95 protein-coding genes, 1 tRNA gene and 2 pseudogenes (1 of these 98 running past the window's edge) are annotated in these 115,343 nt (G+C 65.1%); 37 read left to right on the forward strand and 61 right to left on the reverse strand.

The genetic code is table 11. The features are described from left to right. The 6 genes and pseudogenes from ACRYLO_RS00005 to ACRYLO_RS00030 form a co-directional block, all read right to left on the reverse strand. Positions 1 to 214: pseudogene (locus tag ACRYLO_RS00005) on the reverse strand (3-hydroxyacyl-CoA dehydrogenase NAD-binding domain-containing protein); the annotation flags it as partial. Beyond that, the gene (gene wecB, locus ACRYLO_RS00010; RefSeq protein WP_482658302.1) at positions 204 to 1,337 is read right to left on the reverse strand and encodes a non-hydrolyzing UDP-N-acetylglucosamine 2-epimerase; all 1,134 of its coding nucleotides are present in this window, start codon (positions 1,335 to 1,337) and stop codon (positions 204 to 206) included. The pseudogene ACRYLO_RS00005 and the gene wecB, both read right to left, overlap by 11 nt. 77 nt (positions 1,338 to 1,414) lie before the next feature. Next, positions 1,415 to 2,671, reverse strand: coding sequence for a tetratricopeptide repeat protein (locus ACRYLO_RS00015; protein ID WP_482658303.1), 1,257 nt, complete (start codon positions 2,669 to 2,671; stop codon positions 1,415 to 1,417). A gap of 11 nt (positions 2,672 to 2,682) precedes the next feature. Beyond that, positions 2,683 to 4,821 carry a GumC family protein gene (locus tag ACRYLO_RS00020; RefSeq protein WP_482658304.1) on the reverse strand — a complete coding sequence of 713 codons (2,139 nt, stop codon included), beginning with the start codon at positions 4,819 to 4,821 and terminating at the stop codon, positions 2,683 to 2,685. A 128-nt stretch (positions 4,822 to 4,949) separates the two neighbouring features. Further along, positions 4,950 to 5,663 (reverse strand): polysaccharide biosynthesis/export family protein, encoded by a 714-nt coding sequence (locus ACRYLO_RS00025; protein ID WP_482658305.1) that lies wholly within the window; start codon positions 5,661 to 5,663, stop codon positions 4,950 to 4,952. 58 nt (positions 5,664 to 5,721) lie between these two features. Next, entirely contained in the window at positions 5,722 to 7,014 is a 1,293-nt protein-coding gene (locus tag ACRYLO_RS00030; RefSeq protein ID WP_482658306.1) for an O-antigen ligase family protein, read from the reverse strand. 237 nt (positions 7,015 to 7,251) lie between these two features. Here ACRYLO_RS00030 and ACRYLO_RS00035 point away from each other — a divergent pair, with 237 nt between their 5' ends. Further along, positions 7,252 to 8,388, forward strand: a complete 1,137-nt coding sequence (locus ACRYLO_RS00035; protein WP_482658307.1) for a glycosyltransferase family 4 protein — start codon at positions 7,252 to 7,254, stop codon at positions 8,386 to 8,388. A gap of 33 nt (positions 8,389 to 8,421) precedes the next feature. On the opposite strand, the gene ACRYLO_RS00040 is transcribed toward ACRYLO_RS00035, so the two are convergent. From ACRYLO_RS00040 to ACRYLO_RS00060, 5 genes are all read right to left on the reverse strand, one after another. Continuing rightward, on the reverse strand, positions 8,422 to 9,774 hold the full coding sequence (locus tag ACRYLO_RS00040; RefSeq protein WP_482658308.1) for an oligosaccharide flippase family protein: 1,353 nt from the start codon (positions 9,772 to 9,774) through the stop codon (positions 8,422 to 8,424). 153 nt (positions 9,775 to 9,927) lie between these two features. Further along, complete coding sequence (locus tag ACRYLO_RS00045; RefSeq protein ID WP_482658309.1) at positions 9,928 to 10,752, reverse strand: FkbM family methyltransferase; 825 nt, start codon at positions 10,750 to 10,752, stop codon at positions 9,928 to 9,930. A 214-nt stretch (positions 10,753 to 10,966) separates the two neighbouring features. After that, positions 10,967 to 12,040: a CgeB family protein gene (locus ACRYLO_RS00050; RefSeq protein ID WP_482658310.1), complete on the reverse strand. Its 1,074-nt coding sequence runs from the start codon at positions 12,038 to 12,040 to the stop codon at positions 10,967 to 10,969. Then, positions 12,024 to 13,205, reverse strand: a complete 1,182-nt coding sequence (locus ACRYLO_RS00055) for a glycosyltransferase family 4 protein (protein ID WP_482658311.1) — start codon at positions 13,203 to 13,205, stop codon at positions 12,024 to 12,026. Before ACRYLO_RS00055 ends, ACRYLO_RS00050 begins: the two co-directional genes overlap by 17 nt. Then, the gene (locus tag ACRYLO_RS00060) at positions 13,198 to 13,971 is read right to left on the reverse strand and encodes an FkbM family methyltransferase (RefSeq protein ID WP_482658312.1); all 774 of its coding nucleotides are present in this window, start codon (positions 13,969 to 13,971) and stop codon (positions 13,198 to 13,200) included. The genes ACRYLO_RS00055 and ACRYLO_RS00060 overlap by 8 nt, the downstream gene beginning before the upstream one ends. Before the next feature lie 29 nt (positions 13,972 to 14,000). On the opposite strand from ACRYLO_RS00060, the gene ACRYLO_RS00065 reads away from it, so the two are divergent. Further along, the gene (locus ACRYLO_RS00065) at positions 14,001 to 14,123 is read left to right on the forward strand and encodes a hypothetical protein (protein ID WP_482658313.1); all 123 of its coding nucleotides are present in this window, start codon (positions 14,001 to 14,003) and stop codon (positions 14,121 to 14,123) included. A 57-nt stretch (positions 14,124 to 14,180) separates the two neighbouring features. On the opposite strand, the gene ACRYLO_RS00070 is transcribed toward ACRYLO_RS00065, so the two are convergent. The 12 genes from ACRYLO_RS00070 to ACRYLO_RS00125 form a co-directional block, all read right to left on the reverse strand. Further along, positions 14,181 to 15,338 (reverse strand): glycosyltransferase, encoded by a 1,158-nt coding sequence (locus ACRYLO_RS00070; RefSeq protein WP_482658314.1) that lies wholly within the window; start codon positions 15,336 to 15,338, stop codon positions 14,181 to 14,183. After that, a complete protein-coding gene (locus ACRYLO_RS00075) occupies positions 15,335 to 16,282 on the reverse strand; it encodes a glycosyltransferase family 2 protein (RefSeq protein WP_482658315.1) in 948 nt (315 codons plus the stop codon). The genes ACRYLO_RS00070 and ACRYLO_RS00075 overlap by 4 nt, the downstream gene beginning before the upstream one ends. Then, positions 16,275 to 16,460 carry a hypothetical protein gene (locus tag ACRYLO_RS00080; protein ID WP_482658316.1) on the reverse strand — a complete coding sequence of 62 codons (186 nt, stop codon included), beginning with the start codon at positions 16,458 to 16,460 and terminating at the stop codon, positions 16,275 to 16,277. Before ACRYLO_RS00080 ends, ACRYLO_RS00075 begins: the two co-directional genes overlap by 8 nt. Next, entirely contained in the window at positions 16,457 to 18,553 is a 2,097-nt protein-coding gene (locus tag ACRYLO_RS00085; RefSeq protein ID WP_482658317.1) for a bi-domain-containing oxidoreductase, read from the reverse strand. The genes ACRYLO_RS00080 and ACRYLO_RS00085 overlap by 4 nt, the downstream gene beginning before the upstream one ends. Further along, positions 18,550 to 20,238, reverse strand: a complete 1,689-nt coding sequence (locus ACRYLO_RS00090; protein WP_482658318.1) for a heparinase II/III family protein — start codon at positions 20,236 to 20,238, stop codon at positions 18,550 to 18,552. Before ACRYLO_RS00090 ends, ACRYLO_RS00085 begins: the two co-directional genes overlap by 4 nt. A 17-nt stretch (positions 20,239 to 20,255) precedes the next feature. Further along, positions 20,256 to 21,209 (reverse strand): FkbM family methyltransferase, encoded by a 954-nt coding sequence (locus tag ACRYLO_RS00095; protein ID WP_482658319.1) that lies wholly within the window; start codon positions 21,207 to 21,209, stop codon positions 20,256 to 20,258. Positions 21,210 to 21,272: 63 nt separating this feature from the next. Then, positions 21,273 to 22,517, reverse strand: a complete 1,245-nt coding sequence (locus ACRYLO_RS00100; RefSeq protein WP_482658320.1) for a glycosyltransferase family 4 protein — start codon at positions 22,515 to 22,517, stop codon at positions 21,273 to 21,275. 19 nt (positions 22,518 to 22,536) lie between these two features. Then, positions 22,537 to 24,360 carry an asparagine synthase (glutamine-hydrolyzing) gene (gene asnB / locus ACRYLO_RS00105; RefSeq protein ID WP_482658321.1) on the reverse strand — a complete coding sequence of 608 codons (1,824 nt, stop codon included), beginning with the start codon at positions 24,358 to 24,360 and terminating at the stop codon, positions 22,537 to 22,539. A gap of 4 nt (positions 24,361 to 24,364) precedes the next feature. Next, positions 24,365 to 25,885 carry a hypothetical protein gene (locus tag ACRYLO_RS00110; protein WP_482658322.1) on the reverse strand — a complete coding sequence of 507 codons (1,521 nt, stop codon included), beginning with the start codon at positions 25,883 to 25,885 and terminating at the stop codon, positions 24,365 to 24,367. After that, complete coding sequence (locus tag ACRYLO_RS00115; RefSeq protein ID WP_482658323.1) at positions 25,867 to 27,000, reverse strand: acyltransferase family protein; 1,134 nt, start codon at positions 26,998 to 27,000, stop codon at positions 25,867 to 25,869. The genes ACRYLO_RS00110 and ACRYLO_RS00115 overlap by 19 nt, the downstream gene beginning before the upstream one ends. Then, a complete protein-coding gene (locus ACRYLO_RS00120; protein ID WP_482658324.1) occupies positions 27,000 to 27,221 on the reverse strand; it encodes a hypothetical protein in 222 nt (73 codons plus the stop codon). Before ACRYLO_RS00120 ends, ACRYLO_RS00115 begins: the two co-directional genes overlap by 1 nt. Before the next feature lie 127 nt (positions 27,222 to 27,348). Next, positions 27,349 to 28,497: an acyltransferase family protein gene (locus ACRYLO_RS00125; RefSeq protein WP_482658325.1), complete on the reverse strand. Its 1,149-nt coding sequence runs from the start codon at positions 28,495 to 28,497 to the stop codon at positions 27,349 to 27,351. Between the two features lie 108 nt (positions 28,498 to 28,605). Between ACRYLO_RS00125 and ACRYLO_RS00130 the strand changes: the two genes are divergently transcribed. Continuing rightward, on the forward strand, positions 28,606 to 29,391 hold the full coding sequence (locus ACRYLO_RS00130) for a metallophosphoesterase (RefSeq protein WP_482658326.1): 786 nt from the start codon (positions 28,606 to 28,608) through the stop codon (positions 29,389 to 29,391). A gap of 41 nt (positions 29,392 to 29,432) precedes the next feature. Here ACRYLO_RS00130 and ACRYLO_RS00135 read toward each other — a convergent pair whose 3' ends face one another. Continuing rightward, entirely contained in the window at positions 29,433 to 30,746 is a 1,314-nt protein-coding gene (locus ACRYLO_RS00135) for a UDP-glucose dehydrogenase family protein (protein WP_482658327.1), read from the reverse strand. A 173-nt stretch (positions 30,747 to 30,919) separates the two neighbouring features. Between ACRYLO_RS00135 and cysD the strand changes: the two genes are divergently transcribed. The 3 genes from cysD to ACRYLO_RS00150 are packed head-to-tail and all read left to right on the forward strand — an operon-like array spanning position 30,920 to position 34,460. Next, positions 30,920 to 31,816 carry a sulfate adenylyltransferase subunit CysD gene (gene cysD, locus ACRYLO_RS00140; protein WP_482658328.1) on the forward strand — a complete coding sequence of 299 codons (897 nt, stop codon included), beginning with the start codon at positions 30,920 to 30,922 and terminating at the stop codon, positions 31,814 to 31,816. Next, positions 31,816 to 33,729, forward strand: a complete 1,914-nt coding sequence (gene cysN, locus ACRYLO_RS00145; RefSeq protein ID WP_482658329.1) for a sulfate adenylyltransferase subunit CysN — start codon at positions 31,816 to 31,818, stop codon at positions 33,727 to 33,729. Before cysD ends, cysN begins: the two co-directional genes overlap by 1 nt. Next, complete coding sequence (locus ACRYLO_RS00150; RefSeq protein WP_482658330.1) at positions 33,726 to 34,460, forward strand: 3'(2'),5'-bisphosphate nucleotidase CysQ; 735 nt, start codon at positions 33,726 to 33,728, stop codon at positions 34,458 to 34,460. Before cysN ends, ACRYLO_RS00150 begins: the two co-directional genes overlap by 4 nt. Before the next feature lie 38 nt (positions 34,461 to 34,498). Here the strand turns inward: ACRYLO_RS00150 and ACRYLO_RS00155 are convergent, their stop codons facing one another. Then, positions 34,499 to 35,524, reverse strand: a complete 1,026-nt coding sequence (locus ACRYLO_RS00155; protein ID WP_482658331.1) for an NAD-dependent epimerase/dehydratase family protein — start codon at positions 35,522 to 35,524, stop codon at positions 34,499 to 34,501. Positions 35,525 to 35,622: 98 nt separating this feature from the next. On the opposite strand from ACRYLO_RS00155, the gene galU reads away from it, so the two are divergent. Then, the gene (galU, locus tag ACRYLO_RS00160; protein WP_482658332.1) at positions 35,623 to 36,492 is read left to right on the forward strand and encodes a UTP--glucose-1-phosphate uridylyltransferase GalU; all 870 of its coding nucleotides are present in this window, start codon (positions 35,623 to 35,625) and stop codon (positions 36,490 to 36,492) included. Between the two features lie 284 nt (positions 36,493 to 36,776). Here the strand turns inward: galU and ACRYLO_RS00165 are convergent, their stop codons facing one another. Further along, positions 36,777 to 37,013, reverse strand: a complete 237-nt coding sequence (locus ACRYLO_RS00165; protein ID WP_482658333.1) for a hypothetical protein — start codon at positions 37,011 to 37,013, stop codon at positions 36,777 to 36,779. Between the two features lie 425 nt (positions 37,014 to 37,438). On the opposite strand from ACRYLO_RS00165, the gene ACRYLO_RS00170 reads away from it, so the two are divergent. Beyond that, the gene (locus ACRYLO_RS00170; protein WP_482658334.1) at positions 37,439 to 38,461 is read left to right on the forward strand and encodes a M48 family metallopeptidase; all 1,023 of its coding nucleotides are present in this window, start codon (positions 37,439 to 37,441) and stop codon (positions 38,459 to 38,461) included. Here the strand turns inward: ACRYLO_RS00170 and ACRYLO_RS00175 are convergent. From ACRYLO_RS00175 to ACRYLO_RS00185, 3 genes are all read right to left on the reverse strand, one after another. Further along, positions 38,451 to 39,338 (reverse strand): alpha/beta fold hydrolase, encoded by an 888-nt coding sequence (locus ACRYLO_RS00175; protein ID WP_482658335.1) that lies wholly within the window; start codon positions 39,336 to 39,338, stop codon positions 38,451 to 38,453. The two genes, ACRYLO_RS00170 and ACRYLO_RS00175, sit on opposite strands and share 11 nt — an antisense overlap. 62 nt (positions 39,339 to 39,400) lie before the next feature. Next, entirely contained in the window at positions 39,401 to 40,300 is a 900-nt protein-coding gene (locus ACRYLO_RS00180; RefSeq protein ID WP_482658336.1) for a pirin family protein, read from the reverse strand. Further along, positions 40,297 to 40,587, reverse strand: coding sequence for a BolA family protein (locus tag ACRYLO_RS00185; protein ID WP_482658337.1), 291 nt, complete (start codon positions 40,585 to 40,587; stop codon positions 40,297 to 40,299). Before ACRYLO_RS00185 ends, ACRYLO_RS00180 begins: the two co-directional genes overlap by 4 nt. 36 nt (positions 40,588 to 40,623) lie before the next feature. On the opposite strand from ACRYLO_RS00185, the gene ACRYLO_RS00190 reads away from it, so the two are divergent. Continuing rightward, positions 40,624 to 41,229, forward strand: a complete 606-nt coding sequence (locus tag ACRYLO_RS00190; RefSeq protein WP_482658338.1) for a J domain-containing protein — start codon at positions 40,624 to 40,626, stop codon at positions 41,227 to 41,229. Positions 41,230 to 41,233: 4 nt separating this feature from the next. On the opposite strand, the gene ACRYLO_RS00195 is transcribed toward ACRYLO_RS00190, so the two are convergent. The 9 genes from ACRYLO_RS00195 to ACRYLO_RS00235 all read right to left on the reverse strand — a co-directional run bounded on the left by ACRYLO_RS00195 (position 41,234) and on the right by ACRYLO_RS00235 (position 47,512). After that, complete coding sequence (locus tag ACRYLO_RS00195) at positions 41,234 to 42,055, reverse strand: TIGR04222 domain-containing membrane protein (RefSeq protein WP_482658339.1); 822 nt, start codon at positions 42,053 to 42,055, stop codon at positions 41,234 to 41,236. Positions 42,056 to 42,184: 129 nt separating this feature from the next. Further along, the gene (locus tag ACRYLO_RS00200; RefSeq protein WP_482658340.1) at positions 42,185 to 42,766 is read right to left on the reverse strand and encodes a glycine-rich domain-containing protein; all 582 of its coding nucleotides are present in this window, start codon (positions 42,764 to 42,766) and stop codon (positions 42,185 to 42,187) included. Positions 42,767 to 42,806: 40 nt separating this feature from the next. Continuing rightward, positions 42,807 to 43,475, reverse strand: a complete 669-nt coding sequence (locus ACRYLO_RS00205; protein ID WP_482658341.1) for a dihydrofolate reductase family protein — start codon at positions 43,473 to 43,475, stop codon at positions 42,807 to 42,809. A 12-nt stretch (positions 43,476 to 43,487) separates the two neighbouring features. Then, complete coding sequence (locus tag ACRYLO_RS00210; RefSeq protein ID WP_482658342.1) at positions 43,488 to 44,147, reverse strand: glutathione S-transferase family protein; 660 nt, start codon at positions 44,145 to 44,147, stop codon at positions 43,488 to 43,490. Further along, positions 44,144 to 44,935: a VOC family protein gene (locus ACRYLO_RS00215; RefSeq protein ID WP_482658343.1), complete on the reverse strand. Its 792-nt coding sequence runs from the start codon at positions 44,933 to 44,935 to the stop codon at positions 44,144 to 44,146. Before ACRYLO_RS00215 ends, ACRYLO_RS00210 begins: the two co-directional genes overlap by 4 nt. Positions 44,936 to 45,100: 165 nt before the next feature. Further along, on the reverse strand, positions 45,101 to 45,826 hold the full coding sequence (locus ACRYLO_RS00220; RefSeq protein WP_482658344.1) for a DUF1428 domain-containing protein: 726 nt from the start codon (positions 45,824 to 45,826) through the stop codon (positions 45,101 to 45,103). Beyond that, a complete protein-coding gene (locus ACRYLO_RS00225; RefSeq protein WP_482658345.1) occupies positions 45,823 to 46,545 on the reverse strand; it encodes a glutathione S-transferase family protein in 723 nt (240 codons plus the stop codon). Before ACRYLO_RS00225 ends, ACRYLO_RS00220 begins: the two co-directional genes overlap by 4 nt. A 12-nt stretch (positions 46,546 to 46,557) precedes the next feature. Next, a complete protein-coding gene (locus ACRYLO_RS00230) occupies positions 46,558 to 47,046 on the reverse strand; it encodes a VOC family protein (RefSeq protein ID WP_482658346.1) in 489 nt (162 codons plus the stop codon). 22 nt (positions 47,047 to 47,068) lie between these two features. Continuing rightward, on the reverse strand, positions 47,069 to 47,512 hold the full coding sequence (locus ACRYLO_RS00235) for a VOC family protein (RefSeq protein WP_482658347.1): 444 nt from the start codon (positions 47,510 to 47,512) through the stop codon (positions 47,069 to 47,071). 124 nt (positions 47,513 to 47,636) lie between these two features. On the opposite strand from ACRYLO_RS00235, the gene ACRYLO_RS00240 reads away from it, so the two are divergent. The 6 genes from ACRYLO_RS00240 (at position 47,637) to ACRYLO_RS00265 (ending at position 54,820) form a co-directional block, all read left to right on the forward strand. Then, on the forward strand, positions 47,637 to 48,314 hold the full coding sequence (locus ACRYLO_RS00240) for a winged helix-turn-helix transcriptional regulator (protein ID WP_482658348.1): 678 nt from the start codon (positions 47,637 to 47,639) through the stop codon (positions 48,312 to 48,314). Between the two features lie 68 nt (positions 48,315 to 48,382). Beyond that, complete coding sequence (gene cobS / locus ACRYLO_RS00245) at positions 48,383 to 49,387, forward strand: cobaltochelatase subunit CobS (protein WP_482658349.1); 1,005 nt, start codon at positions 48,383 to 48,385, stop codon at positions 49,385 to 49,387. A gap of 21 nt (positions 49,388 to 49,408) precedes the next feature. Further along, complete coding sequence (gene cobT / locus ACRYLO_RS00250; protein ID WP_482658350.1) at positions 49,409 to 51,241, forward strand: cobaltochelatase subunit CobT; 1,833 nt, start codon at positions 49,409 to 49,411, stop codon at positions 51,239 to 51,241. Then, a complete protein-coding gene (locus tag ACRYLO_RS00255; protein ID WP_482658351.1) occupies positions 51,234 to 51,521 on the forward strand; it encodes a ribbon-helix-helix domain-containing protein in 288 nt (95 codons plus the stop codon). The genes cobT and ACRYLO_RS00255 overlap by 8 nt, the downstream gene beginning before the upstream one ends. Before the next feature lie 77 nt (positions 51,522 to 51,598). Next, positions 51,599 to 53,923: a TonB-dependent receptor gene (locus ACRYLO_RS00260; protein WP_482658352.1), complete on the forward strand. Its 2,325-nt coding sequence runs from the start codon at positions 51,599 to 51,601 to the stop codon at positions 53,921 to 53,923. A 213-nt stretch (positions 53,924 to 54,136) separates the two neighbouring features. Next, positions 54,137 to 54,820, forward strand: coding sequence for a Fe2+-dependent dioxygenase (locus tag ACRYLO_RS00265; RefSeq protein WP_482658353.1), 684 nt, complete (start codon positions 54,137 to 54,139; stop codon positions 54,818 to 54,820). 95 nt (positions 54,821 to 54,915) lie between these two features. Here ACRYLO_RS00265 and ACRYLO_RS00270 read toward each other — a convergent pair whose 3' ends face one another. The 6 genes from ACRYLO_RS00270 to ACRYLO_RS00295 all read right to left on the reverse strand — a co-directional run bounded on the left by ACRYLO_RS00270 (position 54,916) and on the right by ACRYLO_RS00295 (position 64,731). Continuing rightward, positions 54,916 to 55,791: an FAD:protein FMN transferase gene (locus tag ACRYLO_RS00270; protein WP_482661644.1), complete on the reverse strand. Its 876-nt coding sequence runs from the start codon at positions 55,789 to 55,791 to the stop codon at positions 54,916 to 54,918. A 98-nt stretch (positions 55,792 to 55,889) separates the two neighbouring features. Further along, positions 55,890 to 56,723 carry a DUF4198 domain-containing protein gene (locus ACRYLO_RS00275; RefSeq protein WP_482658354.1) on the reverse strand — a complete coding sequence of 278 codons (834 nt, stop codon included), beginning with the start codon at positions 56,721 to 56,723 and terminating at the stop codon, positions 55,890 to 55,892. 157 nt (positions 56,724 to 56,880) lie between these two features. Then, entirely contained in the window at positions 56,881 to 57,384 is a 504-nt protein-coding gene (locus ACRYLO_RS00280) for a DUF2271 domain-containing protein (RefSeq protein WP_482658355.1), read from the reverse strand. 15 nt (positions 57,385 to 57,399) lie between these two features. Next, positions 57,400 to 58,047, reverse strand: a complete 648-nt coding sequence (locus ACRYLO_RS00285) for a PepSY-associated TM helix domain-containing protein (RefSeq protein WP_482658356.1) — start codon at positions 58,045 to 58,047, stop codon at positions 57,400 to 57,402. Between the two features lie 606 nt (positions 58,048 to 58,653). Then, a complete protein-coding gene (locus ACRYLO_RS00290; RefSeq protein ID WP_482658357.1) occupies positions 58,654 to 63,270 on the reverse strand; it encodes an NAD-glutamate dehydrogenase domain-containing protein in 4,617 nt (1,538 codons plus the stop codon). 177 nt (positions 63,271 to 63,447) lie between these two features. Continuing rightward, positions 63,448 to 64,731, reverse strand: coding sequence for a PAS domain-containing protein (locus ACRYLO_RS00295; protein WP_482658358.1), 1,284 nt, complete (start codon positions 64,729 to 64,731; stop codon positions 63,448 to 63,450). Between the two features lie 182 nt (positions 64,732 to 64,913). Between ACRYLO_RS00295 and ACRYLO_RS00300 the strand changes: the two genes are divergently transcribed. After that, positions 64,914 to 64,989 (forward strand) — tRNA-Thr (locus ACRYLO_RS00300). Positions 64,990 to 65,084: 95 nt separating this feature from the next. On the opposite strand, the gene ACRYLO_RS00305 is transcribed toward ACRYLO_RS00300, so the two are convergent. From ACRYLO_RS00305 to ACRYLO_RS00335, 7 genes are all read right to left on the reverse strand, one after another. Continuing rightward, a complete protein-coding gene (locus tag ACRYLO_RS00305) occupies positions 65,085 to 65,357 on the reverse strand; it encodes a hypothetical protein (protein ID WP_482658359.1) in 273 nt (90 codons plus the stop codon). Between the two features lie 138 nt (positions 65,358 to 65,495). Then, positions 65,496 to 66,149, reverse strand: coding sequence for a DsbA family protein (locus ACRYLO_RS00310; RefSeq protein ID WP_482658360.1), 654 nt, complete (start codon positions 66,147 to 66,149; stop codon positions 65,496 to 65,498). 36 nt (positions 66,150 to 66,185) lie between these two features. Next, positions 66,186 to 68,033, reverse strand: a complete 1,848-nt coding sequence (locus tag ACRYLO_RS00315; RefSeq protein WP_482658361.1) for a flavin-containing monooxygenase — start codon at positions 68,031 to 68,033, stop codon at positions 66,186 to 66,188. Between the two features lie 175 nt (positions 68,034 to 68,208). Next, a complete protein-coding gene (locus ACRYLO_RS00320) occupies positions 68,209 to 68,829 on the reverse strand; it encodes a TetR/AcrR family transcriptional regulator (RefSeq protein ID WP_482658362.1) in 621 nt (206 codons plus the stop codon). Positions 68,830 to 68,937: 108 nt separating this feature from the next. Further along, a complete protein-coding gene (locus tag ACRYLO_RS00325) occupies positions 68,938 to 69,993 on the reverse strand; it encodes an alpha/beta fold hydrolase (protein ID WP_482658363.1) in 1,056 nt (351 codons plus the stop codon). Positions 69,994 to 70,073: 80 nt separating this feature from the next. Further along, the gene (locus tag ACRYLO_RS00330) at positions 70,074 to 70,472 is read right to left on the reverse strand and encodes a hypothetical protein (protein ID WP_482658364.1); all 399 of its coding nucleotides are present in this window, start codon (positions 70,470 to 70,472) and stop codon (positions 70,074 to 70,076) included. Positions 70,473 to 70,570: 98 nt separating this feature from the next. Further along, the gene (locus ACRYLO_RS00335) at positions 70,571 to 73,228 is read right to left on the reverse strand and encodes a TonB-dependent receptor (RefSeq protein ID WP_482658365.1); all 2,658 of its coding nucleotides are present in this window, start codon (positions 73,226 to 73,228) and stop codon (positions 70,571 to 70,573) included. 279 nt (positions 73,229 to 73,507) lie between these two features. Here ACRYLO_RS00335 and ACRYLO_RS00340 point away from each other — a divergent pair, with 279 nt between their 5' ends. Then, a complete protein-coding gene (locus ACRYLO_RS00340) occupies positions 73,508 to 75,181 on the forward strand; it encodes a sulfatase-like hydrolase/transferase (protein ID WP_482658366.1) in 1,674 nt (557 codons plus the stop codon). A 30-nt stretch (positions 75,182 to 75,211) separates the two neighbouring features. Beyond that, positions 75,212 to 76,042: a hypothetical protein gene (locus tag ACRYLO_RS00345; RefSeq protein WP_482658367.1), complete on the forward strand. Its 831-nt coding sequence runs from the start codon at positions 75,212 to 75,214 to the stop codon at positions 76,040 to 76,042. Here ACRYLO_RS00345 and ACRYLO_RS00350 read toward each other — a convergent pair. Then, positions 76,036 to 77,826, reverse strand: a complete 1,791-nt coding sequence (locus ACRYLO_RS00350; protein WP_482658368.1) for an arylsulfatase — start codon at positions 77,824 to 77,826, stop codon at positions 76,036 to 76,038. The genes ACRYLO_RS00345 and ACRYLO_RS00350 overlap by 7 nt on opposite strands. A 303-nt stretch (positions 77,827 to 78,129) precedes the next feature. On the opposite strand from ACRYLO_RS00350, the gene ACRYLO_RS00355 reads away from it, so the two are divergent. Continuing rightward, positions 78,130 to 79,038: a formylglycine-generating enzyme family protein gene (locus ACRYLO_RS00355; protein ID WP_482658369.1), complete on the forward strand. Its 909-nt coding sequence runs from the start codon at positions 78,130 to 78,132 to the stop codon at positions 79,036 to 79,038. A gap of 16 nt (positions 79,039 to 79,054) precedes the next feature. Here the strand turns inward: ACRYLO_RS00355 and ACRYLO_RS00360 are convergent, their stop codons facing one another. Together ACRYLO_RS00360 and ACRYLO_RS00365 are read right to left on the reverse strand one after the other, a co-directional pair. Further along, positions 79,055 to 79,900: a type 1 glutamine amidotransferase domain-containing protein gene (locus ACRYLO_RS00360; protein ID WP_482658370.1), complete on the reverse strand. Its 846-nt coding sequence runs from the start codon at positions 79,898 to 79,900 to the stop codon at positions 79,055 to 79,057. A 97-nt stretch (positions 79,901 to 79,997) separates the two neighbouring features. Then, positions 79,998 to 80,990, reverse strand: coding sequence for an MBL fold metallo-hydrolase (locus ACRYLO_RS00365; protein ID WP_482661645.1), 993 nt, complete (start codon positions 80,988 to 80,990; stop codon positions 79,998 to 80,000). Between ACRYLO_RS00365 and ACRYLO_RS00370 the strand changes: the two genes are divergently transcribed. After that, entirely contained in the window at positions 80,910 to 81,101 is a 192-nt protein-coding gene (locus ACRYLO_RS00370; RefSeq protein ID WP_482661781.1) for a hypothetical protein, read from the forward strand. The genes ACRYLO_RS00365 and ACRYLO_RS00370 overlap by 81 nt on opposite strands. 272 nt (positions 81,102 to 81,373) lie before the next feature. On the opposite strand, the gene ACRYLO_RS00375 is transcribed toward ACRYLO_RS00370, so the two are convergent. Together ACRYLO_RS00375 and ACRYLO_RS00380 are read right to left on the reverse strand one after the other, a co-directional pair. Further along, positions 81,374 to 83,725 carry a DUF4132 domain-containing protein gene (locus tag ACRYLO_RS00375; RefSeq protein ID WP_482658371.1) on the reverse strand — a complete coding sequence of 784 codons (2,352 nt, stop codon included), beginning with the start codon at positions 83,723 to 83,725 and terminating at the stop codon, positions 81,374 to 81,376. 185 nt (positions 83,726 to 83,910) lie between these two features. Then, positions 83,911 to 84,348: a hypothetical protein gene (locus ACRYLO_RS00380; RefSeq protein WP_482658372.1), complete on the reverse strand. Its 438-nt coding sequence runs from the start codon at positions 84,346 to 84,348 to the stop codon at positions 83,911 to 83,913. Positions 84,349 to 84,729: 381 nt separating this feature from the next. Here ACRYLO_RS00380 and ACRYLO_RS00385 point away from each other — a divergent pair, with 381 nt between their 5' ends. Then, positions 84,730 to 84,864 (forward strand): helix-turn-helix transcriptional regulator, encoded by a 135-nt coding sequence (locus tag ACRYLO_RS00385; protein WP_482658373.1) that lies wholly within the window; start codon positions 84,730 to 84,732, stop codon positions 84,862 to 84,864. A 642-nt stretch (positions 84,865 to 85,506) separates the two neighbouring features. Here ACRYLO_RS00385 and ACRYLO_RS00390 read toward each other — a convergent pair. Beyond that, positions 85,507 to 88,551, reverse strand: a complete 3,045-nt coding sequence (locus ACRYLO_RS00390; RefSeq protein ID WP_482658374.1) for a beta strand repeat-containing protein — start codon at positions 88,549 to 88,551, stop codon at positions 85,507 to 85,509. Between the two features lie 600 nt (positions 88,552 to 89,151). Continuing rightward, positions 89,152 to 90,354: an extracellular catalytic domain type 1 short-chain-length polyhydroxyalkanoate depolymerase gene (locus tag ACRYLO_RS00395; protein WP_482661646.1), complete on the reverse strand. Its 1,203-nt coding sequence runs from the start codon at positions 90,352 to 90,354 to the stop codon at positions 89,152 to 89,154. 237 nt (positions 90,355 to 90,591) lie between these two features. Here ACRYLO_RS00395 and ACRYLO_RS00400 point away from each other — a divergent pair, with 237 nt between their 5' ends. The 5 genes from ACRYLO_RS00400 (at position 90,592) to ACRYLO_RS00420 (ending at position 99,933) form a co-directional block, all read left to right on the forward strand. Next, on the forward strand, positions 90,592 to 93,051 hold the full coding sequence (locus ACRYLO_RS00400; RefSeq protein WP_482658375.1) for a glycoside hydrolase family 3 protein: 2,460 nt from the start codon (positions 90,592 to 90,594) through the stop codon (positions 93,049 to 93,051). Then, positions 93,042 to 94,184: a glycoside hydrolase family 88/105 protein gene (locus tag ACRYLO_RS00405; protein ID WP_482658376.1), complete on the forward strand. Its 1,143-nt coding sequence runs from the start codon at positions 93,042 to 93,044 to the stop codon at positions 94,182 to 94,184. The genes ACRYLO_RS00400 and ACRYLO_RS00405 overlap by 10 nt, the downstream gene beginning before the upstream one ends. A gap of 384 nt (positions 94,185 to 94,568) precedes the next feature. Continuing rightward, a complete protein-coding gene (locus ACRYLO_RS00410) occupies positions 94,569 to 97,508 on the forward strand; it encodes a TonB-dependent receptor (RefSeq protein WP_482658377.1) in 2,940 nt (979 codons plus the stop codon). Between the two features lie 59 nt (positions 97,509 to 97,567). Beyond that, positions 97,568 to 98,755 carry an alginate lyase family protein gene (locus tag ACRYLO_RS00415; RefSeq protein WP_482658378.1) on the forward strand — a complete coding sequence of 396 codons (1,188 nt, stop codon included), beginning with the start codon at positions 97,568 to 97,570 and terminating at the stop codon, positions 98,753 to 98,755. After that, entirely contained in the window at positions 98,752 to 99,933 is a 1,182-nt protein-coding gene (locus ACRYLO_RS00420) for an alginate lyase family protein (RefSeq protein ID WP_482658379.1), read from the forward strand. Before ACRYLO_RS00415 ends, ACRYLO_RS00420 begins: the two co-directional genes overlap by 4 nt. A gap of 3 nt (positions 99,934 to 99,936) precedes the next feature. Here ACRYLO_RS00420 and ACRYLO_RS00425 read toward each other — a convergent pair whose 3' ends face one another. Both ACRYLO_RS00425 and ACRYLO_RS00430 read right to left on the reverse strand, forming a co-directional pair. Next, the gene (locus ACRYLO_RS00425; protein WP_482658380.1) at positions 99,937 to 100,605 is read right to left on the reverse strand and encodes a response regulator transcription factor; all 669 of its coding nucleotides are present in this window, start codon (positions 100,603 to 100,605) and stop codon (positions 99,937 to 99,939) included. Further along, positions 100,592 to 103,516: a sensor histidine kinase gene (locus tag ACRYLO_RS00430; RefSeq protein ID WP_482658381.1), complete on the reverse strand. Its 2,925-nt coding sequence runs from the start codon at positions 103,514 to 103,516 to the stop codon at positions 100,592 to 100,594. Before ACRYLO_RS00430 ends, ACRYLO_RS00425 begins: the two co-directional genes overlap by 14 nt. A gap of 235 nt (positions 103,517 to 103,751) precedes the next feature. On the opposite strand from ACRYLO_RS00430, the gene ACRYLO_RS00435 reads away from it, so the two are divergent. The 8 genes and pseudogenes from ACRYLO_RS00435 to ACRYLO_RS00470 all read left to right on the forward strand — a co-directional run bounded on the left by ACRYLO_RS00435 (position 103,752) and on the right by ACRYLO_RS00470 (position 111,155). After that, on the forward strand, positions 103,752 to 104,036 hold the full coding sequence (locus ACRYLO_RS00435) for a hypothetical protein (RefSeq protein WP_482658382.1): 285 nt from the start codon (positions 103,752 to 103,754) through the stop codon (positions 104,034 to 104,036). 48 nt (positions 104,037 to 104,084) lie between these two features. Beyond that, positions 104,085 to 104,741 carry an isochorismatase family protein gene (locus ACRYLO_RS00440; protein ID WP_482658383.1) on the forward strand — a complete coding sequence of 219 codons (657 nt, stop codon included), beginning with the start codon at positions 104,085 to 104,087 and terminating at the stop codon, positions 104,739 to 104,741. Between the two features lie 82 nt (positions 104,742 to 104,823). Continuing rightward, positions 104,824 to 105,660 carry an alpha/beta fold hydrolase gene (locus ACRYLO_RS00445; protein WP_482658384.1) on the forward strand — a complete coding sequence of 279 codons (837 nt, stop codon included), beginning with the start codon at positions 104,824 to 104,826 and terminating at the stop codon, positions 105,658 to 105,660. A gap of 22 nt (positions 105,661 to 105,682) precedes the next feature. Beyond that, positions 105,683 to 105,835: pseudogene (locus ACRYLO_RS00450) on the forward strand (DUF1427 family protein); the annotation flags it as partial. Between the two features lie 119 nt (positions 105,836 to 105,954). Further along, a complete protein-coding gene (locus ACRYLO_RS00455; protein ID WP_482661647.1) occupies positions 105,955 to 107,814 on the forward strand; it encodes an amidohydrolase in 1,860 nt (619 codons plus the stop codon). Between the two features lie 4 nt (positions 107,815 to 107,818). Next, a complete protein-coding gene (locus tag ACRYLO_RS00460) occupies positions 107,819 to 108,226 on the forward strand; it encodes a DoxX family protein (RefSeq protein ID WP_482658385.1) in 408 nt (135 codons plus the stop codon). Beyond that, the gene (locus tag ACRYLO_RS00465; protein ID WP_482658386.1) at positions 108,223 to 109,794 is read left to right on the forward strand and encodes an MFS transporter; all 1,572 of its coding nucleotides are present in this window, start codon (positions 108,223 to 108,225) and stop codon (positions 109,792 to 109,794) included. The genes ACRYLO_RS00460 and ACRYLO_RS00465 overlap by 4 nt, the downstream gene beginning before the upstream one ends. A gap of 14 nt (positions 109,795 to 109,808) precedes the next feature. Further along, positions 109,809 to 111,155 (forward strand): alginate export family protein, encoded by a 1,347-nt coding sequence (locus tag ACRYLO_RS00470; protein WP_482658387.1) that lies wholly within the window; start codon positions 109,809 to 109,811, stop codon positions 111,153 to 111,155. Here the strand turns inward: ACRYLO_RS00470 and ACRYLO_RS00475 are convergent. After that, a complete protein-coding gene (locus tag ACRYLO_RS00475; protein WP_482658388.1) occupies positions 111,152 to 112,081 on the reverse strand; it encodes a LysR family transcriptional regulator in 930 nt (309 codons plus the stop codon). The genes ACRYLO_RS00470 and ACRYLO_RS00475 overlap by 4 nt on opposite strands. A 112-nt stretch (positions 112,082 to 112,193) precedes the next feature. Between ACRYLO_RS00475 and ACRYLO_RS00480 the strand changes: the two genes are divergently transcribed. From ACRYLO_RS00480 to ACRYLO_RS00490, 3 genes are all read left to right on the forward strand, one after another. Beyond that, complete coding sequence (locus tag ACRYLO_RS00480) at positions 112,194 to 112,892, forward strand: pirin family protein (protein ID WP_482658389.1); 699 nt, start codon at positions 112,194 to 112,196, stop codon at positions 112,890 to 112,892. A gap of 59 nt (positions 112,893 to 112,951) precedes the next feature. Next, positions 112,952 to 114,142, forward strand: coding sequence for an MFS transporter (locus ACRYLO_RS00485; protein WP_482658390.1), 1,191 nt, complete (start codon positions 112,952 to 112,954; stop codon positions 114,140 to 114,142). 127 nt (positions 114,143 to 114,269) lie between these two features. Continuing rightward, a protein-coding gene (locus ACRYLO_RS00490; protein ID WP_482658391.1) for a DUF1176 domain-containing protein crosses the window boundary here: on the forward strand, positions 114,270 to 115,343 show its 5' portion. Its footprint extends 45 nt past the window's final position; only the first 1,074 of its 1,119 coding nucleotides appear in the window; its start codon is at positions 114,270 to 114,272; the stop codon falls past the right edge of the window.

Genomic DNA, 115,343 nt, shown 5'->3' on the forward strand with positions numbered 1-115,343 from the left:
GACAGCGATGCGGCGAGGTGGCCCGACGACACGACCTGATGCACCAGCGCGTCGAGATTGGCTGAATCTCGCCGCGATTGATCGTCTCGACCACATGCGGGTTCACATCGATGCCGACGACGCGCGCGCCGGTGCGGGCGATCACTGCGGCGGTGGGCAGGCCGATATAGCCAAGGCCGACGACCGCGACGCGGAGCGGGGCTTTAGCGGGCATTGACGATGGTCCGTGCGATTCGGTCACTGCTCTTCCCATCTCCGAACGGATTGTGCGCGCGCGCCATGGCGGCATAGGCCTGCTCGTCGTCGAGCAGTTCGAGTGTCGCGGCGACGATGGTTTCCTCGTCGCTGCCGACCAGCCGGGCGGTGCCGGCGACGACCCCCTCGGGCCGCTCGGTCGTTTCACGCATCACCAGCACCGGCTTGGCCAGGGCAGGGGCCTCTTCCTGCACGCCGCCGCTGTCGGTGAGCACAAGATAGCAACGCGCGAGCAAGGCGACGAAATTGGGATAGTCGAGCGGGTCGATCATCGCGACATTGGCCATCCCGCCCAGCACCGCCTGCATCGGTGCGCGGACATTGGGGTTGGGGTGGACCGGGAAGATGACCGCGACATCGGGTCGCTCGGCGATACGCCGAACCGCGCGCGCCATGCCCTCCAGCCCCGATCCGAAATTCTCGCGGCGGTGGGTGGTGACGGCAATGATCCGCTTGCCGGCGAACGGGGCGAGGATCGAATCGATCTGCGCGGCGAGCGACGGGTCGCGCTCGATCGCCTCCAATGTGGTGTGGAGCGCGTCGATAACGGTGTTGCCGGTCACTTGGACGCGATCCGCTGGCACATTCTCTGCCAGCAGTGCGTCGCGCGACGTCTCTGTCGGCGCGAAATGCTGGTCGGCGATGGTGCCGATGATCTTGCGATTGACCTCTTCGGGCCAGGGATGGTGGATATTGCCGCTCCGCAGTCCGGCTTCGACATGCGATACCGGGATCTTGCGGTAATAGGCGGCGAGCGCTCCGACCATCGCGGTCGCGGTATCGCCCTGAACGACCACGCGGTCGGGCTTTTCTTCGTCCAGCACCCGGCCGATTTCGCGCAGCAGCCGCGCGGTCAGTTCGTCGAGCGACTGGTTGGGCAGCATGATGTCGAGATCATGGTCGGGGACGATGCCGGCAATCGCCAGCACCTGGTCAAGCATCTGGCGATGCTGTGCCGTGACGCAGACGCGCAGATCGACCGCCGGGTCATCCCGCAGCCGTTGAACCAGCGGATAGAGCTTGATCGCCTCTGGCCGAGTCCCAAACACGATGAGAACGCGCAGTCGCGGTGCAGTGGCCATGCCGGTCCCCTTTCAGATCAGCAATTTCGAGGCAAGTGATTATTCGGAATGCGTCAGGTGGTTGGGCGTTGGCAGCGTCACGGAGCACGCGTCAAGGTGAGTGCATCGACCCACAGATTGGCGCTTTCCACCGTATCGCTCTTCCCTCCGATCAGGCTGAGCTTGGGTCCGACGCAACCCGACGGAACGTTGAAGGTCAGCGTGAAACGATGCGGACGATCGATGCCCGGCGACAAGGGTTGTTTGGCAATTTCGCTCTCCATATTGCCGCGCCCGCACCGTAGCGACCAGTGGACCTGCCCGGCGGTCAGTTCGGCATCGGTGGTCGTGCGTCCGGTAAGGCGGTAACGCCCTGCGCCCAGCACCAGCTGTTGTTCGGCAAAGGTCACCTGCCGGTCGCCGGGGTAGGAGATATAGAGCGCGCTGCCCTGCCCCGGAATCAGGCTTTCGCCCCGTTCCGCGATCACACCCTCTTCGGGCAGGAAGCGCCATCCGAATGGCGGCGGGACATCCGGTGCGGCAAAATCGCCGTCGCGCAGCAGCCCGGCTGCCTTGATCCGGATGGCGCGCGGAAGCAGCGCCATCCAGCGACGGTGCAGCAGCGGCAGCCGCGCTTCGGTCGCCGCGCGCTGGAAATAAGGGGTCAGCTCTGCAACGGTGGGCGGGCTGCCGAGTGCCGCGAGCCGCGCGAGTAGGGCATGCCCAGCTTCCACATCGACCTTCGGGTCGCCCAGGTTCAGCAGCAGCACGCCGCGCCAGCTGGGGTTGGTGGCAAGCATGTCCGCCATCGGATCGATCAGGCGCCGGTCATTCAGGCGTTGGGCGAGCGATGGCACCACCACGTCCCAATTGGTCGATCGCTGCCGCAGCAGGATGTCGGCTTCCAGAAAGGCCTCGGCATAGCGCCCATTGGCCAGGCGGTTCTCCAACAGCCAGGCATGGGTAAACAGGTCGCGCAGGGAAAATTGCGCCGACATGCTGAACAGCTTTTCGGCTTGCGCATCCTTCTTCTCGAATGCTGCGAACAGCCCAAGGGTGCGCAGTGCAGTCGGGTTATACGCTTCGGCCCGCAACGCGCGATGGCTGAGGTCGGTCAGCGCTGCCTGATCCTCGCGCGTGGCGCGCATCAGCTGATATTCGATCTTGGCCCGCAACGCCTCGGGATTGCTTGGCGCAGCCGCGAGTGCAGCGTCCGGCTGGACCCGCGCCAACATGAACCCGACCCGCGACTGAACCAGCAGGCCGACGAACAACAGGGCAATCACCAGCGCCCCGATGCGCGCCGGCCAGCTGCCGGTGGGCAGCTGCACCGGTTTTGTTCCAAACAGCGTCATGACACGTCCGTTCAGCCGCGCAGGATCCGGCTCGCGAAGGACTTGCCCTGCCGGCCACGACGATCGCCATATTCATAGCTATAGGCGTAGCTGTAGCCAGAGGTCTTGGCGTCGAACTTGGTCAGCACCGCACCCACGATCCGCGCATTGACGTCGGCCAGGCGGCGCAGGGAGACGCGCACCACCTTGGTCCGGGTCTGCTTCGACGCGATCACGAACACCGTCGCCTCGGCATAGTTGGCGATCAGCGGGGCGTCGGCCAGGCCGAGCACCGGCGGACCGTCGATCACGATATGGTCGAAGGTCTTGAGCAGCGTCTCGAATGCCAATGGCAGGTTGGGGCCTGCCAGCAGCTCGGCCGGGTTGGGCGGGATCGGGCCGGCAGTCATCACCGCCATATTGTCATGCGGACCCGGCTGGATGAACCGCTGAAGATCCTCGGCACCGGCGAGCACGTTGGTCAGGCCGCCGCTGTTGGTCAGCTTGAGCATATGGTGGATCGACGGGTCGCGCATGTCGGCGTCGATCAGCAGCACCCGCTTGCCCAGCTGTGCGAAGTTGCGGGCGAGCGCGACCGAGCTGGTCGACTTGCCTTCCGCTGCGCGCGAGCTGGTCATGAAGATCACGCGCGGTGCCCCATGGCTGGTCGTGAAGCGCAGCGCCGTGAACAGCGACAAATAGGATTCGGCTAGCGGGGTGCGGCGGTCCTCCAGCGCCTCGAGCAGATTTTCCGATTCGGGCAGACGCGGAATGCTGCCGAGCAACGGGATGCCCAGCTTCCATTCCAGATCGTCGGGCGCCATGATCGACTGATCGAGCTGCTCAACAAGGAAGGCGAGGGCGGCGCCAAAGAACAGGCCGAGCATCACCGCCAGCAGCAAGTTCATGGTCGTGCGCGGCTTGATCGGGCCTCCGGATGGCAGCGCGACATCGACGATCGAAACGTTATTGGTCCCGACGCCGCCGGCAACGCCAATCTCCTTGTAGCGCTGCAGCAGCGCATCGTAGAGCGAGCGGTTGGTGTCGGCGTCGCGCTGATAGATATTATACTGGATCGACCGGCTCCGCAGGTCGAGCACGCCTTCCTTGAGCCCGTCGACCTGGGCCTGCAACTGCGCCTCACGCGCGGCTGCGGCCTCATAGTTGGACCGAAGCGACGCGAGAACGTTGCCGCCCTGCGCACGCAGCTGACGATCGATCTCGTCGATCTGGCGCTTCACCGCCAGTGCAGCGGGATATTCCGGCTCGAACCGGGCAAGCAGCTTCGAATACTCGCCCATCAGCTCGGCGCGTGTCCCGCGCAGCGCGGTGATCGTATTGTCGGACAGGCCCTCGGCTGCGGCCAGCGGACCGCTTTGGCGGGCCTGATTGTAACGGGCTTCAGCAGCGATCCGTTCGGCCTTCGCCGTGTTCAGTGCCCCGCTCAGCGCCCCGAGTTCAGAGCCCACCAGGCTGGGCGAGGCGGTCGAGCCACCACCTTCCCGCTGGCTCGGCGCATCCAGGTTGATGATCCGCTGGCTGCGCGCATAATCGACGATCTTGCGCTCGGACTCTTCAAGCCGTGCGCGCGTCTGCGCGATCCGGTCTTCAAGATATTTGCGCGCATAGCTCGACGCAGCAAAGCGGCGGGCGAGATTCTGTTCGATGAAGGATTCGGACAGCGTGTTGACGATCCGCGCCGACAGCTCGCGATCAGGGCTGTCAAAGCTGATCGAGACCAGGCTCGACGAACGGGTCGGCTCGATGGTCAGGTTGGCCATCAGGATTCTGGCGGCATTGCGCTCAAGCGCCCTGCGCTGCTCGGCACCCACGACGCGCGGACGATCTTCCGGGTCGCGACCCGAATAGCCGTACATGAAGGTCGGATTGTTGGTCAGGTTCAGCTTGCGCACGACCAGTTCGGCAAGCGCGCGGCTTTTCAGCAGGCCGTATTGGGTCTGGTAGAATTCCTGCGAATAGAATGCAGGTTTTGCCGACCCGTCATCCGCATCGATGACGCGCGCCGTTTCACGCGCGATTTCGATCGAACCGGTCGAGCGGTACAGGCGGATGGTCGTCGCGTTGATGTAAACCGCTAACGTCACCGCAAGCAGGACCGTTGCGACGATAAACCAGCGCCGGCGCAGCAGAACCTGCAGATAATGGGTCAACGGACTTTCGCGCCGCTCGTCCTGTATGAGCGTAATCGGCGTCGGGTCGGAATTCCCGTTCGCACCAAGCTGGCGCCCCTCGGGGGGGCGGGGCTGCGCTGTGATGTCGTTCATGGAAAGTCGGACCCTTATCGCAGGATGTAGAAGAGGCTGAGCAGCGGCGCGGCCTGGATCGCGTCCTTGAACAGCGACCGGTTCGAATCGCTGCCAACCACGATGACATCGTTTCCGAACACGGCGGGATCCTCGGCCCGTGCGCCGCGGATGGCGTTAATGTCGAACCGCGCGATCATGCGCTTGCCGTCGACCGTACGGAAGATCAGCACCTCGCGCTTCAGCGCATCATCGGTGAGGCCGCCCGAAATGGCGATGGCACGCATCAGGGTGGTTTCCCCGGACACCTGATAGACACCGGGGCGCGTGACGCTGCCGTCGATCGTCACCTGCTGGCTCACGGCCTCGTCGATGACGACGTTGACCTGCGGATCGCGGACATAGCGGGCAAAGCGCTGGCGCAAGTCGGCGACCAGCTCGGCGGAGGTCAGACCCTCGACCGGCACCGCACCGACCAGGGGAAGGTTGAACGTGCCGCTGGCGTCGACCGTCCCGGTGGTGGTCAGTTCGGGGACGCCGAACACGCTCACGGTCAGCTTGTCAAAGGCGCCGATCCGCGGCGCGCGCTGACGCGGCGAGGCGTCAGCAGCGGTGGGCGCCGGAAGCGTCTCGGCCACCTGTGCCACCGTTGCCAGTTCCGGCTTGAAATTGGGCTTGGACGCGCATGCCGAAACGGCACAGGCCAGCGTTATGAGGGTAAGGAACCGGGCGTTGATAACGGCCTCCATCAATCGGTGTCGAGCTGCGCGCCGCATACCCCTGCGGCGCACATCTTTAGGGGTGGGATTACGAATAGGAAAGCCCCGGGATCGTGTTGTCGATACGTGGCCCCGATGCACGCCCGATCCGCCCGCCGCCATGCCGCCGGCTGGCGATCGGCGGGGTCAGCATGGCGCAGAGCATGGCAAAATACACGGCAAAACCGTCAGTGCGCAGTGGATAATCGACCGCCGAATGCACGATGACGAAGACGATCGCCATGGCGGCGGCGCGCTGTTGCCGGCTGATGGTCTGATTTTCGGGCTCGACCCGGAACGCCTGCCACGCCCGCCGCGCGTACCAGATCAGGCCGGCGACCAGCGCGGCAATGCCAAGGATGCCGAATTCGATCGGAATCTGAAGATATTCATTATGCGCCTGGTTGAGATAGCCGAATTGCAGGCCGTCGCGCGTCTCATAGCTGCGATAGATTGAATCGAAACTCCCGACCCCGGTGCCGAACGGAAGAAAATCACGCGCAATCCTCAGCAGCTCGGGGACAAGGGAAACGCGGCTCTCGCCGCCCTCAGCAAAGCCGTACGTGTCGCTGCCCAGCACACCGGTGAATAACAGTGCCAAGAGGCCCGCGCCGATCGCGAGCACGGCGCCGCCACCGGCAATAACGACGCGGCGACGGATCCCGAGTTGGCGCAGTGGTAACTGTGCGAAGGCAAAGCCCAGCGCGATCATCGCAAAAATCGCCCCGGCGCGCGACGTGGTGGTATAGATCGCAGCGAGGAAGAGCAGAAGCATGACCCCCGCCGCAAACAGCTCGCCGGTCGCGGGTGAACGCCGTCCTGACATGTGCTCGGCCAACCACCATCCGATCAGCACGATGCCCCCGCTCAGGAAATTGCCCAAGTGGTTGGAATTCGAAAAAAAGCCCACCCCGGAGTCGCGATTGGTGATCGCGTAGAAATAAAGTGAGCTCTGTGGCCCCGCACCGACCTGGGCAATGGCCAACACCGCGCTGAGCACCATCAGCCCCAGCACAGCGGTGAGCAGGGCGGTGCGTCCGGGTGCATCAAGCTGGGCCGCGATGGCATAGGCAGCGAAGGCGCACAGCAGCATCAGCAGCGAATCCAGCGTCCGCATCGGGGTCAGGCTGATTGCCCCCCAGGGCTGCTCGCCGACCAGATCCAGTGCCGCTTTCGCCAGCTCACGGCCGGGCAGGGCGGTCCATAGCGCAAAGGGGAGCGGGATCAGCTGAAGCAGCACCAGCGCGATCAGCGCGAACCAGATCAGCCCGGCCGGGCGCTCGATTCGGACCATGGTTGATCCGCGCCGCCACACCAGCCAGACAAAAGCACCGAGCGTCACGAGTCTGGTGAGAAGGGCACCCCCAGTCTCAATCCGCGACGCTCCGCCGAACAGGATCGCCGCGACAAGGACGGCCAAGGCCGCATTGCGCATGCCCGGTCGACTGGTACTGAACAAAACCGCGTATCCCCTTGTTCGACGGCACCCGGCGGTCCTTAACCGTCGTCACCAGCCTTGCCAAGCGCGGGGCCGGCCCGGCGCTTGCAATTCACCGCAAGCGGGTTAGGTCGCATGGCGATGGGGCCACCCGCAGGCCGGATCGCAGAGGAGTTGTACTTGGTCGATCACCCGCGCCGCGGATTGCGCGTCCTGTATCTCGCCACCGACGCCTATGGTGGGCATGGCGGGATCGCGCTGTTCAGCCGCAACCTGATCGAAGCGCTCGACGCCGATGATCGCGTCGCCGAAATTGTGTGCCCGCCGCGCATCGCCAATGGTGAGATCGGGCCGTTGCCAGGCAAGTTGCGCTATGACCTGAGCGGCGTGAGCGGGACCGGGGCGTATCTGCGCGCGGTGCTGCGCCATGCGCTGACCGGGCGATTCGATGCGATCATCGTCCCGCACATCAACCTCGCCCCGGTTGCCTGGTTGGCGGCGAAGCTGACCCGTGCGCGCTGGGCGCTGTGCCTCCACGGGATCGACGCATGGCCCGCCGCGGCGACGCCCCGGCGGCGGTTTTTTGGGCGGCGCGCGGATGCGATCATGAGCGTAAGCGCTCTGACGCTGGGACGATTCCGCAGTTGGTGTCCGGTCGATCCGGCGCGGTGCGTGGTGATCCCCAATGCGATGGACTTTACCGGCTATTCCCCCGGACCGCGCGATCCCGTGCTGGAGGCGCGCTATGGCCTTAAGGGCAAGCGCGTGATCCTGACGCTGGGCCGGCTGGACCCGACGGAACGCTACAAGGGGTTCGACGAGATCATCGAACTGCTCCCCGAACTGGCCGCTGACGTCACCTATCTGATTGCCGGCAAGGGTGAGGATCGCGGGCGATTGGAGGCCAAGGCTGTGGCGCTGGGCGTGGCCGACCAAGTCGTGTTCGCCGGAATGGTGCCCGAGGAGGAGAAGGTCGCGACTTACCGGCTGGCGGACGTCTATGCGATGCCCAGCACCGGTGAGGGGTTCGGCTTCGTGTTTCTCGAGGCGATGGCGTGCGGCATCCCGGCGATCGCCAGCGACCTGGACGGCGGCCGCGAGGCGGTGCGCGAGGGGAAGCTGGGCCAGGTCGTCGATCCGCGCGACCGGGCAGGCCTCAAGGCGGCGGTGGTGCGGGCGCTCGATCAGCCCAAGGGCGTGCCCGACGGGCTCGATTATTTCGCGCTGCCCGCCTATCGCGCGCGCATTTCCGATCTGCTCACGCGTCTGGTTGCCTGAGTTCAACGCGCCGGCTGAGGTGCCTGGTCGCGATCAATCCGCCGGCGCGCTGTTTGCCGGAGTCCGAACCTTTGTGATGTGGACCCATGCTCCGATGGCCACCGCTGCGATCATCGCGCCCGCGAGCTGAATGTAGGCGAGCCTTTCCCCGGTCATGCCATCGGCGAACCACAGCGTACCGCCCATCGTGAACAGGACGTAGGGGGTATATAGCGCAAGCTGCGTCCACATCGCTCCGCGTGCGACCAACAGTTGCAGGTGAACCGCCCAATAGACAGTGGGGATCAGCGCAACGAGGATCATGGAAAACAAATAGCTGTTTCCGCGGAAACCGGGGCCATAAAGCGCCAAGATCCACTCCGACGCAGCGATCGCTGCCCCGCAGAACAAGATGGCCAGGCCCAAATTGAGCAGCATATTGTATCGCTGCAGCCGATCCGTCTCGCCATCCCGCGCTGCACCAACCGAAGCACCCAGCATCGGCAGGATCGCCACCGAGAGCGACCCCAGCACCATCATCACCGGCAATCGCCACTGTATGGCCGTGTTGATGATGGCGAGATCGCCGAAACCCGTCGGCGAGCGTGACAACACATAGTTGCCAAGCCATGTCGCGCCGCTTTGAAACACCGATAGCAGCCCGGTGGGGAGCGAGAAGGAAAGGATGGCGCCCAAATAGCCGAACGCGACCCGCGGCGTGACACCTTCAAGCAGCTTCCGTCGATGGCGCCGCGCAGGCATTGCGATCGCGAACAAACGGAGCAGATTGGCGATCGCCATCGCGGTCATCACATTGTTGAGGCCGGGGGCGATCAGGACGACAAGGACGAGCGGGATAAAGGCGACCATGGAGGTCCAGGTCCGGGCGATCGCGAGCGCGCGAAATTCCAGCTTTGTCTGAAGCAGCGCTTCGTTCAGACCGGTCCTGACCACGGTGACCAGGTTTACGCCCGTCATGATAATGGCCCAGCCAAACCCCTCCATGCCGAGCAGCCATTGCGACAGGCCCGTCGGCCAGGCGATACAGGCGGCCAGAATAACTAGGGGCAGGATCCACATCACCCGGTCGGCCACCATCACGGTCGCGCTGGCCCGCTCCGGGTCGCGCTCGGCCATGCGCGATACGATCGCGGTGACCGAATAGGCCAGTTGCAGCGACACTGCGGGTGCCGCGAGGGCGATGCTGCTCAACAGCAATGCGTAGCGGCCATAATCGTCTTCGCCGATCGCGCGGGCGATCAGGATGGTCTGGATCAGCGCCGCCACACGCTCGATCATCGACGATCCGAAGATCCAGCCGGCTCCGCGCAGCCAGGTCGCGACCGGACTCCTACCGAGCAGATAGGAGGGTGTGAGCCGCTCCCGTAGCCACGCGATGCGGCTCATGGTGCTTCCCGCACGATGCCGCAAATCCGCGCGCGTGCGGCGGATGCCGCTGGCCGCGCGTCACGGCTGCAGGCAGCTGCGCACCGGATATGGCCGCCCGCGCCCGGCAAAATGTCGGATACAAATACGCAACACATCGTCGTTGGTCCTGGGTCAGAGCCCGTAATCACGAATGGGAATATCGCCGCGCGCAATCCGCTGGTCGCTGACGCCTACATACATGGCGAAGCGTGTCGTGCAGGAATCGAGTTCGACTTCATATTTCAGCGGCGTCAGAAAGCCGTTGAACAGATGATAAAGCTTGTAGGGGAGCGGCGCGAAATATTCGTCGACTTCCCACAGATAGCGTTTCGACGCGGTCCAGCCGCTGGCGAATTCGAACATGAACAGGTCGATCTTCTGCTCTTCCAGCAGCGTCTTGGCACCTTCTAGAACGTGGAGGTCATAGCCCTCGGCATCGACCTTCATGAAATTGACGTGCTCGATGCCGTTTTCCGCGCACCAGGCATCGAGCGTGGTGATCGGCACCTTGTAGGTGGTCGGCACCTCGCCCGGCAGTTCCTTGCGCGGGGCAAGGCTGTTGCACATATTCTCGTAATCGTGGAACTCGAGCTCGCCCGGTTCGGCGGCCAGACCCTGATTGACGAAGGTCACACGCTTTTCCTGCGCGAAGTCGGCGGCATAGCGCTCCGCGGCGAAGCGCGAGGGGTCAAAGCCGATTACCTTGCCCTGCGGCCGTGCCTTGAGCATCTCCGCGGTCGATGCACCGTCATGGAAGCCGACATCGATCACCGTCGGGGCCGGATCCATCAGCGTCAGTAGCCAGCGCTCGCCATTGGTATCGCCATTGAGCGAATAGTTGCGGACGACCACGTCGAACTTGCGGCTGAACCGGATGAAGGCGCGGGCAAAGCGTGCGCCGACCGGGTTCCAGAAGATGCTCTGGAGCAGATGATGGCGCGATTTGGCAGTTAGCATGACGACAACCTTGCGTTGTGCGTGGATAGGAAACGCGGTGAAGAACAGCCCAAATTACGGGTGCGGGCGAAGCGGAGCGATGGGCGCGGCACTGCCGCATGCGCGGTCGTCGCCGAGCCGGTTGTGCAGCCCGCGCCGCGCAGCCAGGTTGCGGACGGACCTGACCAGAGCAGACAGGAGGGGGTGAGCCTTACCACTGGCCCCGCGCTACGGCTCATGGCGTGTCTCGCACGATGTTGCGCGCGCGCAAGAGTGCGGCGAGTTCTGCGGCGCGCGCATCCAGGCTGTATGCGGGTACGCACCGGGCATGGCCGGCTGCAGCGATCGTCGCGCGCGCGCGGTCGTCGGCAAGATAGCCCTCGATCTGATCGCACAGCGACTTGGCGTCGGAAAACAGCGCGCATTCGACATCGGCTGCGTACAGGCCACGCACCTCGTCATTATCGATATGCAGCATGAAGCCGCCAACTGCGGGGATTTCAAATGTCCGGGTCGAAACGCGGTCGTACCAGCCATTCGGGCCGTGCGGCCCGAAATGCATTGCGACATTGATACGGCTCTGCGCGATCGCGCGCGCGAAGAAATCGCCCGTCAGCGGGTAGGGGACGACATGCCGTTCCAGTGCCGTCCCGCGCGCATGGTCCGTCCAGCGATTGCCGATCACGGCGATGCGCAGGTCCGGAAACGCTTCGGCCACGGCCACCATGAAGTCGCGCTTATAGGGCGTCGGGTTGCCGATATGGGAGACGTCCCAGGTCGGTTCAGCCACCGGTATCCGCGGCGCAACATGCACCAGCGGCGCGTAGCCATGGTGGACCAGGCCGACATGGTCCGCAGGAAGCATCTCACGCAGGGCGTCGAGCTGGAAGCTCTTCGTCGTCGCGAAATAATCATAGAGCGGGAAGTCGCCGACATCGATTCCGTGATGATCGAAATGGAAATCGGGGTAGAAATTGACGCAGCGTACACCCGCGTCCCGCAAAGCGGTCAGCGTCGCGCCGGTAATGTAGCTACCCTTGACGGTGACCATCACCTCGGCTTCGACCTGTTTGCACAGCGTGATCAGATCGCGATTATAGGTTGCCCGGGCAAAGGGCGTGAGGAGGCGGTTGGCGGCCCGATGCAGGAACGACGAGGCGCGCGGATTATAGCCAAGCGTGTCGTGTTCGGCGACCATCCACCCTTGATCGCGCAGCCCCTGCGCCAGTGCGCGGCCGGTGCAGCCGTGCCAGAATTCCGTCGCCATGACGGCGCGGATCGGGCGGGCGGGATCAGCGGCGGATCGCATCGAGGGCGGCCATCACGCCGGACACACTGCGGCGCATGTCGAGTTCGTCGAAGATCTCTAGCGAGCGCTGCGCCATCGCCGCGCGCTTGTCCGGATCGGCGGCGAGGGTCGCCAGCGCCTCGGCCAGCGCGGCGGTATCGCCGCACGGATAGACGATCACATTCTCGCCCTCGCGCGCGACGTCGGTCGGGCCGACCGCACCGATCCGGTCGCTATAGATCATCGGCAGGCCCATACAGGCGCCTTCGGAGGTGATCAGCGGGTGCGGATCGGCCTGCGAGGGATGCACCAGCACATCGGCAGCGGCGTAAAGCGCGGGCAGACGATCGACATTGACGAAGCCGGCAAAGCGCGCGGGCAGGTTTTCGGCGGCGGCGCGCGCCTTCAGTTCCTCGAACAGTTCGCCATTGCCGGCGAACAATGCGCCGATGCCATGGCCGGGGTGAAAGCGGGCGAGCGCGTCGACCAGGTCCTGTGGCCGTTTGCGCGCCGACAGCTTGCCGACAAACAGCGCCAGCATCTCACTGTCCGGGATGCCGAATTCGGCACGGACCTGCGCACGCAGCGCGCCGCGCTCGGCGCGGGCGGCGCGATAGGTGTCCTCGTCGATCGTGAAGGGCGATCGGAAGATGCGGTTCGCGGGCGCACCGAAATGGCGATAATAGTCCTCGTTGCGGTCGCCGACCGAGAGGAAGGCCGAGATACGCGAATAAATCAGGCGCACGACCAGCGTCTTGACCGCCTGTTTCAGCACGCCGCGTTTTTGCAGCAATTCGCTGTCGGAGATGATCATCGTCGGCACGCGGTTGCGGTTGCACCACCAAAGTGCGCGGCGCACATTGACCTGGTTATAGCCGTAGATCAGCACGGCGTCCGGTCGGAACGCTGCCAGCCGCTCGCCCACCTTGGGGCTGTTCGGCCAGCGCGGGCTCGGCTGTTGGCCGGGGCGCGCGTCCTCCAGAAACTCGTGCGAATAGCCGCCGAGCATCTCCATGTTCCACGAAATCTCGGCGTTCATTTCCTCGTCGAAATAGGCCTGGACTCCGACCGGTGCGCCGAAGATGACATGCACGTCGAGATCATCGCGCGCCGCCAGCGCCCGGTAAAAGGGCACGAAATGCTGGATCGGATGGGTGGTCACGATCGCCAGCCGCGCCTTAGCCATGGGGCGTTACCGGCTGAAGCACGAACACCGCGCCGTGGCGGTCGAGCAGGCGGAAGCGACCGCTGTCGAGCAGCGTCGCGATGAATTGCTCATGCGTGCCATGGTCGCGGCTGTCATGCGTTTCCATGATGATGATCCGCGCGCGGGTCAGCGCGTCGAAATCATGGCGGAGGATTTGCCACTCCACCCCCTCGATATCGCTGATCAGCGCGAAGTCGGTGATGCCATGTTCGTCGAGCAGACCCGACAAGGTGCGCGCGGGTACCTGCACCGTCTGAAGATCGGGCGCCTCGCTGGCGATGCGGCCGGACACCGAGCTTTCGCCCATCGCAAAGGCGACGGTGTCGCCGCCGCCATAGCTGATCGCGACTTGCGCGACCGTGGTATTGATCGCGCACCCGTTGAGCTCAAGGTTGCGGCGCAGCGATTTGGCAAGGCGCGGATCGGCCTCGACGATCACCATGCGGCGCTCCGGCGCAATGGCGCGGCGGGCGGTACAGCTGATGACGCCAAGGCTGCCGCCTAGCTCGACCACGTCGATGTCGCGCGGCAAATGACGCTGGACGAAGCGATACTCGCCGCTTTCATAGCCACCGAGCAGCAATGCCGCCTTGATCTCCGGCGTCACCACCGGATCGCTGGTGTCGATCGTCAGGCCGCGATGCGGGATCCGGTCGCGCAACAACTTGGCTGCGATGAGCCCGGTCATCCGATTGGCAAGGATCGGGCCGACGACGCGGTTAAAACGGGTGCGCAGGCTGGTCATGCGGGCACCGACACATTTCGGGTCGCGCCATGAAAACCTGCGGCGATGCGGTAAAAGCGGACGCGTTCAAGGACCAGCGCGACGGCGCGCGCTGCGACGCCCGGGTGCTGCTCGCCCTGGGGTTTCATTCCGGTCAATGCTGGTCCCCCTGACCTTCGGCACGGGCGTGCGAAAGCTCGCTCGGCGGATTGCAGACCGATGGGGAAAGGTCAAGCGTCACGGCGGGCAAGCTCCTGGAACAATGCGGTCATCTCGGCGGCGGCTTCGTTGCCGGCAAGGAATGCCTCTGCCCGCGCGCGCGCGCCACGCCGCCATGCCGCCAGTTCGCCGGAAGGCAGCTGTGCCAGCGTATCGATCGCGCGGGCCAGCGCGTCGCGGTCGCCGAGCGGCAGGTCGAACCCGGCATGATCATCGGCAAGGTTGCGCCACGGGGTTTCGGTCCCGATCAGCACGGGCGTGCCGGAACAGAGCGATTCGAAGATGGCGTGACCGAAATTCTCGCTGCGCGATGGCATGAACATCAGATCTTGCCCGGCCATCGCCTCGGCGACCTCGGCATTGGAGAGTTCGCCGCGATGCTCGGCGGTGACATGCGAGGGGAGGGCGGCGATCAGCTCGCGGCACCGCGCCCAATGCGCCGGATCGCTGATCGGGCCGTAGATCGAATAGGCAACCGGCGCACGCACCCGGGCCAGGGTCTCGAGCGCAACGTCGAGCCCCTTGACCGGTGAGATGCGGCCGAGAAATGCGGCCCGGAACGGCTCGCCTTCGCCGCGCGGGCGGTGCGCGGGAAGCGGGAAGGCCGGGCGTGCATTGCCGATCAGTTCGATCCGGTGGGCCGGGAATGCGGCGCGCAGATCGGCGCGCTCAGCCTCGCTTGTGACGTGAAAGGTAATGCCGCGCGTCAGTCCGGTTAATGTAACAAGTCCTCGATACGCGGCCTTGCGCCCACTCTTGATGCCCAGCGCCCCGGCCGAAAATTCGCCACGCGGCGACAGGACTACGGGTGCGCGCGACCCGCGCCCGAGCCGCCGGGCGATCAGCGCGGGAATGGTGAATTCGCGGTCGAAAAATCCGTTGAGCAACAGGATGTCGTGCGGCGTCTCGTTCAGCAGTCTGACGAGACCTTGCGCGCCGGTACGCCCAACCGTCAGATAACAGGCCTTCGCATATCCCAGGTCATGCCAGCGCCCCGCCTCGACCAGCGGTTCCGCCGCGCCGAACGGACGGTCACGCGCGACGATGCGGAAATCGAATTTGTCGCCCAGGGTCTCGCACATCGCGCGGATGCTCATGTTCGGCCCGGTCGACTCGCTCCCCGGCCAAAATGCGCCCAGCGCGGTGATAACGGTGGGCCGCGTACTCATGCCGGATCGACCGGCTTGAGTTCATTGATGCCGTGGCGTTCGGCAAGGTGCGACTTAAAGGCTTCGAGGCCATGTTCGGCAATAAACTCGCGCGCTTCATCGATCTTGGCGTCGATCAGCATGAAGTTCCAGAATCCCTGCATGAAATGGAACAGAAACCCGGTGCGCCCGTCGAGAAATCCCAGCCGAAAGAAATAGCGCTGCACGAAGTAGAGCACGCTGCGCAGATAAAGTGGCGAGCGCGCAAAAACACGGTTGCGCAGAAAGCGCTTCCATTTGGCGCTCTTGTTCGCGTCATGGGCGATGCGGTGATCGCTTTCAAAAAGGCCATATTCCAGATTGACGAAATCGATCATCTGACGTGTCGCATAGCCATTATGCTTGTCGATCCACCAACCGATGTCCTTCAAATTCTCGTCGACCAGATCACCGTTCGAAAAGCGCACCGTTTCGCCGCGGTCCATGACAATGTGCTCGTCCATCCAGCGCTGCTCGATGCGACCGGCATCGGGACGCCAGAGCCGGGTGAGGATCGTGTCGTAATAGCCGCCCCAGCGGATCCATCGTCCCTTGAAGATCACCTTGCGCCGCCATTCCACCGCCGTCACTTCGTTAGGAAGGGTAGCCACGCGCTCGACGATTTCGTTGATCGCCTTCGGCTCGTAATATTCGTCGCAGTCGATGCGCAGCACCCAGTTGGTCGCAATCGCCGCGTGGTCAACGCCCCATTGGAACTGTGCGGCGTAGTTCTTCCACTTGTTCTGAAGCACGTCGGCGCCGAGCGCGCGCGCGATCTCCACGGTGCGGTCGGTCGAGAAGCTGTCGACCACCACGACGCGCGCGACCGCCGGCAGCAGCCGCGTGATGCACCGCTCGATGTGCAGTTCCTCGTTGAAGGTCAGCACGATCGCGGTGATCGACGGTTTGACTGCCCGCTCAGCCATGATGCTTCGGGCGTGCCAGCACGACCATCCTCATCCACAGATAGGGCACGCGGCCGGCGCCGATATCGAGCACGCGGCGGGAGGCGAGCGCGCCGACTTGCCGTTTCAACGCGGTGTTCATGACCCCGAACGAGCCGGGCACGCCGGCGTCGCTCCAGCCATAGCCTGCCTCGCTCATGCGTCTGCCCCCGCCATGGCGAAGATCGCGCGGCTCACCGCGATCAGTTCGTCGAGCGGGATCGGCGCGGCGGCGCCGTCGCGGGCGGCGGCGTAGAAGGCCTTGACTAGCCCCGCCTGCCCCTTGTCCTGCGCCGAGGCGGATTGGGTCGTCGTCTTGCCGCCGGTGGTGATGTGCAGCTTGCGGAAATCGTCGAGGCGGACGACCGTGCCGCTCGCGAAAATCTCCAGATATTCCTTGGGCAGCGACGAATCGCCGAGCGAGGAATAGAGGATCGTGCCGGTCGATCCGTCGGCAAAGCGCAGCACGGCGGAAACGGTGTCGTCGATCCCCTCGGGCCGGAAGGCGCTGACCGATACCGGCGGGCCGCCGGCGAGGAAGGTGAGCGCGTCGACGAAGTGGCACGCCTCGCCGACGATCCGCCCGCCGCCCTGTGCGCCATGCAGCCAGCTGTCGCCCGGCACATGCCCGGCATTGACGCGGTAATGCATCGCGATCGGCCCGGCGCGCGAGGCGATCGCCGCCTTGGCCGCGATCATCATCGGGGCAAAACGGCGGTTGAAACCAACAGTGAGCACCCCCGGTGCGCCTTCGGCTGCCGCGACGACATCGGCGAGCTGGTCATGGTCGAGCGCCAACGGCTTTTCGACGAACACATGCTTGCCCGCACGCAGCGCGGCGGCGGCGAGGCTGGCGTGGCTGTCGTGCCGGGTGGCGATGAATACGCAATCGGTGTCGGCATCGTCCATCACCGCCTGCGGATCGGTCGCGGCGTTGGCAAAGCCCTCGCGCTGCGCGGCGTCATGCGCCGACAGGCCGGTCGAAGTGACGACGGTGGTCAGCCGCTCCTTGCTCGCCTTCTTGAGCGCGGGGACCAGCACCGACTTGGCATAGTTGCCAAAGCCGATGAATGCGGTGCCGCGTCCGGTCGCGGCTGCCGCGCCCGGATTAACCGGGATCGACCGCGCGATCGGCGCGGGGGTCTCGGGATAGGTCAGCAGGATCGCCAGGAACGGCTCGTCCGTGTCCATCAGCTTGTACGCTGCTTCCGCCTCCGCGATCGGGAAGCGATGGGTGACCAGCTTGAGCGGGGTCACACGGCCTTCGGCGACCAACTCCAGAAACGCCTGCATGTTGCGCTGCTCGGTCCAGCGGACATAGGCGAGGGGATAGTCATGCCCCTCCAGCTCATAGGCCGGGTCATGACGGCCAGGGCCATAGGACATCGACAGGCGCAGATCGAGTTCGCGCTTGTAGAAGGGCTCGCGGTCGATCTCCATGCCGGTCAGGCCGACCATCACGACGCGGCCCTTCATCCGGCTGATCTCTGCGGCCTGGTTGGGCGGGGTCGAGGACTTGCTCGACGCGGTGACGATCACCGCATCCGCGCCATAGCCCTCGGTAAAGCCGCGCACCGCCTCGTCCAGCGCATCGCTGACCGCGACGTCCGCGCCCATCTCCAGCGCCAGCTTCGCGCGGCCCGGATTGGGGTCGAAGCCGAGCACGCGGCAGCCATTGGCCTTGAGCAACTGGACAGTGAGCTGGCCGATCAGGCCGAGCCCCATGACGACAACCCGCTCGCCCAAAGTCGGGTTGGCGACGCGCACGCCCTGCAGCGCGATCGCGCCGAGCGTGACGAAGCTCGCCGCTTCGTCGCACACGCCCACGGGGATGCGGACCGACAGGTTCTTGGGCACCGCGTTATATTCGGCATGGTTCGCGACCGCCGCTCCGGCGCAAGCGATGCGGTCGCCGACCGCGTATCCGCCCGCTTCCGCGCCCGCCTCGACCACCGTGCCGGCGAGGCTGTAGCCCAGCGGGATCGGGGTATCGAGCTTGGCGAACACCTTCTGCACGGTGGGCAACAGCCCTTCGTTGCGCACCTTTTGCAGCGTCTTGCGCACCAGGTCCGGTCGCGCCATCGCCTTGCCTGCGAGCGAGCTGCGCGCCAGGTCGATGATCTGCTTTTCGGTGCCCGCGCTGATCAGCGACACGCGCGTCGCGACGAGGTTGCGACCCCGGCCCGAACGCGGCACCGGCGCCTCGATCAGCCGGAGCACGCCGCTGCGATAATTTTGTTCAACCTGTTTCACTGTAGCCCCGTTTCCCCGACCGACGCGGCCATGAATGTTACTTCGCTCTCAAAACAACCGCTTGGGAGTGTCAAGCACAGACGTTGCGTCGGCGTTTCATGGCCCATGTCGGGCCACCATGTTGCAGATTCGAGACGCAGCGGCTGCGATGCGTGAATGGTGAGCTGTGCGTTGCCCGCGCGCAGCGTCGCGGTCGTGCCGTCGAGGGTCGCCTCGCAGTCGGGGTGGAGCAGCATCCGCCAGGTGGCGGAGTGCCAGATCGCGCCCTCGATCCGGTCGTGCAGGCGGACGGTGTCGCCGTGCGCTTCGATCCTGCGGGTGACGATCGGGCGACCGGGGAGATTGGCATAGCCGTCATGCCCACCCGCCAGCTTCAGCGCGTCCGGCTGGACCTCGGCCTCGCTCACCCACACGCGCGGGCGACGGCCGCAGCGGAACGCGCCGAAGAAATCGGCCGGTTCCGCCCCGTCGATGGCGAGGACATTGTGATGGTGGGCGCTGCGGCTTTGGTCGCGACGCGGGCCGGGGACATATTCGAACACGCCCTGGTCAACGATCATCCGCTGCCCCCCGACCGACAGTTCGATGCTGCCGATATCGCCATGCGCATGCGCTGGCAGGTCGTCGGGTCCGATCCGGCCATGGTCGGCGATCAGGGTCAGGAGCGGGGTGTGCAGCCCGAAATAGCCTGCGGTCGTGAGCGCGAAGCCGCCCTGGGGTGGCGGAACGCCGTGGCCGGTCGACGCCGTATAGGCGGTCAGGCACTCGGCGGGCGTATAGGCCATGGTCAGCCCGGCATCGTTGAACAGCGCCGGGCCGCCATCGGGATGCGCAAGCAATGCTGTGGCGCGCGCCATGCCGTCTAGGGTGCGGTCGAGCGCTGCGGGCGCAGCGGCACCGAGCGCGTCGCGCGTCTCGATCAAATCCGCGAACACCTGTGCGTGGTAGGAGGACGAACGTTCATAATGGACGCCATCGGCCAGCACCTGCCGCGCCAGTTCCTTGTCGAGCAGCGCCAGCGCGCGCGTACGCCAGCGGTCGGCGGTGGCGCCGGTGAAGAACGCGGCACCCCAGGCGAGCGCCTTGATATTCTTGACGAGGTGATTGCCGCCGATGTCGAGCTCGAGATTTTGCTCGAGGAAATTCAGCTGCCCGGCAAGGCTCGCATGGATCGGCGCCAGCGCGGGATCGGTGGGGTCGATTCCCCAGGCCACGATGCGCTGCATCCACACCACGACGCGCAGCGACACGGTGTAGCTGTTCCAGCTGTCATGCCAGTAGCCCGGCTGCCACGGCGGGTTGGCGGCGATCCACTGACGGATCAGCGCGAGGCCCGTCTCGGCGTCGAGACCCTCCAGATACTCCATATAATGGAGGTTCATCCGCCACAGCCGATTGGGAAAGCCGGGCCCGGGCGCCTCCCAGTCGATCGCCGCGCCCATATCGATCGTCTGGCCAACGAAGGTGAAGCGCCAGCCTGCCGCCAGCCGCGCAATCTTGCCTGTACGCGGCGCAAAGCGTGGCCGGGGTGGGGTCGCTGCGACACCACATTCAACATCTAGTCGTGGCGGATGGCGGAGCGACCACATCCGCTTCGCCATTAGCGCTGCCCGCGCGACGATCTGGCCCGGTGGGACATGTCGGGCAAAGGCAAGGCTTTGCCCGAGTCGCTGGGCGATTTGCATGATTGGTTCCCGCTACGTCAGAGGAACGGTTTGAGAATGTCCGGAGTTCGTACGGCGCGCTGACCGTTCAACAGATACACGCTGTCCACGGTTTGCCACTGGTCGGGGCTGGTTAGCGGGAACAGGGCGTGGTGATACTCTTTGCCCTCCGACTTTCGCGGCGACCCGAGCAATCGGTATTCCGGAACATCGGCAAGGAGGGTCTCGATCTCACGACGGATTCGGTCTTCGACGTCGAATTCCGAGATATATTCGATGAAGATATTGGGCTTTGCATCGCGCAGCGTCTTCGCTGCGCCTTGGAATACCAGTGCCTCGCTGCCCTCGACATCCATCTTGATCATGTCGGGGGGGAGGATCGCTCCCGCTGCGATCATGTCATCGATCGCCATCATCTGCATCTCGACGGTACCGCGCACCGGTCGTCCCGAATCGGCGACGCCGCTGGCATGGATCGACCCTGGCGCCAGATAAAGTGTCGCCATTCCGGAATGATCGCCGACCAGCGTGTTAAAGACGGTCAGGTTGTCGAGGCCATTAATCTTGGCGCTGCCCGCAATGGCCTCGGCGAGATCGGTCTGCGGCTCGAACGCAAACACTTTGCTCGATCGATCGAGGAAAGCCTGTTCGAGCGCAAAATATCCGACGTTCGCGCCGACTTCGTAAAGAACGCCGTCTTCCGGTAAACCGGCGCGCAGGATCTCGAAATCGTGATAATCCCATGCGTTTCCAGTGCCGCGCATCGTGGCATATACATCGAAGCTGCCCGGTGAGAGCATCAGCTTGGCGCCATGGCGCGTCGTCATGAAACGCGACGCGGGCGCAGTCAGCATCAGGCCAAGCTGGCGGGGCACCGCGCCACGCCCACGCGGGAGCACGCGCTGCAGGAACGACAGGATTCCAAGGGAACCCGATTCCTTCAATTGGTCGGCGGACACGTCGCTCGCAAGTGGCGCAAATGTCTCAGGCATCGTCAAATTCCCCCGGTCGATGCATGTGGCGCTATCGGACTAACGCAGTTGCTGCAATGCACATTAAAACGTCTCGCGCCCGGAGCATGGTCCTGCGATCAATCCCAGCTCTTCGAGGTAGCGAAGCGCCAGCACGCGGCGGTCGAATTCGCGCGCCACATAGGCGTGACCGGATTTGCCCAATTCGGCGGCAAGGGCGGAATCGTCAGCGAGGCGACTCACTGCGGCCGCCAGCTCCGTCGCCGATTCGGGGGTGATCGCGATCCCCGCGCCGCCCGCCTCCATCAGCGCCTTGGCCTCGCCCTCGACCCCCAGGATCATCGGACAGGCCATCGCCATCGCCTCGAACATCTTCGACGGGATCACCGTCTTATAGGCGTCAAGTCGGCGCAGCAGCACCAGGGCAGCGTCGCTCGCCGCCCAGATGGCGGGCATCGCCGCCTTGGGCTGCTGGTCCAGCATGACGACGTTGGTGAGGCCGCGCGCGGCGACTTCGCCGACCAGCCGCGCGCGCTCGGCGCCGTCGCCGACCAGCAGAAAAGCGATGTCCGAACGATCGCGCAGCAGCGCCGCCGCCTCCAGCACCGTCTCAAGCTTGTGCGCCATGCCATGCGTGCCGACATAGGCGGCGACGAATTTGCCGGTCAGTCCGTGCGCGGCGCGGAAATCGGTCTCGGCGACGGGGTCCGGGGTGGTGAAGGTGGTGAGATCGACGCCGTTCTTGATGACCGCAATTCTGCCTTCGCCACGGCGTTCGCGGATATGCGGCACGAATCCATCGGTGACCGATACCACCAGATCGGCCTGACGATAGGCAAAGGCTTCGATCGCCTCGAGCAGCCGGATCGCGGCACCGCGCTTCATCGCGCCGAGGGCGACAATGCTCTCTGGCCACAAATCGCGAATCTCGAGCACCCAGGGACGGCGGCGGCGCTTGAGCAGCCAGCCGGCAAGTCCGCAGAAGAATTGCGGTGAGGTGGACAAAACCACATCCGCCCTGGGCAGCCGCCACATCCAGAGCAGCACCGAAAGCAGGTAAGAGACGAAATTGGCAATGCGCGGCAGAAAGCCTTCATTGGCCGCGAGCCAGGTCCATAGCCGGATCACGCGCACGCCCTCGCGCTCCTCCTCCTGCCACAGGCGGTTGCGATAACCGGGATAGACGCGTCCGGTCGGATGGTTGGGGACGCAGGTGACGACGGTGACGTCATGCCCGGCCTGCGCCCAGACACGCGCATGTTCGGACAGGCGCGAGGCAGGGGCGTTCACCTCGGGCGGGTAATAATGGGTGAGAACGAGGATTTTCATGCGCAGTCCGCCATGTCGGTTATGCTGCGAGGCTTGAAGGACTGCCGAAATAGCGCTCCAGCGCCTCGCCCGACCATTCGCGGCCCGACCGGCGGGTGCGGATGTCCTTGGTCGCACCCTTCAGCCAGCCGGTGACCGGGATGCCGAAGCCGGTTTTGGGCTTGTTGACGATCGCGTCGGGCAGCGGGGTGGACGGTGCATTGCCGAGCATCGCCTTGCCCGCTCCCGGCGTCAGTCCCGGCAGGATCGGGGCGAGCGCTTGCAGCAGGGTGAAGTCGACCAACGGCACGCGAATCTCAAGCGAATGCGCCATGCCCGCCCAGTCGGAATCGCGCAGCAGCTGGTTGCGCATGTAATTGCCGGATTCGAGCGCGGCGACGCGGCCATTGTCGCTGCCCGGATCGGGCGTCATCGTCGCAGTGATCAGCCCTTCAGGATCGAGTTCGGCAAGGCCCTGTGCCGCCAGTCCCGGATCCATCGCGCCGTCGAGCTCGAACGGAAGCAGTACGGCGCGGCGCAGCAGATAGGTGCCCGCCCAGCTGCGCGGCTGGTCGAGCAGCCCGGCGAGCTTGGGATTGCGCGCGAGCAGGCCGGGGGCGAGCAGCTTCAACAAGGCGCGGCCAGCGCCCCCGGCACCGGGGAGGTGCGCGACCGGCCCGAACACGCGGCGCGTCCGGGGAATCGTGCGGAAGGTCGAATAGCCGGCGAGCAATTCGTCGCCGCCAAGGCCCGACAGCGCAACCTTAAGCCCGAGTTCGCGGGTCGCCTTGCTCACGAACCAACTGTTGATGCCATCGATCGTCGGTTGGTCCATCGCCGCGAAAATCGCGGGCAGGTCGCCGCGAAACTCCTCCGCGCTGATCTGCCGGACATGATGCTCGACACCATACAGGGCCGCGACCGATGCCGCGCCCGGCACTTCGTCCGCAGGCGTTCCGGCAAATTCGGGGAAGGCGAGGGTGCAGGCGCGGATCCGGTCCGCTCCGCAATCGCGCATCAGCCCGACCAGGGCACCCGAATCGACACCGCTGGACAGGAACGCGCCGACCTCGACATCCGCAACCATATGGTGGCGGACGCTGTCGCGCAGTGCTTCGACGACATCGACGGTGCCGCTCCCGCTTTTTCTGGTGTCGTGTCCGTCAGCGATCGCCTGCGCGACCGAGGCGTAGGGCATCGGCGCGCTGACGCCATTGGCATCGACCGTCATCCAGCTGCCCGCCGGGACGGCGCGGATCGCGCGATAGATGGTGAAGGGATCGGGCACCGATCCCATCAGGTGAAAGCCGGTCAGCCCCGCCGGCGATGGCTCGCGCGAGATCGACGGGTCCGCGATCAGTGCCTTGACCTGCGAGGCAAAGGCGATGCGGCCGTTGGTGTCGGCATAGTAGAGCGGCTTGATGCCATAGGGATCGCGGGCAAGGGTCATGCGACGCTCGCGCGCATCCCAGATGGCGAAGGCGAACATGCCACGCAGCCGCGTCAGCATCGCCGGTCCATGCGCGGCGAACAGCGCGAGCAGCACTTCGGTGTCCGACCCGCTGGCAAAGCGGTGGCCCTGCGCCTCCAGCTCGGAACGCAGCGCCCGGTAATTGTAGATTTCGCCGTTGAAGACGAGGCTGTAGCGCCCGATGTCGTCATGCATCGGCTGCGCGCCACCATCGCTCAAATCGATGATCGACAGGCGGCGATGGGCGAGGCCCACCCGCGCCTCGCCGTCGATCCACAGCCCGACGCCATCGGGACCACGCGCTGCCATCGCATCGCGGATCGCGATCAGCCGCTCGGGGGCGATTGCGAGTGCGCTGTCGCGATGCGCGAACATGCCGGCGATACCGCACATAGGATCAGGCTTCCGTCAGGGGCGGCAACAGCCGATTGGCGAAGTGGCAAACGAGGTGGAGCACGACCGCGGCGCTGATCGGCCCGATGACGTCGATGACAAGCATCCCGTCGATGCGGACACCCAAGCGCATGCCCAATGCAACCACCAGCAAGAGGTGCCAAGCCTCACGCGTGAGCGCCATCACGCTATAGATCGACCACAATGCCAGCACCGTCGCCGTAACTACGGCGAACAGGCCTACACCCAACCAGCCAAAGACCCAATATCCTTCTGCAGGGATACTGGGACTCGTCGAGGAATTGTAATTGCCGTTGGCGCGAAACGTGAACTCGCGGCCAATGTCGGTAATCACCGGTTTGTCGGGATATATGATGCGAGGAATCCAGACGATGAAGATGTCCCGCAGCGAATCGCCAGGCAAACCCTGATCATATTCGGCGATCGCGTAGCTGCCCGCATTGACATAGCTCAGACGCGCCCAGCCAATCTGATATTCCGGCCCACCCGCCTGCGATTGGTCTTCCCCGGCGGCACGCGCGCTGAGCACTCTCAACGTGTCAGACAGGACCGCGCGATTTTCCTCCGTTCGTTGGACCAACCGGCGCCCCTCGGTCACGATATCGGCCACGACAAAATAATAAGGGATCATGATCGAAACGATCAGGGCAAGTCGTCTAAAACTTGTCTTGTGATAGAGGTATGCCACCGGGAGCATCAGTACGGGAAACAGTGCGGCGTATTTGCTCAACCCGATAAGTCCGACCACCGAGTCGATCACAGTCAGCGCAAATATGATCCAGAACCAGCGACGTTTATTATTATTTAGAGCCCAATATGCAATCAAAAAGTAACCGATGTAAGCCAGGTAACCAATTTGAATGGCGACATTGGGTAGTTCAAAATTATATACTTCCAACGTCGCAGGATAAATCAGTAGATAATTGACCAAAGTTCCCAATGTCAGGAACGTAAATCCGATAAATTTGATCGACAGATTGGATGGCGATATAAATGTCAGAAATTTTGAGCTTCCGTGGCGCGAACGCAGCGGGCCGATGATGGCGGCGGTAAAGATCAACACCACCGCATGAAAAACGGCGACTGTGATGTTGAACTTCAACACGTCTCGCGGGAAGAAGTCGAAAAATGACGTGACAATAGCGCGTGTTTCTTCGTTCAGCAGAAGCGTGGCGAGTGATCCGACGCCAAAATAACCAACGACAGCGACGCGATACCACAGCAACGGCGCCCACAGCGTGTGACGATTGGCCATCATCATTTTGTAAATGGCCGCGCCGACGATCATCGACAGCAGCACCGGTCCGACATAGTTGGCGAACGTGGTAGCTTGCTCGCCATACGCAACCGCGATGCCGTAGAACACAAGAAGCATGAAGGTGCCGCAAACTTCGGCAATGCCGGGCACCAAGCCGAGCATCGGATCGCCGTCCCGGGCTGAGGCAGTGCTCCGATCCCGACCGGTCCAATTGGCAGCGATCATGGTCATGGTCTCGCGGTCCATTGCTTGATCAATTGGCGTGCGGGCTCTTCGATATAATGGAAACAAAGCCCGCTAACGACAATGAGCACCGGGTAATAAGACAGTTTGGTCACCATCCCATCGCCGAAAACCAGATCGTCCAAAATGTAACGGACGGGGGTCTGCAGGATGTAGATGCAATAGCTCGCGCCGCCGAGAAATACGAGCCAGTGCTGTTCGAGCATCGTTTTTACAAATGCGCCCGGTGGAAGCGCATAAGTGGCCGCGATGACAAGTGCGAACCCCACAGCCGCAAAGCCGGATATCCATGCGCTGGTGGATATGGCGAGCGAAACCACGGACATGAGCAGGCCGATCGACAATAGTGCGGGGGCGTAACGCTGCAACCTGTCACCGGATGAGCCGGATACGATCCCGTACATCGCGATGCCGAGCATGAATTCCGGTAGCTTGACGACCGGCAGCGGCACCATGCCCAACCACTCCCAAACGAGTGGTCGTCCGACCGCCGAGGGTGTCGCGGCACCGATCATGATGATCGACATGGCAACAGCGAACCCGATGGCCCAGCCCCTGCTTCGCAGGATCAGCATGCTGATGAGCGGAAAGACAAGGTAAAAACCCAGCTCGACAGACAAGGTCCAGGCAGGCGGGTTCCATAGTTGGATCGGTACTGGCGTATCCAGCGGCAACCACGAATGAAGCAGAAGAAATTGCGGCCAGGCCAAACCAGCCCGTGCCTCGGGATGATATTGGAGAGTCGCGGCCGCCAAAATTACGGAGACCAGGTAAATCGGATAAATTCGGGCGACGCGTGCGAGAAAATACTTTCGGGTGCTGGCAGCGTCCACGATCTTGTTTTTGTAGACGTGTGAAAGAATGAACCCCGAAAGGACAAAAAACAGACTTACGCCAAGATATCCGTTCAGCGTGAAGTTCACGATCGGCGCGGCCCAATCTCCGACTGCGTCACGGAGGGCGGACGCGCCTGAGTGGAGAAACAGCACGTAAAGCGCCGCGAAAAATCTCAGGCTGGTCAGCGCATCGATGCGCTGTGCGGGTTCGCTGGCGATTGAGGCCCCGACGCGATCGTCTGGACCCGATACCGCAGGTGCCGCTAGGTCGATCCTGCCCATCAGCCGGGCACCGCCGATGCAATGCAGTCGTCGCTGTTCCAGATGGCGCTTACGAGGCTGTGGCGGCGCGGCTCCCGTTTGACCATGTCCCCCTTAAAATCGCGACCAAAGCTGCGGATTTCGGCAGCGCACAGATTACGTGCAAGCGCCCATTGCATGGCATGCGCCGGGACGGTGACCTGCGCGATTCCGAAAAAGTACCGAAGCAGCTTGCCAATCATCCCGATTCTCGACGTGGGCAGCCGCGGGTGCAGCGGCAACAAGGCGTCATGCGAGCCCGGCCAATAGGGCCAAGCGTCCGCAGATGCACGCGGATTTTCCGCAGATGCGAGCAAATCGGACCCGCGATCAGACACGGACGGTCCCCGTTTTGTGGCGGCGCGCGTCGAGCCGGCCATTGATCCAACGGAGCAGCGGCTTTTCAACGAACAGATAGACGAGCACACCCAGGATGATCCCGCTGCCGACGATCAGTCCGATCGCAGCCCAGCGCATATCGGGGCCGGCCAGCCCGACGCTGCCGATCAGTCGCCCCAGCACACGCTGCGGGATTTCATGCCACAGATAGATGGCATAAGACGCATTGCCGAGCAGCATCATCACCGCGTGCAGCCGGCCCCGGAACCGGATTGCAGGATCCGCGAGCACGACGACCCAGATCGTGGCGGCAATGCCGAACCACGGCGTCAGCGCGCGGGATGCGCGCTCAAAGTCCGCGGGTGCGACCGGACCGAGCAGCAGCGCTACATCGCGCATCGCCGCCCAGGCGAAGATGGCGAGGCCGATGAGCGCGAGCGCCATTCTGCCCCATGCCGGGATGGCCGGACGCGCCCGCACGATGAAGCGCGCCCGCACGATGAAGAACGCGGCGACACCAAGTGAGAACAGGAAAGCATAGGCCGATCCGACCAGCGGGATCGCGTCGCGCGCCGCGCTCAACGCTGGCACCATCGTCAGCACATAGCCGGCCACACCCCAGGCAAGCAGCACGGCGATGAACAGCCAGCGACGGATAAAGGCCAGCAGGAACAATGCATAGAACGCCATTTCATGCGTCAGCGTCCACAATGCCGGGGGCGCATAGACAAATTCGAACGGGATCAGCGTGAACGAGACGAGATATTCGATCGGCTGCATCGGTATTCCGCCTGCGAAGCGGAGCGCTGCCCACGCGATCACCACCAGCGCCACCGGCGGATAGATGCGGACCAGCCGCTTGCGGATGTAACTCGGCACCTCGCCCGCCGCGCCAACGCGGTCGTAGTGGATCCAGCAGATAATGAAGCCGCTGAGCACGAAGAACAGCTCGACCCCGGCATGGCCGAACATAAAATTCACTTCCCAGCTGCGGATGGGCTGGTAGCCATCCGCGCCGAAGACGCAGGCCGCGTGATACACAACTACGAGAATCGCCGCGACTGCACGAAAATACTGCAGCGCAGGCAACGTCGCGGCGCGCCCGTGCGACGCATCGACGGCTGTTCCGGCTATCGTCATGCTTTCCCCTCGGCGCGGACCGTCGCCCTTTTGCGTAATGGCGTCAAGCCGCTGCATTGCGGCACTGCGGCAATGCGCCTATCTCAGCCGCCGGAACGGGAAAAGCACGTGGTTTTGTCGAAGTTGAAGAATTTGTTCGGGGCGTCGCCAGCGATGTCGGCCGCGTCGGCGACGCTGCCCGATGGCGAGCGGGTCTATGCGATCGGCGACATCCACGGTCGGTTCGACCTGCTGATCGATCTGCTCGCACGGATCGATGCCGATGATGCGGCGCGGGGACAGGCGCTGACGCGGATCATCTTCCTGGGCGATCTGGTCGATCGCGGACCCGATTCGGCGAGCGTGGTCGAACTGTTGGCAACGCGCGATTTCGGCGGGCGACAGGTCGATTTCCTGCTTGGCAATCATGAGGAGGTGTTCCTCAAGGCGCTCGGCGGCAATCTGGAAACGATGCGCTTCTGGCTGCGGATCGGCGGCGAGGAGACGTTGCTGAGCTATGGCACGCCGATCGAACTGATCGACCGGGGCCTTGCGGATGAGCTGGTCGCCGATTTCCTCCCGCGCGTGCCTGCACACCATGTCGCGTTCCTGCATCGGATGACCGACATGGTTCGGATCGGCGATTATTGTTTCGTCCATGCCGGAATCCGGCCGCATGTCGCGCTCGACCGGCAAAAGCCTGAGGACCTGCGCTGGATTCGCGAGCAGTTCCTGAATTTCGAAGGCAGCTTCGGCGCGACCGTGGTGCATGGCCATTCGATCGCGGCGCAGGTCGAGGAGCTGCCCAACCGCATCGGGATCGACACCGGCGCTTACGCCACCGGGCGGCTGACCGCACTGGCACTGGAGGGTGGCGAGCGCTGGTACCTCGCGACCGAGGGTGAGCGGGGCTAATCAAATAATCCTCCCCCTGGCGGGGGAGGGTTGATATCGCCTCAATCTACCTTCTTGCCCACGCCCACCAGCTTGAGCCCGGCGCGCTGCACCTCTTCGGCGGGGTAGATGTTGCGCAGATCGACCAGCAGCGGCGCGTTGAGCAGCTTCTTCATCCTGCCAAGGTCGAGTGCGCGGAACTCGTCCCATTCGGTCACGATCACCAGCGCATCGGAACCCTCGGCCGCGGCATAGGGGCTGGGGCAGAATTCGACATTCTTGACCAGCGGACGCGCCTGTTCGACGCCTTCGGGGTCATAGGCGCGGACGATTGCGCCCGCATCCTGCAGCGTCTGGATGACCGCCAGGCTGGGGGCGTCGCGCATGTCGTCGGTGTTGGGCTTGAAGGTCAGGCCCAGGATCGCGACGGTCTTGCCGCGCACATCGCCGCCCATCGCCTTGATCACCTTGCGCCCCATCGCGCGCTTGCGGCTGTCATTGACCTGCACCGTCGCCTCGACGATGCGCAGCGGCGTTTCATGGTCGTCGGCGGTCTTGAGCAGCGCCAGCGTGTCCTTGGGGAAGCACGACCCGCCATAGCCCGGACCGGCATTCAGGAACTTGCGCCCGATGCGGTTGTCCATGCCGATGCCGCGCGACACTTCCTGCACGTCCGCGCCGACCTCTTCGCACAGGTCCGCGATTTCGTTGATGAAAGTGATCTTGACCGCGAGGAAGGCGTTGGCGGCATATTTGATCAGCTCGGCGGTGCGGCGGCCGGTGAACATCACCGGGGCCGACTGGTTGAGCGACAGCGGGCGGTAGATGTCGCGCATCACCTGGCTCGCGCCCTCGTCCTCGCTGCCGACGACAACACGGTCGGGGCGCTTGAAGTCGCTGATCGCAGCACCTTCGCGCAGGAATTCGGGGTTGGAGACGACCGTGATGCCTTTGTCCGGGGCGATCCGCGCGACGATGCGCTCGACCTCGTCGCCCGTGCCGACCGGGACGGTCGATTTGGTGACGATCACGGTCGGGCCGTCAACCGCCGCCACGATTTCTTCGGCTGCGGCAAAGACATAGGACAGGTCGGCATGCCCGTCGCCGCGACGGCTGGGCGTGCCGACCGCGATGAACACCGCGTCCGCGCCCTTGACCCCTTCGGCCAGGTCAGTGGTGAAGGACAGGCGCCCGGCCTTGACGTTCGACGCGACAAGCTCGGCCAGGCCCGGCTCATAGATCGGCATGACGTTCTGGTGCAGCAGCTCGATCTTGCGCGCGTCCTTGTCCACGCACACCACGTCGTGGCCGAAATCGGAAAAGCACGCCCCGGAAACCAGGCCGACATAGCCGGTGCCGATCATTGCAATACGCACGCTGGAAGTCCCTTTCGTCGCGGCAGTCCGGCCGCCCTATGCACAGGTGGCGCGCGCCATGCGACCCAAAAATGGCGTCGCCATGGCAGCGCGCAAGGGCGCGCATCGTGCCTGAGGCGGTCTAAACAAATACTAGATCGCAGGCGGCGGACGTGATCCATAGATGACCGCCTATGAACTCCCTGACACATCTTGCCCGGCTGGAGGCCGAGAGCATCCACATCCTGCGCGAAGTGGTTGCCGAGGCCGAGCGGCCAGTGATGCTCTATTCGGTCGGCAAGGACAGCGCGGTGATGCTGCATCTGGCCAAAAAGGCCTTCTTCCCCGCGCCGCCGCCCTTTCCGCTGCTCCATGTCGATACGACGTGGAAATTCCGCGCGATGTACGACCTGCGCGACCGCGCGGCGCGTGAGGCGGGGATGGAGCTGCTGGTCCATCAGAACCCCGAGGCCAAGGCGCGCGGCATCAACCCGTTCGACCATGGCGGCGTCCACACCGACATGTGGAAGACCGAGGGGCTGAAACAGGCGCTCGACCTGTACGGCTTCGACGCGGCATTCGGCGGCGCGCGGCGCGACGAGGAAAAGAGCCGGGCAAAAGAGCGCGTGTTCAGCTTCCGCTCGGCCAGCCATCGCTGGGACCCCAAGGCGCAGCGCCCCGAATTGTGGCGGCTCTACAATGCGCGCAAGGCCAAGGGCGAGAGCATCCGCGCCTTCCCGCTGTCCAACTGGACCGAACTCGACATCTGGCAGTACATTCGCGCCGAGGGGATCGAGATCGTGCCCCTCTATTTCGCCGCGCCGCGCCCGACGGTGGTGCGCGGGGGCCTCACGCTGATGGTCGATGACGACCGCTTTCCGCTCGACGGGGAAGAGCCGGTGATGCGCTCGATCCGCTTCCGCACGCTCGGCTGCTACCCGCTGACCGGCGCGGTCGAGAGCGCGGCGGCAACGCTGGACGAAGTGATCCAGGAGATGTTGCTGACCACGACCTCCGAACGGCAAGGGCGCGCGATCGATCACGATCAGGCCGCGTCGATGGAGAAGAAGAAGCAGGAGGGGTATTTCTGATGACCTCCTCCTACCGCCCCGACGCCCTCATCGCGTCCGACATTTCCGCCTATCTCGAACAGCATCAGTCGAAATCGCTGCTGCGCTTCATCACCTGCGGGTCGGTGGACGACGGCAAGTCGACGCTGATCGGGCGGCTGCTCTATGATTCGAAGATGATCTTCGAGGATCAGCTCGCCGCGCTCGAAGCCGACAGCAAGCGAGTGGGAACGCAAGGGCAGGAGATCGACTTTGCCCTGCTCGTCGACGGCCTCGCCGCCGAGCGCGAGCAAGGGATCACGATCGACGTCGCCTATCGCTTTTTCGCGACCGAAAAGCGCAAGTTCATCGTCGCCGACACGCCGGGGCATGAGCAATATACGCGCAACATGGTCACCGGCGCGTCGACCGCCGACCTCGCCGTCATCCTGATCGACGCGCGCAAGGGCGTGCTCACGCAAACGCGGCGGCACAGCTTCCTTGCGCACCTGATCGGCATCCGCCACATCGTGCTGGCGGTGAACAAGATGGACCTGGTCGGCTATGACCGCGCGACGTTCGACGCCATCGTCGCCGATTATCGCGCCTTTGCCGCCAGCATCGGCATTGCCGACTTCACCGCGATCCCGATTTCGGGGTTCAAGGGCGACAACATCACCAGCGCGAGCGACAACACGCCCTGGTACGGCGGCCCGGCGCTGATCGAACATCTCGAAACCGTCCCGGTCGGCGGGGAGGGCGATGCGCGCCCCTTCCGCATGCCGGTGCAGTGGGTCAACCGCCCCAACCTCGATTTCCGCGGGTTCGCCGGCACCATCGCCAGCGGATCGGTCAAGCCGGGTGACGCGGTGCGCATCCTGCCATCGGGTCGCACCAGCAAAGTCGCGCGAATCGTCACCTATGACGGCGATCTGGCGCAGGCGGGCCGCGACCAGTCGGTGACGCTGACCTTGGCGGACGAGGTCGATTGCTCGCGCGGCGACGTGATTGTCGCGGCCGATGCCCCGCCCGAGGTTGCCGACCAGTTTCAGGCGACGATCGTGTGGATGGATCAGGAGGATCTGCTCCCCGGCCGCGCCTATTGGCTCAAGCTCGGCACGCAGACGGTGAGTGCGACGGTTCAGCCGCCGCGCCATGTGATCTGCGTCAACACCATGGCCGAGCTGAGCGCGAAGACGCTGAGCCTCAACGATATCGGCGTGGCGGAGGTTTACACCGACCGCGGGATCGTGTTCGAACCCTATGCCGACAGCCACGATCTGGGCGGCTTCATCCTGATCGACAAGCTGACCAACGCGACGGTCGCGGCGGGCATGCTCAACTTCTCGCTGCGCCGCGCCCAGAATGTGCATTGGCAGGCGCTGGAGATCACGCGTGAGGCGCATGCCGCGCAAAAGGGCCAGCATCCGCGATTGCTGTGGTTCACCGGCCTGTCGGGCTCGGGCAAGTCGACCATCGCCAATCTGGTCGAGAAAAAGCTGCACGCGCTCGGCAAGCACAGCTTCCTGCTCGACGGCGATAATGTCCGCCACGGCCTCAACAAGGATCTGGGCTTCAGCGACGCCGACCGGATCGAGAATATCCGCCGCGTGGGCGAAGTGGCGAAGCTGATGTGCGACGCGGGGCTGATCGTCCTCACCGCCTTCATCTCGCCCTTCCGCGCCGAGCGTGAGCTGGTGCGGCGGATGCTGCCCGAGGGCGAGTTCTTCGAGATTTTCGTCGACACCCCGCTGGAAGAGGCCGAGCGCCGCGATGTGAAGGGCCTCTACAAAAAGGCGCGCGCGGGTGAGATCGCCAATTTCACCGGCATCTCCAGCCCCTATGAAGCCCCGATGACCCCGGAGATTCGCATCGATACGCAAGCCATGACGCCCGAAGCCGCCGCCGATCTGGTGGTCGAACATGTGCTGGGCATCTGGTCGCCGGTGCTATGACAATGGTCGATGATGCCACGCTCGCCCGCCAGGTCGCGGACGCCGCGGGAGCGCTGCTGCGCGCGATCCAGGACGATGGCGCGGACGGCGCGCGCGGGGACCGTGAGGCCAATGCGCTGATCCTCGACCTGCTCCGCGCCGCGCGGCCGGACGATCCGATCCTGTCGGAGGAGTCCGCCGACGATCTCGCCCGGCTCGACTCGCGGCGGGTGTGGATCGTCGATCCGCTCGACGGCACGCGCGAGTTCGGTGAGGGGCGCGACGATTGGGCGGTGCACATCGGCCTGTCGATCGACGGCGTTGCAGCGGTCGGCGCGGTGGCGCTGCCCCGGCGCGGGGTGACCCTTTGCACTGCGCAGCCGCCGGAACTGCCTCCTGCCGCCACGCCACCGCGCATGCTGGTCAGCCGAACCCGCGCGACGCAGCTCTGTACCGGGGTGGCCGAGGCGATCGGGGCGGAATTGGTCGGCATGGGATCGGCGGGGGCCAAGGCGATGGCGGTGGTGCTGGGGGAGGCGGAAATCTACCTCCACTCCGGCGGGCAATATCAATGGGACAATTGCGCGCCAGCCGCGGTCGCCGCCGCCGCTGGGCTGCACGTCTCGCGGATCGACGGGTCGCCGATCCGCTATAACGAAGCCGATTTGTCGCTCCCCGACCTGCTCATCTGCCGCCGCGAATGGGCAGCGCCGGTGCTCGAGCTGGTGGCGAAGAGCGGAGCATGCGGGTGACCAAATAATCCTCCCCCTGGCGGGGGAGGATTTTTCGGTCAGCCCTTCTCCGCCGCGACATGCTCGCGGTACCAGCGGACGAACTCGGCGACGCCCTGTTCGACCGGCGTGGTCGGCACCCGCCCGGTGAGCGCGCGGAGCAGGGCGGGCGAGGCTTCGGTCGCGGGAACGTCGCCGGCCTGCATCGGCAGGAAATTCTTCTTCGCGGTCATGCCCAACGCCGTTTCCAGTGCGGCGATATAATCCATCAGCGGGGTGGGCGTGCCGCCGCCGATATTGACCACGCGGAACGGCGCGGCGGGCGACAGGCTGTCATGCGGCCCGACCGGATCGCTGCCCGGCACCGCCGACACCAGATCGACGATCGACCGGACGAGGTCGTCGACATAGGTGAAGTCGCGCGCCATCTCGCCATTATTGTACACGTCGATCGGCTCGCCGCGCAGCATCGCGTCGGCGAACTTGAACAGCGCCATGTCGGGCCGGCCCCACGGGCCATAGACGGTGAAGAAGCGGAAAAAGGTCATCGGGATGCCGAACAGATGGGCATAGCTGTGCCCCATCAACTCGGTCGCGCCCTTGGTCGCGGCATAAAGGCTCATCGGCGTCTGCGTCCGCTGCAGCTCGTCAAACGGCATCGCCGTGTTCGCGCCATAGACCGAGCTGGTCGAGGCGGCGAGGAAGTGGCGGACGGGGTTATGCCGCGCCAGCTCCATCAGGTTGAAGGTGCCGACGATATTGGTGCCGACATAGTCCGCCGGATGATCGATGCTGTAGCGCACCCCGGCCTGTGCGGCGAGGTGGATCACCGCGTCGGGGGCAAAGTCCGTCCACGCGTCGGTCAGCGCCGCCCCATCCTCGATCGAGATGCGCGCCAGTTCGAAATTGGCGTGGTTGGACAGGATCGCGTTGCGGCGTTCCTTGAGCGCGGGATCGTAATAGGGGGTGAAGTTATCGACGCCGAGCACCTTCGCGCCCGACTGAAGCAGCAGGCTGGAGGTGTGGAACCCGATAAAGCCCGCAGAGCCGGTAACGAGGACGCGGCGGTCGGAGAGGTCGTTCATCGGTATCCATTTCCTTGCGGTTCGCGGGCCGCCTAACCCAAAGCCCACCCTTGTTCTATGCCCCTGATCCGCTATTCGCCCCGTCAGGAGATTTGAGCATGACGATCAAGAAGCTGCGCAAAGCCGTTTTCCCTGTCGGGGGCCTTGGCACCCGGTTCCTGCCCGCCACCAAGGCGATGCCCAAGGAGATGCTGCCGGTCGTCGATCGCCCGCTGATCCAATATGCGGTGGACGAGGCGATCGAGGCGGGGATCGAGCAGATGATCTTCGTCACCGGCCGCGGCAAGGCCGCGATCGAGGACCATTTCGACATCGCCTATGAGCTGGAAGCGACAATGGCGGCGCGCGGCAAGTCGCTCGAGATTCTCGAGGACACGCGGCTGAAGCCCGGTTCGATCGCCTATGTCCGCCAGCAGGAGCCGATGGGCCTGGGCCACGCCGTATGGTGCGCGCGCGACATCGTCGGGGACGAGCCGTTCGCGGTGCTGCTGGCCGATGACTTCATGGTGGGGCAGCCCGGCTGCCTGAAGCAGATGGTCGAGGCGTATAACAAGGTTGGCGGCAATCTGATCTGTGCGCAGGAAGTGCCCGATTCGCAGACCGACAAATATGGCGTGATCACGCCGGGGACGCGCGACGGCACGCTGACGCAGGTGCATGGGCTGGTCGAAAAGCCCAAGCCGGGGACGGCACCGTCGAACCTGGCGGTGATCGGCCGCTACATCCTTCAGCCCGAAGTGATGCGCGTGCTGGAGACGCAGGAAGCGGGCGCGGGTGGCGAGATCCAGTTGACCGACGCGATGGCGCGGATGATCGGCGACCAGCCCTTCCACGGCGTGACGTTCCAGGGGACGCGCTACGACTGTGGCGACAAGGCCGGTTACGCGCAGGCCAATCTCGCGCTGGCGCTGGAGCGTGCGGATATCGGCCCGGCGGTGCTGGAATTTGCGCGCGGCCTGATTCGCTAGAATCGGTTTCAGTTAACCGACCGGCGCCGATTCACCTTTTCTGAAACGGCTCCAGGTCTCGTTCCCGATGCGCTGGACCGGACCGGCGGCGATGATCGTTACCGCCCGCATCGCCATGCGCGCATCCGATTCGGAATGTCGTAAATTGTATCAGCGACGACCAGCCGCGCTGCAGACGTCGATCGCCAGCGGCCGCGATAACTGCGCCAGCCATCAAGGGCTTCAGCGCAAAAAAAATGGCGACCCGAAGGCCGCCATTTTAAAAACTCGTCTTGCCGACCAGCTTACGGGCTGGTGGGTTCGTCGTCCGCGCTGGTCGCGGCATAGATGCCGAGGCCAACCGCAACCACCACGAACACGATCAGGAAGGGGAAACCACCATCCTGCAGGTTCGACTCACCCGCCGGGGTCGCAACAGGCGCCACAGCAGCATTCGAAACCGACGCCTGGGGCGCGGCCAGCGCCGGGGTCGTTGCAAGCGAGCAGGCCGCAACGGCCATCATCAACTTTGCCAACCGCATAAATTGCTCCCTCTTCTTATTCTCACGCAGTGTTGTAGCGCGTGCCCTATGCCACAGCCGAAAGATCAGCTCAACCGGCTAAAACGCCTAATTTGAGCAACTCCGGATACGGCTAGAACGCCATGGTCATTGATCGGTTCCAGATCCTGGCGAATGATTTCGCACTCGCCACAAACATCAACCGAGCAACAGCCAAGACGGCCTTTGCACGGGAAGGGTTAAGTTTTTGTGGCACTGACGTCAACTCTGTTGGGGGGTCGAATTCTGATATTCCCGAGCAATTGTGGCGATGGAGCAACGGTTTTCGCCGCACTGCCGCATGTATCACGGTCCCTTTTTGCGACGTGGAGTGACGCACCGACAGCGAAGCGAATCTCCTGCGGCAAGGGTTTTGACCCGATTCGGGATCGGGCATAAGCGGGGTCATGCGTTGCGGATCCCGCCTGTTCCACTTGTTGATGACCATGCTGCTGGTCGCGTTCGTCCCGTCCGCCGGGGCACAGGTGACCGCCGACCCCGCCTTGTTCGAGGGGTTTCGCGCGGGATTCATGCGGGTCGCCACAACGGGTTTCCGCCTGAGCACTGCCAATGCCCCACTCTGCGACCGGCATGAGCCAGGCCATGGCGTGCAAATTCACACGCTGGACCAATATCCTGCAGCGGCGCGCGCCGCTGTCGTCCGCCATTTCCGGTTTGCGGGACCGGTCGCTGTTGCCGCGATCGTTCCGGGAAGTCCCGCCGATCAGGCAGGATTGAGTGCCGATGACAGCATCATCGCATTCGGCGGTGTCCGATTCGCACCGCAGGGCGACGGCCCGCCATCCACCGACCGGCTCGTCGCCTTCTGGGCCAGCGTCGCCGCACTGCCTCCGACCGCGCCGATTCGCGTCGAGCTGTTGCGCGATGGCACCCCGCTGACGCTGACGATCCAGCCGGTTGCCGCCTGCCGCACGCGCTATGAGCTGGCAGTCACATCAGCCCTTGAGGCCAGCGCCAATGGCGAGATGGTGCGGATCAGCTCGGGCTATTACGACGCGTTCGACGCCGAGCTGGTCGCGGTCGCGATCGCGCATGAGCTGGCCCATAATATCCTGCGACATCGCGAGCGGCTAAAGGCGGTGGGGGCGGAGTTCGGGCTGCTGTCCGGCTTTGGCCGCAACATGGGCTTTTTCCGGCAGGTGGAGCTGCAGGCCGATACGCTCGCGGTGCATCTGCTGGCGCGCGCGGGCTATCCCGCCGACCTCGCCAGTCGCTTCCGTCAGCATCCGGTGGCAAAGGCGCGCTCCGGCATGTTCCAGTCGCCATCGCACCCGCACTGGCGCGACCGGCTGCGCGTGGCGCTGGCGCAGGAAGCGCGCATCGCGGTGGACGGGCCAGGCGCGCCGTTCGTGGCAGAGCGGGACACGCCGCTCACCGGCGACTGGCGACCGCTGGTGCCTAAGCCCTGAGCCACTCCCGAATCGCGTCGGTCACCGGCTGGGGCTTCTCCCACGGTACGAAATGCCCCGCATCGACCTGTACGATCGACAGATCGGGGATCAGCGCGCCGAGCCCCTCTAGCTGGACCGGCAGCAGCGCGGTGTCGCGCGTGCCCCAGATCACCAGCACCGGCATGCGCAGCGGCGGGAAGGGGGCGTCGAGGAACGCGGGCCGCTCTGGCGTCTCGTCCATCGCGGGCACCACGATCGCGCTGGCCCGATACCAGTTGAGCATCGCCGTCATCGCGCCGGGCTGGCTCCACTCGTCGATATATGCGGCGCGTTCGGGCGCGACCAATGCGGGGTCGGTGTGCTTGGCGAAGGTCGTGTCGAAAAAGCGATCGACGCCCATCGCCGCAATCTGTGCGTCGAGCGCGGGGTTGCGGAAAGCGCGGATATACTGGCTCGCCGCGCGCTGATCCATGTCGTCATAGAGCGACTTCTGAAAGACGAAGGGGTGCGGCGCGTTGACGATGATCAGCCGCTCGACCCGGTCGGGATGCTGCAGCGCCGCCATCCACGCGATCGCCCCGCCCCAGTCATGGCCGACCAGCACGAAGCGGTCCTTGTCGAAATGGCTGGCGAGTGCGAGCAGGTCGGCGACCGGCTTGTCGGGCGTGTAATTCTCGACCCCCTCCGGCTTGGACGAGCGGGCGAAACCGCGTTGATCCGGGGCGATGACGAAATGGGTCTGCGCCAGCTCCGGGATCTGGTGCCGCCAGGTGCGGTGCGATTCGGGGAAGCCGTGGAGCAGGATGATCGCAGGCGCGGCGGGGTCGCCGGCAATGGCGACATCGAGTTCCACGCCCGTGGGCAGGGCGATTCGGTTGAGTTCAAATCCGGCCATGGCCCTCTCCATTCGATTTTTTCGAAGCAAGGGTATGGGCGCATGGCCGGGCTGGCAAGGCCTCAGGGGTAGCTCACCGTCTTGGGCACCTCCGGGATCGGGATGAATTCCTTGTCATCGCCCGGCACCTTGGGGAACAGCCCGGCCTTCCAGTCTTCCTTGGCCTGATTGATCCGGTCGCGGTCGGACGAGACGAAATTCCACCACACATGGCGCGGCGTGCTGAACGCATCGCCGCCGCACAACATCACCCGGCCGCCCTCGATCGAACTCAGCCGTGCCGAGATGCCCGGGCGCAGCACGTACAGCGTCTGTGGCTCCAGCTCGACACCATCCAGCCGCGCCTGCCCCATCGCCAGATATACCGCGCGCTCCTCGGCCTCGGCATAGACCGGGATACATGCGCCCTGGTCCAGCACGATGTCGGCATAGATCGTCCCGGCATAGGTCGTGGTCGGCGCGGTCGCGCCCCAGAGCGACCCCATGATGATCCGCGCCTTCACGCCACCGTCCTCGATCACCGGCAGGTCGGCCTTGGCGACATGTTCGAACGCCGGATCCATCTCCTCGAACCGCTCGGGCAGTGCGAGCCAGGTCTGAATGCCCGACAGCTCCGGCCCGGCGGCACGCTCGGTCGCGGGGGAGCGCTCCGAATGGACGATACCATTGCCCGCCGTCATCAAATTGACCGCGCCTGGCTCGATCGTCGCAAAGGTGCCCAGGCTGTCGCGATGGTCGATCGCGCCGGCGAACAGATAGGTGACGGTGGCAAGGTTGATATGCGGATGCGGCCGCACATCGATGCCCGTCCCGACCTCCAGATGCGCCGGGCCCATCTGGTCGAAGAAGATGAACGGCCCGACCATGGTGCGCGGGCGCGAGGGCAGGGTGCGGTGGACCTTGAACCCGCCCAGATCGTGCGTGGTCGGGTGGATGGTGTGGATGAACAGGTCGTCGGTCATGCGGGCTCCCCCGGGGCGGTGGCGCGGATCGCCATGGCGTGGACGCGGTCGGTCATCAGGTCGCCGAGCGCGCGGTTGACCAGCCGCTGGCGGTCGAGCCGCGACTTGCCGGCGAACGCCGCGCTTTCGATCACCACGGTGAAGTGCGATTCGCCGCTGCCATCGTCGCCCATATGGCCGCGATGCTTCGCGCTGTCGTTGATCACGTCCAGCCGCGACGGAGCGAGCGCGGCGGTGAGACGGGCGGTGATTTCGGCGGCAACAGGGCCGGTAGCAGTGTCGGTCATCGCGCCTATATAGGCGGTTTTTTCCCCGGAGTCAGAGTGTCCCGCGAAGCCCCCAAAGATCGCCCCAAGGCCCGTTTCCATGGCCGCGTCGAGGCGCCGGGGCGGCTATGCGCGGAGCCGGGCTGCGCCGAACCGGGTGAGTTCCGCGCGCCTGCCGGGCCGGCCGGGCGCAGCGGCGACGGGCCGGGTGCCTATCGCTGGCTGTGCCTCGACCATGTCCGCGCGTTTAATTCGCGTTACAATTTCTTCGCGGGGATGAGCCCGGAGGAAATCCATGCGGCACAGCGGCCCTATGCCGGATGGGAAGCCGAAACGCGCGCCTTCACCGCGACCGGCGGTGCCGACCGCCCGCCGCGCTGGGCCGACTTTGCCGATCCGCTCGACGCGATCGGTGCACGCTTCCGTGCCGCCCGCCCGCAGGAGCGCAAGGACGGCAAGCCGCTGTCGGGAAAGGACCGTGAGGCGCTGAAGGCGCTCGACCTCGACCTCGATGCCGACCGCACCGCGCTGCGCCGCCGCTATTCCGATCTGGTCCGCCAATATCACCCCGACCGCAACGGCGGCGACCGCAGCCATGAAGGCGCGCTGCAAAAGGTGATCGCGGCGTATCAGCAGCTAAAGAGCTCACCGGCGTTCGCTTGACGGCTCAGCTTCCGCAGCCGCCACAACCACCGCCGCCGCCATCACCTCCGCCATCGCTGCTGCCCGAATCGCCGCCGCTGCTGCCGCCATCGCCGCTTCCCGCGCGCAGCTTGTGGAAGGCGTCGAGTTCCGATCCCGCCAGCACCGCAGTGCCGAACAGCGCGACTGCAATCCCGGTTTCAGCGGTTTGCGGCGCGCGGCGGATGCGGTCGGCGTTCTTGCGCGCCGTGGCCAGCGCCTCGGTCCCGGCGCGGGTCAGGCGGGCAATGGTCCCAGCGCGGATCAGCGCCAGGATCGCCGTCACCACCAGCAGCGCGATCAGGAAGCCGACCGGGCGGTCGCGGTCGACCCCGATCGCCAGCTTGGTCGCGCCAAACATCAGCAGCATCGCATAGGGCAGCAGCGCCCAATAGCGCAGATTGGCGCGCTCGCCCCGGTCGAGCATCAGCCCGGCGCGTTCCAGGTCGCTCTGGATACGCGTCGCCTCCGGCCGCACCGCGCGCTCGATCCGCGCCCAATCGAGCGGAGCGCTGAGCGCGAGTATGCCGGTCTCTGCGGCGGTCGCTGCGTTGCGCGAGAGGATGTCGAGCCGTCCCTTGTCGCCGACGACCAGCGCCTTGGCCGCGAGCAGCCGCGCGGTCACGGTGTCGGCGAGTCGGGTGCTGCCGCCCGCGAGATAGGCAAGCTGTTCCGGGTCGGTGACGGGGCGCTGCCGCCCCTCGGGCCGCATCCGCGCGGGGATGATGATCCCCAGCAGGATCACAATCAGTAACAGCGTGATGTAGAGCAGGAGAAAGGGACCACCGGTCCAGTCGAACGGGCCCATATCAGGTCACTCCGTTTTGAAGGTTCGGCGTTGCCGAACCGGTTTCGGCACCGGCCCGCTCCCCCACCCGGCCACCCAACGCCAGTATCCCATGGGTGGCCGGGTGGGGGAGCGGGCCGGTGCGGCGGTTCAGCATCGCTGAACCCACAACAGGAGCGCGAGCGCAGTCATCGCGATCAGCAGCGACGCGTAGAGCGCCGCCTGCCAGCGCGGGACAATGACCGCCTCGCGCGGATGAACCCGCCGCGCGCGGGGATCGTCGTTCAGCCGTCGGGCGGCTGAAGGCCAGATGTCGGAAGGGGGCGCCTCGCCAAACGCGGCCTCGTACCGGGCGAGCGTTTCGGCATATTGGCGGTAATAGCGGCGATGCTCGTCCGCCCCGCCCGCCGTCGGGCCATGGTGGAGCGCGCGACCCAGCACATCGGGGCAGAAGTGTTCCCAATAATCGCGGGTATAGGTCAGGTGCAGGTGCCACGCCTGATCAACCGCGTCGGATGGGGTCGCGGGCGCGTCGCCGGTGACCGCGAGAAAGGCGAAGCGGCGATATTCCTCGATCACCCGCTCCGCCGTTGCGGCGCTCCATCCATTTTCGCGCGCCAGGCGTGCGGAAAAGGAGAGCGCCGCTTCGGGGGGACCGAATTGGTGACTGGTGATGCGTTGCCAGACCGGGTGGCCGGCGGTTTGGGCGGGGACAGGGTCCACTGCACGCATCTATTATCCTACTATCACAGTAGGAGAATATGTCAACCGGCTACCAGCCTTCTCCTGCCGTGATCCGCGCACGCCGCACAATCTCCGCATCGGCCGGCTCGGGGAACTGGAAATCAGCGATCTCGACCGCGCCCTTCACGTCATAAGTGGCCATCGCGATGCCGTTGCGGGTCAGGCGATGTTCGACCAGTTCGAGCGACCGGGGTGGGGTGCCGTCACCGAACATCCGCTTGCCTTTACCCAGCACGACCGGAGCGGTCATCGTCACGATGCGGTCGAGCAGGCCGCGTTCGAGCAGTTGCGGATAGAGCGTCGAGCTGCCCTGAATGACGAGGTTCGGCCCGTCGCTGTCCTTGAGCGTGGCGAGCGCGTCCATGTCCGCCAGCCGTTCGCTGCCCTCCCACGCGAGCGGCGCATCGCGGCTGGTCAGCACATATTTGCGGATGGTGCGGAACAGGTCGCCGATCTCGTCCCCCTCGGGCGCGAACGGCCAATGCGCGGCGAAAATCTCATAAGTGCGGCGGCCGAGCAGCAAGTCGAACGGCGGCTTGAACACCGAATCGACCTGATTGCCGATCCCCTCATCGAACAGGGCCGCAAGCCAGCCGCCCTGTTCGAATCCGCCGGTCCAATCCTCATCCGGGCCACCGGGAGCCTGCATCACCCCATCGAGGCTGAGGAAGGCGGCGCCGATGATTCGTCGTGGCATGTCTGTGGTCCTTTAGTCGCGGTCGGGCGCGCCGAGCGGGAAGAAATGGCGATAGGGCCGCGCGCCATCGACCGCGCGCGCAACCGATGGGTGGGCGAGCAGCCGGGCGCGGTAGGCGCGCAGGTTCGCATGCGCTTCCGGGATCGGGATGATCCAGTCTGCGTAGAACAGCGCAGGCGCAGCGGACAGGTCGGCAAGGGTGAAGCTGTCTGTCGCCACCCATGTGCGGCCCGCCAGATGCCTGTCGAACCAGGCATAGCTGGTGGCGAGCTGCGCCGCGACTTGCTCGTCCGCCATCGGGTCGCGCTTGTCGGCGGGCCGGATCGCGTTGAACACCAGCCGCGCGGCGGGGTCCATCACCTGCTGGTCGAACAATCGGTCGAGCATCCGCACCTGCAGCGCCGCGTCAGGATCGGCCGGGATCAGGCGGGGTGCTCCGGACAGGCGATCGACATGCTCGGCGATAATGCTCGATTCCCCGAGGATCAGATCGCCATCGACCAGCAGCGGAAAGCGCTTGAACGGCCACAGCTCGGCCCAGCGCGCGCTGTTTTCCGGTTCGTCGGGCGACACCATGCGCAGCGTAAAGGGCAGGTCGTGCTCGTAGAACGCGATCAGCGCCTTCCAGCAATAGGAGGAGAAGGGGTGGGCGTAGAGGTCGGGAATGCTCATTTCGGCGCCACCAGTCCGAACATTGCGCCCTGCGGATCGGTCGCATGGAACACCCGGTCGCCGCCTGGAACCTCCATCGGATCACTGTGCGGCGTGCCGCCCAGTTCCTTCACTTTGGCATGGGCCGCTTCGATGTCGGGGACGCGGAAATAATAGGTCCAGCCGACCGGGTCCTCGGCCTTTTCGCGCGGCATCATCGCGCCCCATACGACGTCCATCGCCTCGCCCGCGTCCTTGCAGCGCAGGAAGCTGTATTCGCCCCACGGCATCGGCATGCCGCCGGCGCGCTCCCAGCCGAACACGGTGCTGTAGAAGGCAAATCCGGCATCGGCGTCGCTGGTCTGCAGCTCGTTCCAGCTGACATGGCCCTCGCCAAACCGGGCAAAAGCGGTGCTGCTTTCCGGGCTGAAACCGCGCATGACGTAGAACACGACACCCTGCGGATCGGCGACCATCGCGAAGCGGCCGACGCCGGGAATGTCGGTCGGCGGCAGATGCACCGATCCGCCCGCCGCCTTTAGCCGTTCGACACTCGCGTCGACGTCATCGACTCCGACATAGCCAAGCCAGCCGGCCTTCGCGCCGCCCGCGATCATGTCCGGGCCGAGCGTCAGCATGCCGCCGACATCGCCATCGGATGCATGGAGGATGCGATACTCCGCGCCGCCCGGTGCATAGGAATCGGCATCGATCCGCCAGCCGACCACCGCCTCGTAAAAGGCGCGCGAGGCATGGGGGTCAGGGGTCATCAGTTCGTACCAGATCCAGCTGCCATGCGGGTTGGTCATATGCATGCTCCTTCGATCGCGTTCGAAAAAGGAAGCCGTCACCCCGGCCTTGTGCCGGGGTCCACTGAGCCCGACGCGCAGCGGTAAAGGCTCGAGCTTCGCGCTTGCCTCCCCGTGGACCCCGGCACGGGGGCCGGGGTGACGAAGGGAGGCAAGGTTGGCGTTTCAGCTTCGCGCCGTATCCAGGATCGGGGCGAAGCCGCCCCACATCATGCGCTGGCCGTCGAATGGCGGCTCGGGTTCGCGGTTGCTGTCGTCGGCCATGATCGCGGCCCAGGCGGCGTCGCGCGCCGCCTTGTCGGGCCATTCGATCCAGGCATAGACGACGCTTTCGTCGGCCAGTTTGTGCGTCGCGCGGTTATAATCGGTCACCGTGCCATCGGGGGTGTCGTCCGCCCAGGCCTCGACCACGCGCAGTGCGCCATGCGCCTGAAAGATCGGCGCCATCCGCGCCGCCAGTTCATGATAGGCATCCCGCTTGGCGGTCGGCACCGGGAGGACATAGCCGTCGATATAGCCCGGCGCGGTGGTGGCCGGCCCGGTATCGACGATCCCCTCGAACCCGGCAAAGATCATGCGGCTGCCATCGAACGGCATGTCCTTCATGCCTTCCAGCGCATTCGGGTCGTTCATCATCGTTTCATTGGCCGCATCGCGCGTCGCCTTGTCGGGATATTCGAGCCAGCTGAACAACACCGTCTCGTCGTCCTTCAGCCCGACCGACTGTTTGAGGTCGTTGACCTTGCCGTCGGGCACATCATCGCCCCACGCCTCGACGAACCGCGTCGCGCCCAGCCCCTTGAACAGGTCGATCGCGCTATGGGCGTGCTTGATATACTCCGCCTTGTTGGCGGTGGGGACGGGGGTCAGGAATCCTTCGACATAGGTCATTGGGCCGCTCCTTCGAGTTGCTTCTGCTGTTCGAGCCACGCCGCGATGTGCGGCGGCGGCGATCCGGTGAAGCCCGCCATCTGCGCATCGAGCGCGCGCTGGAAGGCGGGACGCGCGGTGCCGCGCGCGACATAGGCGATCAGATTGGGATAGGGGTCGAGCAGGTCGCTGCCCTCGTGCATTCGCAGGACCGCGACCATCAGCAGGTCGCCGGCGGTAAAGACGTCGCCGTCCAGCCACTCCCGGTCGCCCAGGCGTTTCGCCAGCTCGCCGAACCGCTCGTCGATCCGCGCCTTCACCGCCGGCATTCGCGGCTTCGACCATGGCTTGTCCGCTTCGAACAGCGTGGCGATGGCATAGTCGGTCAGCGGCGGTTCGACCGTGTTGAGCGCGGCATACATCCATTCGATCGCGCGCGCGCGGGCGGCGGGATCGACCGGAAACAGCCCGTCCCAGCGTTCGGCGATATGCTGTACGATCGCCCCGGATTCGAACAGGGTCAGCCCGTCATGTTCGAATGTCGGAACCTGACCGAACGGCTGAAGCGCGCGGTGCGGTTCGTGCTTCTGGTCGCCCTGCGGCAACAGGCGGACGGCGTAGGATTGCCCGACCTCCTCGAGTGCCCAGCGGACGCGCAGGTCGCGGACCTGACCCTGTGCAAAGGGCGGCACCCAGTCAAAGGCGGTGATGGTGATCGGTGCGGACGGATCGATCGGCATGCGATGCTCCCTTCAGGCTGGAACCGCGGCGGCGGCCGCTTCGATGGCGGCGATGTCGATCTTCTTCATCGGCATCATCGCCTGCATCGCGCGCTGTGCCGCGGCCTTGTCGGGATTGTCCCAGACGAGCTCCATCAACCGGTCGGGGGTAACCTGCCAGTTGACCCCCCATTTGTCCTTGCACCAGCCGCACTGGCTCTCCGCCCCGCCATCGGCGGTAAGTGCAGCCCACAGCCGGTCGGTCTCGGCCTGATCGGGCGTGTGGATGATGAAGCTCACCGCCTCGGTCTGCGGAAACATCGGGCCGCCGTTGAGCAGCAGATATTCGTGTCCGGCCAGCTCGATGACCGCGAGGATGACCTCGCCCGCCTTCTGGCTCGGCGTGTCGATCGGGGTGCGTTCGACCCGGACGATGCGGCTGTCGGGGATCAGCGACGTATAGAACGCCGCCTGTTCCTCGGCGGTATAGTTGCTCCAGATGCACGTGGTCATGCGGGTCATGACATCTCTCCTGGGGGGCGTTTCAGGCCGGTTCGTGCGCCGGACCTTCGGGGAAAGCGGCCATCGCGGCCTCCATGTCCATGAACATCGGTTCGAAGATATGTCCGTCCGGGTCTTCGAAGCTGCGACCGTACATAAAGCCCATATCCTGCAGCGGCCGGACATCGGCCTTGCCGCCCGCCGCGCCCGCCTTCTGCGTAATCGCATCGACATCCGCGCGGCTGTCGAACGACAGGCACAGCAGCACCTCGTTCACTTTCGTCGAATCGGCGATCGTCTTGTGCGGGATGAAGGTCGCGTAGAAATCCTGGCCCAGGATCATCAGCGTGATCGTGTCGGACCACGTCATCGCGCTCGCCACCTCGTTGCTGAAGCGCGCATCCTTGGTGAAGCCGATCGCCTCGTAAAAGGCGGTCGATGCCGCCACATCCTTCACCGGCAGGTTCACGAAGATCATCTTCGGCATCGCGCTTCTCCTGCGACGCGTCCGGGAAACTCTATGGTTCCGAATCGCTTGCTTGAGCGTGATGCCCCGATGAGTTATCAAAAGCAACTATGAAGTTAGAAAAAGTGACTAAGTGTGACGCGAGGTGGAGCCGTTGAAGCGCGAACGCCGCCGCTGGTATGACGACGCCTGCGGCACGGCCATGGCGCTGGAGCTGGTGGGGGAGCGCTGGTCATTGATGATCGTGCGCGAGCTGATGTTCGGCCCGCGCCGGTTTAGCGAGATCAAGGCGGCGCTGCCCGGCCTGTCGGCGAATGTGCTGACCCAGCGGCTGGAGGGGATGGAGGAATCGGGCATCCTCACCCGGCAAAAGCTGCCCCCGCCGGCGAATGCTCAGGTTTATGCGCTGACCCCCTGGGGCTATGAGGCGGAAAAGCCGATCCAGCTGCTCGGTGCCTGGGCGGTGCGGTCGCCCGAACATGATCCGACGCTGCATCTCTCGGCGGCGTCGGCGATGATGTCGCTGCGGACCATGCACAATCCGGGGCTGACCGGCGACCTCGATTTCGTCATCGGGTTCCGCATGAGCGACGACGCGTTTGTCGGCCGCTACAATCGCGACGGGATCGAGCTGAAGCGCGGCGACCCGAGCGGTGCGGACGTGATCTTCAACGGTCCCCCGACCGCGATTGCGGGCGCGGTCTATGGCGGCGCGCTGGCGGAGCTGGAGGCGGCGGGGGTGCTAAGGATCGACGGCGACCACGCGCTTGCCGAGGCGTTCGTGACCCGCTTCCCGCTGCCGCGAAAATGGTCTGAAGACTAGTTCGCTTGCGGAGCGGGGCGCGAGCCGATACCGCACCGCCAAACACCTGTCCCGAGTCCGGAACCCCGATGACCAGCATCCCCAATACCCAGCCCGACAGCCGCGAGACCACGATCCTGGAAGCGCCTGACAAGAGCGTCAGCGTCCGCGACCTGTTCGGCATCGACATCGACATGAACGTGCCGGCGTTCAGCGAGGCGGATGAGCGCGTCCCCGATCTCGACCCGGCCTATGTCTTCGACGCCGACACGACGCTCGCGATCCTCGCCGGCTTCGCCCACAACCGCCGCGTGATGATCCAGGGCTATCACGGCACCGGCAAGTCGTCGCACATCGAACAGGTTGCCGCGCGCCTCAACTGGCCGTGCATCCGCATCAACCTCGACGCGCATATCAGCCGCATCGATCTGATCGGCCGTGACGCGATCGTGCTCAAGGACGGGGTGCAGGTCACCGAATTCCGCGAAGGCCTGCTCCCCTGGGCGCTGCAGACCCCGACCGCGCTCGTGTTCGACGAATATGATGCCGGCCGCCCCGACGTGATGTTCGTGATTCAGCGCGTGCTGGAGACCGAGGGCAAGCTGACCCTGCTCGACCAGAACCGCGTGATCCGCCCCAACCCCTGGTTCCGCCTGTTCGCCACCGCCAACACCGTTGGCCTCGGCGATACCAGCGGTCTGTATCACGGGACGCAGCAGATCAACCAGGGCCAGATGGACCGCTGGAACATCGTCGTCACGCTCAACTACCTCCCCGCCGCAGTCGAGGCACAGATCGTGCTCGCCAAGAGCGGCGAATATGACAAGCCGGGCGGCAAGGAGATGGTCGAGAACATGGTCCGCGTCGCCGAGCTGACGCGTCGCGGCTTCATCAACGGCGATATCTCGACCGTGATGTCGCCCCGCACCGTCATCACCTGGGCGCAGAATACCGAGATCTTCAAGGATGTCGGCTTCGCCTTCCGCCTGAGCTTCCTCAACAAGTGCGACGAGGCGGAACGGTCGCTGGTCGCGGAATATTACCAGCGCGTGTTCGGCAAGGACCTGCCCGAGAGCGTGGTGGGGAAGGCGTGAGCCTTTCCCGGTGACCTGAGCATGGCCAGCGACTCCCCCCTCGACCAGTTCAAGTCCGTCCTTGCGGGGACCGCGCGGGCGCTTAGCCATGAGCCGGAGCTGGAACTCGCCTTCTCCGCCGATGCGCCGGCGCAGTCGGGGCGGCACATCAAGGTGCCGATGCCGGGCCGCAATCTGCCGCCCGATCAGGTGGCTGAGGCGCGCGGCTTTGCCGATGGCTATGCGCTGCGGCTGCGGCTGCACGATGCTGCCACGCATCTGAAGGCAGCGCCCAAGGAGTCGGTCGCGCGCGCGGTGTTCGATGCGGTGGAAACGGCGCGGGTCGAGGCGCTGGGATCGCGCGGCTATGCCGGGATCGCCGACAATCTCGACCGCGCGCTCGAGATGAAGATGCGGTCCGACCCCATCAGCCGGGCGCGGACGCGCGACGAGGTGCCGTTGTCGACTGCGGTGCAGCTATTGGTCCGCGAGCGCCTGACCGGGCGCGAATCGCCCGCCGCCGCCGCGCTGGGGCTGGCGCTGGTGCGCGACTGGGTCGAGGACAAGGGCGGGGCGGATCTCGACGCGCTGGCGCTGGCCATTGACGATCAGGCGGCGTTCGCACGGCTGGTCGGCAATCTGCTCGCCGATCTCGAGCTGACCGAGGGCGATCTGGTCCCCGAGGAATCGGAAGACGGCGGCGGCGAGGACGAAGGCACCGACGAGGCCGACGAGAGCGAGGCGGACGCTGGCGACGAGGCCGGCGACACCGGCGAGAGCGAGATCGACGCGCGCGGCGAACAGCGCGAGGGCGAGGGCGAGGACGGCCCGGAAACCGAGCAGGAACAAGGCGAGTTCGAGGAGGGTGAGGGCGAGCCCGGCGATCCGGGGGATGAAGGCATGATGCCCGTCCGCCCCAACCGTCCCTGGTCCGATCTGCCGCCGCAGTTCGAATATGGCGCCTACACCCATCAATATGACGAGGTCATCGCCGCCACCGACCTGTGCGACGATGAGGAACTGACCCGGCTGCGCGCCTATCTCGACACGCAGTTGTCGAACCTTCAGGGCGTGGTGACCAAACTCGCCAACCGGCTGCAGCGGCGGTTGATGGCGCAGCAGAACCGCAGCTGGGACTTCGATCAGGACGAAGGGCTGCTCGACGCCGCCCGGCTCGCCCGCGTGATCGTCAACCCGATGCAGTCGCTGTCGTACAAGGTCGAGAAGGATACCGAGTTCAAGGACACGGTCGTCACGCTGCTGATCGACAATTCGGGGTCGATGCGGGGCCGCCCGATCAGCATCGCCGCGATCAGCGCGGACATCCTCGCCCGCACGCTGGAGCGGGTCGGGGTCAAGACCGAGATTCTGGGCTTCACCACCCGCGCATGGAAGGGCGGGCAGAGCCGCGAGAAATGGCTGGCGGAAGGCCGCCCGGCACAGCCGGGGCGCCTCAACGACGTCCGCCACATCGTCTACAAACAGGCCGACGAACCGTGGCGCCGCGCCAAGAAGTCGCTCGGCCTGATGATGCGCGAAGGGCTGCTCAAGGAAAATATCGACGGCGAAGCGCTGCTATGGGCGCACAGCCGCCTGATCGCGCGGCCCGAGGATCGCAAGATCCTGATGGTGATCAGCGACGGCGCACCGGTCGACGATTCGACGTTGAGCGTGAACAGCGGTTCCTATCTGGAGCGGCACCTGCGCCAGGTGATCGGATGGATCGAAAGCCGCTCGCCGGTCGGGCTGGTCGCGATCGGCATCGGCCATGACGTGACCCGCTATTATGAGCGGGCGGTCACGATCATGGATGTCGACCAGCTGGCCGGCACGATGATCGAGCAGCTGGCGTCGCTGTTCGACCTCGATGCCTGACGCACCCGGCGGCATCGCGCCGCCGCCGGGCGGGTTCCACCCGCCGGTCAAGCGATCGATGACGATCGCCGCGCACCCGACCTCGATCAGTCTGGAGCCGATATTCTGGGAGGCGCTGGAAGCTGCTGCGGCAGCGCGCGGTCTGCCGCTCAGCGCGCTGGTCGCGCAGGTCGATTATGTACGCATTCAGGCTGACGATCCCCCCAACCTCGCCAGTGCGTTGCGCAGCTGGCTGCTTGCCGATGCGGAAGGTGCTGCGACAAGGTTGCGACAATATTGAAAACGATTCTCATTAGTGTTGACAGTGAGAACGACTCTCAATAGCGGGACCCCAACGACAATCGAAAGGGGTTTTCCATGTCTCGCACTACGTCGGACGGCCATCGCGCCGCGCCCGCATTCCTGGCGCTCGCCGCGATCGGCTTCGTCGCATCCGCGCCCGCTTATGCCGCCGATCCGGCGGACCCGGTCACCGAACAGGACCGCGCCGATGTCGTCGTCACCGGCAAGGAAGTGAAGTCGGAGCAGGAAAGCCCCAAGGCGACGCGCCCGGTGCGCGATACGCCGCAGACAGTGACGATCCTGACCGCCAAGACGATCGAGGAGCAGAATCTGCTCACCTTGCGCGACGTGCTGTCGACCGTCCCCGGCATCACCTTTGGCGCGGGCGAAGGCGGCGCCGGCTATGGCGATTCGATCACCCTGCGCGGCTATTCGGCGAACACCGACATCACCGTCGATGGCGTCCGCGACAGCGCGCAATATAGCCGCACCGACAATTTCGACCTGGAGCAGGTCGAGGTCGTGAACGGGGCCAATTCGGTCTATGGCGGCGCCGGTTCGGTCGGCGGATCGATCAACATCGTGACCAAGCGGCCGCTGGAGCGCACCCAGGTCGTCGTCAATGGCGGCGTCGGCACCGACGACTATTATCGCGGCACGCTCGACGCCAATGTCCGCGCGAGCGAGTTCGTCGCCGTCCGCCTCAACGCGATGGTGCACCAGAACGACATTCCCGGCCGCGACGTCGAAAATTACGAACGCTGGGGCGTCGCCCCCTCGGTCACGCTGGGCATTGGCGGGCCGACCAGCCTGACGCTGAAATATGTCCACCAGCAGGACACGAACATCCCGCAATATGGCGTCCCCTATTATGTCGGCTCGGGCGGGCTGATCCCCGAAGTCGATGCCAGCGACTATTTCGGCTATCGCAACATCGATATCCAGAAGACCAATGTCGATCAGGCGACCGCGATCTTCGAACATGAATTCAGCAAGTCGCTCAGCATCCGCAACCTGACGCGGTGGCAGGATGTGCGCCAGTTCATCCGCGTCGCGCCGCCCCAGGGCACCTTCTGCCTCTCGACCGGTCTGACCCCGCTCGGCGCGGCCTGCGCCAACCCCGGCTATTACGTCCCCGGCGGTCCGCGCGGCAATACGCGCGATTCGCGCAACCAGCTTGGCTATACCCAGACCGATCTGCGCGCCGAATTCGGCACCGGCGGCCTTTCGCACACGCTGGTGCTCGGCTTCTCGGCGGCGTGGGAGAAATATTTCCTGCGCACCGGCAACTCGCTGCGCAACGCCGATGGCAGCAACCCCAATGCCGCCGGCTGGCCGTTGATCAACATCGCCAACCCGAATGACGTCGTCGCGGGTCCGGCGGGCTTCACCTATGGCAGCAACGTCTATACCGGACCGGTCAACTTCATCCCGACCCAGCACCAGAATGGCGAGCTGGAGAATGTCGCGGTCTATCTGTTCGACACCATCGCCTTTTCCGATCAGCTGGAGCTGAACGGCGGCGTCCGGTACGAGCATAACAGCGGCTGGTATCGCGCGGACACGGTGGCATCCTCGGGCAGCAACCTGGGGCAGGTGACGCCGGGCGAGCGCTTCGACAATAGCGACAATCTGTTCAGCTACCGCGTCGGCCTCGTCTACAAGCCGGTGCCGGAAGTCAGCCTCTACGCCGCCTATGGCAACTCCAAGACGCCGTCCAAGACCTCGGTCAACGGCTCCTGCACCGCCGCGACCTGCAATGTGAAGCCCGAAAGCGCGCTCAACTACGAGATCGGCGCCAAGGCCGAACTCATGGGCGGCGACCTGTTGCTGACCTTCGCCGCGTTCCGCAACGAGCGTGACCAGTACAAGGTCGCATCGGTCGACCCGCAGATTCCCGAACAGCAGCTCGACGGCCGCTCGCGCGTCAACGGCATCGCGCTTGGCGTCACCGGGCAGATCAGCGACGCCTGGTCGATCACCGCCAACTACACCTATCTCGATAGCAAGATCCTGCAGAACGCGGCGGATGGCGCGGCGACCGACCCGGCGGTGGGAGCGGCGCTGCAGAACACCCCGACCCATTCGGGCAGCCTGTTCACCACCTACAAGCTGCCGTTCGGGCTGCGCATCGGCTATGGCGTGACCTATCAGGGCGATTTCGCGCTCAACGTGCCGACCGATACCGTGACACAGATCTTCCGCGTCGCCGACTATTGGGTCCACAACGCGTTCCTCGCCTATGACATCGGTGAGAACTTCACCGCGCAGCTCAACGTCAAGAATGTCACCGACGCGGACTATTTCACCCGCGTACGCGCCAATGCCGGCACTACCGTCGGCTGGGCGACCGCGGGCGAGAAGCGCGCGGCGGTGCTGACGCTCGGCTACCGCTTCTAAGGGCTAAAGGGGGAGGAGCGGGTGGGGCCATCCCTGTCCCCCGGCTTCCATCCGCTCCGACCCCCTTTCTTGTTTCAGCTTCGCTGAAGCCGCACCGGCCCACTCCCCCACCCGGCCACCCATCTAGGATACGCTGTTTGGGTGGCCGGGTGGGGGAGTGGGCCGGTGCGGCGACCGTTTCAGCTTTGCTGAAACCAAACTAAAGAAGCCAACATGCTGATCGCGATTCCCGACCTGCTCGACCGCCTTGGGGTGGCATCGCTCCGCCGGATCATCGACGACGGGCCGTGGCAGGACGGCAACGCGACGTCAGGCCACCAATCGGCGCTCGCCAAGAACAATGAACAGCTGCCCGAGGCGAGCGAAGCCGCGCATCAGGCCGGCCGGATGGTGCTCGACGCGCTCGGCAAGTCGCCCCTGTTCTTCGCCGCCGCGCTTCCGCTCAAGGTCTATCCGCCGCTGTTCAACCGCTATGGCGAGGGTCAGACGTTCGACATTCATGTCGACAACGCCATCCGCATTCAGCGCGGCACCGAATTCCGCATCCGCAGCGACCTGTCGATGACCGTGTTTCTCGAAGACCCGGCGGACTATGACGGCGGCGAGCTGGTGATCGAGGATCAGTTCGGGGTGCAGCGGGTCAAGCTGCCTGCCGGTAACGCCGTGCTCTATCCCTCGTCCAGCCTGCACAAGGTCGAACCGGTCACGCGCGGGCGCCGGGTCGCGTCGTTCTTCTGGATTCAGTCGATGGTCCGCGACGACGGCGCGCGCCGCATCCTGTTCGACCTCGACCAGAGCGTCCAGCGGCTGACCGGCCAGCTCGGCGGCACGGATCGCAGCGTGATCGAGCTGACCGGGGTGTATCACAATCTGTTGCGGCGTTGGGCGGACGCGTAGGTTTATCGTCTGCCCGGGCTTGACCCGGGCCAAGGCTTCTTCTTCTTGGCCAAGAAAGCCCGGGCCCGGGTCAAGCCCGGGCAGACGATGGGGGGTTAGTCGAGCATCGCCCGCAACCCACCCGACAGCCACTCCCCACCACCCCGCACCACCAGCTGCACCGCCAGCCCCTCGCGCTCGGCCAGCGCCATCGCCGCCTCGGGCTCCAGCACCGTCAGCGCGCTCGCCCAGGCGTCGGCGTGACAGCAATCGGCGTGGATCACGGTAACGCTCGCGGTGCCATGCGCGATCGGGCGACCGGTGCGCGGGTCGATGCTGTGGCTGCCGTCAGCCGAATTCCGGCGATAATCCCCCGACGTCGCCACCGCGATCCCGTGCAGCGCGATGCGCAGCGGGGCGAGCGCCGCGCCCGGCGGTGCCTCCACATCGACCCACCAGGGCTGGCCATCGGGCTGAATCCCCGCGCCGATCAGCTCGCCGCCAATCTCGACCAGAAAGTCGGCGCAGCCCATCGCGCGCAGCCGCGCCGCGACCGCATCGACGGCATAGCCCTTGGCGATCCCCGACAGGTCCAGCCGTGCCGGTCGGGTGCGGCGCAGGCGAAGCAACGGGGCATCGAGTTCGATTGCGCCCGGCCCGATCGCGGCGCGCGCAACGTTGATCGCGGCGGCCTCAGGCGCGCCGCCACGCGGCCCCGGCGGGCCAAAGCCCCACAGGTCGACCAGCGCCCCCATCGCCGGATCGAACGCCCCTTCCGACCGCGCCGCGATGTCGAGCGCGACGCCAATGACGTGCGCGAACTCGGGCGCAATGCCGTGCCACCCGCCCGGTGCGGCGGCGTTGATCCGGCTGAGCTGCGAGGCTGGTTCCCAATGGCTCATCTGCGCAATGATGTGCGCCAGCACGCCCGCAATCGCGGCCGCCACGCCGGGTGGCGGCGCGACGATCTGCGCCGACCAGCGCGTGCCCATCGTCTCCCCGCCGAACCGCTCGACCCGCGCATGCGCCCGCCGCCGGTGAAAGGCAGCGGGCGACAGCGTCGCGGGAATGGCGATGCGGGGTTCGGGCGTCAGGGTGCCATCACCTCGACCGTCGTGACATAGCTCGCCCGGCGCGCGCCCGGCGCAGGCGGCGCGCCCTCTTCGCCGCCCGCGCGCGGGGTGGTGACGTTGATCCAGGTCATGCCCGGCTCGGTCCATTTGATCGTGACCTTGCCGTCCGCGCCGGTCTTCAGATCCTGCTGATGCAGCTGGTCGCGATAGCGGATGCCGCCGGGGATCACCGTCACCGCCAGCCCCGCGGCGGGCTTGCCGTCGAGCAGGAACTGGAAGGTCGCGTCCTCGCCCATCACCAGGTCGTTGGGATGGGTCACCGGCACCAGTTCGATGCCCTTGCCGACCGGCTTGAACACGGTGGTGGTCGGCTCCCCCGCAGTCACGAAAATCTCGTTGCGGTTGCTGTTGACCGACGTGCGCACGTCGGTCGCGCCCGCCGGGATCACGCTGGCCAGCTTGTCGGCAGTGGTGCCGCGCGGGATGCGTACCTCTTCGCCATTCAGTTTGTACGATCCCATCACGCCTTCGCTGGCGTAGTAGATCTTGTACGTGCCGCGCTGCTGGATCTGTACGTCGAGCGTGGTGCGATAGCGCCCGGTCGCCTTGTTCTTGACCTCACCCGGCGTGCCGTCGGGCAGCATCACCGCAATGTCGGCGCGCAGCGGCTGATGCTCGAAATAGAACAGGTCGTTCGACACGGCGGCGTCGATCGTCACCCACACGTCTGCACCCTCGCCCGAAACGACAGTCATCGACGGGAGCATCCACTGGCGGTGCGCCTGGACACTGGCGGGAAGGGCGACCGCAGCAATGGCGGTGGCGATCAGGACATTACGGAACTTTGTCATTGGTTTGGGTTCCCTGTTTGAATAGGCAATTCCGTCATTCCCGCGAAGGCGGGAATCCATTCAGGCTGGCTTATCGAAAGACCCGCGCCGGCACCGGCAATGGATCCCCGCCTGCGCGGGGATGACGTGGAAGGGTGGCGCGTGCCGACTGCACCGCTCAGCGCCGCACGGTGAGAGTCACTGCGCCCAGCTCGGTCTTGCCGGCGGCGCGCGCGGTGCCGCCCTTGGGCAGCGAGAAGGGGATGCGGACCAGCTCGCGCCCGCCCACCTCACGCGCGGCCTCGACCACCAGCGTGTAATTGCCGGCACCCAGCTGCGGCTTGAAGCTGACCTTGTGCGTCCCCGGAGCCTTGGTCGCGCCGGTCACGCCGGCGGCGGGAAAGCGCATCGTGCGGCCGGATGCGCGCCACCATTGGCGCACGTCACGCAGCCACTTTGTGCCTTCATTGTTCTTCAGGTCGACATCATACCAGACGGAGAGGGTCTGGGCCGGGCCGCCCTCTTTCTCGATCCAGATCGCGACATAGGGCCGGTGATATTCGGCCACCGTCAGGCGCGGGATGGTGACCGAGACGTCGATCGTCTGCGCGGCGGCCATCCCCGGCGCGAACAGGCCCGCGCCAAGCGCAGTGGCGGTCAATCCGGTTACGCGAAACTGCATGGAAGGTGGCTCCCTTTAGATATGGATGAAGAAGATCGCGAGGATCGCGGGGATGACGAGGCCCGCGCCGACCAGCGGCCAGGTGCTCGGGCGGTTCTTGGAATGCATCTGCAACAGCACGAGGCCAGTCAGCGAAAAGACGATGCAGGCGAGCACGAAGATGTCGATGAACCACTTCCACACCGTGCCGCTGTTGCGGCCCTTGTGCAGGTCGTTGAGCCAGGCGATCCAGCCCCGATCGGTACTCTCGGTGGTCACCGCCCCGCTCGCGCGGTCGATCGCGACCCAGCCATCGCCGCCGGGGCGGGGGAGGGCGAGGTAGATTTCATCCGCCGACCATTCGGCATCGCCGCGCGCATGCTTGACGCCCAGATTGCCCTCGACCCACTCGGCGACCGGGGCGGGCAGCGGCTTCTTGGCATCCGCCGCGTCATCGGGCTTGATCGCGGGCAGCAGCGGCGCGGGCAGTTGCGCCGCCCGCTCCACCGTCTGCGGCGATCCCTCGATCTCGGCGGCATGGTTGAGCGTGAACCCGGTGATCGCGAACAGCAGCAACCCGACCAGACTGATCGCCGAGCTGATCCAGTGCCAGGTGTGCAGCTGCTTCAGCCAGAAAGCCTTGCGGCTGCGCTTGGCACGCGCGGTCGTGGTGGTTCCGTGCATCGGGGTGAAAAGAGCCTAATTGCGATTCGTTCGCAGCATTAGCGCGAGTGATTCGCAATTACAATGCGTGGTTGGGGAGGATTCGCGGCCGATTCGATTGAAATTCCTCCCCCGGAGGGGGAGGGGGACCGGCGAAGCCGGTGGAGGGGTAGCTCAACTCTGGGCGACGTCGCTTGACGAAGCTACCCCTCCGTCACCGCTGCGCGGTGCCACCTCCCCCTCCGGGGGAGGAATGAATCATTTTCCGCTTCAAAAGCACGCGCGCCTGTCCCGCGATCTGCGTCAGCATCGTCGGTGCCTGATCGCGCGATCGAGCACTTTTGCGACATCCGCGAGGAGGTTTGTCGGATGCGTGCGTAGCCCCATGGCGCGTTTTCACGCGGCATGTTCGCATTACATGGTCCCACACCCCGGGCTTTTTCGCCCCGATCTCGACCTGTTTCAGCACGGCCAGCGCGCCTGCTATCAGCCCAAAATCCGCAGAAATCTGCGGCTTTGCGCGCCACGCTTTCCTACAATAACCTATTTGGTTACAATGACCGCATCGAGCATCGACGGAAAGGGGGCAAGTTCACACATGGCGCATGATCTCGCCCACCCCCGATTTCACCGCCCCAGCAGCACCCGCGCCTGCCCAGCGATCTGCGCCAGCATCGCCGCATTCGGCGCCGGGGCCTTCTTCGCGCGCTCGATCAGAGTCACGAACTGCCCGACCCGCGCGGCATGTTCCGCCAGCCAGGCATCGACCTCGGCCTTGGGATCCTTGCCCGTGCCGCGTGCGAGGAACTCAAGCCGCAACTGCTGGAAGTCGCGCGCCAGGCCCGCGATCAGCAACCGCTCCCACGGATCGCCTGCCACGATGCGCGCCGCGTTCGCCTGCGCCCAGTCCAGCCCCAGCGCCTGCCCCAGATGGGTGAAGGCGTGGGTCAGCTCGGTCTCGCCGATGCCGCGCCGCTGGCCAAGATCGGCAAGGCCCACCGCGCCGTCGAGTTCGAAGATGCGGACGATCTTCGCCACCAGCGCGACCGGTGCGCCCGCCGCCTCCAGCTGTGCGGCGATCCGCCCCGATTGCGCCAGCGCCTCTTCCTTGAGCAGCGTCTTGGCCTGGCGGTCGAGGCTGTCGATGCCGTGCTTCAGGCGGTCGAGCATCACGCTGATGTCTTCGCCCGGGCGGCACACGCGCAACAGGTCGGCGATCTGCGATCGGGTGGCGACGGCGATTTCGTCGAGCACGGCAAGGCGCGCGCCCTCGCTCATCGCCGCGGTCTCGATCTCCGCCCAGAGCGGCTGGAGGCCGAACAGCCGTTCGGTCACCACGAACATCATCGCGATGTCGCGCAGCGATGCGCCCTCTTCCTCGGCCAGCTCGAACGGGTGCAGCACGCCCAGGCGGTTGACGATGCGATTGGCGAGCTTGGTCGCAACGATCTCGCCGCGCAGGCGATGTTCGAGGATCGCGGTCTTGAACCGCTCCTGCATCGCCGTCGGGAAAGCGGCGATCAGGTCGCTCTCCAACGCCGGGTCGAGGCCCAGCCCGCCCGTTTCGATCGCATCCTGCAACGCCAGCTTGCTGGTCGCCAGCAGCACCGCGAGTTCGGGGCGGGTCAGCCCCACGCCGTCCTGCGCGCGGCGCAGATATTCCTCATTGGTCGCCAGCCCCTCGACCGCGCGGTCGAGCCGGCCGGACGCTTCGAGGATTTCGGTCAGCCGCACAAAGCTCGGCACCGCGACCGGGCCATCATTTTCGAGGAAGGACAAGGCCAGCGTCTGCAGGCGGTTATCCTCCAGCACCAGATGCGCGACATCGTCGGTCATGGACGCCAACAGCGTATTGCGGTCGCCCATCTCCAGACGGCCCTCGATCACCTCGCGGTTGAGGGCGATCTTGATGTTCACCTCATTATCCGAACAATCGACGCCGGCCGAATTGTCGATGAAGTCGGTGTTGATCCGCCCGCCACGGGCGGAGAAGGCGATGCGCGCCGCCTGCGTCACGCCCAGATTCGCGCCTTCACCGATCGCGCGCGCGCGCAGATCCTCGGCATTGACGCGCAGGCGATCATTGGCGGGATCGCCCACCTCGATATGCGCCTCGGCCGCGGCCTTCACATAGGTGCCGATGCCGCCGAACCAGATCAGGTCGACCGGTGCCTTGAGGATCGCGGAGATGAGCGCGTTCGGCTCCATCTCCTCCGCCTCGATGCCCAATGCCGCGCGGACTTCCGGGGTCAGCCGAATCGACTTCTCCGACCGCGCGAACACGCCGCCACCGGTGGAGATCAGCGCCGGATCATAATCCGCCCAGCTCGACCGGGGCAGCGCGAACATCCGCGCGCGCTCGGCCCAGCTCGCCGCCGGATCGGGATCGGGATCGAGGAAGATGTGGCGATGGTCGAACGCCGCGACCAGCTTGATGGCCTTGCTCAGCAGCATGCCGTTGCCAAACACGTCGCCCGACATATCGCCGCAACCCGCGACGCGGATCGTGTCGGTCTGGACGTCGGTGCCCAGCTCCAGGAAGTGGCGCTGAACGCTGATCCACGCGCCCTTGGCGGTGATGCCCATCGCCTTATGGTCGTACCCGACCGACCCGCCGCTGGCGAAGGCATCGCCCAACCAGAATCCGCGATCGATCGCGATGGCGTTGGCAACGTCGCTGAACGTCGCGGTGCCCTTGTCGGCGGCGACCACGAAATACGGGTCTTCGCCGTCATGGATCACGACGCTGTCGGGATGCACCACCGCGCCGCTGACGATATTGTCGGTGATCGACAGCAGCGAACGGATGAAGATGCGGTAGCTTTCCTTGCCCTCCTCGAACCACGCATCGCGGTCGATGGCGGGGGAGGGGAGCTGCTTCGGGTAGAAACCGCCCTTCGCCCCGGTCGGCACGATGACGGCGTTCTTGACGCGCTGCGCCTTCATCAGGCCGAGTATCTCGGTGCGGAAATCGTCGCGGCGATCAGACCAGCGCAGCCCGCCGCGCGCGACCGGGCCGGCGCGCAGATGAATGCCCTCGACGCGGGGGCTATAGACCCAGATTTCGCGCCATGGCAGCGGCGCGGGCAGGTTCGGCACGCGGCTGCTGTCCAGCTTGAACGCCAGCGCTTCGGCGGCGGCCGGGGCGAAGGCATTGGTGCGCAACGTCGCGCGGATTACGCCGGCAATGGCGCGCAGGATGCGGTCGTCGTCGATCGCGCTGACCGCGTCGAGACCCGCTGCAATGGCCGCATCGGCGGCGGCGATAGCAGCCGCGCTGTCTTTCGCCCGCGCCGGATCATGCGCAGCGGCGAAGCGGTCGACCAGCGCGGTCGCGACTGCCGGCGCGCGGCGCAGTGCCTCGACCACCGTGACCAGCCCATAGCTGAGCCCCGTCTGGCGCAGATAACGGAACCACGCGCGCAGCAGCACGACCGACGCCGGGGCAAGTCCCGCTTCGACGATCAGCCGGTTGAACGCGTCATTTTCCGCGCGCAGTTCGAGCACCGCGGCAATCGCGTCTTCGACGACCTCGGTTTCGCCTTTGAGCGACCCGCCGCCGGGCAGCTCGACCTCGAAATCATGGATATAGCCATCCGCATCCCCCGCCAGCGCGGTCGGCACTTCCTCGATCACGCGGAATCCGAAATTCTCGAACACCGGGACCGCGTCGGACAGCGGCAGCGGTCCACCGAGGCGGTAGAGCTTGATCCGCAGTTTGCCATCATGCGGGTAGATGCGCACCGAGCGCGCCTGTGCATCGCTCAGCCCGGCGATGCGCACGATGTCGCGCGCCGCCTCTTCCGGCGGATTGCCGTTGCGATAGGCGAACGGGAAGCATGGAGCGTAGCGCAGGGAGAGCCTCGCCGCGCGCGACGGGGACAGGCCATCCTCCCGCAGCGCATGTTCGATCGCGGGCAGCCAGCCGCGTACCATCCGCTCCAGCTCCACGTCGAGCGCGGCGGCATCGGGCATGCGCCCCTCGCCGCGCAGGTCGAGCGTGTAGCGCAGCAGCGCAACCGGCCCGTCCTCGAGCGCGATCGACCAACTGAGCAGCGAGGCATTGGCGCGCTGTTCCAGCAGCTCGCCGATCGCCACGCGGCGACCGGTCGACACGTCATCGCGCGGCAGCCACACAAAAGCGAAGAGATGGCGGCCCAGCGCGCTACGGATCAGCACCAGCTTGGGTCGCGGGCGATCGGTCACCGACATGGCGGTCAGTGCAATCTGCTCCAGCGCGTCGGCCGGGAAGGCGGTGGTCAGGTCGTGCGGCAGGCCGCTCAGCGCATGGGCCAGCGCCTTGCCGGTATGGCCACGCGGGTCGAAACCGAATTTGCTTTCCAGCGCGGCGATGCGTGCGCGCAACATCGGCACTTCGTCCGGGGTCGAATGCAGCGCGGCGCTGGTCCACAGCCCGGCATGGATCGACAGACCGGTCACCCGCGGCCCATCGCGCAGCGGCACCAGCACCAGGTCGAGCGGCGCACGGCGATGCACGGTGGAGATGAAGTTGGACTTGAGCAGCAGCGGCGGCTGACCGCCCTGTTCGAACCATTCGATCGCCAGCTGGCGCGATGCATCGGCGAGCAGTGGCGTATCGAGCGTCATGCGGCAAATGCCCGCCGCATCCGTCACGCTACCGTCGCGGTGCCAGTTTTCATGGCCGACCAGCGTCATGCTGCCGCCCTGGAACCAGCGCAGCAGCGCCGCACCCTCGGTATCGGCGATGCGGTTGGCATCGTCGCTCATCGCGCGGCGCAGCTCGGTCCAGTCGGTCACGGCGGCGCGGACATGGCCCAGATTGCGCTCGAGATCGCGGACCAGGCCCGTGCGGTCACGCGCATCGGCGCGCTCCAGCTCGAGATAGACCATCGATTCGCGCGATCCGCCGCTGCCGATCCCGGCGAGCGTGCCATCACCCGCGCGTTCGACCGCGACGACCGGATGGATGATGCGTCGGATCGCAATGTCGTGCGCGGCGATCGTTGCCGCGATCGAATCGACCAGGAACGGCATGTCGTCATTGACCACCGCCAGCCGCATCGCGCGGCTGTCGTCACCCAGCCCGGTTTCGAGCGCGATGCCCGGTATGCCGGGCGCACGCGTCGCCGCGGCCTGTGCCACGAACCTTGCGGCCGCGGCGCGGGCGGTGTCGTCGAACCCCTCCAGCTCCCCCGGCAGGGCTCCATCGGTGAGGCGCGTATTGACGGCCTCGGCGAGCGACTTGATCGGCGTCTTGCTCATGGCCCCGCGCTATGCGCCGGCAGCGCGCGCGGCTCAAGACTTGCTGCACTGCACCGTAACATTTGAGACTAAATTGCGGGGGTAGCGATAACGGAGCACAAAAAAATGCGCGCGAACCGGACTTTTTGACCGTGTTCGCGCGCAGCTTGGGAGAAGGCTTCGGGGAGGATCAGCGGGTCATGCGGCGACCTTGCGCAGCGCGCGGTTGGCCAGCGCCGCGTCGTCTTCGATCCGCGCGACGATATCGAGTTCGCCATCGGCACCGGCCCGGGCGAGCAACAGAACGAATTCATCTGTCCCTGCGGCCATCTGGACATGGGCGATCGCGGGACGTGCACGCAGTTCGGCGCGTACCTGATCGAACAGATCGGTTTGGGGCGCGGGCTTGCGCAACGCGCGCTCGGCCTTGACGATGCCCTTGATGCCGCCATCGGCAGCGGTGATGAACGCGTCGAGCCCGCCTTCGGCAATGGCGTGACGCTGCGCATGGCTCATGACGGCAGCGAATTCGGTCAGCCGGGTCTTGTCGTAATCGGTCCCGAAGACAAGCTTCGCCGCCGCGGTCATCGGTGCGCGCGCCTGCACCGTGATGCCCGCATCGGCGAGCAATTCGGCATAATCCTGGGCATGGCGCTCCGATGCGCGCGCGAAGTCGTAGGCGCGCGACAAAGCGCGGTAGAGCGATGCGCGGCTGCGCGTATCGGCGGCGCGCGCGGCGGCGGCGGTTTCGCGCGCGATCAGCAGCCGGTCGGCAAGCGATTCGGGGGCGGTCAGATCGACGTTTTCGAGCACATGGTCGGTCGCGGGCGCGGCGGGTTCGAAGCCGCCGCTCGGGCCATCGGCCCAGACCGGGGCGGCGGCGAGCGGGGCGGGGGCGGTGCGACGCGCCTCTTCGACCTCGCGCTCCAGCCGCGCCTGGGTTTCGGCGTCGACCAGCTCCTTCCAGTTGATCACGCCATAGATGAAATCGATCGTATCCTCATCCGAGGAGAAGGGCATCAAGATGCCGCGATACAGCGTATTGTGTCCGCGCTGGCCGACGAACTCGGCTTCGAAGCCGATCGGAGCGCGGTTGGCGATGATCTGCAGATAATGGTCGGTCAACCGCGACAGCAGCGAGCGGCTGGGCACTTCGCCGACATGTTTGATGTCGCTGGTGAACCCGCATTCCTCGCGCAGCGACCCGCCAAGATAGCGAATCGCCGGATTCTCCACACCCTGGCTGAAATCGAGCAGCACGCTGTGCGGGCCGAAATCGGCGATGTTGCCGGGATCAAGATCCTCGATCGACGGATAGGCCCGGCCCCGCAACAGCGAGACCCAATGGTTGTAGGCGCGCACATGCATGCGGCGCTCGTCCGAGCCGATCGACAGGCGATGCGCGTCATGCGCCGAATCGGTCACGCCGGTGTCGTCGTGATCGGTGTCGGGACGGTCATCCAGGCCGCGGGCGGTGTCCATGCGCATGCTCCACACAAGGGCAACGGCCCTTGCTCCGGATCGACTCTGCGCTGCATGTGGTAAACACCGCGTAAAGGCGCCCAACCGGCAAATCCCGCGCCGGCAACGCTTCGGCAACGCTTGTCAGCTAGGAACAAGGCTGATAAGCGCCGCCACCTTCCCCGGTGGCACACGCCGGGTACGCCGCTTTAGCTCAGTTGGTAGAGCATCGCATTCGTAATGCGGGGGTCACAGGTTCGAGTCCTGTAAGCGGCACCATAACTTTCCACAGACATAAACTTGGCTGGGCCAAAATCGACCAGCGGTTCGGAGCGCGCCGGTGCAATGGACCGACGCGCTCCGGTAAAGCCTGTTTAGTTATAGCGTGCGGCCAGCGCTGCCTCGAGCTGCGCCAGCGTGAGATAGCCGTCCCTGTCGGTATCGAGGCGGGAGAAATTGGACGCGATGCGGGTCATTCCGCCATTCTTTGCCTCTTCGCGGGTCAGCTTGCCGTCCTGGTTCTTGTCGGACGCCTTGAACTTCGTCCGCAGCTCGGTCAGCCGCGCCTGATAGGAACTGGCCTGTGCAGTCGGTGCTAGTGCAAGCGCAGCCGCGGTGAACAGGGCGATCTTGGCGAGGGTCTTCATCGTGCAGTCTCCATAATATCCAGCGTTGATATTTCCGGGCGACGAATCGATGGTCGTGCCGTGCGCGATCATCCGTGCCCTTCGTCCAGATATAATGCACTACATTAACCGCAGCGATACGCGCGGCGAATGGTGGCACTAATTTCGGCGGGTGGCGAGCCCGGCGCGGTCGAGCCGCCAGCGCAGGGTTTCGATCCGGTCCTGGCCGAAGAATGGCTCGCCGCGAAACACCATGGTCGGCACTCCCCAATGCCCCGCCGCGTCGAGCGCCTCCTGGTTGCGCGCAATCTCTGCAAGATGATCGCCATCCGCGATGGCGGCGTCGAGTTCGGCAAGGTCGAGACCGGCCATCGCCACGGCGTCCTTGAGCAAGTCGCCCTTGTCCCAGCCCTTGGTCCCACCGAAAATGAGCTCGGCAACGCGATCGGCCAGTTCGATGCCGCGGCCACGCCGGTTGGCCTCGACGCCCAGCTTGGACAGGCGGTAGATATAGGGCTGCTCCTCGGCAACGGCCATCGTGCGAAAATCCTGCACAATCGGGTCCGGGTCGGCGGGCAGGACAACGGGGCGGCCGAGCATCTCGCCACGGCGGATGCTGTCCATCGCGATATAGCGGGGCGGCTTGCGATTGGCCGGATCGAACAGCGCACCCGGGTTTCTGACGGCCAGGGGCAGTACGACTCGCAGCTGGACGTCGACATCATAATCTTGCCGAAGCGCCAGCAGATCGGGCGTGACGAGCCGCGAATAGGGGCTGCGAAATGACCAGAAGACGTCGATGGGTTCCGGCATGTTCGTGTATCCTCCCTTGGCTGGCATCAATGCCCGTTACCGGCTGAACACCAGCCCGGCATAGCGCCCCGATCGCCGCCATGCATCGATATGGGTGAAGAACCCCTCGGCACCGCCCGGATGGCCTTGCGAGCGACGGAATTTCTCGTTCCATCCCTGGCCTTCATTGTTCCAGAATCCGGGGGTGCAATCGGTCGATGTGATCATCGAAGGCTGGGTCGTCATGATCAGGCTGACCCATTGCGACACCGCCTCCTGCGTGGGCTCGACTTCGGCATAGCCACTGCGTTCGGCATGGGCGACCACCTGGGCGATGGTTGCCGCATGGTCGACGATGTTGTGCGGAATGTTGGAGACCATATTGGCCCCCTGGTTCATCTGCACGGCGAACGCGTTGGGGAAGCCGTGCATGTGCAGGCCGTGCAGCGTCTGCAGCCCGTCCGACCAATAGTCGGACAACATCTGGCCGCCGCGCCCTTTGAGATCAAAGCCCGTCTTGAGCTGAAAATTCGCGCCATATTCAAAGCCCGACGCATAGACGATGCAATCGACTTCGTAGAGGGTGCCGTTGACGATAAGCCCGGTCTCGGTGATCTGATCGACCCCCTTGCCGTCGGTATCGACCAGAATGGTGTTCGGCGCATTATAGGCGGGGAGATATTCGTCGCTGAAACAGGGGCGCTTGCAGAGCTGTGAGTACCAGGGCTTGAGCTGCGCGGCGGTCTGCGGATCCTGGACCAACGCGTCCACCCGCGCGCGGATCTGTTCCATTTTCTCGATATCCGCGTCCTCGAACGCCGCACGCACACGCGCGTTGCTCCGTGCACCGGGTGCGGCGTTGAACGCCTTGCGCAAGCGCGTGACAAGCCGTGCCAGCCACAGCGGCGTGCCGCCCAGCGCCTTCTCGCGGATGCGGCGCGAGATCGCGGTCCAGCCATCGTCGATCAGGTCTTCCGACGGAATTCCGCCCCCCATATTCTCGACGAAATTGTCCATCCAGCGCTTCTGCCAGCCCGGCTTGGCGATCTGTGCATACCATTCCGGATCGATCGGATAGTTGTTGCGGACATCGATCGAGGACGGGGTGCGCTGGAACACGAAGAGCTGCTTGGCCGTCTTCGCCAGTTGCGGGATGCACTGAACGCTGGTTGCCCCGGTGCCGATTATCGCAACCCGCTTGTCGGCAAGCTTGTCCATCGGCGCGCCGTCGGCATCGCCCCCAGTATAGTCATAATCCCACCGGCTGGTGTGGAATGACTTGCCCTTGAACTGTTCGATCCCCGGAATGCCCGGCAATTTGGCCACGTGCAGCGGCCCGGTGCCGATCGCGACATATTTGGCGGTGAAATCGTCGCCGCGATCGGTGGTAATCCGCCACACGCGGGCGGCCTCCTGCCATTCGATACTGGAGACTTCGGTGTGGAACAGCGCCTTGTCGTACAGGCCATATTGCCGCGCGATCCGCTCACAATGCGCGAGAATCTCCGGCCCGCGCACATATTTCTCGCTCGGCATGTAGCCGGTCTCTTCCAGCAGCGGCAGGTAGATCATCGCCGCCGTATCGCAGCGCGCGCCGGGGTAGCGGTTCCAATACCAGGTGCCACCAACGCCGCCGGCCTTGTCGATCAGGCGAAAATCCCCAATCCCGGCTTCCTTGAGGCGCGCGCCGACCACCAGTCCCGACATGCCGGCTCCGACAAAGGCAAAGGTCACATGGTCGGTCACCGGATCGCGTTCGATGTACGGCGTATAGGGATCGGCGGCGAGGGATGCGAACTTGCCGGACAGGCGTTGATATTGCGCGTTGCCTTCTGGACGCAGCCGCTTCGCGCGCTCAGCGGCATATTTCGACTTGATGTCCGCCTTGTCGAGCAACGTCGTCATTGTGCAACCCTCTCACCAGGACCTGCCACTGAACCGGCCTTCCTGTCTGACAGAGGGCTCCGGTCCGTGGTTGTGTCAGGCAGCGATTGGCCAACGGTTGAGTGCGCAGGCAGCCGCACGCTGCGAGCCGCCAGCTTTAATGCGTCGCATTACTTTGTCAATCTGGCGCGGTGCGTCAGACGGGTGTCGACAGATAGGCGGCAAGGCACGCCGCCGCTTCGCTGACGGCGGCGTCAACGGCCGGGGCGCAACCCGCCTCGACCTTGGCGGCGTAGTCGACCGCCTGAACCAGCGAAATCATGAAGCAGTGGCGCATCCGGGACGCCAGCGTGTCGACTGGAACATGCGGGAGGCAGGTGAGCAAGTCCTCGCGCAGGCGAACAATGCTTTGCGCGCCCGCTTCTGCGGTCAATTGCGAATAGTCGAAGCGCGGATCGGTTGCGAACTGAAGACAGAAGCGGACGTACATCCGACCGCTTTCTTCAAGGCATGACTCGATAAACGGGCCGATCGCCGCTTCGACCAGCGCGACGAGCCGACGCTGGGCATCGCGCTCATCCACCTTGTCGAGGCGACGGCCCCGTTCCTCCTCGATCTCGCGATAGCGTTTCGCGAACACTTCCTTGATCAGGCTTTCGATGCTGCCGAAATGATAGTGAACGGCGCTGGGATTACGCGCGCCGGCATCGGTGGTGATCATCTTGACCGAAACCGAACCCAGGCCCTTTTCGGCAATTAGCCGCTCGGCCGATCGCAGCAGTTCGGCCCTGGTATCCTGACGGGGTGGAATATCCATAAAACTCACTGTTAATGTCAGGCGTCGGATTGGCTGGCGCGACCTATCATTCTCCCGTGGGCGAGAGCAAGCATGAGCCGATTACCGGTATGGCTGCGTGCAGCCGGCCTAGCGCGCCGCGCTTGCGGTTTCGGCAGACTTCACAGTGCTGACGACGCGCTGGATGGCTGCGGCGATTTCGGTCGGCACCTCTTCCTGAAGGAAGTGCCCCGCCTGGGTTTCGGTCACCCGGGCGTGCGGATACATGGCCTTCATGGTCGGCAGGACGCGGCCCAGGATCGGGTCGCGCATGCCCCAGACAATCTCGGTCGGGATGTTCAGCGTGCGGGCATAGCGTTCGATGTCGGCCATCGGCTTTGATGTGGGGTGCTCAGGCCCCGTCGGAACCATCCGCATGAGTGCAAGCGGCGCCTTTTTGTTGCCGCTGTCGCGGACCGGGCGCGCATAGAGCGCCGCAACTTCAGGGGAGAATGATGCCGGATCGGCCTGGGTTTGGTGCAAGCGGTCAAAGACGGAAACGACATTCTCCAGCAAGATCTCGCCCAGGATCGGGGTGGCGGCGATGGCATGGGGGCGCGACAGTTCGAACTTCTCCTTGGGCGCGGTCCAGCCGGTGTTGAGAATGACCATTCCCTTGAGCAGCTCGGGCGAGCGCATCAGCGCGCCAAGCCCGACCGCGCCGCCCCAGTCTTGGCCGACATAGACGACCCCATCCAAACCCAGTTGGCGCAGCGCCGTGCTCATCCAGCGGATATGGTTGTCGAGCGTGTGCTGGCTGGCGGGCACTTTGGAGGAAAAACCGAGGCCGACCATCGTCGGCATGATCAGGCGCATCTGATCGGTCGGAAGTTCGCGCCAGATCTTGCGATACAGCAGGCCGTTGGTCGGATTGCCGTGCTGAAGATAGACCGGAGTGCCCGACCCGGCCTCCAGAACATGGATCTTGATGCCCGGCGCGACCTCGACCAGATAGCTCTTATAGTCGGCCGGAAGCGCTTTTGCCGCATAGTCGGGCAGTGGGAATGCCTCGAACGTCCCCGACGCGGTCTTGATGCTCCCGGTTCCCCGCGGTGTCACGAGCGATCCGTCGCGCGTCATCCAGAACACGCCCACAATCGCTAGAGCCAGGACGATGGCAAGGCCGATCAGTATCTTCGTCATCATGTGCGGCTCTCCAATGCCCGTCAGACGGCACAGCGATCAAAGTGAATAATGCGATGCATTACACCGCTTCGGTGGACCGATCAAGCAGCCCGCGGCGCACCCGTGTTGCGCGCGGCAAGGAACAGCAGGCCGACAAAGATCAGTTCGGGGATGAAGCGCTCGGGCAGATGCGGTGCGCCCAACGCGACACCGGCAACGATCCTTCCGAGTGCGAGAAAGCCGAGGATCATCATCGGTGGATAATACCAGAACCGCTCCTTGCGGATCAGCGCGAGCAGCAGGCAGGCAGAGATGGTCAGCGCCCAGCCTGCCGTCGCGCCGATCATCGAACTCAATGCCAGCCCGCCGTCCGGCAGGTCATAGCCCCAGAACCGTACTGCCGAGGCTGGCCTGACCAGCCACAATATCCCCTGGGCGCCAAAGATGAGCGCGAGCAGCAACGGCGGCAGTTGAACGATCAGCCTGAGGACTCTTGCCATGATGGTGGCCTCCCAAGTCACGATAACGGGTCGCGTGATGAATTATGATGCTGGCGTCGCGGCGGGCGCGGCGTTGGGCCGGCTCGCCGCTGTGCGGCTCAAAAGGCCTTGCGCACCGTCATGCCGAAAGTGCGCGGTTGGCCGGGTGCTCCGTTGAACGAGCCGGCCTGCAGCACCGTCGGAGATGCAAAGACGAGATATTGGTCATCGAACAGGTTGCGCGCCCACAGGCTGAGGCCAAACCCGCTCGGTGTCCGGATGCCGAACGAGGCGTTGATCAGGTTCTGCTCGCGCGTGTAATCGGTGGCATCGATGACCGCCTGCTGGGCGGGATCGTCGAAGAACGGCGAATCGCCGATATGCTGCCAGTCGGCGCGCACGAAGGCGTCGAAGCTGCCGATTGTGAACCCGTAATTGGCCGCAAGGCTGAACTGGGTTTCGGCGATGCCCTGTGGCTTTTGGCCGGACACATCGATCCCGTCGCCGAAATTGGGGAAACTGTCATAGACTGGATCAAGGAAGGTCGCGCCGCCGGACAGGATCAGTCCCTGGTACGGGCTCCAGGTGAGGTCGAATTCTACGCCGAAGGTGGACTGCTTGGCCGCATTGGCGAGGACGAACCCGTCGTCGGTGAAGACGTTGGTCTGGAAGTTCTTGATCGTCTGATCGAACACGGTGAAGTTGAAGCTGATTGTGTCGAACGCGGCCTTGATCCCGAGCTCGTAGACCTCGGAATCCTCAGGGCCAGCGAAGCGGGTGCCGCTTGACAGGTTGACCAGGTTGAGCCCGGCGGCGGTGATCGGCGATGCCGGAGTTGCGAACACCGGCCGCTGGGTGAACCGATCGAACACGGGATTGCCGGCGGTGTAGTCGGCCGGGAACGGGCGGCTCTGACGCGAGAGGTTCCACGAGGTCGCCTTGAAGCCGGTCGCATAGGAAATATAGACATTGATGTTGTCGGTCACATCATAGGCCAGCCGCGCGGTGAAATCGGTGCTGTTATCATTGCTTATCCCGTCTTCGACCGCGTTGGGATAGCCGAGAAAGGCGGGAAAGGGCTGTAGGGCGCGCACCGCGTTGAACGGATTGGCCGGACCCTGCGCAACCGCCAGCGCCTGCTGCTGGAGCTGCGCGTAGACTTGCGGGTTGGTCTGGATAAAGGTGCCGACCTGGGTGGGATTGGTCGGGTTGACGCCCCGCCCGGTCAGCAGCTGCGCCAGGGTGGCCGCGTAGCCCAGCTGTTCGAGATTCTGTTGCGACAGCGCCTCAGTGCTGACGGCGTTGAGGCTGACCTCCTTTTGGTCCTCGGTGTAGCTGATGCCGAAGGTTGCGGTCAGTCGTTCGGTGAGGTTGAGATCAACCGATGCGAAAATCGACCAGGCCGTGTTGTCCTGACGGCCATTATCGGTGACCCCCTGGCCGGCGCCGCCCAAAGTGGGCGGACGGACCCCGGTGCTCTGCGTGATCAAATTCTCAAGATTGACCAGAACCTGGGGGTTACCGATCAGGGAATCGAGATAGCGGCGGTAATCCGTGCCATTCGCAATCTGGTTGCTCACCGACAGCTTCTCGTCGAAATAATAGCCGCCGACCGTCCAGTCGATGAAATTCCCTGTTCCTACGGACTGTAGCCGGATTTCCTGAGTGAAGGTTTCGATCCGGCTCTGTTGGGCGACCGCGCTGAACAGCGACAGGTCGGTGCCGTCGGCATCGAAATCGGATGCGTTCTCATTGCGGCGGAAGGCGGTGATGCTCGTCAGCGCGGCAAAGCCGAGATCGAAGTCACCCTGCAGCGAAACGCCTGCATTCTCGATGACGTTGGCCGGGACGACGTCATAGTAGACATTGTATGACAAGGGGTCCTGCGAGACGAATTGCCCGCCGACCGCGCGGACATTGGCACCGGTCGGCCCCTCGACCAGGTTGGTGATGCCGCAGCACGTTTCGTCGATCCTGTCATAATCGGCGATCAGGCGGAAACTGATATCCGGCGAGGGCTTCCACAACATGTCGCCGCGCACGCCCCAGCGATTGCGCTCATTATAGCGCGCGCCCGTCCCGAGGTCTTCGAAGAACCCGTCGCGCCGGTTGAAGTTGCCCGACAGCGAGGCGGCGAGCGTCGGCGTCAGCGGCCCGGTCACATGCGCGTCGATCCGGCGCAGATCGTAATTGCCGATGCTGGCTTCGATCGCACCCTGGAATTCGAATTGCGGTTTGCGCGTGGTGACCGAGATGACGCCCGCCGACGCATTCTTGCCGAACAATGTCGATTGCGGGCCGCGCAGCACCTCGACCCGCTCCAGATTGGGCAGGTCGGAAATCGATGCGGCCGAGCGCGAGCGATACACCCCGTCGATGAACACACCGACCGATGGCTCAAGCCCGATCGCGTTCTGGCCATTGCCAAAGCCGCGAATGAAAAAGGTGGCGTTGCCCGCAGTCTGCCCCTGGCGCACGGCCAGCGACGGGATCAGCGTCTGGAGGTCCGCCAGGTCCTGGACCTCGGCGCGTTCGATCTCCTGCGCACCGACGACGGACACCGCGACCGGGGTATCCTGCAGCGTCTGTTCGCGCTTGGTCGCGGTGATCACGACCTCGGGGACGCGGCGCGTACTTTCCTCTCCGGTATCCGACGGATCCTGCTCCTGCGCGCGGAGCGGGGTGCTGGTGCAAATCAACAGTGCCGACAGCGCGACGCCCAGTGCCAGCGACGAGCGACGGATAACGGGCAGCCTTTTTGTCTGTGCCTGAAGCATGCAATCCTCCCTAAGCCTTCAGCCAGCATTCTCTGTGCCGGCCCATCGACTACATTAATGGTATACATTATTGTTACGCCCGCAAGAGGGTGTTGCACGATGGCGGCGGCTGGGACGCGAGCGTGGAACAGCGCGCCGCGCAGATCGCCGGCAACGCCATCGGATTGCGTCGTCTAATGGATTCGATTAAATGCACTGAAGAAGGATGCGACGATGGCAAGCAGACAGGGTCCGGCGTTCGGATGAATCGCTTCTGTCGTGCGCGAGGAGGGGCGCAGGATGTTCAAGAGGATTGCGATCGCCGGGCTTGCCGTGGTGCTAGTCCTTGGCGTAGCCGGCTGGTTCTACCGCAACACGATCATTCAATATATCGCGCTGCAACGAGCGCACGCGAACCGGATCGACGCCGGCCCCACGCAGACGGTCCCATGGAGCAAGGGACCCGCCACACCGGCTGCGCCGCTTGCCGAGCGCCCGCCCAACATCGTCTTTATCCTGCTCGACGATCTCGGCTTCAACGACATCACCACGTTCGGCGGCGGCGTTGCCGACGGCAAGGTACCGACGCCCAATATCGACCGGCTGGCAGCGCAGGGGGCGATTTATTCGCAGGCCTATTCGGGCACCGGCACCTGCGCCCCGTCGCGTGCGATGCTGATGACCGGCCGCTATCCGACCCGCACCGGGTTCGAGTTCACCCCGACTCCCAATGGCATGACCAATGTGCTGGCCGCCTTTGCCGCGGGCCGGCCGCAAAGCCATCTGCCGCCGATGCAGATCAATCCAGCGATCAACGACGATATCCTGCCGTTCAAGGACAAGGGCCTGCCGGGATCTGAAATCACCATCGCCGAACTGCTCAAGCAGCGCGACTATCACACGGTCCATATCGGTAAATGGCACCTCGGCAACCGCCCGGATTTCCTGCCGAACGCGCAAGGGTTCGATGAAAGCCTGCTGATGCACAGCGGCCTGTACTTGCCCGAGGACGATCCCAAGGTGGTCAACGCGCGGCTCGATTTCGATCCGATCGACAAGTTTCTGTGGGCCGCGCTCAGCTATGCCGCCTCGTTCAATGGCGGTGAGCCGTTCAAGCCGGGCGGATATCTGACCGATTGGTGGACCGACGAGACGCTGCGGGTGATCGAGGCGAATCGCAACCGTCCCTTCTTCATCAATCTTGCCCATTGGGCGCCGCACACACCGCTGCAGGCGACGCGCGAAGACTATGACGCGGTCGGCGATATCAGGCCGCATCACAAGCGCGTCTATGCCGCGATGATCCGCGCAGTCGATCGCAGCGTCGGGCGAATCCTCGACAAGCTCGAGGCGGAAGGCCTGGCCGACAACACGATCGTGATCCTCAGCAGCGACAATGGCGCGCCGGGCTATATCGGCATCCCCGAGGTCAATGCCCCACTCAGAGGGTGGAAGGTCACCCTGTTCGAAGGCGGCATCCGCGTGCCGATGTTCGTCAAATGGCCGGGACGGATCGCACCGGGCACTGTGGTCAACACCCCGGTGGCGCATATCGACCTGTTCCCCAGCCTTGCGGCGGCGGCGGGGGCTGCGCTTCCGCGCGAACGCATTATCGACGGGGTCGACATCCTGCCCGCTGCCACCGGGAAAGGTGCGGTCACGCGCAAGAATGACGCGATCTTCTGGCAGTCGGGCGCCTACCGCGTGGTGCGCGCGGGCGACTGGAAGCTGCACGTCGACGGCAACCAGAACAAGAGCTGGTTGTTCAACCTCGCTGCAGACCCGAGCGAGCGGACCAACCTGGTCGCCCGCGAGCCGCGCAAGGTCGCCGAGCTGAAGGCGCTGTTAGCGGCGCACCATGCCAAGGCGGTCGGCTCGCTCTGGCCGCACAGCCTGATCAGCCCGATCGTGCTCGACAAGACCATCGACCAGCCGGTTGCGAAAGGCGATGAATATGTTCTGTGGCCCAATTGATGCCGGGTGCGGCGCGCGCGGTGGGACGGCATGAACATCGCCATCTTTAGCCTGGCCACCCTTGTCGCGTTCGTCGTGCTGGCCATCGTGGCGGTCAGCGTGACCGGGCGGCGGCAACCGTCGCAGCGCATCTACCGCCATGCCACGATCCTCTTCGTGGCAGCGCGGCGACGCGATCCCGACGCGCGCTTCGTTGCTGAAGGCGCGCTGTGGACATCGCGGACGCTGTTCCCGCTGATCGGCACAGAGGAGGCCCATTGGACCGACTTCGCCATTCTGCCGCCCGACCCGTCGGCGGTCTCCCGGTTCTCAACCCGGTCGGGCCTGTCGGATCTGTTCGTGGCAGAGGTTGAGCTGACCCCGGTTCCGGCCTTTGCACTGGGCGTGCTGCGGCTCAGGCATCGCCTTGGGCTGACGCGGCGCCCGGCCGATCCGGTGCCGACCGCAGTCGATCACATCGACGGACGGCGGGAGTTGCTACCGACCTCGCAAAGCATTGCCCGCGCCCAGGCCCATGTGCCGCGCACGCCGGTGACGATGGTCAATTTTCTCGAATATTACGCCCTCGCCCGGGGTGACGCCAAGGACGGGCGCGACGCCTATCTTCGCTATGGCCGCGAAGCGTTCAAGGCGGTCCACGCCGTCGGCGGGCAATTCCTGTTTGCGGGCCGGATCACCGCAGTGCTGGTGCAGCCGCAGAATTCGGACTGGCAGCGCGAGTGGGACGATCTGGCCGCCATGATCTATCCCGATCCGACTGCCATTTTCGCCATGGAGCAATTTCCCTTCTACCGCCGTGCGCTGGGCGATCGCGACGACGGCCTCAAGCGTACGTGCGTGATCGCGACCGGCGCCTATTGAGTGGTCGTGCGCCGGCGCAGCAGCGTGCGGAGCCCGCGCAGGATCATCCAGACGAGCGCGGCAAAGACCAGCAGGACTCCGCCAAGGACCAGGTAGAGCCAGGGGTAGTTGGTCAACAGGCGCGCCCCGACATTTCGGGAAATCTGCGCCCTTGAGTCATAGCCCGGCGGCATCTCCAGCACGCCCACCTGTTTTGCGTAGGCGTCATAGGCGGTCAGCAGCTGTTGCCGGGTCGCCGGTTCGCGGGCGCTCAGATCGGTGGTCTCGCCCGGATCGCGCGCCAGATTGTACAGGCGCCACTGGCCATCGCCGACCGGCGGAACGCTGCGGGTGATCTTGTAGTCGCCCAGATAGAGCGCGGCGTTGCCGGATACCTCGACCGCGCGGGGCTCATCGGCGGCATAGGCACTCGCGACCTTGCCGCCGAGCACGGGGAGCAGGCTGCGGCCGGTCATCGGCTTGCCCCGCGCCGTGCCAGGATCGACCTTCAGCCAGTCGAGCAGGGTGGGGGCGATATCGGTCACCATCGCCGGGCTGGCGATCCGGCGGGGTGCGATACCCGGGCCGGCCATGATCAGCGGAACGCGGATCCCGCCTTCGGTGGCGTAGAATTTATACCAAGCGCCGGGGGTCGCGGCGGCGGCGGCCCATTCCGGGCCGATAAACCCCCAATGCCCCGGTCCCCCCATCGTCCCGGCACCAATGTCGTATCCGGTCAGCCGGTGAAAGGCGCGCAGGGTGGGATCGTCATCCCCGCGCGAGGGCTCTGGCCCATTGTCGGATGAGATGACGAAGATGGTGTTGTCATACGCGCCGCTGGCCTTGAGGTGCCGGATCAGTCGGCCGATGTGGAAATCCATCGCCTCCAGCATCGCGGCATTCACCTCCATGCGGGCAGCATAAAGGGCGCGGTCCTGCGCGCTCAGGCTGTTCCAGCGGCGATAGCCGGGGGGCAGGTCGGCCATCGGCGCGCCGCGGGGAACAAGGCCAAGCGCTTGCGCGCGACGATGCCGCTCCGCGCGCAAGACCTCCCAGCCCTTGTCATAGCGGCCTTTGTAACGGTCGATGAACTGCTGCGGTGCTTGGACCGGAATATGGATCGCCTGAAAGGGAAGATAGGCGAAGAACGGCTTGGTCTGATCGGTTTCTCGAAGATAGGCGATCAGCTTGTCGACGATGAAGCGCGAGGAATAAAAGTCCTTGGGAAGGCTGGCTTCGACGCCATTTTCGAACCACGGGGCGTCCTTGTAATAGGGCATGTAGGAGCGGTCCGCCCAATTGTCCGCGCCCGACGCCGCCAGTGCGAAACTGCGGTCAAAGCCATGCGCCTGCGGCATTTCGCCCGGAGCTTCGCCCATATGCCATTTGCCGGCCATTACCGTCCGATAGCCCTGCGCCCGCAACCGGTCGGCAAGCGTCAGCACGCCCGGCTCCAGCGCCATGGCATAACCGGGCTTGCCGCGCTGTTCCTTGGGCAGGACTTCGGGAATGGTGGCGACGCCGGTCAGATGGGCGTCCATCCCGGTCAGCAGCATCGCCCGCGATGGCGAGCACAGCGGCGACGCACGAAATTGGGTGAATAGCGCTCCGCGCCCGGCCAGCGCGTCGATGTTCGGGGTGCGCGCCTCACCGCCATAGACACCGAAATCCATAAGCGCGACATCGTCGGCCAGAATGACCACGACATTGGGACGCGCCACCGCTTTGGGCGCCGGTTTTGCCGCACCCACCAGAAGTGCGGTCGCGAATATTGGCAGCACGCGTTTCAGTCGCGTATTTCGCATGTCCCGCCCCTCCGCGCGTTGCGCCCGACGCTCTGGCGATCGACCGCAATCCGGCCGGGCGACGAGACGCGGGTGGCAGCGAATAATGTCCATCGCGATCGCCGCCGTTCGACGCCAACTTGCTAGATCAAAGTGCTCAGAGCGTCAATATAGTGCATTAAATGCTTGATCGCGTCACCGGCGGGATGCAGCTATTGGCGTGTCAGATGCCGGGGCGGGGGCGGTTGCGATCATGAAACAGCGTGTCGAAACCATAGTGCAGCGCGTGGACGCGCGGCCATGAATCGCCGCTGGCTCCCGCTGATGCTTGCGTTATCCGCCTGTGGCGAGGCGGAGCCGCAACAGGCCGATGAGCGCGTCGGTGCCACCTGTCAGGGCCTTTCCGAGCCGGCGATGGTCTGGATCCCCGGCGGTCGCTTCACCATGGGTGATCAGGCCCGATATCCCGAAGAGGGGCCCCCGCGCGCGGTTGAAGTCGCAGGCTTCTGGATGAGCAAAACCGAAGTCACCAATGCGCAATTTGCCAAATTTGTCGCGGCGACCGGCTATCGCACCGAAGCCGAGCGCCGTCCGCCCCAGCTTGCCGGTGCTCCGCCCGAGATGCTGCAACCGGGCTCCGCCGTGTTCCGGGTGCCCACGCCCGACAATGGCAATTGGTGGAGTTGGGTTCCCGGCGCGAACTGGCGGCATCCGTCGGGTCCGAGCAGCACGATTGCGGGACGGGACAATGATCCGGTCGTTCAGGTCAGCTGGAACGACGCGCGCGCCTATGCGCAATGGGCCGGGCTGAGCTTGCCCAGCGAGGAACAATGGGAATTTGCCGCGCGCGCCGGTGCCGCCGCGCTGCCCGAACTCAAGGATGCGTCGGGCAAGCCGACCGCCAATTACTATCAGGGGGTCTTTCCGGCCCGCGATCTGGGCGAAGACGGGTTCACCGGCCGCGCGCCGGTCGGCTGTTTTGCCGCCAACGCCTTTGGCCTGCACGACATGATCGGCAATGTCTGGGAGTGGACGACCAGCGCTGCGCGTCCGGGGCAGCCGGTGAATGTGATCAAGGGCGGATCCTATCTGTGCGCCGCCAATTACTGCGCGCGCTACCGCCCCGCCGCCCGTCAGTTCCAGGAACGCGACCTCGGCACGGACCATATCGGCTTTCGTGTCGTGCGGGCTGGACCCGGACCGGGCGCGGGGCGCAAATTGCCGTCTGACTGAAACCGATTCTAGCGCATCACTGTGCGGGTCGATCGGTTCGCTTGAGCGCGACTTCCATCATGCGATGCGCGGTTTCCGCACCGCTATTCTGGTTCTGCCCGGTGACCAAGCGTCCGTCGACGCTGACATGATTGCCAAAGAAATCGCGGAACCGGGTTTCCGATTCGAACTGTGCACCGGCGGCACGCAGGTCGCGCTCAGGATGTTTGGGCGTGAATGTAATGCCAAGCTCGCGAATCTGCTTGTCGGTCACCGCAGAAACGCGCCGCCCCTGGACTAGCGGCTTGCCGTTCGGAGCCTTTGCCGGGAGCAGGCCGAGCGGGCCATGGCACACGCCGCCAATCACAGCGCCGCGCGCATAAGCGCGACTGATCTGCGTACCCAGCACGCCGGATTGCGCAAAATCATACGCCGCGCCCCAGCCCCCCGCGAGGAACACGATGTCATAGGCATCGATATCGATCGCCGCGATGTCCACAGAGTTGCGGATCTTCGACTGGAACTGCGGGTCATCCTGAAACCGTTGATCCGGCGGCGAGATCACCGGCCATCGCAATGAGGCCGGCTCAATGGGGATATCGCCGCCCTTTATGCTGGCGATGTCCACGGCCATGCCGGCATCCAGAAACGCATAATAGGGCGCCGTCATTTCCGACGCGAAGACGCCGGTGGCATCGCCCTTCGGATCCAGCGTGGCATGGCTGGTCGTGATGATCAGCGCACGCCGGCCCTTCAGGTTCATCGCGGGGGATTGATAATGTGGATGCAGGCCCATGGCGGTGAGGGCCGTAGGCAGGCCGAACCAGACCAGCGCAACCAAGGCCAATGCACCCACCGCAAGATAAGTCATACGCCGTTTCATCAGGATAGCCCCGCACGATCCGAGTTCCTAATGTTATGCATTAAACAGCCGTGTCGCGCAATGGTTTTTGCCCGGCCCCAGCAGGGGGTACGTCACCTCACATCAAGCTGCGGCGCTCAATCGCCTTGGTTCCGGACGGGAGCGAGAACAGCATGCCATCCTCGCCGACGACAATCCTGCCATCGAACCGGTGTCCAGCGTCGCCCAGAAACGCCGGATAGAGATAGTTCAGCGGCAGTGGCGGCACGAGGTGCGACAGAACCAGCATTTGCGCCCCGGCGGCCTGCGCGCTTTCCGCCGCTTCTTCCGGCGAAGCGTGATAGTCTTGGATGTCGTGAAAAATCTGGGCCGCATTGGCTTGGCCGTTTGCCGCGAACGCCGTCTCCATTTCTTTGACCAGCTTGGGCTGCAGCGCATCGTGCACGATCAGGTCCGCGCCCTTGCAAACGGCGATCAGATTTGAGGATTTGGCGGTGTCGCCGCTAATACAGACTGCACGCCCCTTATAGTCGAAGCGATAGCCGACCGCCGGGCTGATCGGGTCGTGATCGACCTTGAACGCCGTGACCGTCAGGCCGGCGCTGCGCAGGATGACCGCCCTGTTTCCCGCCATCGCAAAGGGCCTTGCTTCGGCCCGTCCACCACTGCGCGGCACGACCCGTTCGCCGTGATGGGCGATCCGGTAGCCGTGATCCAGATTATAGGCCGCATTGAAGCCCGCGACGACCTGCTCGACCCCTGCAGGGCCATGCACAGGCAGCGCTTTGGTGCTTGCGCCGCGGGTCCAGTGATACAGCATCAGCGGGCCGATGCCGTCGATATGGTCCGAGTGGAAATGGGTCAGCAGCAAGCCATCGACATTGGCGACATTGATTCCCATCAGGTTGAGGTTGCGATTGCCGTTCTCTCCCATATCCACAACGAACATCTGCTGTCCCGCGATCACGACATTGCATGGTCCGGCACGCCGGGGATTGGTCATCGGAGAACCCGTGCCGCACAGCCCGACATGAATTCCATCGGCAAAGTCCCCCAGCCGATCGCGTGCAGCAGTCTGCTGAGCCGCGCGTTGAAATGCGAACTGGCCGATCGGCTTCTGAAACAGCAACGCTCCGGCGACGACCAGCGCGATAACGACCAGCAGTCCAAGGCCAATCCGTTTCATCGTCATATCCCCCTTAATTGCGACACACTGGCATAATGTGACGCATTAGGAAATAGGGGGCTGCGATGCGGTTGCGCATCCAAACCTTTAAGAGTGGGCGGAACTGATCAGGGATCAGCCGCGCCGAACCGAAATGCGTTGGTCGAACTGGAGGCGCTTCGCAGGGAAGGGGAGTTGAAGCACACAAGGTATTATCTGAACCTTGCCGGATGACGGGAATGGGACGCGCGGCAGCTGCGCGCGCCACCCGATCGAGCGCGACGACCACTCCTTCTCCCTGTGCCCGGCGGTTCCCGACCGTGCCCTGCTTATAACTGCCGCAGGATCGTCGGGTCGGTGATCCGGCTCTCGTCGACCAGCAGGAATGCCTTGCTGAGGATGATCGACAGGATGCTGTCCCCGGCAAAAGGCAGCTTGATGGCTTCGGTTTCCTTCGAAGGGCGACCTGGCACGACACAGAGATAGCGATTGCTTGGCAGGATCTGAATATTGCTCGATCCGAAATGGATCGCATATTTCTGCCGCTTGCCCTGAACGATCAGGAACTTGTCGGTCACCTCCAGCCGATCGGCGATCGTCAGCTTGGGCGCGATCGATGCGATCAGCGCCCGGCGCGTTTCGGCATTCTGGCTGAGATCGCCAAAGGCCCATTCCCGCCAATAGCCGCCAAACCGCCCCTCCGGTCCGCCATCGGTCCAGCCCGGATCGTTGGCGACGCTGGTGACCGCGACGAATAGGTCGACGTCGCGCAGAGACTCGGAAAACAGGATCGGTGAAACCGTGTCGAGCGGGACGGGCCTGCCATCGGTGTCGATGAAACGGACCTGATCGGTCGCGAGATGCAGCGGTACATAGGCAGCGCTGCGCTGGTCGTTGTCGACCGCGTCGACATGATATTCGATGGTCAGTCGGTGATGCGGCAATGGCCGGCTGGGAACGTTCCAGCTGTCCCAGCCGCCGAGGAAATCGAAGCGCCAGCCCCTCGCCTGACATAGCGCCCGAAATTGATGCTGACGCAGGATGTGCGCGGCGAACCGGTTCGAATAGGTGCCGGTGCGGCGCTCGGCATCGGTGAGCACATAGATTTCGCGATGCGCCTGCTTGATCGGCTGGGTGAGCCCGAGCGCGATGATCTGCGTGCGCCAGGCGAGCACCTGCTCGGGATCGCTGTCGAGGGGATGCCACAAGCGCACCGTGCCGGTTTCGGGGATCGGGACTTCGCCGGCGAGTGTCAGCAAGTGATCCCCTTGTGGGATCCCGACTGGCGAGCCGTCCGGTCCTTCGAACCGCCACACCAGGGCCAGCGCGACTTGTCGCCGCAGTGGATGGCCGAGAAAGGTCCGGCGCCACGCCTCGGCATCCCAGCTGCGATCCTCCAGCCAGGATTGTTCGAGCCGAAGTGCCTGTAGCCCGCGTGCGGCATCCATGTCCTTGGCTGCCTGCTTGATCGACGTCAGTTCTGCCTTTTGTTCACGCTGGACCGCTGCGGGTGGCCCTTTGAGCGGGCGGCCGTCACGGCCGTGCCAGCGTGTTTCGACATCGACCGCGCTGACCGCAATCGTTGCGACGATATCGCCGATCGCGTGCGTTGCCGTGCCATCCGGCGCAAGGCCGAATTCGGGCAGCGAACGATCTTCGAGATCCTCGACGCTGCTGCCCAGCTTCCCCGCCAGCGTGGCGAGGCGATCGTCGAGCAGCTTCTGGACCGATGGCAGCTTGAGCTTTGCGCGCAGGCGGAAAAGCTCCGCCGCGGCGGCCTCGCCATCGCCGGTTGCCGACAACAGCCAGAGTGCAGCATTGCCCAGCTTGACCGACCGTGCGCCGACACCCGAGACCTTGCGGAAGCATTTCTCGCCGAAACGGCCGACCGGGCCGACAATGCCGGGCTGGGTGAAGGCTGCGGCCAGCCACAGCAGTCCCTTGAGAATATCGAGGCTTGTGTCGGGCCGGGTCGGATCGGGCGTGGTCGCTTCCATCCAGGCAATCAATTGCACAGCGACCGCCGCTTCGCCGATCGGCGCGAGCAATGCCTGACCTTCCGCGAGCCATTTCGCGGCAGGCTTGGCCTTGTCCCCGGCGCTGGCGGCATGCGCCAAGAGCGCGCGCCACGCATCGCGTCCCACCGGCTCGAGCTTGGCGAGCCAGGGAATGAGTGCGTCTGCGAACACCCCCGGCGGCAGAGCGCGCGCATCGGTGCCGCCCGGTTCGAGGATCGCCTTGATGCGGGCGAGCGTGGTCACGTCGAACTTGTTGCTGTGGAGCTCAGCGATGATCTTCGTCAGCCGCCGGCTCAGCGTTTCGAGCGCGGTGCGGAGCGCCCCGTCCGGCGCCTTGCCGTCGAGCAGCCGTTCGGCCGCACCGATTACCGTCAGGCCCGGCATGCCATATTGCAGATGGGATTGCCGTGCCCAGATCTCGATCGGACCGGCGAGTTGCTCCCCGGTGAAAGGCAGCTTCTTACGGAAGAGCTGCGATGCGATCGTCCTGCGGGTCTCTTCGACCCGCCAGCTTTGACTGGTATTGCCGCGCCGCGGCTTCGGGACGATGGCCGTGAGCGCCACCGCGATCTGCATCGCCTCGGGACCCTTCTTCAGTGTCTCCCAACTTTCGATCCCGCCAAGCTTAATCGCGGCATAGTTCGGGCCCTGCGCCTCGATCACTGCGTCGCAGATGGTTTCGATAAGGCGTTCGGCCTCCGTGTCGGATGCATGTGCAGGCGCGGACGTGCGCGCCGGAGAGGCCCAAGGCTGAGGCCAGGCCGGCGCCAATTCACTATTGCTGCCGGACGAAGGCGAGGAGTCTCTCCTGCCGCCAAACAGGCCCGCGATGCGATCGAATATGCCGGTCATCCGCCGATCAGCGGCGTCAGATAGAGGAACACCGCTTCGCTCTCTGGTGTGACGGAAATTGCTTCGTCGAGGTCGGAAATCTGGCGCTCGTCGAACAACAGGATGAACTGATTCTGGCCGAACGCCTCGATCGCGCGGTCATATTCGACCGCTTCGTTAAACAGGCGCGCACGAAAGGTCCGGGCGCTGGCGGGGTTGAGCCGCGCTTCAGGCGTGTCATCGCTCAGCGGGATGAGGAAGGAGCGGTTGCGCGCATGGCCAGCGGCAAATTCGGCGCGCTGACGATTGGCTGTTTCCACTTCATCTGCGATCCGGCGGCGGATGAGTTCGCGCGCCGTGATGCGTTCCGACACCAGGCGCAGTTCGAGCGCCGGCCGTCGTTCCCCGGCACCCACGCCGAAACATTCATCGACGATCTTCAATACCGACTGCATGCGTGCGCTCCCACCTGAGCGGGGATACTAAGTGCAAGCGATTTCCTGCGTCCAGCGCGGAATGGGTCTGCTGGCTGATATTCGTGAAAATCGCAATATTTGCTGCTCAGCGAATTTGCAGTTTATCGAGAGCTGGATTGGGGTGTCCGCTGACGGCCATAGATTGACATCCGACTGATCGAACCGACTGCGCGGCGGGCACCTCCTCGAATTGAACCGAAACGGTTGGGCGACAGTCGACTGGTGCAGCACGCTTTGGGAACGTTGGGAAGGTTTCTGCCCGGGGGAGGTGGTCCGTCGAACCTCTGGTCTGGCCGGGACGGGGAAATCACGGGCAATTGCACCTTGCCCGCATACCCTTGACGTCGGAAGGAGCACCAGGTGACGAACGACAATTTGCTGAGATTGGCGGACGGGCGCGAGAGGACCGGTCTATCGCGCTTGACCCTGTATCGCCGGATGAACGAGGGGACGTTTCCTCCAGCCTGCAGCCTGGGCGGGAGGGTGAAAGCCTGACGGAGCGGCGAAGTCCAGGCGTGGATCGATCCGTCGCGCAACTGCTGACCGCTGCCAGGGACGACGATGAGGTGCCGGGCACGTCGAGCGCGGCGCATTGGGATTTGGGAGGCGCCGCTCAAACCTGTGCTGCCGCTGTTCGACGGGTCTCCATGAAAGAGTGCATTGAGCGCTTCGCGCGTGGCGCGACCGCGCTCTATCGCTCGCTGCGCTGCGCGACCGCGCTCCGAGGGTCTCGGCCTGGCGGTTTCGATCGCTGGCGCGGGCCGGCAGGGGCCGGCCTCAAATAGAGCGGGGCTTATGACGCACACTGCCGGCTGAAGCCGGGCAGGGTGCGAAGCCTGGTCGCGCACCATCCCTGATCGCTGAAGTTGCCACAGGGCAAAATATCCCGGAATTTTAGGCGTTTCGGCTGGTCATAGATCGGTCGCGTTCGTTGTCGATCGCGTTCGGCCCGTGGGTTTGGGGGGATCCATCGGGGGTATTCCGGTCAAAGAATGTGCACGATACCCCCAGAGCATGGGCGCGACTCCAAAGAGGCGAAAGTGGCTTTGACTGATACTGTTCGCTCCGTTGCTCAATCAAACGGGGCGCATGTTGCCATGCACCCCGTGACGATTTCCTAGTTCGAACCCAGCCAGTTCAGAATTGCAGGCGGATGCCCGCGCGGCCGCCGGCGCCGTCGATGCTTCGGGTACCGTTGCCGTCGGTGAAGGAGCGGATGTAGTTGCCTTCGAGGAAGCCGCTGATCCCCTGGCTCTGTGCGATCGTCACGCCCAGCGTCGCTTCGCCGTAATCGCGAAGGCGATCATTGGTGAAGTCCAGGCTCGTGCCGCCACTGGTGAAGGTGACGCGATCGCGGCCCTTGAACTCATGGACGTAATTGCCGCCCACATAGACCGCGGCTTCCGCGCCGCCGCCAATGCCGAAGGCACCGCCGATGCGGCCACCGGCGCGCCCGCGCAGCCCATCTTCGTCATCGAATCGAATGGTCGTGCCGTTGAGCGACAGATCATCGAAGTCGTTCTTGACGTAGGAGATGCTGGCTGCTGGTTCGATGAAGAAGCTGTCGCTGCCCAAGCGGATGCCCGCCTCTGCGCGCGCACCATAGACCCCGCCGTTGCTGTCCTGTCGGAAACCGGCACCGGGCATATTCGCTTTCGCCCAGAAATAGTCGTATTTTCCGATCGCGTTGACGAAGATGTTGCCCGAGGTGAAGCTGCCATAAACGCCGCCGTTGACGACATCGAAGCGCAGTCGGTCGGGCGAGCCCGCGAAGTTCATCGACGAATTGATATAGCCGCCGGTGACGCCGAAGGCGAAGCCACCGCGCTCACCGGCACCGCCGCTGATGTCGAAGCCGATCTGCCCACCGAAATAATCCTGCTCATAGCCGGTGTCGGTCAGGCGCGACTGGCCGAAGGTGTTGAAGTTTCGGCTGCCGCCCCGGGTTTCTACGGAGCCGTGCATCTGCAGCCACGTGCGTCCGGCAACTTCGCCACCGCCCTGCGTCCACAGCGCATCGCGGCGGGCGCGAAGCTGGCCCGATACGGTGTCGGCGGATTTCAGCCAGAGGCTACGGACGCCCTCGTTGAAATTGAGCGTCCGGAAAGCGCTGTCGCTCGGTGCGCCGGTCAGCGCGTAGGTACCGGTGGCAGGGTTGAAGACGACTTCAAGCCGGACAAAGCCCGACGTGAGTGAGCCGCCCGCCAGATCGAAGGCGTTGGCGTCCGATGTCGTGGCGGCGCGGACCAGCACTGTGCCCGAATTCAGGACCGGCTGGCTGCCGGCCAGCTGGTTGAGCTGAATGGTCGTGGTGCCGCTGGCGATGCCGCCGATGATCAGCTGATCAGCCACAGGTGTTGCGCCGAGCGTGACGTCCAGGCCGAGCGTGCCGTTGGCACCGGCATAGGTGCCGGGCAGGGTCAGCGTATCGCCTGCGCGTCCGTTGCGCAGATCGATGGTGCCGCTGTTGGTCATGGTTTCGAGGCCGGTGAAGGTCGGCGCGACGGTCGCGGTTGCTCCGGATCCGACCAGGATCAGTCCGCTGTTGACGAAGCTATCGGTGCCAGCGCCGAAGTCCGGATTGGGGCCGACGGTGAAGGTGCCGCTGTTGTTGATGCGGTCCGCACCTGCGGTCAGGACGATGTCTGACGACAGGTTGCCGCTGTTGTTGATGGTGATCGGCCCGCCAGTTGCGACGAGCGCGAAGCCATTGGCGTTGTTGGCGATCGTTCCGGCGTTGTTGAGCGTGCTGGTGCCCACCGAATTCAGGACAATCGAATTGCCCTGCGTGGTGGCCAACGAGCCGCTGGCGCCAACGTTGACGACGCTGTTGCCGCCGCTGGTGACGGTCAGCGCATCGGCAGTGGTGCCGGTGGTGCGCACTGCGCCGTTGACGGTTGCGGTAGCATTGCCGGTGGTCGCATTGACGACGACGGCGCGCGAGCCATTGCCGGTGGTGGTCACGTTATTGACCGTGACGTTGACCGGACCGGTCGTGCTCGACGCATCGACACCGTTGGAGGTGACGCCAGCCGTGCTGATCGTGCCGCCGTTGGTGACGGCAACGCCCATTGGGCCGGTGGCGAAGATGCCGCGGCTGTTGGCGCCCTGGGTCGATACATTGCCGGTGACATTGACCGTCGCGGTCCCGGTTCCGGCGATGGCGCGGACGCCATCCGAAGTTGCGCCGACGGTGCTGACGCTGCCGCCGTTGACAATGGTGGTTGCAGTGGCACGCGGGCCAAAGAACGCGACACCTGCGGGGACGAGCACGCCATTCGCGTTGGTGCCGGTGGTGCTGATCGTCGTGAAGTTGATGTTGGCTCCGGTAACGCCGCTGGCGACGATGCCATCGGCATTCGCACCCGTAGTGGTGATCGCGCCGCCGTTGATCGTTGCACTGCCTGCGGTGGTGACGGTGATGCCGTCAGCGTTGAGGCCGGTGGTGCCGATCGTGCCCGAGGTCACCGACACTGCGCCGGTGTTGGACACGGCGCGGATGCCGAACGCGTCGGTACCGGCGGTGTTGATCGTGGTCGAGTTGACGCTGACCGTCCCGGTGCCGCCGGTCTGGGCAAGGATGCCGACCGCGCCGCCGCCAAAGCCGCCGCCGCCGACACCGCTGGTGCGGATCGTGCCGGAGCTTATGTCGAGATTGCCGAAATCACTGTTGGCGTCGATGCCGATGGCGTTCTGGCCGCTGGTCGTGACGCTGCCCGAGCGGATGGTGATCGCGCTGGTATCGGTGCTGGCGCTGATCCCGTCGGCGTTCGCGCCATTGGTGGTAATGGCGTTGGTGCTCGTCGTGATCGAGCCTTCCGACGAGCTGACGATCAGGCCAAAGTTATTCGCGCCGTTGGTGACGATCCGGTCGAGCGTCACGGAAATCGGATCGGTGTTGTTCGACACGAGGACGCCGAAGCTGTCGCTGGTAATGAGCGTGTTGGTGCCGCCGTTGATCGTGAAGGCATTGTCGCCGACCGCCAGCAGTCCGAGATCGAAGCCGCCGGTGGTGTCAATGCGCACGCCGTCCTGCAACACGATCGTAAGGTCGGCGGGCGGGGCGATATAGGTGACGCCGTTCGGATAGGGGTTGCCCGCAGGGGTGCAGGTCACGGTGCCGGGGGTCGCGGGCGCCGGGCCGCATTCTTCCTGAGCCAGCGCTGCGGACGGCAATGCCAAGAGCAGGACAGACGCAGTTCCTGCGAGCGCCGAGGCGAGGGTGAAGCGCGCGCGCGTGCGCCGTGGCTGGGAAATGGGGGTCGAGGGCATGTGGGGGAAAGCCTTTGAAAACGGAGCGCTCGGACTGAACGATCGGCAAGGCAACGTTGCGCGGACCGACCTGGGCGCATGAATGGACGCAATTTTATTTCTTGCGCCTGTCATTTTCGACCCATGTTGTTTGGGGGCCACAGTCCGGTTGCGCAACGATTTCCGCTCGATCGTGACGGCCGCAACCTATCGCGATCCCGCCCAGGAGGTCGCGCCAGCAGCGGACCAGCAGCTGATGGGCCGATAGTGGAATGGCAGCATCAAGCGGACATTGGGTCGAAGCGGACCGCTAGACCCGAATTCTGCCAAACCAGAGCGATTCTCCACTGGCAGAGTTCGGGTTCATCGCTGGTGAAGCTGAAGCTTGCTCAGTAAAGCAGCTATTCTGAAACCCGATAGGCGTTGCGGCTCCGCGCTATGCTGATCGAAACGCTGCTACGGGCGATGCTTTCTGTCATGCTCTAAGCCACTGGAAATCCCTGGCAATAGTCTTGAAATCGAAGCACGAACTCATCGCATCAGGCCGGCGGCGCGCAGTGCATCCTCGATGATTCGGCCGACGCCGCCAGCGTTTGTCGGGCGATGGCGCTCATGGTCTCGATCGTCGTCGGGATTGGGGACAGGCATTGCCGCGCGTGCGATGGTCGCGTTCGGCCGGTTCATCGTCGCACCGTCCATTTCGCCACGATCGTCGTTCGCGATTCCGGCGATCCCCCAGAAATCGGCGATCCGGCGCGTCGAGGAGATGCCGGCCTCCAGCATGAACGGCGCCGTCGAGCCGCATGCATCCGCGCCCAATGTGCTGAGTGGCGTCCCATGGGCGAGGCCAGCGATGCGATATTGCTCGATCACAACACGGCCGTCCGATCCGACCCACGCCTGTCGGTGGTGGCCATCCACATCCTCGACCACGCCCGGCTCGCGTGCGACACCATGGACGGCGCGCCACTGCTCGACGATCAAGGCCGCGTTTGCATGGCTGACGGTCGCGTCCTTGTCTCCATGCCACACCGAGATTGTCGGCCACGGGCCTGGATGAGGCGACGCCGCCGTGATCAGCGCGCCGAGTGCTGCCGCCGGCGGACCGCCATGCGCCCGCATGCGATCAAACGCCTCGGGAATTGAGTTGGCCGTGCCATAGGGAAGCCCCGCAATGATCGCTCCACCGGCAAATAGCTCGGGATAGGTGGCCAGCATCACCGAGGTCATTGCGCCGCCCGCCGACAGCCCGGTCACATAGACACGGCCGGGATCGACCCCATGCTCGGCAACCATGACGTCGACCATCTGCCGGATCGAGAGTGCCTCGCCTTGGCCGCGTCGCGTGTCGCCCGGATCGAACCAGTTGAAGCAAAGGTTCGGATTGTTGCCGCGGCGCTGCTCCGGGTAGAGCAGCGCAAATCCGTGCGCGTCGGCGAGTTGGGACCAACCGGAGCCCAGGTCATAGCCAGCCGCGCTCTGTGTGCAGCCGTGCAGCACGACCACCAGGGCGGGTGCAGCGCCCAGTTTTGTGGGCACGTAGAATCGACCGCGCAGAGCGCCCGGGTTGGAACCACAAGGCGGCAGATCCGAAAGCCGATCTTCGCCGCCAAGGCGTCCCCCGCCGGCTAGAGCGTTCTTTCGCAACGCAGAGATGCGTTGCAGGGTGTCGTTCAAATGTCGCATGCGGCTTCCCTTCCGCCGCAGTGATTGCTGCGGCCGCAACGACGACATCAGGTCTATGCTGCAGCGCACAATGTGTGGTCTGGTACTGCAGGGCGCAAGCGGCATCTCAACAATTAACAGACGCGAGCACGCGAGCATGTCGGCCCGCTTAGGTCGCTCGGCGACGCTCTTACGCCTAGGCGCGAATGACGAGTTGTGTGACAACTAGTGTTGACGCGGGCTGAAAAAGACCAGAGTTATGTCCATCGGTGTCAGGACAGATTCCGGCAAATCGGGGAGGGTGATGTGGGGAGGCGTGACTATGTCGCCGTGGGAATTGCGGTCGCGCTCGCCGCCGTACCGACCGCGATCCGTGCGCAGCAGGCAGATCCTGAACGCTGGCCTGCTGTAATGTCTGGCCCAGCCGACACGGCGATCGAAGTGCGCATCGAGTCGATCCTTGCCGCCATGTCGCTCGAGCAGAAGGTCGGGCAGATCATCCAGGGCGATATCGCCAGCGTCACGCCAGAGGATGTCGCACGCTATCATCTCGGCTCGGTCCTTAACGGCGGCAGTTCCTCGCCCGGCGGCGACGAGTTCGGCCCGGCCGCCGCATGGGTCGCCGCCGCCGACGCCTATTACGAAGCGTCAATGCGCCCGAACGGCACGCTGCCGCGCATCCCCGTCATGTGGGGATCAGACGCGGTGCATGGCCATAACAACATCGTGGGCGCGACGATCTTCCCGCATAATGTCGGGTTGGGTGCGACCCGGAACCCAGCGCTGATGGAAAAGATCGGCCGGGCGACCGCGATCGAGCTGCGCGTCACCGGCCTCGATTGGACCTTCGCCCCGACCATCGCCGTGGCGCGCGACGATCGCTGGGGCCGCACCTATGAAAGCTTTGGCGAGGATCCGGCGCTTGTGGTCGATTACGCGACCGCCTTCATCCATGGGCTGCAGGGGCGGCGCGGCGACAAGGATTGGCTTCGCGGACCCCATGTCATCGCCACCGCCAAGCATTTCCTGGCCGACGGCGGGACCATGGACGGGCGCGACCGCGGCGACGCGCAGACGTCCGAGGCCGAGCTGATCCGGCTGCACGCGCCCGGCTATGTCGCGGCGCTGAACGCAGGGGTACAGAGCGTCATGGCCAGCTTCTCCGGCTGGAACGGCACGAAGATGCACGGCAACGCGTCGCTGCTCACTGGCGTGCTGAAACAGCACTGGGGATTTGACGGGCTCGTCGTCGGCGACTGGGACGGCCATGCCAAGGTACCGGGCTGTACGCCGACCGACTGCCCCGCTTCGATTGCGGCCGGGCTCGACATGGTTATGGGCCCGGCGAGCTGGAAGGGGCTGTATGCCTCGACCCTCGACGCCGTGAAATCGGGCAAGCTGCCGATGGCGCGGCTTGACGACGCGGTGCGACGGGTCCTGCGCGTCAAGCTGCGTGCCGGGCTGTTCGAGGCGGGCAGGCCCTCTTCGCGCCCCTATGCCGGTCGCTACGAACTGCTCGGCGCGCCGGAACACCGCGCGATTGCGCGTCAGGCGGTGCGCGAATCACTGGTGTTGCTCAAGAACAGCGGCGCCCTGCCGCTCAAGGCCGGCGCACATATTCTTGTCGCTGGCGACGGCGCCGATGATGTCGCGAAACAGTCGGGCGGCTGGACGCTGACCTGGCAGGGCACGGGCACCAAGCCCGAGCATTTCCCCGGAGCGACGCCGATCTTTACCGGCGTGCGCGAGGCGGTGAAGGCCGGCGGCGGCAGCGCGGAGCTGTCTGTCGACGGCCGCTACACCACCAAACCCGATGTCGCGATCGTGGTGTTCGGCGAAGACCCCTATGCCGAATTCCAGGGCGACCGTGCCGATCTCTATTTCGACGACCGCACCGGTAGCCTCGCCACGATGCAGCGTTTGAAGTCCGCGGGCATCCCGGTGGTCGCCGTCTTCCTTTCGGGGCGTCCGCTCTGGGTGAACCGCCACGTCAATGCCGCCGACGCCTTTGTCGCAGCATGGCTCCCCGGGTCGGAGGGCGGCGGGGTGGCCGATGTCCTGTTCGGCAAGGTCGACTTTAGCGGCAAGCTGCCCTTCAGTTGGCCCGCCAACGCCAAGGGCGCGCCGCTCAATGTCGGCGATGCGGCCTATCGTCCGCTCTATCGCTATGGCTATGGGCTGACGCTCAAGGATCGGTCTCCTGCCGCCCGCTTGTCCGAAGACCCCGGCATTGCGCTCGATCAGCCGGCCACTGGCCCGCTGTTCGCGCGTGGCCGCGCGCTCGGTTCGCGCCAGTTGCAGATCGACGGAGCCAATGACAGTCGCCAGACGATCACCGGTGCGGCCGACAACGGATCGATCGCCGTGCGCCCGGTCGATCGCGATGCGCAGGAGGACGCACGCGAAGTCGCCTGGTCGGGGAAATCGCGCGGCACGTTGCTGATCGCCGATCCGCGTGCTCCCGACCTGCGCGCCGCCGGTCCGCTCGCACTCGCGCTCGACCTGCGCGTCGACGAAGCACCTGCTGGCCCGGTGCAGCTCGAGCTGCAATGCGGCCCGGGTTGCGCTGCGCGGATCGACATTGCTCCGCGCCTTGCCACGATTGCGGGCAAGGGGTGGCAGTCGCTTGCCATTCCGCTCGCCTGCCTGCCCGGCGGACGGCTCGACCGCGTGACCGTGCCGTTTGCAATGTCCACCAGCACGCGCCTGCGCCTGACCCTCGCCGCAGTTGCGCTCATTCCAGCCAAGGAAACCACATGTCCCTGATGCTCCTCGCGCTTGCCGGGGTTCCCGCTGCCGTTCAGGCGCAGCCCGCCATGCCACGCCCGGCCGCAATCCTCGCGGACACCCGCCGTGTTGCCGACTGGCAGTTGGCCAACCGCACCAACTGGGCAAGCATGCCGGCGGCGCGCAACAGCGTTCAAAACCCGCGCGACTGGCAGCAGGCGACGTTCTGGATCGCGCTGACCGGGCTGGCCGATCGCGATTCCCGCTATGTCAGGCCGCTGCTCGACCTTGGCCGCGACGTGCAATGGCGCCTCGGCGACAATCCCTTCCATGCAGACGATCAACTGATTGCACAGGCGTGGATCTGGGCCGCGCGCAACGGCGCCGGCCATAAAGCGCTCGCGCCCACACGCGCCTATTTTGACAATGTGCTGGCCAAGCGCCCGCGCGGCAGCCTGGAGTTTATCCCCGTCCGGCCCGGTTCCGGCCATTCGTTGTGCACCGACCGCTGGTGCTGGTGCGATGCGCTGTTCATGGCCCCGCCAACGCTGCTTCAGCTCGCCCGCATCACCGGCGACCGGCACTATGCCGATTTCGCGCATGAAGAGTTCAAAGCGACCACGGACTATCTCTACGACCCGGTCGAGAAGCTCTATTTCCGCGACAGCCGCTTCTTCGACATGCGCGATGCCAAGGGGCGCAAGCTGTTCTGGAGCCGCGGCAATGGTTGGGTGATGGGCGGCCTTGTGCGCATGCTGGAGGTGATGGACCGCAGCGATCCCAAACGGCCCTATTATGAGAAGCTGTTCCGCGACATGGCGTCCAGGCTCATCGCGCTGCAGAAAGCCGATGGCTATTGGCCCGCCTCGCTGCTCGACGGCGATCCGGGCACCCCGCCTGAAAGCAGCGGCACCGCCTTTTTTACCTATGCTTTTGCCTGGGGGATCAATCACGGTTTGCTCGACCGGGCGACCTATCAACCTGCGGCGATCAAGGGCTGGAACGCCAGCGTCCGCGCGGTGCAGCCCGACGGCATGCTCGGCTGGGTGCAGCAGGTCAGCGATCGGCCCGACAGCGTGTCGGCGAAAGAAACCCAATTCTATGGTTCCGGGGCGTTCATCCTCGCCGGAACCGCGATGCATGATCTCGCGCGACAGCAAATCCGGCGCTGAAGCGTAAATTTGTCTGCATAACCCGCGCCGCCACGCCGGTCGCTGGCAACGCCGCTTCACCCGATCGCCGGGCGGGCCAGTCGCACGGTGGCAGGCTGCAATGATCGGGACCGAACTTGCTGGCTCCGCCTGCGGCCCGAGGCTGCAGGCGAGCACGCCAATCGACCGGCGCTATCGCGGGCCGACCGCTGCATTTGCTTCCATCGTGCGTTGCGCGCGTCCGCTTTCGACGCCGCAGCGCCCGTGCTGGCGAGGCGTGAGTTGTCCTACAACTAGATCTGAAAGGCGTTGACTCGATGATCCAAGTTGTCATACACATCCCTGACACCGGTATCAGCTGGGTTCGGACCGCGCCACGGACGCGCAAACGGGAGGGGGAAGTAAATGATACGTTCCATCAATGTGTTGCGCGGTGCGCTGCTCGCCTCGGCGACCTTTGCCACATTTGCGCCGGCGCATGCGCAGGACGCGGCTTCGCCGCAATCGCCCGATCAGGTGGCCGAAGTCGCCGCAGACGAGCAGGAAATTCTGGTCACCGGTGCCCGCGAAACGCAGCGCACCTCGATCTCGGTCAAGCGCAACGCCGACGTCGTGGTCGACGGCCTGGTCAGCGACGAAATCGGTGCGACGCCGGACAATAGCGTCGGCGACACGCTGGAGCGGATCACCGGCGTTTCGGCTGACCGCTTCAAGGGCAATGCCAATGAGCTATCCGTGCGCGGCCTTGGCCCCACGCTGAGCTTCGCGACCTTCAACGGCCGCGAAGTCTCGACTGCCGGTCCCGACCGTTCCGTCGCCTTCCAGCAATTCCCGTCGGAGCTGGTCAACGGCGTTCTGGTCTACAAGTCGCAGCGCGCCGATTTCCTCGAGGGCGGCGTTGGCGGCATCATCGAGCTGCGCTCAATGAAGCCGCTCGATTATGGCAAGCGCCGCCTCCAGTTCGAAATTCGCGGCGATTTCCAGCCCAAGGATGACGACGTCTACCAGCATGACGGCCTCGGCTATCGCGCCAACATTTCCTACACCGACCAGTTCAAAACCGGCATCGGCGATATCGGGATCTCGATCGGCTATCAGCGGCAGGACACGACCGCGCCCGAAGACTATTACAACGCCAACTCCACCTTCCAGCTGTGCAACACGATCGCAAACAATCCCTCGCTGGTGACGGGCAGCGCAGCTTCGCTGGTCGCGGCGGGGGCGGGTGCCAACTGTACGCTCGCGACCGGCCCGCGCTCGGTTGCGCCGAGCACTGGTGCGACACCCGTGCTGGTCGGTGAGACGCGTGGTGACGTCTATTTCGCCAACTCCTCGCGCAGCTTCCGCACGCAGCAGACGTCAGAAGTTCGCGACGGCCTGATCGGATCGCTGCAATGGCGTCCGCACAGCGATTTCGAAATTTCCATCGACGGGCAATATTCCAATCGCGCCAGCCTGGAGGACCGCAACGTCCTGCAGATCACCGAAGGGTTGCGCGGCGTTCAGCCGCTGATCATCGGGAACGGGGCGAACGGCTATTCGTCGGGCGCGCTGATCAGTTATCGCGGCAACTCCAATCTCGAAAACCAGCTCGAGACGCGCCAGCGCAACGAGGAATATCTGGGCGGCGGGGTCAACCTGATCTGGTCACCCGACCGGTGGAACATCTCGTTCGACGGCTCCTATTCGCGCAGCCATCGCACAGAGAACCAGAAACAGACCCGCATGCGTTCGGCGACGCGCGTACCCTATACGCTGGCGTATGAAGGCGACAACGTCGTCCCAACGGTCGATTTCGGCACGTTCGACATCACCAACCACGCGAACTTCCTCACCACCGCGGCGAATTCGGTCTATGCCCGCCGCCGCTTCGTCACCGATCGGAAGGACGAGATTTGGGCCGGCCGCCTCGACGTGACGCGTGAGCTCGACGGCTTCATCACCTCGGTCAAGTTCGGGGGCCGCTTCTCCGATCACCACCGCACGAACGACAATGCCCGTAACAACGACCTCAACACCTTGGTGGCGATCAACGGCCAGACCCCGGCGCAGCTGATCGCCCAGGCAAACCAGCAATGCCGCGTGCCGTTCACCACGACGAGCTACATGGAGGGCACGGGTACCAACGTGTTGCGCTGGGCGACATTCGACAATGACTGTCTGTTCCGCACCTTCACCGGCAGCGACGACGCGTTGCCGACGCCCGCTGACGGGCGCGATCCCAGCGACATCGATGTGCGCGAACGGATTTGGGCGGCCTATGCCATGGCCAATTTCCGCGCGGATGAGGGGCCTGTCCCGATCAGCGGCAATATCGGCCTGCGCTGGGTCAAGACCGACATCACCTCGATCGGCTTCCGCCAAGCCTATCTCATCAACATCGACACCGCCGGCGACAGCTATTCGGTCGCGGTCGATCCCAGCCGGCCGCTGACGGTCAATACCGCCAACGGCAGCTACAACTATCTGCTGCCCAGCGCGAACATCGCCTTCGACCTGACGGAGCAGCTCAAGCTGCGCCTTGCCGCCTATCGCGCCATCGCGCGCTCGGGGATCGAAAGCTTCGGCGCGGGCATCAACCTCAACCCGTCGGCGGGCACCGGCCTCAACAACATCATCTTCAACGCGACGACCGGCAACCCCAACCTGAAGCCGCTACGGTCGTGGAACGCCGATGCCAGCCTCGAACTCTATGCGTCGAAGGATACGCTGGTCTCCATTGCCGGCTATTACAAATGGGTCACTGGCACGGTGATCGGCCGGTCGGAACCGCGCCCGACGGACATCACCGTCACTACCGTCCGCGACGGGGGCGCGCCGGCGACCGAAACCTTCACGATCAGCCCGGTCGGCCCGGCCAATGATCTCGAGACGCGCCACCTTTATGGTGTCGAGGCGACGGTCAGCCATGCCTTCACCTGGCTTCCCGATCCGCTCGACGGTTTCGGCATCCAGGGCTCGGTCAACCGCGCCTTCGCCAATTTCGAATATCCCGATACCTCGCCGATCGCGCCCTATCTGGAACCGGCCAACCTGGTCGGCCTGTCGAAATGGACGGCGAGCGGGTCGGTCTATTTCGAGAAATGGGGGCTCTCGTTGCGCGCCAACCTCCGCTACCGGTCGGACTATTACAAGCCGAACGGCGGCACCAACCGCGAAATCCGCGATGGCACCTATCTGAACCTCTCGGCGCAATACAACCTGACCAAGAATGTCCAGCTCAAGCTTCAGGCGCTCAATGTCACGGGCGAGCAGGACATCATGTACAAGGGCGGATACGACAGCATTGCCGAAGTGTCGAACAGTGGCACGCAATATTTCTTCGGCTTCCGCGTGCGCCTGTGAAGCCGATCCTTCAACTAGGCCGGACCCTTCCGCTCTTGGGCCTTGCCGTTATCGCCGCCGTGGTTTCGACCCCGGCGGCGGCCTTTAACCCAGCAGCCCCGGCACAATGTCAGGGCAGCGAAGGCTATGCCGCCGCATTCGGCGGGCGCCGCACCTTTACGCTGCGTCCGGACGAGCTTGAAGCGGTCAAGGCTTCGCTGAACGATCCTCCCGTTGCCACGGCCTATCGCGCGCTCATCGCCCGCGCCGATCAGGCACTGGCGCGCAAGCCGGGCTCGGTCCTCGACAAGCGCACCATACCGCTGTCGAATGATCGCCGCGATTATCTCAGCCTCGCGCCCTATTGGTGGCCCGACCCCGCCAATCCCAAGGGTCCCTATGTCCGCAAGGACGGGCAGGTAAATCCGGAACGCGACACCAACCGCTTCGACCGCACCGCGCTCGGCCGCTTGATCAGCGACGCCGACACGCTGGGGCTCGCCTATTATCATTCGGGTGAGCGCAAATATGCCGATAAGGTTGCGGCGCTGATCCGCGCCTGGTTCCTCGATCCCACCACGGGTATGAACCCGAACATGAACTACGCGCAGGCGGTGCCGGGGCGTGAGAATGGCCGGGCCGAGGGTGTGCTCGATACCAGTGGATTCATCGCGGTGATCGACGCCGTCGGGCTGATCGGCCCGACGGGCGCGCTGTCGGCCGCCGAGATCGGCAAGCTTGAGGCGTGGTTCTCCGCCTATGTCGACTGGATGCGCACCAGCAAGAACGGCAAGGAGGAGGCTGCGGCCCATAACAATCATGGTGTTTGGTATGACGCGCAGCTGGCCCGCTTCGCGCTGTTCGCACGCCGCGACGACATCGCGCGCAAAACCGTCGCCGCATTTCCCAAGCTGCGGATGGAGAAGCAGATCGATGCCTCGGGCGCGCTGCCGCACGAGCTGACCCGCACGCGCAGCTTCCATTATTCGGTCTTCACACTCGACGCGGCTTACCATCTGGCGGACAGCGCTGCGTGCCTGGGCAGGGACCTCTATCGTGCCGAAGCCAAGGGGCGCACCCTGCGCAAGGCGACCGACTTCATCGCTGCGTATCGCGAGCGGCAGAGCGACTGGCCGCACAAGGAGATGAAATGGCCAGCCCAGGCGCTGGACGATCTGCTTGTCCGCGCCGATGCCGCGTGGGGGCCGGGCGCCTATCGGCGGCAGCTGGCGGGCGATATGGCACTACGCTACCGTTCGGCCGAATGATCGACCGCCGTACGCTGCTCGCCACACCGCTGCTGCTGCCTGTGGCGGCGCGCGCCGCAGTGTTCGACCTGCGCGCGATCGAGCGCCGCCGGATATTGCCGCGTGCGCGCGCGATGCTGGCCGAAGTCCCGCGCACGATCGCATCGATTCCTGCGCCGCGCAGCCCGGGCACGCGTCAGGACTATTATTCCGAAGGCGACTATTGGTGGCCTGACCCCGCCAATCCCGGCGGCCCCTATATTCGCCGGGACGGCCGTTCCAATCCCGACAAGTTCGACGGCCATCGCGATGCGCTGATCGCATTCGGGCGGATTGTGCCAATGCTCGCCACCGCCTGGGACCTGACCGGCGACGCACGCTTCGCCACTGCGGCGATGCACCATCTGCGCGCCTGGTTCGTCGATCCCGCGACAGCGATGCACCCTAATCTTCAGCACGCCCAGGCGGTCATCGGTGTCAACACCGGTCGTGCTATCGGGGTGATCGACACGCTGCAAATCGTTGAGGTCGCGCGCGCAGCCAGTCTGTTCGCGCGCCGGGATGCGCCCGGCTATGCGACGGTCCGAGCCGGCGTCGAGCGCTGGTTCGCGCGCTATCTCGACTGGCTGACCACCTCCCCGTTCGGGATCGAGGAGCGGGATCAGAAGAATAATCACGGCACATGCTGGCTGCTCCAGGCGGCGGCGTTCGCATCCACGGCGGGACGGCGGGACGTGCTCGCCACCGCGCGCGAACGGCTCAAGGCGGTGATCATTCCGACCCAGATCGCGCCCGACGGCCGTCAGCCGCTCGAACTCGCGCGGACCAAACCCTATGCCTATTGCCTGTTCAACCTGGACGTACTTGCCGCGTCCGCTTGCCTGCTTTCGACACGCGACGACGAACTGATCGGGTGGCGGACGTCCGATGGGCGATCGATTGGCCAGGCGATCCGTTTCATGGCCCCGTTCGTTGCCGACAAGCGCCGCTGGCCGTTCGCGCCGGACATCGAATATTTTGACGGTTTTCCGGTGCGCCATCCCGCGCTGCTGTTCGGCGCGCGCGCATTGGGCGAACCTCGCTGGACCGAACTGTGGCGCGGGCTGAACCCCGATCCGGTTATTCCCGAGGTGGTCCGCAACTTTCCCGTGCGGCAGCCTTTGCTGTGGATCGACGCGCCCGCGCTACGCCGAGCTTGAGGTTCAGCTCAGATACCCTCGCCGCAAGGCCACGGTAACGGCGTGGGTGCGATCGTCGACTTGCAGCTTTTCAAAGACCGCCTTGAGGTGTGACTTGACGGTTTCGATCGATATGCCGAGTTGCCAGGCGATCTGCTTGTTCGGCTGACCCTCGGCGACCAGCCGAAGGACGGAGATCTCCTTTTCGGTCAGGCGGTCGTCGAGGGCATGGACCGCCAGTTCCTGCGCAACTTCGGGCGCGATGATCCGGCGCTTCGCATGGACAGCGCGGATCGTATCGACAAGCTCCTTGCGCAGGCAGGATTTGAGTAGATAGCCTTCCGCCCCGGCCGCAAGCGCGCGGTGCGCCTGCGCATCTCCGGGATAGGTGGTGAGGATCAGCACGACGGCTTTGCTATCCTCGGCGCGAATGGCCTCAAGCGCCTCGATCCCGCCCAGCCGGGGCATCTGCACGTCCATCAAAACGACATCGGGACGCTTTTCGCGGAACGTTGCCAGCGCTTCGTGGCCATCCCCGGCCTCACCAACCACGTCTATATCGTCATGTCGGGCGAGCGTTGCGCAAATCCCCTCACGCATCATGGGATGATCGTCGACGACCAGTACACGGATGCGGCGCTGCGTGGCGCGGTTCCGCGCATCATCGCGGCCTATATGATCATCCCCGCTCACTGCCCGCCCGATACACCATGGCGGCTGGCACGGCTACCGTGACTTCGGTGCCGCCCTCACGCCGCCGCGATATGCGCAGCGTGCCGCCGATGCGCGCCGCCCGCTCGCGCATGCCGGGGATACCGTAATGACCGCGTCGCCCCTCTCGGGCGACATCGGCCGGTATGCCGATCCCGTCATCGGCGATGGACAGTTCGATACCGGTCGAGCGGTATTGCAGGTCAACGGTCATATTGGCGGCATGCGCGTGCCGGGCGACGTTGAACATGACTTCGGCTGCGATGCTCGCCAGTTCGTCCCATGCAACCGGGTCGAGCGGGCGGCGCGCGCTCGACGATCGGACGGTGGTCGCGATGGCGGTTCCGGCAAGCTGTCGGCCAGCGATTTCGCGCAGTGTCGCCTCGGGATCCTCCAGTCCGCTACCGCGCCGCAGGTCACGGAGCCGGTCGCGGCCTTCGGCCACGACCTCGTCGGCCCGGTCCATCGCTTCCTCAAGCTCCCGTCGCGCCTTCGTATCGGCGGCCAGTCCGTCTACCGCGAGTTGGAAGCGGAGCATCAGCGCCTGGATCGACTGCAGCAGCGTGTCGTGAATATCGCGCGCGACCCGCTCCCGCTCGCGCATCCGGTCCAGCAGGCGGCTTCGGATGCGGTGCGCGAGCACGCGCATGCGCAGCTGATAGACGAACCACAGCAACAGCCCGGCCAGCGCAGCGCATAGCGCCTTGAACTTCCAGCTTTGCAGAAAAGTCGGCGGTATCTCGATGGTGATCGATCGGCCCTGCCGGTTCCAGTTGCCGTTGGCATCCTGCGCAATCACGTGGAACGCGTGCCGCCCAGGGCCCAAATTGGTGTAACTCGCTTCGCGCCGCTGTCCGGCGGCCGTCCAGTCGGCATCGGACCCGTCCATGCGGTAGAATGCCACGTTGCGCGTCGGGACCGCGAGGCTGTTGACTGCGAAACCGATGCGAAGACTGCGCGTGCCGGCCGGCAGCTCAAGCTGCGCCGGCGGGTCGCGCCAGAAGCGGTCGCTCGTTGCGACCGAGCGAATGGCGACAGGCGGAGCGGCCTTTGCCGTGCGCGCCTGCGCGGGGTCGACCAGCAACAGCCCAGCGCGCGAAGCGAGCAGGATGCGGCCATCCTTCAGCGCCTCGACCTGCGGCCCGCGAAAGCTGATCGACTGCCCACGCGTTTCATAGCCGTCGAGATGGTCGTACATGCGATAGTGCAATGTCGCACCCGGAGTCTTGAACCCTCGCGCGAGTTCACCGCCGGCAACACGCGCAATGCCGAGCCGAACCAGGAACCATGCCGCGCCGTCGCCACCGCGCGCCATCCCGCGCACACCGACGAGCCACGGATTGGCTCGGGTGTCGATGCGCTGGATCTGGCCGGCACGGATCCGCACGACGCCATGGGCGCCGCTGACATAGACCGTATCACCCGTCCTCCAGATCGTCGAAATCGGACCGACCCGCAGCAGGCTGGCAGAAATCGTGGATCGCGCGCTCGGCGTGAGGCGCAGCAGCCCGTCGTCGCCCGCAGTTGCAATCACGCCATCACCGATTGGATCGGGCACGATGTCGAGCACGTTCCTCACATCAGTATAGCGTTCGATCCAGCGATCACCCTCGCGTACCCACAGGCCGTCTTGCCCATCGACCCATAGCCGGCCCAATCGATCTTCCGCGCAAACGGTCGGCGCAACGGGGTCAACGGGCCGCGCGAAGCCAGCGGCTGCGCTGGCACCGTAGCGCACCACGCGTCCACCGTGCACCGCCCACACGCCGCCATCGCGCGCGGGGCATAGCGCAGCGATCCGCTCGCCGATCCGGTCGATGCGTTCGATAGACCCGTCGCGTGCGCGGTAAATATCGCGCGCTGCGGCGATGAAGACATCGCCGCCGCTGGCTGCGAGCTTGACGCCGTCCTGAACATCGGACGGAACGGCCGACACCGGCATGATCGGGACGGGACGGTAGCGGTCGAGCCCGGCGTCGGTCGCGACCCAGATGCTGCCCTCCCGATCCGCGAACACGTCGATCGTCGCGTTGGACGTCAGTTGCCGGCCGATCGCGATGCGCTCGACCGCACCCGCATCACCGATCGTGCCGCGAAACAGTCCGACGCCGCGCGTCGAACCCCAGACCCCGCCGCGCCGATCGAACGCCATCGACGGGACAGCAGCGCCCTGCACCGGCGACAGGATCGGCGAAGCAGGCAGGCGCGATCCTTGCCCGCTGCGGACCGCGCGCGTGCCGAACTGATCGGACACCCACAATGCGCCGTCGGGCGAACGTGCCAGCATCGAAAAGCCGATCCGATCGGGCTGGCCTTCGAAGCGCATGGCGCCTGGGGCCAATCGCGCCAGGCGCCCGCGCTCACGGCTTTCTCCCAGCGTTACCCAAAGGCTGTCATCTGCGGTGACCGCCAGCGACGCGATCTCACCCGGTGGCAGGCCCAGGGAACGGTCCACCGCCTCCCATCGGTTGGCGCGCAACCGGAACAGCCGCTCGCCCTGTCCACCCCATGCCGCCCACATCGTGCCATCGGCGGATTGCGCGAACCGCATGATCGAGGGGGGCGCATCGCGCATCGCGACCGGCTGAAGTCGACCGGCACGATAGCGGGCGGGGCCGGCATTTTGATTGAACCCCACCCACAGCTGCCCCTGCCGGTCCACGAAGATCGCCGTTGGAATGGCATTGGCGTAACGGCGGTCAGCGGGGTTCGCGATCCGCTCGAACGTCAGACCGTCGAAACGGAACACCCCCTCGGCCGAGGCGAGCCAGAGATAGCCGTCGGGCGTCTGCGCGATCCCCACGACATTGCCGGGCGCGCCTTGTTCGGGGGTCCAGCTGCTGTGTTTGAAACCCGCGATCTGCGCTGCCCCGCCGGGGGCGTAGGCGAACATGGCAATCGCAGTCAGACAGGCGATGGCGTGGCGCAAGCGATGTTCCCCCGTGGGCGCGCGGCGGCGCATTTGCCCTCGATAGCGCAACTATCGTCCGATCCACTCCCCCAAATGGGGGAGGCTGGCGTCCCCCGTGCCAGTGTGCCGCCGCGCGTCGTGCCGCGCTACCTCCTGACTCGTCGCTCGCCGCTCCGGTGATCGACCGAAACGGGAGGCTGGCATGCAAGAAGGAAGGGTGAAGCAGGGCATGGCACCGGTGTCGCGGGCAGATCGGCGACGCGGGCACCAACGGGCCAGCCGGCTCGTGCTGGGCTCGGTCGGCATCGCTTCGTTGCTGGCCGTGAGTGCGCTCATCGGCCGGTTGGACGAACTGGCCGCCGGCATGTTGCTTTACCTGCTCGGCCTCGCAGCCGTGCTCCGCCTCATGCTCGCCCAGCCCGTGCAATGCGACGACTTTTCAGAAAAGTCGAACGATCCGACCGATCTTATGTGGATGGGCCGGAAAGCACCGCGCCCCTAAACCGCTTTCAACACCACCAACCATGTTTTGAAAAAGGGAAATGTGACCATGACAACCGCTACCGCCACCCCGGCCACCACGCTGCTTTCGCCAACCGATCATGCGCTGGTGATGATCGATTTCCAGTCGCAGATGGCGTTCGCGACCAAGTCGATCGCGGCCGAACTGCTGCGCAACAATGCTGCGCTCGTCGCGAACGCGGCTGCCGGCTTCAACGTGCCGACGATCCTGACCACGGTGGCCGAAAAGAGCTTTTCCGGACCGATGTTCAGCGAAGTGACCGACCCGTTCCCGGGCCAGGCGCTGCTCGACCGCACGTCGATGAACACCTGGGAAGACGCCACGGTGATCGAAGAGGTCAATCGCATCGGCAAGAGCCGCCTCGTGTTTGCGGGCCTGTGGACCTCGGTCTGCATTGTCGGCCCGGTGCTTTCGGCGATCGAGCAGGGCTTTGAAGCCTATGTCATCACCGACGCCTCTGGCGACATCTCGGAGGAGGCGCATGAACGCGCCGTCGCCCGCATGATCCAGGCCGGCGCCCGCCCGATGACTGCGCTGCAATATCTGCTGGAACTGCAGCGCGATTGGGCGCGCGGCGAGACCTATGACCTGACCACCGGCATCGCCCGCAAATGGGGCGGCGCTTACGGTCTTGGCGTCACCTACGCCAAGACCATGTTCGGCGCGTCCGAAGGCGGTCGCTGAAGCCCCCCCCGGCCGGACCGCATCCCCCCGACCACTCGCGGTCCGGCCACCCCACCAAAGCCACGAAGAAAGGAACCGAATCATGAGCACCATCACGACGCAAGACGGCACCGAGATCTTCTACAAGGATTGGGGGCCCAAGGACGCCCAGCCGATCATGTTCCACCATGGCTGGCCGCTGTCCTCGGACGATTGGGACAGCCAGATGCTGTTCTTCTACAATCAGGGCTTCCGCGTCGTGGCGCATGATCGCCGTGGGCACGGTCGCTCGGCGCATGTCGATTTCGGACACGACATCGACCATTATGCGTCGGACGCTGCTGCAGTTGTCGAGCATCTCGATCTCAGGAACGCGATCCACATCGGCCATTCGACCGGCGGCGGTGAAGTGGCCGCTTATGTTGCCCGTTATGGCATCCCGCAGGGCCGCGTCGCAAAGGCGATCCTGGTCGCGGCGATTCCCCCGATCATGCTCGATACCGAACGCTATCCGGACGGCCTGCCGCTGGCGGTGTTCGACGGGCTGCGCGCGGCGCAGGCCGCCAATCGCGCGGCGTTTTTCCGCGAAGTCGCCGACACCTCTTTCTACGGCTTCAATCGCCCCGGCGCGAAGGTGATCCCGGCGGTCGCCGACAATTGGTGGCGCCAGGGAATGATGGGCAGCATGCTGGCCCATTATCAGGGCATCAAGGCCTTCTCCGAAACCGACCAGACCGACGACCTGAAGGCGATGACGGTTCCGACGCTGGTGCTGCACGGCGACGACGATCAGCTCGTCCCGTACAAGCATGCTGCCGAGTTGCAGGTCAAGCTGCTGCCCGATGCCCAGCTCAAACTCTATCCCGGCTATTCGCACGGGATGCTGACCGTGAACGCCGACGAGCTGAACGCCGACATGCTCGCGTTCATCCGCGGCTGACCGGGGGCAGGGGAGCAAACGCATGAAACCCTATCTGCTTTCGCTGGGAGCCGGTCTGCTGATCGGCGTCATCTATAGCCTGATGGGCGTCCGCTCCCCTGCGCCGCCTATCATCGCGCTGATCGGGCTCGCCGGCATCCTTGCCGGCGAGCAGATCGCGCCGCTCGCCAAACGGTGGATCGTGCTGCCTGTCGCACAGCATCAGGAACCCCGAACGTGACCCAGATCACTCGCCGCCAGGCGCTCGCCGGCGCCGCCACCACCGCCCTTCTCACCGCAACGGAGAGCCTCGCCATGTCGCCCAAGCAGCCCGACCTCCTGATTACCAACGCAAAGGTCACCACGCTCGACCGCGCGAACCCGCAGGCGGAGGCAGTCGCGATCCGTGACGGAAAGTTCCTGGCGGTAGGCTCCGAAGCGGAGGTGCGCGCGGCGATCGGTTCGAACGCGCGGGTGATCGACGCCAAAGGGCGCCGCCTGATCCCCGGCCTGATCGACAGCCACATCCACGTCATCCGCGGCGGCCTCAACTATAATATGGAGCTGCGCTGGGACGGCGTGCCGAGCCTTGCCGACGCGATGGCGATGCTCAAGAAGCAGGCCCAGAACACGCCCCCACCGCAATGGGTGCGCGTGGTCGGCGGCTTCACCGAGCATCAGTTCGCCGAAAAGCGCCTGCCGACGCTGGCCGAGATCAACGCCGCCGCGCCCGATACGCCGGTCTTCATCCTGCACCTCTACGATCGCGCCCTGCTCAACGCCGCCGCGTTGCGGGCGGTGGGTTACACCAAGGATACGCCCAACCCGCCGGGTGGTGAGATCGTGCGCGATGCCGCCGGCAACCCGACGGGCCTCCTGCTTGCTCAGCCGAACGCGACCATCCTCTACGCGACGCTCGCCAAGGGACCGAAGCTGCCCGAAGACTATCAGCTCAATTCGACTCGCCATTTCATGCGCGAGCTCAACGGGCTTGGCGTCACATCGGTGATCGACGCGGGCGGCGGATTTCAGAATTATCCCGACGATTATCAGATCATCGAGAAGCTGCACGCAGACGGCCAGCTGACGCTGCGCATCGCTTACAACCTCTTCACGCAGAAGCCGAAGGAGGAGCTGAAGGACTTCGCCACCTGGTCGACCCAGGTAAAACCCGGTGATGGCGACGACACGTATCGGCACAATGGCGCGGGCGAGATGCTGGTCTATTCGGCGGCGGATTTCGAGGATTTTCGCGTCGAACGCCCCGACATGCCGCCGAATATGGAGGGCGACCTTGAACCCGTCGTGCGCCTGCTGGCCGAACGCCGCTGGCCGTGGCGGCTGCATGCTACGTACGACCAGACAATCGGCCGCGCGCTCGACGTGTTCGAGAAGGTCAATCGCGACATCCCGCTGTCCGGCCTCAACTGGTTTTTCGACCATGCCGAGACAATCAGCGAGCGGAATATCGACCGCATCGCCGCGCTGGGCGGCGGCATTGCGGTCCAGCATCGCATGGCGTTTCAGGGCGAATATTTCATCGATCGCTATGGCGCCAAGGCCGCCGAGGCGACCCCGCCGATCAAGCGCATGATGGACGCCGGCATTCCCGTCGGCGCCGGCACTGACGCGACGCGCGTTGCCAGCTATAACCCCTGGGTTTCGCTGTCCTGGCTCGTCACGGGGCGCACGGTCGGCGGCACGACGCTCTATCCCGTGCGCAACCGCCTTGACCGCGAACTCGCGCTGCGCCTGTGGACCGAGCGCAACACCTGGTTCTCGAACGAGGTGGGTAAGAAAGGGCAGATCAAGGCGGGCCAGCTCGCCGACCTTGCCCTGCTGTCCGACGATTATTTCAGCGTCGCGGAAAGCGACATCGTCCACCTGCGTTCGGTGCTGACGCTGCTCGGCGGCAAGGTCGTGCATGGTGAGGGCGATTATGCGGGGATCGCCCCGGCGCTGCCCAGGCCGATGCCCGACTGGTCTCCGGTTGCAACGTTCGGCGGCTATCACCGCGAGCCGCAAACCGCGCAGAAGCTGGCCAGCGCATGCGGTTGCCATTCGGCCTGCGCGGTGCATGGCCATGATCACGCGGCCGCGCTTGCCAGCAACGCGCCGGTTGCCGACGTCCAGAGTTTCTGGGGTGCGTTCGGCTGCGGTTGCTGGGCAGTCTGAAGTCATGACACCCGACCCGATCGCCAAGCTGCTTGTCGACCGCCGCTTCGCGGTCTGCGCTGCCACACTGCTCACCTTGCCCTATTGGACCAGTGCGCTCGCCAAGATCGCCGACTGGAACGGTGCCGTCGGGGAGGCGGCGCATTTCGGTCTGCAACCGGCGATCCTGGTCGCAGCGCTGACCATTTTCGTGCAACTGGCCGGATCGCTGGCCATCATCGTCGGACGTGGCGCGTGGCTGGGCGCAGGCGCGCTGGGCGTGTTCACTGCGCTCGCCACGCTGATCGCGCACCCGTTCTGGTCGATTGCCGATCCGATGGCGCGCTTTCACGAGCGCAACACCTTTCTCGAGCATGTCGGGCTGATCGGCGGACTGATGCTGTCTGCAATCCTGCAGGAGCGCACACGATGACCGCGGCCAGCGACAAGCCGCTCAGCAACACGGTATTCCGCGCGATCTGGATTGCGACCATCGTGTCGAACATCGGCACCTGGATGCACGATGTCGGCGCAGGGTGGCTGATGACCTCGCTGTCGGCTGATCCGCTGATGGTGGCGCTGGTCCAGGCTGCGACCACGCTGCCGATGTTCGTGCTCGCGCTGCCCGCAGGGGCGCTCGCCGACATCATCGACCGGCGCAAGCTGCTGATCGGTGCGCAGCTGTTCGGCCTCACCGCCACTGCCGTTCTGGCGCTCAGCACCTTTGCCGGCCTAACCAATGCCTGGATCCTGCTTGCGCTGACCGCCGCCATCGCGGTCGGCGCCGCGCTGTCGGCCCCGACCTTTCAAGCAATCGTGCCAGAGCTGGTGCCGCAACCCGCGCTGCAACAGGCGGTCGCGCTCAACAGCCTGGGCGTCAACATCGCGCGTGCGATCGGCCCGGCACTGGGCGGCCTCATCATCGCGGCGGCCGGCACAGGCGCGGTCTTTGCGCTGAACGCCGTGTCGGTGCTCGGCGTGATCACCGTGCTGTGGCGCTGGCGGCGCGATGCGGCCGAGCGTCGGCTGCCCGCCGAGCATTTCCTGGGCGCGATGCGTGCAGGGCTGCGCTACGCCATGCGCGCGCCCGAACTGAAGACTGTCCTGATCCGCTCGGTCGGCTTCTTTCTGTTCGCCAGCGCGCTCTGGGCGTTGCTGCCGATCATCGCGCGGCGGGACCTGGGGCTAGGACCGGCCGGCTATGGCGGCCTGCTCACCTTCATGGGGCTGGGCGCGATTATCGGCGCGCTGCTGATGCCGCGCCTGCGCGGCAGGCTCGGCGCCAACCGAACGACGGTCGCCGCCTCGCTGCTCCTCGCCGCCGCAATGGCCGGGCTATCGCAATCCAGTGGATTCACGGCCGCGGCCGCGGCGCTCGGCGCGGGGGGCTTTGCCTGGATCGCGATGATGGCATCGCTGAACGGCGGCGCGCAGGCCAGCTCGCCCAGTTGGGTCAAGGCGCGTGCGCTCGCGATCTATCTGCTCGTCTTCCAGGGGTCGATGACCGCCGGCTCCACGTTGTGGGGCAGCGTCGCCGGGCAGATCGGCGTGCCACTGACGCTGCTGACTGCGGCCGGCCTGCTTGCCGTCGTCACACTGGCGCTCGCGCTGCTATATCCGCTGGATGGGATGGCGAAGCTTGACCTCGCGCCTTCGCTGCATTGGCCCGCGCCGCTGATCGAGCATGAGGTCGAGCATGATCGCGGCCCCGTACTGGTGACCATCGAGTATCGCGTCGACCCCGCGCGTGTGCCCGATTTCTTTGCCGCAATGCAGGACATGCACCGTATCCGCCGTCGCGACGGCGCAATCCATTGGGGCGTTTACGAGGACGCCGCCGAACCGGGGCTGGTGCTCGAAACCTTCACGGTCGAAAGCTGGCTTGAGCATCTGCGCCAGCATGAGCGGGTGACGAACGCCGATCGCGTGCAGCAGGATGCAGTGCGCGCCTTCCAGCGCGAAGATGCGCCGCCGGTCGTGCGGCACCTGATCTCGCGATGAGGCGCGCGGCGCTCTTGGCGGCGCTCACCCTGGCACCGGCCACGGCCGGAGCACAGGTCGCACAGACCAATCTTCGCTATGACGAGGATTGGGCGCAACCGTCGACTGCCGCGCACCGCGACGCGCACTGGTGGGAACGCCTGAAAGCCCAACCACTCGACGCCGATGCCAACGTCACGCTAACCCTCGGGGGCGAAGTACGGGCGCGGTACGAGGGGTTCGCCGACAATCTGTGGGGCGAGGCGCCGGCGGCCGATGACGGCTATCTTTGGCTGCGCCTCATGCCGCTGGCGAGCGCGAAAGCCGGTCCGATCCGCGCCTTCGTGCAGGGGATCGCCGGTTACGCCGTCGGGGTAGCCGGCGGGGCAGGGCCGGTGGACCGCACCGGGGTCGATCTGCTCCAGGGCTTTGTCGACGCCCAACTGCCCGTTGCCGGGGGCACTTTGACCCTGCGCGGAGGGCGTGAGCTGGTTGCGCTGGGATCGGAGCGACTGGTCGGCACGCGCTATGGTCCCAACATCCCGCAGCCGTTCGACGGCGCGCGGGTGAGCTGGCAGCGCGGGGCATGGAAGCTCGAGGCACTGCATCTGCGCCCGGTCGCTGCCCGCCCCGGCACCTTCGACGATCGCAGCTCGCCGACCAAGCGCCTCGACGGCGTTTACGCGACGCTGCCCCTGAACGGCTTTGCCAAGGCCGATCTCTATTGGCTGCACTATGGCGACGCGGCGGCACAGTTTGGTGGGCGCGTCGGCCAGGAACGGCGTGACACCGTCGGCGCCCGGCTGTTCGGCAGGAAAGGCGGGCTTGCCTGGAATTGGGAAGCGATGCTCCAGCGGGGCAGCTTTGTCGGGCAGACGATCCGCGCCTGGTCGATCGCGACCGAAACCGGCTATGCGCTGAACGGCCCGATGCGACCGCACCTTCGCCTGCGCGCCAATATCGCGAGCGGCGATCGCAACCCTGCCGATGACCGGCTCGGCACCTTCAACGCGATGTTCCCCAAGGGCAAATATTTCGGCGAACTTTCACCGTTCGGACCGCGCAACATCATCAACGTCCATCCCAGCGTCAACGCCGATCTCGGCCCCAGCCTTTCGATCGAGCTTGCCGCCATCGCCTATTGGCGGTTCAGCCGCGCCGATGGCGTTTACGACCTGCCGGGCCAGGTGATTCGCGCCGCCGCTGGCTCATCCGCGCGCCATATCGGCAATCAGGCAGAGCTATCGCTGGGCTGGCAGGCGACGCCGATCCTCAACGTTTCGGCGTCCGCCTCGATCTTTCAGCCCGGTGACTTCCTCCGCGAGACCGGCAGCGCCCGCCCGATCCGCATGATGGGAGCCGAGGCGATGTTGCGCTTCTAGATGTCGCCCAGCCCGGCCTCCTCGAGATCGTTGCGGCCCAGCGCCACGAACTGGTCGAGCAGCCAGGCGGCGGCAGGTCCGGGCGGGGCATCGCGCCGCCAGATTCCGGCGAAGCGATAGATGCCCCCGACATGGTCCGGCATCACCAGACGCACGAGCGTCCCGGCCGCCAGGTCGGCCTGGATCATCGGCCCGGGCATGTTGCCCCAGCCGATCCCCTCGCGCAGCAGGGCGTGCTTGGCACCGAGATCGGCGAGCCGCCACGTCTTGTGGCTGGTCACAGAATAATCATGACCCTCGGTAAAGCGCGAGCGATCGGTCAGCACCAGCTGGGTATAACCGCGCGCCGCGCCGGGCGGGATCGTGGCCATGCGGCCGAGCGGATGATCCGGCGCGGCGACCGGGATCATCGGCAGCGAGCCCGCCGCGATACTGTCGATCCCCTCGACCCCCGCCGCCAGCGGGCCGGAAATGCCGATCACCGCGGTCCGATCGAGCACCATTGCTGCGATCGCCCCCAAGGTCTCGACGTGCAGCCGCAGCGAGACCGTGGGAAATTCACTCGCGAACGCACGCAGCACGCGGCCCAGCCGGTCGGCGGGCAGCATGACATCGACCGCAAGATCGACTTCGGCTTCGAGGCCGGTCAACAGGCCACGCACCTTGGCGCGCAACCCGTCCATATCTTGTGCGAGCGCGCGCGCTTCGGAAAGCACTGCGCGACCGGCCACGGTCAACACCGGCTTGCGCGTGCCGGAACGCTCGAACAGCGTCAGCCCAAGTTGCGCCTCCAGGTTGGCGATACTGTAGCTGATGACGGACACGGCGCGGTTGAGCTTGCGTCCGGCCGCAGCGAAACTCCCCTCGTCCACGATCGCGAGAAAGACACGCAGTTGGTCGAGCGTAGGGGTGCCGGGCTCACTCACTTTTCAACTCCGTCGAACGATGGAGTCTATATTATCCCTCTGATCGGAAATGCCATCAAGTTCTACATCCCGCTTCAAGGCCGGCAACGTCGCCGGCGTCAGGAGATTCAAGATGATCGAACTTCGCCCTTTCGCCAGCCTTGGCGGCGCCAATCATGGCTGGCTCGATGCCAAGCACCATTTCTCGTTCGCCGGCTATCATGATCCTGCCCGCACCAACTGGGGCAATTTGCGGGTATGGAACGACGACACGATCGCGCCTGGCACGGGTTTTCCCACTCATCCGCATCGCGACATGGAGATCATCACCTATGTCCGCAAAGGCGCGATCACGCATCAGGACGACCTTGGCAACAAGGGCCGAACCGAAGCGGGCGACGTCCAGGTCATGAGCGCGGGTACCGGCATCCGTCACTCGGAATATAACATGGAGCCGGATACGACCCAGATCTTTCAGATCTGGATCATCCCGACCCGCGCCGGCGACAAGCCGCAATGGGGTGCCAAGCCTTTCCCCAAGAACGAGCGCGCCGGACAGTTCGTGACCCTGGCGTCGGGCTATGACGGCGATGGCGACGCGCTGCCGATCCGCACCAACGCGCGCGTTGTCGGCGCGACGATCAAGGCGGGCGAGCAGGCCACCTATTCAATTGGCAAGGATCGCAAGGCGTATCTCGTCCCCGCGACCGGTGCGATTGAGGTGAACGGTGTGCGCGCCGAGGCGCGGGACGGTGTCGCGATCAGCGATGTCGACACGATCACGGTCGCCGCGATTGAAGACGCCGAAATCGTCCTGGTCGACGTCGAGTGAAAATCGCGGGGCGGCTCACCACGCCGCCCCGCCTTCATCCATTCAGCAGGAATGTGCAGATGACCGCAATCCCATCCGACCCCAGCGCGACCAACCCTGTGGCGCTGCGCACCGGCACCGTCTTCGCGATGGCGTTGGCGGCGGGCATCGCGGTCGCCAATATCTATTACAATCAGCCGATGCTCGGCTTGATGGCGGGCGATCTTGGCCGGTCTGCCACCGCCTCGGTGCCGACCGCGACCCAGCTGGGCTATGCGGCGGGCCTGTTCCTGCTTGTGCCGCTTGGCGATCTGATCGAGCGTCGGCGGCTCATCGTCCTGCAATTCATCGCGCTCGCCCTCGTGCTCGTCTTGATGGCAACCGCTTCGACGCCATTGCTGATCGTCGCGGCTTCGCTGGCGGTGGGACTGTTCGCAACCGTGGCGCAGCAGATCGTACCGCTTGCCGCGCATCTGGCATCGCCGGAACGCCGCGGTGCTACGGTCGGAACGGTGATGGCGGGCCTGCTCAGCGGCATCCTGCTCAGCCGCACGCTCGCGGGACTCGTCGCGACGCAGGCCGGCTGGCGCGCGATGTTCTGGCTGGCGGTGCCGATCGCGCTCGCGGCTGCCGCGCTGATGGCGCATCGTTTACCCGCCAGCCCACCGGATAGCGGTCTGCGTTACGGCGCATTGCTGCGCTCGCTTGTGAATCTGTGGCGCGCACATCCGGCGTTGCGGCGCGCATCGGTCACCCAGGCGCTGTTGTTCGCCGGTTTCAGCGCGTTCTGGACCGTGCTGGCGCTCCGCCTGCAAACGCCGCCGTTCGCCTATGGGGCAGATGTGGCCGGCCTGTTCGGCATTGTCGGCGCGGTTGGCGTGCTGGCGGCGCCAATTGCCGGCAGGCTCGCCGATCGCCGCGGACCGCGGACAGTGATCCTGCTCGGGATTGGCGCGACGCTGTGCGCTTGGGCGATCTTTGGTCTGTGGATTTCGCTCGCCGGGTTGACCCTCGGTGTATTGGCCCTCGATTTCGGGGTGCAGAGTGCGCTCGTTTCGCACCAGCACCTGATCTATGCGTTGCAGCCGGATGCTCGCGCTCGGCTCAACACGCTGTTCATGGGCACGATGTTCGTTGGCGGTGCTGCCGGCTCTGCGGTCGCGCTGACCGCTTGGCACTACTCGGGCTGGTCGGCGGTCGCAGTAATTGCCGCAATCGCGTCGATTGTCGCGATGCTGTTGCAGCATGTCCGCAGCGGGCGCGGCGACTAAGCGCGGTCGGCGGCGATCTTTCGACCGAAAGCGTGCCGGACACCCTTCGCCTGGGGGGATATGCTCCCTGATCTGGCGAGGTAATTCATCGAGAATGTCTCGCTCTCGCGCTGTGCTGCATCCCGTCGTGATCGCCGTCGCCTCCGCCATGCTCGCCGGTTCGGTTCCATCGGCGGCGGAAGACGGGCTGGAAACGGTTGGCACTGCGCCGGAGGTCGAGGAATTCGGCGACTGGTCGGTATCTTGCGACAATGGCGGCAGATGCGAAGCCATTGGCCTGTCCCGCGCGCTGGCTCGGCATGTGTTGACCCGCGAATGGGGTGAGGCGGCATTTCATATGCTGCGCGTCACCCGCGACGCCGGCGCGGCTGCGCGGCCACGCGTGTTTGTCGATCGTCGGGTATGGGGCATGATGCCGTCCGATACGCGGACGAAATTGACGCTGCACGTTCTCGATTCCCAGAATAATCGGGTCGGCAAAGCCTATCGCCTGCTCGCGTTGAAGGACGGCATGCAGGAGGTCGACCCGCGCGACGTCGAAGCGTTTCTGAGCGAAAGCGTAAAGACGACCGAGGTAGCGACCCGACACACCGAAATTCAGGGCATCGCCAGTACCAAGGGCATGACCGCCGCCTTGCGTTATATGGACGAATCCCAGGGCCGTCGCGGCAATGCCACTGCAATCTATGCCAAGGGGCCCTTGCCCGCTGCCAGCGTCGTGCCCGCCAGAATGCCGCCGCGCGTCAAGGTGATCAGGGGCGCGCGCACGGCTGCCGCCAGAGACGTGACCGACGAAGAACTTCGCAAGCGCGGCCTGCTGATTTGCGGGGTGATGGCTGCGCCGCACAGTGGCGCCTCCTATGCACTAGCCAATGGGGACAGGCTTTGGCGGGTAGATTGCGGCGAGGAAGACGTGATCGGCAGCCCGCGTAACCCACGGTCAGTGTGGTTCTTTGAGCGACCCGATGGCAGAAGAGTGTTTCCGGACTTTCCCCGCCCGGAACAGGGCCGCGCGGCCCTTCGCGCGTATTTGCCCAACAGCAGCTTTGATCCCGCCACCGGGCTGCTCACGGCCACCCATTATTATTCGGACCACAAGGATTGTGGATGGCGCAGGCAATGGGGGTGGAACGGCACGGCATGGCAGCTTGTTTCCGGTCGAGAACTGCACGGCTGCCTCGGCGTGACGCCGGAAAACTGG

This window comes from Sphingomonas sp. SDUR79 (assembly GCF_056821745.1).

Bases quoted from the DNA above. Each gene is read 5' to 3' on its own strand.
- wecB (WP_482658302.1), bottom strand. From the start codon at position 1,337: ATGGCCACTGCACCGCGACTGCGCGTTCTCATCGTGTTTGGGACTCGG.
- ACRYLO_RS00015 (WP_482658303.1), bottom strand. From the start codon at position 2,671: ATGACGCTGTTTGGAACAAAACCGGTGCAGCTGCCCACCGGCAGCTGG.
- ACRYLO_RS00025 (WP_482658305.1), bottom strand. From the start codon at position 5,663: ATGGAGGCCGTTATCAACGCCCGGTTCCTTACCCTCATAACGCTGGCC.
- ACRYLO_RS00035 (WP_482658307.1), top strand. From the start codon at position 7,252: ATGGGGCCACCCGCAGGCCGGATCGCAGAGGAGTTGTACTTGGTCGAT.
- ACRYLO_RS00040 (WP_482658308.1), bottom strand. From the start codon at position 9,774: ATGAGCCGCATCGCGTGGCTACGGGAGCGGCTCACACCCTCCTATCTG.
- ACRYLO_RS00045 (WP_482658309.1), bottom strand. From the start codon at position 10,752: ATGCTAACTGCCAAATCGCGCCATCATCTGCTCCAGAGCATCTTCTGG.
- ACRYLO_RS00050 (WP_482658310.1), bottom strand. From the start codon at position 12,040: ATGCGATCCGCCGCTGATCCCGCCCGCCCGATCCGCGCCGTCATGGCG.
- ACRYLO_RS00055 (WP_482658311.1), bottom strand. From the start codon at position 13,205: ATGGCTAAGGCGCGGCTGGCGATCGTGACCACCCATCCGATCCAGCAT.
- ACRYLO_RS00060 (WP_482658312.1), bottom strand. From the start codon at position 13,971: ATGACCAGCCTGCGCACCCGTTTTAACCGCGTCGTCGGCCCGATCCTT.
- ACRYLO_RS00065 (WP_482658313.1), top strand. From the start codon at position 14,001: ATGAAAACCTGCGGCGATGCGGTAAAAGCGGACGCGTTCAAGGACCAG.
- ACRYLO_RS00070 (WP_482658314.1), bottom strand. From the start codon at position 15,338: ATGAGTACGCGGCCCACCGTTATCACCGCGCTGGGCGCATTTTGGCCG.
- ACRYLO_RS00075 (WP_482658315.1), bottom strand. From the start codon at position 16,282: ATGGCTGAGCGGGCAGTCAAACCGTCGATCACCGCGATCGTGCTGACC.
- ACRYLO_RS00080 (WP_482658316.1), bottom strand. From the start codon at position 16,460: ATGAGCGAGGCAGGCTATGGCTGGAGCGACGCCGGCGTGCCCGGCTCG.
- ACRYLO_RS00090 (WP_482658318.1), bottom strand. From the start codon at position 20,238: ATGCAAATCGCCCAGCGACTCGGGCAAAGCCTTGCCTTTGCCCGACAT.
- ACRYLO_RS00095 (WP_482658319.1), bottom strand. From the start codon at position 21,209: ATGCCTGAGACATTTGCGCCACTTGCGAGCGACGTGTCCGCCGACCAA.
- ACRYLO_RS00100 (WP_482658320.1), bottom strand. From the start codon at position 22,517: ATGAAAATCCTCGTTCTCACCCATTATTACCCGCCCGAGGTGAACGCC.
- asnB (WP_482658321.1), bottom strand. From the start codon at position 24,360: ATGTGCGGTATCGCCGGCATGTTCGCGCATCGCGACAGCGCACTCGCA.
- ACRYLO_RS00110 (WP_482658322.1), bottom strand. From the start codon at position 25,885: ATGGACCGCGAGACCATGACCATGATCGCTGCCAATTGGACCGGTCGG.
- ACRYLO_RS00115 (WP_482658323.1), bottom strand. From the start codon at position 27,000: ATGGGCAGGATCGACCTAGCGGCACCTGCGGTATCGGGTCCAGACGAT.
- ACRYLO_RS00120 (WP_482658324.1), bottom strand. From the start codon at position 27,221: ATGATTGGCAAGCTGCTTCGGTACTTTTTCGGAATCGCGCAGGTCACC.
- ACRYLO_RS00125 (WP_482658325.1), bottom strand. From the start codon at position 28,497: ATGACGATAGCCGGAACAGCCGTCGATGCGTCGCACGGGCGCGCCGCG.
- cysD (WP_482658328.1), top strand. From the start codon at position 30,920: ATGAACTCCCTGACACATCTTGCCCGGCTGGAGGCCGAGAGCATCCAC.
- cysN (WP_482658329.1), top strand. From the start codon at position 31,816: ATGACCTCCTCCTACCGCCCCGACGCCCTCATCGCGTCCGACATTTCC.
- ACRYLO_RS00150 (WP_482658330.1), top strand. From the start codon at position 33,726: ATGACAATGGTCGATGATGCCACGCTCGCCCGCCAGGTCGCGGACGCC.
- ACRYLO_RS00155 (WP_482658331.1), bottom strand. From the start codon at position 35,524: ATGAACGACCTCTCCGACCGCCGCGTCCTCGTTACCGGCTCTGCGGGC.
- galU (WP_482658332.1), top strand. From the start codon at position 35,623: ATGACGATCAAGAAGCTGCGCAAAGCCGTTTTCCCTGTCGGGGGCCTT.
- ACRYLO_RS00165 (WP_482658333.1), bottom strand. From the start codon at position 37,013: ATGCGGTTGGCAAAGTTGATGATGGCCGTTGCGGCCTGCTCGCTTGCA.
- ACRYLO_RS00170 (WP_482658334.1), top strand. From the start codon at position 37,439: ATGCGTTGCGGATCCCGCCTGTTCCACTTGTTGATGACCATGCTGCTG.
- ACRYLO_RS00175 (WP_482658335.1), bottom strand. From the start codon at position 39,338: ATGGCCGGATTTGAACTCAACCGAATCGCCCTGCCCACGGGCGTGGAA.
- ACRYLO_RS00180 (WP_482658336.1), bottom strand. From the start codon at position 40,300: ATGACCGACGACCTGTTCATCCACACCATCCACCCGACCACGCACGAT.
- ACRYLO_RS00185 (WP_482658337.1), bottom strand. From the start codon at position 40,587: ATGACCGACACTGCTACCGGCCCTGTTGCCGCCGAAATCACCGCCCGT.
- ACRYLO_RS00195 (WP_482658339.1), bottom strand. From the start codon at position 42,055: ATGGGCCCGTTCGACTGGACCGGTGGTCCCTTTCTCCTGCTCTACATC.
- ACRYLO_RS00200 (WP_482658340.1), bottom strand. From the start codon at position 42,766: ATGCGTGCAGTGGACCCTGTCCCCGCCCAAACCGCCGGCCACCCGGTC.
- ACRYLO_RS00205 (WP_482658341.1), bottom strand. From the start codon at position 43,475: ATGCCACGACGAATCATCGGCGCCGCCTTCCTCAGCCTCGATGGGGTG.
- ACRYLO_RS00210 (WP_482658342.1), bottom strand. From the start codon at position 44,147: ATGAGCATTCCCGACCTCTACGCCCACCCCTTCTCCTCCTATTGCTGG.
- ACRYLO_RS00215 (WP_482658343.1), bottom strand. From the start codon at position 44,935: ATGACCAACCCGCATGGCAGCTGGATCTGGTACGAACTGATGACCCCT.
- ACRYLO_RS00220 (WP_482658344.1), bottom strand. From the start codon at position 45,826: ATGACCTATGTCGAAGGATTCCTGACCCCCGTCCCCACCGCCAACAAG.
- ACRYLO_RS00225 (WP_482658345.1), bottom strand. From the start codon at position 46,545: ATGCCGATCGATCCGTCCGCACCGATCACCATCACCGCCTTTGACTGG.
- ACRYLO_RS00230 (WP_482658346.1), bottom strand. From the start codon at position 47,046: ATGACCCGCATGACCACGTGCATCTGGAGCAACTATACCGCCGAGGAA.
- ACRYLO_RS00235 (WP_482658347.1), bottom strand. From the start codon at position 47,512: ATGCCGAAGATGATCTTCGTGAACCTGCCGGTGAAGGATGTGGCGGCA.
- cobS (WP_482658349.1), top strand. From the start codon at position 48,383: ATGACCAGCATCCCCAATACCCAGCCCGACAGCCGCGAGACCACGATC.
- cobT (WP_482658350.1), top strand. From the start codon at position 49,409: ATGGCCAGCGACTCCCCCCTCGACCAGTTCAAGTCCGTCCTTGCGGGG.
- ACRYLO_RS00255 (WP_482658351.1), top strand. From the start codon at position 51,234: ATGCCTGACGCACCCGGCGGCATCGCGCCGCCGCCGGGCGGGTTCCAC.
- ACRYLO_RS00260 (WP_482658352.1), top strand. From the start codon at position 51,599: ATGTCTCGCACTACGTCGGACGGCCATCGCGCCGCGCCCGCATTCCTG.
- ACRYLO_RS00265 (WP_482658353.1), top strand. From the start codon at position 54,137: ATGCTGATCGCGATTCCCGACCTGCTCGACCGCCTTGGGGTGGCATCG.
- ACRYLO_RS00270 (WP_482661644.1), bottom strand. From the start codon at position 55,791: ATGGGCACGCGCTGGTCGGCGCAGATCGTCGCGCCGCCACCCGGCGTG.
- ACRYLO_RS00275 (WP_482658354.1), bottom strand. From the start codon at position 56,723: ATGACAAAGTTCCGTAATGTCCTGATCGCCACCGCCATTGCTGCGGTC.
- ACRYLO_RS00280 (WP_482658355.1), bottom strand. From the start codon at position 57,384: ATGCAGTTTCGCGTAACCGGATTGACCGCCACTGCGCTTGGCGCGGGC.
- ACRYLO_RS00285 (WP_482658356.1), bottom strand. From the start codon at position 58,047: ATGCACGGAACCACCACGACCGCGCGTGCCAAGCGCAGCCGCAAGGCT.
- ACRYLO_RS00290 (WP_482658357.1), bottom strand. From the start codon at position 63,270: ATGAGCAAGACGCCGATCAAGTCGCTCGCCGAGGCCGTCAATACGCGC.
- ACRYLO_RS00295 (WP_482658358.1), bottom strand. From the start codon at position 64,731: ATGGACACCGCCCGCGGCCTGGATGACCGTCCCGACACCGATCACGAC.
- ACRYLO_RS00305 (WP_482658359.1), bottom strand. From the start codon at position 65,357: ATGAAGACCCTCGCCAAGATCGCCCTGTTCACCGCGGCTGCGCTTGCA.
- ACRYLO_RS00310 (WP_482658360.1), bottom strand. From the start codon at position 66,149: ATGCCGGAACCCATCGACGTCTTCTGGTCATTTCGCAGCCCCTATTCG.
- ACRYLO_RS00315 (WP_482658361.1), bottom strand. From the start codon at position 68,033: ATGACGACGTTGCTCGACAAGGCGGACATCAAGTCGAAATATGCCGCT.
- ACRYLO_RS00320 (WP_482658362.1), bottom strand. From the start codon at position 68,829: ATGGATATTCCACCCCGTCAGGATACCAGGGCCGAACTGCTGCGATCG.
- ACRYLO_RS00325 (WP_482658363.1), bottom strand. From the start codon at position 69,993: ATGATGACGAAGATACTGATCGGCCTTGCCATCGTCCTGGCTCTAGCG.
- ACRYLO_RS00330 (WP_482658364.1), bottom strand. From the start codon at position 70,472: ATGGCAAGAGTCCTCAGGCTGATCGTTCAACTGCCGCCGTTGCTGCTC.
- ACRYLO_RS00335 (WP_482658365.1), bottom strand. From the start codon at position 73,228: ATGCTTCAGGCACAGACAAAAAGGCTGCCCGTTATCCGTCGCTCGTCG.
- ACRYLO_RS00340 (WP_482658366.1), top strand. From the start codon at position 73,508: ATGTTCAAGAGGATTGCGATCGCCGGGCTTGCCGTGGTGCTAGTCCTT.
- ACRYLO_RS00345 (WP_482658367.1), top strand. From the start codon at position 75,212: ATGAACATCGCCATCTTTAGCCTGGCCACCCTTGTCGCGTTCGTCGTG.
- ACRYLO_RS00350 (WP_482658368.1), bottom strand. From the start codon at position 77,826: ATGCGAAATACGCGACTGAAACGCGTGCTGCCAATATTCGCGACCGCA.
- ACRYLO_RS00355 (WP_482658369.1), top strand. From the start codon at position 78,130: ATGCTTGCGTTATCCGCCTGTGGCGAGGCGGAGCCGCAACAGGCCGAT.
- ACRYLO_RS00360 (WP_482658370.1), bottom strand. From the start codon at position 79,900: ATGAAACGGCGTATGACTTATCTTGCGGTGGGTGCATTGGCCTTGGTT.
- ACRYLO_RS00370 (WP_482661781.1), top strand. From the start codon at position 80,910: ATGAATTCCATCGGCAAAGTCCCCCAGCCGATCGCGTGCAGCAGTCTG.
- ACRYLO_RS00380 (WP_482658372.1), bottom strand. From the start codon at position 84,348: ATGCAGTCGGTATTGAAGATCGTCGATGAATGTTTCGGCGTGGGTGCC.
- ACRYLO_RS00395 (WP_482661646.1), bottom strand. From the start codon at position 90,354: ATGTCGTCGTTGCGGCCGCAGCAATCACTGCGGCGGAAGGGAAGCCGC.
- ACRYLO_RS00405 (WP_482658376.1), top strand. From the start codon at position 93,042: ATGTCCCTGATGCTCCTCGCGCTTGCCGGGGTTCCCGCTGCCGTTCAG.
- ACRYLO_RS00410 (WP_482658377.1), top strand. From the start codon at position 94,569: ATGATACGTTCCATCAATGTGTTGCGCGGTGCGCTGCTCGCCTCGGCG.
- ACRYLO_RS00420 (WP_482658379.1), top strand. From the start codon at position 98,752: ATGATCGACCGCCGTACGCTGCTCGCCACACCGCTGCTGCTGCCTGTG.
- ACRYLO_RS00430 (WP_482658381.1), bottom strand. From the start codon at position 103,516: ATGTTCGCCTACGCCCCCGGCGGGGCAGCGCAGATCGCGGGTTTCAAA.
- ACRYLO_RS00440 (WP_482658383.1), top strand. From the start codon at position 104,085: ATGACAACCGCTACCGCCACCCCGGCCACCACGCTGCTTTCGCCAACC.
- ACRYLO_RS00445 (WP_482658384.1), top strand. From the start codon at position 104,824: ATGAGCACCATCACGACGCAAGACGGCACCGAGATCTTCTACAAGGAT.
- ACRYLO_RS00455 (WP_482661647.1), top strand. From the start codon at position 105,955: ATGTCGCCCAAGCAGCCCGACCTCCTGATTACCAACGCAAAGGTCACC.
- ACRYLO_RS00460 (WP_482658385.1), top strand. From the start codon at position 107,819: ATGACACCCGACCCGATCGCCAAGCTGCTTGTCGACCGCCGCTTCGCG.
- ACRYLO_RS00465 (WP_482658386.1), top strand. From the start codon at position 108,223: ATGACCGCGGCCAGCGACAAGCCGCTCAGCAACACGGTATTCCGCGCG.
- ACRYLO_RS00480 (WP_482658389.1), top strand. From the start codon at position 112,194: ATGATCGAACTTCGCCCTTTCGCCAGCCTTGGCGGCGCCAATCATGGC.
- ACRYLO_RS00485 (WP_482658390.1), top strand. From the start codon at position 112,952: ATGACCGCAATCCCATCCGACCCCAGCGCGACCAACCCTGTGGCGCTG.